Annotated in this window: 104 protein-coding genes and 1 pseudogene (2 of these 105 running past the window's edge); 37 read left to right on the plus strand and 68 right to left on the minus strand. The window is 70.7% G+C overall.

Features of this window, described 5'->3' with window-relative positions; genetic code table 11:
* From ACZ7M3_RS06295 to ACZ7M3_RS06305, 3 genes are all read left to right on the plus strand, one after another.
* On the plus strand, window positions 1-2,108 hold the 3' portion of the coding sequence (locus tag ACZ7M3_RS06295) for a lysylphosphatidylglycerol synthase transmembrane domain-containing protein (protein WP_472061228.1). Its footprint begins 691 nt before the window's first position; only the last 2,108 of its 2,799 coding nucleotides appear in the window; its start codon lies off the left edge, out of view; the stop codon is at window positions 2,106-2,108.
* 99 nt (window positions 2,109-2,207) lie between these two features.
* Window positions 2,208-3,752: an alpha/beta hydrolase gene (locus ACZ7M3_RS06300; protein WP_472061230.1), complete on the plus strand. Its 1,545-nt coding sequence runs from the start codon at window positions 2,208-2,210 to the stop codon at window positions 3,750-3,752.
* 137 nt (window positions 3,753-3,889) lie between these two features.
* Window positions 3,890-5,437, plus strand: a complete 1,548-nt coding sequence (locus tag ACZ7M3_RS06305; RefSeq protein ID WP_472061232.1) for an alpha/beta hydrolase — start codon at window positions 3,890-3,892, stop codon at window positions 5,435-5,437.
* A gap of 239 nt (window positions 5,438-5,676) precedes the next feature.
* Here the strand turns inward: ACZ7M3_RS06305 and moeZ are convergent, their stop codons facing one another.
* The 12 genes from moeZ to ACZ7M3_RS06365 form a co-directional block, all read right to left on the minus strand.
* Window positions 5,677-6,855: an adenylyltransferase/sulfurtransferase MoeZ gene (gene moeZ / locus ACZ7M3_RS06310; RefSeq protein ID WP_095852712.1), complete on the minus strand. Its 1,179-nt coding sequence runs from the start codon at window positions 6,853-6,855 to the stop codon at window positions 5,677-5,679.
* 63 nt (window positions 6,856-6,918) lie between these two features.
* A complete protein-coding gene (locus tag ACZ7M3_RS06315) occupies window positions 6,919-7,668 on the minus strand; it encodes a spherulation-specific family 4 protein (protein ID WP_472061234.1) in 750 nt (249 codons plus the stop codon).
* Entirely contained in the window at window positions 7,656-8,615 is a 960-nt protein-coding gene (locus ACZ7M3_RS06320; RefSeq protein ID WP_452964443.1) for an NAD-dependent epimerase/dehydratase family protein, read from the minus strand. Before ACZ7M3_RS06320 ends, ACZ7M3_RS06315 begins: the two co-directional genes overlap by 13 nt.
* A 156-nt stretch (window positions 8,616-8,771) precedes the next feature.
* On the minus strand, window positions 8,772-9,965 hold the full coding sequence (locus ACZ7M3_RS06325) for a hypothetical protein (protein WP_472061236.1): 1,194 nt from the start codon (window positions 9,963-9,965) through the stop codon (window positions 8,772-8,774).
* Complete coding sequence (locus ACZ7M3_RS06330) at window positions 9,965-11,707, minus strand: DUF3492 domain-containing protein (protein WP_472061238.1); 1,743 nt, start codon at window positions 11,705-11,707, stop codon at window positions 9,965-9,967. Before ACZ7M3_RS06330 ends, ACZ7M3_RS06325 begins: the two co-directional genes overlap by 1 nt.
* 189 nt (window positions 11,708-11,896) lie before the next feature.
* Window positions 11,897-13,477: a dipeptide ABC transporter ATP-binding protein gene (locus tag ACZ7M3_RS06335; RefSeq protein WP_472061240.1), complete on the minus strand. Its 1,581-nt coding sequence runs from the start codon at window positions 13,475-13,477 to the stop codon at window positions 11,897-11,899.
* Window positions 13,474-14,472, minus strand: a complete 999-nt coding sequence (locus tag ACZ7M3_RS06340; protein ID WP_472061242.1) for an ABC transporter permease — start codon at window positions 14,470-14,472, stop codon at window positions 13,474-13,476. The genes ACZ7M3_RS06335 and ACZ7M3_RS06340 overlap by 4 nt, the downstream gene beginning before the upstream one ends.
* Window positions 14,469-15,602, minus strand: a complete 1,134-nt coding sequence (locus ACZ7M3_RS06345; RefSeq protein WP_472061244.1) for an ABC transporter permease — start codon at window positions 15,600-15,602, stop codon at window positions 14,469-14,471. Before ACZ7M3_RS06345 ends, ACZ7M3_RS06340 begins: the two co-directional genes overlap by 4 nt.
* 4 nt (window positions 15,603-15,606) lie before the next feature.
* Window positions 15,607-17,325 carry an ABC transporter substrate-binding protein gene (locus ACZ7M3_RS06350; protein WP_472061246.1) on the minus strand — a complete coding sequence of 573 codons (1,719 nt, stop codon included), beginning with the start codon at window positions 17,323-17,325 and terminating at the stop codon, window positions 15,607-15,609.
* 179 nt (window positions 17,326-17,504) lie between these two features.
* Window positions 17,505-17,597, minus strand: coding sequence for an Ms4533A family Cys-rich leader peptide (locus ACZ7M3_RS06355; RefSeq protein WP_312639156.1), 93 nt, complete (start codon window positions 17,595-17,597; stop codon window positions 17,505-17,507).
* Between the two features lie 68 nt (window positions 17,598-17,665).
* Window positions 17,666-19,237 carry a DUF3152 domain-containing protein gene (locus tag ACZ7M3_RS06360; protein WP_472061248.1) on the minus strand — a complete coding sequence of 524 codons (1,572 nt, stop codon included), beginning with the start codon at window positions 19,235-19,237 and terminating at the stop codon, window positions 17,666-17,668.
* Window positions 19,238-19,245: 8 nt separating this feature from the next.
* Window positions 19,246-20,235 carry an alpha/beta fold hydrolase gene (locus tag ACZ7M3_RS06365; RefSeq protein ID WP_472061250.1) on the minus strand — a complete coding sequence of 330 codons (990 nt, stop codon included), beginning with the start codon at window positions 20,233-20,235 and terminating at the stop codon, window positions 19,246-19,248.
* Window positions 20,236-20,436: 201 nt separating this feature from the next.
* On the opposite strand from ACZ7M3_RS06365, the gene ACZ7M3_RS06370 reads away from it, so the two are divergent.
* The 4 genes from ACZ7M3_RS06370 (at window position 20,437) to ACZ7M3_RS06385 (ending at window position 22,403) form a co-directional block, all read left to right on the plus strand.
* Window positions 20,437-20,658, plus strand: coding sequence for a hypothetical protein (locus ACZ7M3_RS06370; protein WP_095852721.1), 222 nt, complete (start codon window positions 20,437-20,439; stop codon window positions 20,656-20,658).
* 198 nt (window positions 20,659-20,856) lie between these two features.
* Complete coding sequence (locus tag ACZ7M3_RS06375; protein WP_054228200.1) at window positions 20,857-21,498, plus strand: TetR/AcrR family transcriptional regulator; 642 nt, start codon at window positions 20,857-20,859, stop codon at window positions 21,496-21,498.
* A 169-nt stretch (window positions 21,499-21,667) separates the two neighbouring features.
* Window positions 21,668-21,895 (plus strand): DUF3107 domain-containing protein, encoded by a 228-nt coding sequence (locus ACZ7M3_RS06380; RefSeq protein WP_028801993.1) that lies wholly within the window; start codon window positions 21,668-21,670, stop codon window positions 21,893-21,895.
* Window positions 21,896-22,133: 238 nt separating this feature from the next.
* On the plus strand, window positions 22,134-22,403 hold the full coding sequence (locus tag ACZ7M3_RS06385) for a hypothetical protein (protein WP_382237489.1): 270 nt from the start codon (window positions 22,134-22,136) through the stop codon (window positions 22,401-22,403).
* Between the two features lie 82 nt (window positions 22,404-22,485).
* Here ACZ7M3_RS06385 and ACZ7M3_RS06390 read toward each other — a convergent pair whose 3' ends face one another.
* Window positions 22,486-23,247, minus strand: a complete 762-nt coding sequence (locus tag ACZ7M3_RS06390) for a ferritin-like fold-containing protein (protein ID WP_097227462.1) — start codon at window positions 23,245-23,247, stop codon at window positions 22,486-22,488.
* A 472-nt stretch (window positions 23,248-23,719) separates the two neighbouring features.
* Here ACZ7M3_RS06390 and ACZ7M3_RS06395 point away from each other — a divergent pair, with 472 nt between their 5' ends.
* A complete protein-coding gene (locus ACZ7M3_RS06395; RefSeq protein WP_472061252.1) occupies window positions 23,720-26,089 on the plus strand; it encodes a DEAD/DEAH box helicase in 2,370 nt (789 codons plus the stop codon).
* A 268-nt stretch (window positions 26,090-26,357) separates the two neighbouring features.
* Entirely contained in the window at window positions 26,358-27,227 is an 870-nt protein-coding gene (locus ACZ7M3_RS06400; protein WP_472061254.1) for an alpha/beta fold hydrolase, read from the plus strand.
* A 22-nt stretch (window positions 27,228-27,249) separates the two neighbouring features.
* On the opposite strand, the gene ACZ7M3_RS06405 is transcribed toward ACZ7M3_RS06400, so the two are convergent.
* Window positions 27,250-28,155 (minus strand): NYN domain-containing protein, encoded by a 906-nt coding sequence (locus ACZ7M3_RS06405; RefSeq protein ID WP_179436824.1) that lies wholly within the window; start codon window positions 28,153-28,155, stop codon window positions 27,250-27,252.
* A 217-nt stretch (window positions 28,156-28,372) separates the two neighbouring features.
* Between ACZ7M3_RS06405 and ACZ7M3_RS06410 the strand changes: the two genes are divergently transcribed.
* Entirely contained in the window at window positions 28,373-28,525 is a 153-nt protein-coding gene (locus ACZ7M3_RS06410) for a hypothetical protein (protein ID WP_095852725.1), read from the plus strand.
* Window positions 28,526-28,645: 120 nt separating this feature from the next.
* On the opposite strand, the gene ACZ7M3_RS06415 is transcribed toward ACZ7M3_RS06410, so the two are convergent.
* The 3 genes from ACZ7M3_RS06415 to ACZ7M3_RS06425 form a co-directional block, all read right to left on the minus strand.
* Window positions 28,646-29,251: a MarC family protein gene (locus ACZ7M3_RS06415; RefSeq protein ID WP_355307286.1), complete on the minus strand. Its 606-nt coding sequence runs from the start codon at window positions 29,249-29,251 to the stop codon at window positions 28,646-28,648.
* 194 nt (window positions 29,252-29,445) lie between these two features.
* Window positions 29,446-30,303, minus strand: coding sequence for a PHP domain-containing protein (locus ACZ7M3_RS06420; RefSeq protein WP_472061256.1), 858 nt, complete (start codon window positions 30,301-30,303; stop codon window positions 29,446-29,448).
* A gap of 209 nt (window positions 30,304-30,512) precedes the next feature.
* Window positions 30,513-31,154 carry a DUF6758 family protein gene (locus tag ACZ7M3_RS06425; protein ID WP_099920772.1) on the minus strand — a complete coding sequence of 214 codons (642 nt, stop codon included), beginning with the start codon at window positions 31,152-31,154 and terminating at the stop codon, window positions 30,513-30,515.
* A 189-nt stretch (window positions 31,155-31,343) separates the two neighbouring features.
* Here ACZ7M3_RS06425 and ACZ7M3_RS06430 point away from each other — a divergent pair, with 189 nt between their 5' ends.
* A complete protein-coding gene (locus ACZ7M3_RS06430; RefSeq protein WP_472061258.1) occupies window positions 31,344-32,597 on the plus strand; it encodes an MFS transporter in 1,254 nt (417 codons plus the stop codon).
* Window positions 32,598-32,661: 64 nt separating this feature from the next.
* On the opposite strand, the gene ACZ7M3_RS06435 is transcribed toward ACZ7M3_RS06430, so the two are convergent.
* A complete protein-coding gene (locus ACZ7M3_RS06435; protein ID WP_267062759.1) occupies window positions 32,662-33,246 on the minus strand; it encodes a suppressor of fused domain protein in 585 nt (194 codons plus the stop codon).
* 549 nt (window positions 33,247-33,795) lie between these two features.
* Here ACZ7M3_RS06435 and ACZ7M3_RS06440 point away from each other — a divergent pair.
* Entirely contained in the window at window positions 33,796-34,908 is a 1,113-nt protein-coding gene (locus ACZ7M3_RS06440) for a magnesium and cobalt transport protein CorA (protein WP_351307102.1), read from the plus strand.
* 43 nt (window positions 34,909-34,951) lie between these two features.
* Window positions 34,952-35,497, plus strand: a complete 546-nt coding sequence (locus tag ACZ7M3_RS06445) for a hypothetical protein (RefSeq protein ID WP_472061260.1) — start codon at window positions 34,952-34,954, stop codon at window positions 35,495-35,497.
* A 200-nt stretch (window positions 35,498-35,697) separates the two neighbouring features.
* Here the strand turns inward: ACZ7M3_RS06445 and ACZ7M3_RS06450 are convergent, their stop codons facing one another.
* Window positions 35,698-36,459, minus strand: a complete 762-nt coding sequence (locus ACZ7M3_RS06450) for a hypothetical protein (protein WP_472061262.1) — start codon at window positions 36,457-36,459, stop codon at window positions 35,698-35,700.
* A gap of 303 nt (window positions 36,460-36,762) precedes the next feature.
* Here ACZ7M3_RS06450 and ACZ7M3_RS06455 point away from each other — a divergent pair, with 303 nt between their 5' ends.
* From ACZ7M3_RS06455 to ACZ7M3_RS06465, 3 genes are read left to right on the plus strand one after another with little or no spacing between them, the layout of a single operon-like run.
* On the plus strand, window positions 36,763-38,184 hold the full coding sequence (locus ACZ7M3_RS06455) for a magnesium transporter MgtE N-terminal domain-containing protein (RefSeq protein ID WP_472061264.1): 1,422 nt from the start codon (window positions 36,763-36,765) through the stop codon (window positions 38,182-38,184).
* Window positions 38,174-38,758 carry a DUF1003 domain-containing protein gene (locus tag ACZ7M3_RS06460; protein ID WP_472061266.1) on the plus strand — a complete coding sequence of 195 codons (585 nt, stop codon included), beginning with the start codon at window positions 38,174-38,176 and terminating at the stop codon, window positions 38,756-38,758. The genes ACZ7M3_RS06455 and ACZ7M3_RS06460 overlap by 11 nt, the downstream gene beginning before the upstream one ends.
* Before the next feature lie 43 nt (window positions 38,759-38,801).
* On the plus strand, window positions 38,802-39,935 hold the full coding sequence (locus ACZ7M3_RS06465; protein ID WP_351307112.1) for an Mrp/NBP35 family ATP-binding protein: 1,134 nt from the start codon (window positions 38,802-38,804) through the stop codon (window positions 39,933-39,935).
* Between the two features lie 187 nt (window positions 39,936-40,122).
* On the opposite strand, the gene ACZ7M3_RS06470 is transcribed toward ACZ7M3_RS06465, so the two are convergent.
* The 5 genes from ACZ7M3_RS06470 to sigE form a co-directional block, all read right to left on the minus strand.
* Window positions 40,123-40,779, minus strand: a complete 657-nt coding sequence (locus ACZ7M3_RS06470) for a hypothetical protein (RefSeq protein WP_120985369.1) — start codon at window positions 40,777-40,779, stop codon at window positions 40,123-40,125.
* 180 nt (window positions 40,780-40,959) lie between these two features.
* Window positions 40,960-41,409, minus strand: coding sequence for a sec-independent translocase (locus ACZ7M3_RS06475; RefSeq protein WP_351307114.1), 450 nt, complete (start codon window positions 41,407-41,409; stop codon window positions 40,960-40,962).
* A gap of 210 nt (window positions 41,410-41,619) precedes the next feature.
* Window positions 41,620-43,452, minus strand: a complete 1,833-nt coding sequence (locus tag ACZ7M3_RS06480; protein WP_472061268.1) for a S1C family serine protease — start codon at window positions 43,450-43,452, stop codon at window positions 41,620-41,622.
* Between the two features lie 138 nt (window positions 43,453-43,590).
* On the minus strand, window positions 43,591-44,571 hold the full coding sequence (locus tag ACZ7M3_RS06485) for an anti-sigma factor family protein (protein WP_472061270.1): 981 nt from the start codon (window positions 44,569-44,571) through the stop codon (window positions 43,591-43,593).
* Window positions 44,568-45,269, minus strand: a complete 702-nt coding sequence (gene sigE / locus ACZ7M3_RS06490) for an RNA polymerase sigma factor SigE (RefSeq protein WP_054228218.1) — start codon at window positions 45,267-45,269, stop codon at window positions 44,568-44,570. The genes ACZ7M3_RS06485 and sigE overlap by 4 nt, the downstream gene beginning before the upstream one ends.
* 414 nt (window positions 45,270-45,683) lie before the next feature.
* Here sigE and ACZ7M3_RS06495 point away from each other — a divergent pair, with 414 nt between their 5' ends.
* Window positions 45,684-46,208, plus strand: coding sequence for an O-methyltransferase (locus ACZ7M3_RS06495; RefSeq protein ID WP_054228219.1), 525 nt, complete (start codon window positions 45,684-45,686; stop codon window positions 46,206-46,208).
* A 145-nt stretch (window positions 46,209-46,353) separates the two neighbouring features.
* Here ACZ7M3_RS06495 and ACZ7M3_RS06500 read toward each other — a convergent pair whose 3' ends face one another.
* Both ACZ7M3_RS06500 and ACZ7M3_RS06505 read right to left on the minus strand, forming a co-directional pair.
* On the minus strand, window positions 46,354-46,521 hold the full coding sequence (locus ACZ7M3_RS06500; protein WP_003966491.1) for a DUF3117 domain-containing protein: 168 nt from the start codon (window positions 46,519-46,521) through the stop codon (window positions 46,354-46,356).
* 143 nt (window positions 46,522-46,664) lie between these two features.
* Window positions 46,665-46,829, minus strand: a complete 165-nt coding sequence (locus tag ACZ7M3_RS06505; protein ID WP_179436445.1) for a hypothetical protein — start codon at window positions 46,827-46,829, stop codon at window positions 46,665-46,667.
* Between the two features lie 64 nt (window positions 46,830-46,893).
* Between ACZ7M3_RS06505 and chcB the strand changes: the two genes are divergently transcribed.
* Window positions 46,894-47,697: a 2-cyclohexenylcarbonyl CoA isomerase gene (gene chcB / locus ACZ7M3_RS06510; protein WP_351307121.1), complete on the plus strand. Its 804-nt coding sequence runs from the start codon at window positions 46,894-46,896 to the stop codon at window positions 47,695-47,697.
* Window positions 47,698-47,778: 81 nt separating this feature from the next.
* On the opposite strand, the gene ACZ7M3_RS06515 is transcribed toward chcB, so the two are convergent.
* Window positions 47,779-48,360, minus strand: coding sequence for a DNA-3-methyladenine glycosylase I (locus tag ACZ7M3_RS06515; protein ID WP_472061272.1), 582 nt, complete (start codon window positions 48,358-48,360; stop codon window positions 47,779-47,781).
* Window positions 48,357-48,707, minus strand: coding sequence for a DivIVA domain-containing protein (locus ACZ7M3_RS06520; protein WP_054228222.1), 351 nt, complete (start codon window positions 48,705-48,707; stop codon window positions 48,357-48,359). The genes ACZ7M3_RS06515 and ACZ7M3_RS06520 overlap by 4 nt, the downstream gene beginning before the upstream one ends.
* A 191-nt stretch (window positions 48,708-48,898) precedes the next feature.
* Between ACZ7M3_RS06520 and folP the strand changes: the two genes are divergently transcribed.
* The gene (gene folP, locus ACZ7M3_RS06525) at window positions 48,899-49,759 is read left to right on the plus strand and encodes a dihydropteroate synthase (protein ID WP_054228223.1); all 861 of its coding nucleotides are present in this window, start codon (window positions 48,899-48,901) and stop codon (window positions 49,757-49,759) included.
* Between the two features lie 140 nt (window positions 49,760-49,899).
* Here folP and ACZ7M3_RS06530 read toward each other — a convergent pair whose 3' ends face one another.
* Window positions 49,900-50,658 carry an LOG family protein gene (locus ACZ7M3_RS06530; protein ID WP_097224846.1) on the minus strand — a complete coding sequence of 253 codons (759 nt, stop codon included), beginning with the start codon at window positions 50,656-50,658 and terminating at the stop codon, window positions 49,900-49,902.
* A 109-nt stretch (window positions 50,659-50,767) separates the two neighbouring features.
* Window positions 50,768-51,847 (minus strand): succinyl-diaminopimelate desuccinylase, encoded by a 1,080-nt coding sequence (dapE, locus tag ACZ7M3_RS06535; RefSeq protein WP_067368472.1) that lies wholly within the window; start codon window positions 51,845-51,847, stop codon window positions 50,768-50,770.
* Window positions 51,848-51,944: 97 nt separating this feature from the next.
* On the opposite strand from dapE, the gene ACZ7M3_RS06540 reads away from it, so the two are divergent.
* Window positions 51,945-52,931 carry a VldE C-terminal domain-containing protein gene (locus ACZ7M3_RS06540; protein ID WP_472061274.1) on the plus strand — a complete coding sequence of 329 codons (987 nt, stop codon included), beginning with the start codon at window positions 51,945-51,947 and terminating at the stop codon, window positions 52,929-52,931.
* Window positions 52,932-53,281: 350 nt separating this feature from the next.
* Window positions 53,282-53,725, plus strand: coding sequence for an ATP-binding protein (locus ACZ7M3_RS06545; RefSeq protein WP_355307254.1), 444 nt, complete (start codon window positions 53,282-53,284; stop codon window positions 53,723-53,725).
* A 155-nt stretch (window positions 53,726-53,880) separates the two neighbouring features.
* Here ACZ7M3_RS06545 and ACZ7M3_RS06550 read toward each other — a convergent pair whose 3' ends face one another.
* On the minus strand, window positions 53,881-54,981 hold the full coding sequence (locus ACZ7M3_RS06550; protein WP_472061276.1) for a bifunctional succinyldiaminopimelate transaminase/glutamate-prephenate aminotransferase: 1,101 nt from the start codon (window positions 54,979-54,981) through the stop codon (window positions 53,881-53,883).
* A 154-nt stretch (window positions 54,982-55,135) separates the two neighbouring features.
* A complete protein-coding gene (fdxA, locus tag ACZ7M3_RS06555) occupies window positions 55,136-55,456 on the minus strand; it encodes a ferredoxin (protein ID WP_018089397.1) in 321 nt (106 codons plus the stop codon).
* Between the two features lie 140 nt (window positions 55,457-55,596).
* Here fdxA and ACZ7M3_RS06560 point away from each other — a divergent pair, with 140 nt between their 5' ends.
* Both ACZ7M3_RS06560 and ACZ7M3_RS06565 read left to right on the plus strand, forming a co-directional pair.
* Window positions 55,597-56,637: a GNAT family N-acetyltransferase gene (locus ACZ7M3_RS06560; RefSeq protein ID WP_472061278.1), complete on the plus strand. Its 1,041-nt coding sequence runs from the start codon at window positions 55,597-55,599 to the stop codon at window positions 56,635-56,637.
* Between the two features lie 17 nt (window positions 56,638-56,654).
* Window positions 56,655-57,506 carry a transglutaminase family protein gene (locus ACZ7M3_RS06565; protein WP_472061280.1) on the plus strand — a complete coding sequence of 284 codons (852 nt, stop codon included), beginning with the start codon at window positions 56,655-56,657 and terminating at the stop codon, window positions 57,504-57,506.
* Window positions 57,507-57,621: 115 nt separating this feature from the next.
* Here the strand turns inward: ACZ7M3_RS06565 and ACZ7M3_RS06570 are convergent, their stop codons facing one another.
* The 8 genes from ACZ7M3_RS06570 to ACZ7M3_RS06605 all read right to left on the minus strand — a co-directional run bounded on the left by ACZ7M3_RS06570 (window position 57,622) and on the right by ACZ7M3_RS06605 (window position 65,349).
* Window positions 57,622-58,236: a response regulator transcription factor gene (locus ACZ7M3_RS06570; protein WP_060901376.1), complete on the minus strand. Its 615-nt coding sequence runs from the start codon at window positions 58,234-58,236 to the stop codon at window positions 57,622-57,624.
* Window positions 58,233-59,408 (minus strand): sensor histidine kinase, encoded by a 1,176-nt coding sequence (locus ACZ7M3_RS06575; protein ID WP_472061282.1) that lies wholly within the window; start codon window positions 59,406-59,408, stop codon window positions 58,233-58,235. The genes ACZ7M3_RS06570 and ACZ7M3_RS06575 overlap by 4 nt, the downstream gene beginning before the upstream one ends.
* Window positions 59,405-60,145, minus strand: coding sequence for an ABC transporter permease (locus tag ACZ7M3_RS06580; protein ID WP_472061284.1), 741 nt, complete (start codon window positions 60,143-60,145; stop codon window positions 59,405-59,407). Before ACZ7M3_RS06580 ends, ACZ7M3_RS06575 begins: the two co-directional genes overlap by 4 nt.
* Window positions 60,142-61,068, minus strand: a complete 927-nt coding sequence (locus ACZ7M3_RS06585) for an ABC transporter ATP-binding protein (RefSeq protein WP_472061286.1) — start codon at window positions 61,066-61,068, stop codon at window positions 60,142-60,144. The genes ACZ7M3_RS06580 and ACZ7M3_RS06585 overlap by 4 nt, the downstream gene beginning before the upstream one ends.
* Before the next feature lie 166 nt (window positions 61,069-61,234).
* Entirely contained in the window at window positions 61,235-63,499 is a 2,265-nt protein-coding gene (locus ACZ7M3_RS06590; protein WP_472061288.1) for a peptidoglycan binding domain-containing protein, read from the minus strand.
* 160 nt (window positions 63,500-63,659) lie between these two features.
* Window positions 63,660-64,079 carry a DUF6113 family protein gene (locus tag ACZ7M3_RS06595; RefSeq protein WP_472061290.1) on the minus strand — a complete coding sequence of 140 codons (420 nt, stop codon included), beginning with the start codon at window positions 64,077-64,079 and terminating at the stop codon, window positions 63,660-63,662.
* Window positions 64,079-65,065, minus strand: a complete 987-nt coding sequence (gene mshB / locus ACZ7M3_RS06600) for an N-acetyl-1-D-myo-inositol-2-amino-2-deoxy-alpha-D-glucopyranoside deacetylase (protein ID WP_472061292.1) — start codon at window positions 65,063-65,065, stop codon at window positions 64,079-64,081. The genes ACZ7M3_RS06595 and mshB overlap by 1 nt, the downstream gene beginning before the upstream one ends.
* 89 nt (window positions 65,066-65,154) lie before the next feature.
* On the minus strand, window positions 65,155-65,349 hold the full coding sequence (locus ACZ7M3_RS06605; RefSeq protein WP_054228237.1) for a hypothetical protein: 195 nt from the start codon (window positions 65,347-65,349) through the stop codon (window positions 65,155-65,157).
* Window positions 65,350-65,525: 176 nt separating this feature from the next.
* Here ACZ7M3_RS06605 and ACZ7M3_RS06610 point away from each other — a divergent pair, with 176 nt between their 5' ends.
* Window positions 65,526-67,655, plus strand: coding sequence for a S9 family peptidase (locus ACZ7M3_RS06610; RefSeq protein WP_472061294.1), 2,130 nt, complete (start codon window positions 65,526-65,528; stop codon window positions 67,653-67,655).
* A gap of 242 nt (window positions 67,656-67,897) precedes the next feature.
* Here the strand turns inward: ACZ7M3_RS06610 and ACZ7M3_RS06615 are convergent, their stop codons facing one another.
* From ACZ7M3_RS06615 to ACZ7M3_RS06680, 14 genes are all read right to left on the minus strand, one after another.
* Window positions 67,898-68,947 (minus strand): ABC transporter ATP-binding protein, encoded by a 1,050-nt coding sequence (locus ACZ7M3_RS06615; protein ID WP_472061296.1) that lies wholly within the window; start codon window positions 68,945-68,947, stop codon window positions 67,898-67,900.
* Complete coding sequence (locus ACZ7M3_RS06620; protein WP_472061298.1) at window positions 68,940-69,968, minus strand: ABC transporter ATP-binding protein; 1,029 nt, start codon at window positions 69,966-69,968, stop codon at window positions 68,940-68,942. Before ACZ7M3_RS06620 ends, ACZ7M3_RS06615 begins: the two co-directional genes overlap by 8 nt.
* A 5-nt stretch (window positions 69,969-69,973) precedes the next feature.
* Window positions 69,974-70,960 (minus strand): ABC transporter permease, encoded by a 987-nt coding sequence (locus tag ACZ7M3_RS06625; protein ID WP_075028759.1) that lies wholly within the window; start codon window positions 70,958-70,960, stop codon window positions 69,974-69,976.
* Window positions 70,953-71,876 carry an ABC transporter permease gene (locus ACZ7M3_RS06630; RefSeq protein ID WP_095852751.1) on the minus strand — a complete coding sequence of 308 codons (924 nt, stop codon included), beginning with the start codon at window positions 71,874-71,876 and terminating at the stop codon, window positions 70,953-70,955. Before ACZ7M3_RS06630 ends, ACZ7M3_RS06625 begins: the two co-directional genes overlap by 8 nt.
* Window positions 71,877-71,950: 74 nt before the next feature.
* Window positions 71,951-73,591 carry a peptide ABC transporter substrate-binding protein gene (locus ACZ7M3_RS06635; protein ID WP_472061300.1) on the minus strand — a complete coding sequence of 547 codons (1,641 nt, stop codon included), beginning with the start codon at window positions 73,589-73,591 and terminating at the stop codon, window positions 71,951-71,953.
* 88 nt (window positions 73,592-73,679) lie between these two features.
* Window positions 73,680-73,823 carry a hypothetical protein gene (locus tag ACZ7M3_RS06640; protein WP_472061302.1) on the minus strand — a complete coding sequence of 48 codons (144 nt, stop codon included), beginning with the start codon at window positions 73,821-73,823 and terminating at the stop codon, window positions 73,680-73,682.
* 53 nt (window positions 73,824-73,876) lie between these two features.
* Window positions 73,877-74,260, minus strand: a complete 384-nt coding sequence (locus ACZ7M3_RS06645) for a VOC family protein (protein ID WP_472061304.1) — start codon at window positions 74,258-74,260, stop codon at window positions 73,877-73,879.
* A 135-nt stretch (window positions 74,261-74,395) separates the two neighbouring features.
* The gene (locus ACZ7M3_RS06650; RefSeq protein ID WP_472061306.1) at window positions 74,396-75,541 is read right to left on the minus strand and encodes an ABC transporter ATP-binding protein; all 1,146 of its coding nucleotides are present in this window, start codon (window positions 75,539-75,541) and stop codon (window positions 74,396-74,398) included.
* Window positions 75,534-76,592 (minus strand): ABC transporter ATP-binding protein, encoded by a 1,059-nt coding sequence (locus tag ACZ7M3_RS06655; RefSeq protein WP_067368417.1) that lies wholly within the window; start codon window positions 76,590-76,592, stop codon window positions 75,534-75,536. Before ACZ7M3_RS06655 ends, ACZ7M3_RS06650 begins: the two co-directional genes overlap by 8 nt.
* Before the next feature lie 11 nt (window positions 76,593-76,603).
* Window positions 76,604-77,551 carry an ABC transporter permease gene (locus ACZ7M3_RS06660; protein ID WP_452962912.1) on the minus strand — a complete coding sequence of 316 codons (948 nt, stop codon included), beginning with the start codon at window positions 77,549-77,551 and terminating at the stop codon, window positions 76,604-76,606.
* Window positions 77,544-78,476: an ABC transporter permease gene (locus ACZ7M3_RS06665; protein WP_452962913.1), complete on the minus strand. Its 933-nt coding sequence runs from the start codon at window positions 78,474-78,476 to the stop codon at window positions 77,544-77,546. Before ACZ7M3_RS06665 ends, ACZ7M3_RS06660 begins: the two co-directional genes overlap by 8 nt.
* Before the next feature lie 154 nt (window positions 78,477-78,630).
* The gene (locus ACZ7M3_RS06670; RefSeq protein WP_472061308.1) at window positions 78,631-80,256 is read right to left on the minus strand and encodes a peptide ABC transporter substrate-binding protein; all 1,626 of its coding nucleotides are present in this window, start codon (window positions 80,254-80,256) and stop codon (window positions 78,631-78,633) included.
* A 722-nt stretch (window positions 80,257-80,978) separates the two neighbouring features.
* A complete protein-coding gene (gene typA, locus ACZ7M3_RS06675) occupies window positions 80,979-82,886 on the minus strand; it encodes a translational GTPase TypA (protein ID WP_472061310.1) in 1,908 nt (635 codons plus the stop codon).
* 181 nt (window positions 82,887-83,067) lie between these two features.
* Window positions 83,068-85,344 carry an ABC transporter family substrate-binding protein gene (locus ACZ7M3_RS06680; RefSeq protein ID WP_472061311.1) on the minus strand — a complete coding sequence of 759 codons (2,277 nt, stop codon included), beginning with the start codon at window positions 85,342-85,344 and terminating at the stop codon, window positions 83,068-83,070.
* 149 nt (window positions 85,345-85,493) lie between these two features.
* Between ACZ7M3_RS06680 and ACZ7M3_RS06685 the strand changes: the two are divergent.
* The 5 genes and pseudogenes from ACZ7M3_RS06685 to ACZ7M3_RS06705 all read left to right on the plus strand — a co-directional run.
* A pseudogene (locus tag ACZ7M3_RS06685) lies at window positions 85,494-85,642 on the plus strand (cobyrinate a,c-diamide synthase); the annotation flags it as partial.
* Between the two features lie 322 nt (window positions 85,643-85,964).
* The gene (locus ACZ7M3_RS06690; protein WP_054228251.1) at window positions 85,965-86,255 is read left to right on the plus strand and encodes a hypothetical protein; all 291 of its coding nucleotides are present in this window, start codon (window positions 85,965-85,967) and stop codon (window positions 86,253-86,255) included.
* 19 nt (window positions 86,256-86,274) lie between these two features.
* Window positions 86,275-87,096 (plus strand): hypothetical protein, encoded by an 822-nt coding sequence (locus tag ACZ7M3_RS06695; protein WP_472061313.1) that lies wholly within the window; start codon window positions 86,275-86,277, stop codon window positions 87,094-87,096.
* Window positions 87,097-87,113: 17 nt separating this feature from the next.
* Window positions 87,114-89,057, plus strand: a complete 1,944-nt coding sequence (locus ACZ7M3_RS06700; protein ID WP_472061315.1) for a fumarate reductase/succinate dehydrogenase flavoprotein subunit — start codon at window positions 87,114-87,116, stop codon at window positions 89,055-89,057.
* Entirely contained in the window at window positions 89,054-89,830 is a 777-nt protein-coding gene (locus ACZ7M3_RS06705; RefSeq protein ID WP_351307174.1) for a succinate dehydrogenase/fumarate reductase iron-sulfur subunit, read from the plus strand. The genes ACZ7M3_RS06700 and ACZ7M3_RS06705 overlap by 4 nt, the downstream gene beginning before the upstream one ends.
* Before the next feature lie 22 nt (window positions 89,831-89,852).
* Here the strand turns inward: ACZ7M3_RS06705 and ACZ7M3_RS06710 are convergent, their stop codons facing one another.
* The 4 genes from ACZ7M3_RS06710 to ACZ7M3_RS06725 are packed head-to-tail and all read right to left on the minus strand — an operon-like array spanning window position 89,853 to window position 92,731.
* On the minus strand, window positions 89,853-90,182 hold the full coding sequence (locus tag ACZ7M3_RS06710) for a hypothetical protein (RefSeq protein WP_351307176.1): 330 nt from the start codon (window positions 90,180-90,182) through the stop codon (window positions 89,853-89,855).
* Complete coding sequence (locus ACZ7M3_RS06715; protein ID WP_472061317.1) at window positions 90,179-90,490, minus strand: hypothetical protein; 312 nt, start codon at window positions 90,488-90,490, stop codon at window positions 90,179-90,181. Before ACZ7M3_RS06715 ends, ACZ7M3_RS06710 begins: the two co-directional genes overlap by 4 nt.
* A 49-nt stretch (window positions 90,491-90,539) precedes the next feature.
* On the minus strand, window positions 90,540-91,547 hold the full coding sequence (locus ACZ7M3_RS06720; RefSeq protein ID WP_472061319.1) for a phosphotransferase family protein: 1,008 nt from the start codon (window positions 91,545-91,547) through the stop codon (window positions 90,540-90,542).
* Window positions 91,544-92,731: a glycoside hydrolase family 18 protein gene (locus ACZ7M3_RS06725; protein ID WP_472061321.1), complete on the minus strand. Its 1,188-nt coding sequence runs from the start codon at window positions 92,729-92,731 to the stop codon at window positions 91,544-91,546. The genes ACZ7M3_RS06720 and ACZ7M3_RS06725 overlap by 4 nt, the downstream gene beginning before the upstream one ends.
* Before the next feature lie 106 nt (window positions 92,732-92,837).
* Here ACZ7M3_RS06725 and ACZ7M3_RS06730 point away from each other — a divergent pair, with 106 nt between their 5' ends.
* Window positions 92,838-94,382 (plus strand): hypothetical protein, encoded by a 1,545-nt coding sequence (locus tag ACZ7M3_RS06730; RefSeq protein WP_472061323.1) that lies wholly within the window; start codon window positions 92,838-92,840, stop codon window positions 94,380-94,382.
* Between the two features lie 225 nt (window positions 94,383-94,607).
* Here ACZ7M3_RS06730 and ACZ7M3_RS06735 read toward each other — a convergent pair whose 3' ends face one another.
* From ACZ7M3_RS06735 to ACZ7M3_RS06755, 5 genes are all read right to left on the minus strand, one after another.
* On the minus strand, window positions 94,608-97,463 hold the full coding sequence (locus ACZ7M3_RS06735; RefSeq protein WP_472061325.1) for a SpoIIE family protein phosphatase: 2,856 nt from the start codon (window positions 97,461-97,463) through the stop codon (window positions 94,608-94,610).
* 313 nt (window positions 97,464-97,776) lie between these two features.
* A complete protein-coding gene (locus tag ACZ7M3_RS06740; RefSeq protein WP_099920816.1) occupies window positions 97,777-98,208 on the minus strand; it encodes an ATP-binding protein in 432 nt (143 codons plus the stop codon).
* Between the two features lie 265 nt (window positions 98,209-98,473).
* The gene (locus ACZ7M3_RS06745) at window positions 98,474-98,893 is read right to left on the minus strand and encodes a (deoxy)nucleoside triphosphate pyrophosphohydrolase (protein WP_472061327.1); all 420 of its coding nucleotides are present in this window, start codon (window positions 98,891-98,893) and stop codon (window positions 98,474-98,476) included.
* Between the two features lie 74 nt (window positions 98,894-98,967).
* Entirely contained in the window at window positions 98,968-99,150 is a 183-nt protein-coding gene (locus ACZ7M3_RS06750; protein ID WP_055618615.1) for an SPOR domain-containing protein, read from the minus strand.
* 338 nt (window positions 99,151-99,488) lie between these two features.
* Window positions 99,489-100,241, minus strand: coding sequence for a GntR family transcriptional regulator (locus tag ACZ7M3_RS06755; protein ID WP_054228262.1), 753 nt, complete (start codon window positions 100,239-100,241; stop codon window positions 99,489-99,491).
* Between the two features lie 436 nt (window positions 100,242-100,677).
* Between ACZ7M3_RS06755 and ACZ7M3_RS06760 the strand changes: the two genes are divergently transcribed.
* Window positions 100,678-101,784, plus strand: a complete 1,107-nt coding sequence (locus ACZ7M3_RS06760) for a pyridoxal-phosphate dependent enzyme (RefSeq protein ID WP_267062742.1) — start codon at window positions 100,678-100,680, stop codon at window positions 101,782-101,784.
* A 62-nt stretch (window positions 101,785-101,846) separates the two neighbouring features.
* Here the strand turns inward: ACZ7M3_RS06760 and ACZ7M3_RS06765 are convergent, their stop codons facing one another.
* The gene (locus ACZ7M3_RS06765) at window positions 101,847-104,054 is read right to left on the minus strand and encodes a DEAD/DEAH box helicase (RefSeq protein ID WP_472062163.1); all 2,208 of its coding nucleotides are present in this window, start codon (window positions 104,052-104,054) and stop codon (window positions 101,847-101,849) included.
* 118 nt (window positions 104,055-104,172) lie between these two features.
* Here ACZ7M3_RS06765 and ACZ7M3_RS06770 point away from each other — a divergent pair, with 118 nt between their 5' ends.
* A complete protein-coding gene (locus ACZ7M3_RS06770; protein ID WP_472061329.1) occupies window positions 104,173-104,754 on the plus strand; it encodes a Uma2 family endonuclease in 582 nt (193 codons plus the stop codon).
* A 176-nt stretch (window positions 104,755-104,930) separates the two neighbouring features.
* Here ACZ7M3_RS06770 and ychF read toward each other — a convergent pair whose 3' ends face one another.
* Window positions 104,931-106,019 carry a redox-regulated ATPase YchF gene (ychF, locus tag ACZ7M3_RS06775; protein ID WP_351307201.1) on the minus strand — a complete coding sequence of 363 codons (1,089 nt, stop codon included), beginning with the start codon at window positions 106,017-106,019 and terminating at the stop codon, window positions 104,931-104,933.
* A 329-nt stretch (window positions 106,020-106,348) separates the two neighbouring features.
* Between ychF and ACZ7M3_RS06780 the strand changes: the two genes are divergently transcribed.
* Complete coding sequence (locus tag ACZ7M3_RS06780) at window positions 106,349-106,780, plus strand: DUF6542 domain-containing protein (protein WP_472061331.1); 432 nt, start codon at window positions 106,349-106,351, stop codon at window positions 106,778-106,780.
* 129 nt (window positions 106,781-106,909) lie between these two features.
* On the opposite strand, the gene ppgK is transcribed toward ACZ7M3_RS06780, so the two are convergent.
* Together ppgK and ACZ7M3_RS06790 are read right to left on the minus strand one after the other, a co-directional pair.
* A complete protein-coding gene (gene ppgK, locus ACZ7M3_RS06785) occupies window positions 106,910-107,656 on the minus strand; it encodes a polyphosphate--glucose phosphotransferase (RefSeq protein WP_472061333.1) in 747 nt (248 codons plus the stop codon).
* A 29-nt stretch (window positions 107,657-107,685) separates the two neighbouring features.
* Window positions 107,686-108,711 carry a 4-hydroxy-3-methylbut-2-enyl diphosphate reductase gene (locus ACZ7M3_RS06790; protein ID WP_095852774.1) on the minus strand — a complete coding sequence of 342 codons (1,026 nt, stop codon included), beginning with the start codon at window positions 108,709-108,711 and terminating at the stop codon, window positions 107,686-107,688.
* A gap of 186 nt (window positions 108,712-108,897) precedes the next feature.
* Between ACZ7M3_RS06790 and xseA the strand changes: the two genes are divergently transcribed.
* The 3 genes from xseA to ACZ7M3_RS06805 all read left to right on the plus strand — a co-directional run bounded on the left by xseA (window position 108,898) and on the right by ACZ7M3_RS06805 (window position 111,251).
* Complete coding sequence (gene xseA / locus ACZ7M3_RS06795; protein WP_097224875.1) at window positions 108,898-110,106, plus strand: exodeoxyribonuclease VII large subunit; 1,209 nt, start codon at window positions 108,898-108,900, stop codon at window positions 110,104-110,106.
* A 9-nt stretch (window positions 110,107-110,115) separates the two neighbouring features.
* Complete coding sequence (locus ACZ7M3_RS06800; RefSeq protein ID WP_393012759.1) at window positions 110,116-110,373, plus strand: exodeoxyribonuclease VII small subunit; 258 nt, start codon at window positions 110,116-110,118, stop codon at window positions 110,371-110,373.
* 287 nt (window positions 110,374-110,660) lie between these two features.
* Window positions 110,661-111,251 carry a malonic semialdehyde reductase gene (locus tag ACZ7M3_RS06805; RefSeq protein ID WP_472061335.1) on the plus strand — a complete coding sequence of 197 codons (591 nt, stop codon included), beginning with the start codon at window positions 110,661-110,663 and terminating at the stop codon, window positions 111,249-111,251.
* Between the two features lie 154 nt (window positions 111,252-111,405).
* On the opposite strand, the gene ACZ7M3_RS06810 is transcribed toward ACZ7M3_RS06805, so the two are convergent.
* Window positions 111,406-111,924, minus strand: coding sequence for a DUF4245 domain-containing protein (locus ACZ7M3_RS06810; protein ID WP_095852777.1), 519 nt, complete (start codon window positions 111,922-111,924; stop codon window positions 111,406-111,408).
* 125 nt (window positions 111,925-112,049) lie between these two features.
* Here ACZ7M3_RS06810 and glpX point away from each other — a divergent pair, with 125 nt between their 5' ends.
* Window positions 112,050-112,335 carry the start of a class II fructose-bisphosphatase gene (glpX, locus tag ACZ7M3_RS06815; protein ID WP_351307212.1) on the plus strand. The gene runs 749 nt beyond the window's last position, so the window shows 286 of its 1,035 coding nt (coding positions 1-286); its start codon is at window positions 112,050-112,052; its stop codon lies off the right edge, out of view.

Here is a 112,335-nt window from a genome sequence, read left to right on the forward strand (position 1 = left end):
GACCGCGCTGGCGCGCGGTGCTGTGGGTGGTGCTGCTCCTCGACGCCTTCTCCATGCTGGTCACCGGCTACACCACGCCGTTCTCGATCATCCTGACGGTGCTGATCGGCTGGAGCGTCGCGTACGGGACGCTGTACGCGGTCGGCTCGCCGAATGTGCGTCCGACCGGGCGGACGCTGATGGCGGGCCTGCGGCACGTCGGCTTCCACCCCGTCAGCGCGGCCCGCGAGGACACGCCCGACACCACGGAGAACGGCGATCGCGGTCGGCGCTACTTCGTCACCCTGGAGGACGGCCCGCCGCTGGACGTCACGGTGGTCGACCGTGAGCAGCAGGCGCAGGGCTTCTTCTACCGAGTGTGGCGCAACCTGACGCTGCGCGGTCTCGCCACCCGTCGCAGTCTCCAGTCGCTGCGCCAGGCCCTGGAGCAGGAGGCGCTCCTCGCGTACGCGGCCATCGCGGCCGGGGCCAACGCCCCGAAGTTGATCGCGACCTCCGAGCTCGGCCCGGACGCCGTGATGCTCGTCTACGAGCACACCGGCGGGCGCACACTGGACTCGCTGCCCGACGACCTCATCACCGACGATCTCCTGCGCGACACCTGGCATCAGGTGCAGGCCTTGCAGTCGCGACGCATCGCACACCGCAGGCTCGCGGGTGACGCGATTTTGGTGGATCGTTCCGGCATGGTGATCCTCACCGACCTCCGCGGCGGTGAGATCGCGGCCGGCGATCTGCTGCTGCGCATGGACATCGCCCAGTTGCTGACCACGCTGGGGCTGCGCGTCGGCGCCGAGCGCACGGTGGCGTCGGCCGTCGGCGTGCTCGGCCCGGACGCGATCGCCGACTGCCTGCCGCTGCTGCAGCCCATCGCACTGACGCGCTCCACGCGCGCGACGCTGCGCAAGCTGGCCCGGGAGCGCGCCCAGCGCGAACGCGACGCGGTCCTGGAGGCCTCCCGGCAGAACAAGCTCGCCCGCGCGGAACAGGCCCAGCACGCCGAGGCCGCGGTGGAAAAGCCCGGCAAGAAGGCCGTACGCGCGGAGCAGCGGGCCGAGAAGCGGGCGATCGACGAGGCACTGGACGAAGCACGCGAGGAGGATCTCCTCACCCAGATCCGCCACCAGGTACTGCTGATCCGCCCGCAGGCGCCGGTCGAACCGGCCCGCCTGGAGCGGGTGCGGCCACGCACACTGATCAGTTTCATCGCCGGTGCCATCGGTGGGTACTTCCTGCTGACGCAGCTCACCCACATCGAGTTCGGGACCCTCTTCGACAACGCCCAGTGGGGCTGGGTCGCCGCGGCCGTGCTGTTCTCCGCGGTGAGCTACTTCGCGGCGGCGATGGCGCTGCTCGGCTTCGTACCGGAGCGGGTGCCGTTCATGCGGGCCGTCGCGGCGCAGGTCGCCGGCTCGTTCGTGAAGATCGTGGCGCCCGCCGCGGTCGGCGGTGTGGCCCTCAACACACGTTTCCTGCAGCGTGCGGGGGTGCGGCCGGGGCTCGCGGTGGCGAGTGTCGGCGCGTCCCAGCTGTTCGGGCTCGGCTGCCACATCCTGATGCTGCTGTCCTTCGGCTATCTGACCGGCACCGAGAAGACGCCGTCCCTGTCGCCCTCCCGCACGGTCATCGCCGGTCTGCTGACGGTCGCCGTACTGGTGCTCGTCGTGACGTCGGTGCCGTTCCTGCGCAAATTCGTCAGCACGCGCGTGAGGTCGCTGTTCGCGGGCGTCGTACCGCGCATGCTCGACGTGCTCCAGCGGCCCCAGAAGCTGATCACCGGCATCGGCGGCATGCTGCTGCTGACCGCCTGCTTCGTGATGTGTCTGGACGCTTCGATCCGCGCCTTCGGCCACCAGCAGCCCACCACGCTCAGCCTCGCCAGCGTCGCCGTCGTCTTCCTCGCCGGCAACGCGCTCGGCTCCGCGGCGCCGACCCCCGGTGGCGTCGGCGCCGTCGAGGCGACCCTCACGGTCGGTCTGATCGCCGTGGGACTCCCCAAGGAGGTCGCCGCCCCCGCGGTGCTGCTGTACCGGCTGCTGACGCTGTGGCTTCCGGTGCTTCCGGGCTGGCTGTTCTTCAACCACCTGAGCCGCAAGGGCGCCCTCTAGAGCCCCGCGCCGACCCTCCCGTACGACCCCTGCGCGCGCCCTCACCCACACGGCCCGCGTCCCGAGCGCCCCGCCCCGCACGACCGCAGGATGGGGAGCATGCCGAACCCGTCTCCGCCGCGCGCCGCTGCGCTGGCGCTCTCCGTCGCTGTGCTGTCCGCCGTGCTGACGGGCTGCAGCGACAACTCGAAGAGCGAGGACCTGCCGGACCAGAAACTGAGCTGGAAGGACTGCCCGGCCCCCGCCGAGTCCGAGGGCGGCGGCAACGCCCCCTCTCCCCTGCCGGGTGGCACACAGTGGCAGTGCGCCACCATGAAGGCACCCCTCGACTGGGCCGAGCCCAAGGGCGACACCATCGGGATCGCGCTGATCCGGGCGCGGACGAGCGGCGACCAGAGCAAACGCATCGGCTCCCTCATCTTCAACTTCGGCGGCCCCGGCGGCTCCGGCGTCACCACGCTGCCCGCCTTCGGCGAGGACTACGCGAAGCTGCGCACGCGCTACGACCTGGTGAGCTTCGACCCGCGTGGGGTCGGCCGCAGCGCGGGCGTGAAGTGCGAGGACGACAGCGGACTCGACGTGTTCTTCCAGCAGGACGCCACCCCCGACGACACCGCCGAGCAGAAGAACCTCCTCAGCAACACGAAGACGTTCAACGCGGCCTGCGAGAAGAACTCCGGACGGACCCTCCCCCACGTGCGCACCTCCGACGCGGCCCGCGACATCGACCTCATGCGCCAAGTGCTCGGCGACGCCAAACTGCACTACTTCGGCATCTCGTACGGCACCGAACTCGGCGGCGTCTACGCCCACTTGTTCCCCAAGCGCGTGGGGCGCGCCGTCTTCGACGCGGTCGTCGACCCGACGCAGAACCCGGAACAGAGCGCGCTCGGGCAGGCCAGAGGCTTCCAGCTCGCGCTCGACAACTTCGCCACCGACTGCACCTCGAAGACCGAGCCCTGCCCGATCGGCGACACCCCGCAGGACGTCAAGAACCGCATCGCCAAACTCCTCAAGGACCTGGACAGCAAGCCCATCCCCGGCGTCTTCCCGCGCCAGCTCACCCAGACCGAGGCCACCAACGGCATCGCGCAGGCGCTGTACTCCAAAGACTTCTGGGAGTACCTGACGGAGGGCCTGGACCAGGCGTACAGCGGTGACGGCAAGGTATTGATGCTGCTGTCCGACTCGATGAACGGGCGCAACCAGAACGGCCAGTACAGCAACCTCTACGCGGCCAACGTCTCCATCAACTGCGCCGACGAGAAACCGCGGTACACGATCCCCGACGTGCAAGCCGGTCTGCCGGCGTTCCGAGCCGCCTCACCGCTCTTCGGCGACTACCTGGCCTGGGGCATGCTCAGCTGCACCAACTGGGCGGTCCCGGGCGCCGCCGACCACCCGGACGTCAGCGCCGCCGGTGCGGCGCCGATCCTCGTGGTCGGCAACACCGGCGACCCGGCCACGCCGTACCAGGGCGCGCAGAAGATGGTGGACGCGCTGGGCAAGGGCGTCGGCGTCGAGGTGACCTACAAGGGCCAGGGGCACGGCGCGTACGACAGTGGGAACAAGTGCGTGCACAACGCGGTGAACGGCTATCTGCTGGACGGGACCGTACCGCCCGCGGGAACCGTCTGCACCTAGGACCGACGCCATCCGTACTCAGAAAAGCGCAGGTCAAAGAGTTATCCACAGGCCTCCGCGGTGTCGGCCGCGGGCGCCTACCATGGCCTGCATGTGATCCGCGACATCCGGCGGACCACGGGCGAGGGGGGAAGTTCATGACGCGTTTCGCACGGTGGGCGGCCGCGGCGGCCGCCGCGTTGCTGGTGGCAGGCTGCGGCAGCGGCTCGTCGGGAGACGGCAAGGACGAGGGGAAGAACAGCGGCCTGCCGTCGGCCGGGGCGCCTTCCTCCGGCACCGCCTCGGGGCTGCCCACCTCGCTCACCTCACAGAAGCTCGACTGGGGCCACTGCAAGAGTTCCTCCGCGCCGGGCAGCGGCTGGCAGTGCGCGACACTCAAGGTGCCGCTGGACTACGCGAAACCGGGCGGCGAGACGATCGGCCTGGCGCTGATCCGCTCGAAGGCGACCGGCGGCCAGAGCAAGCGCATCGGCTCACTCCTGTTCAACTTCGGCGGACCCGGCGGCTCGGGCGTCGACACGATGCCGTCGTACGAGAGTGCCGTCGGCCCGCTCCACGAGCGCTACGACCTGGTGAGCTGGGACCCTCGCGGCGTCGCCGCCAGCGAGGGTGTGCGCTGCCGCAGTGACAAGGCGATCCAGGCAGCCGAGTCCGTGGACGCCACCCCGGAAGACGCGGCCGAGGAGACCGCGTACTTCAAGGACGCCGCCGGCTTCGGCAAGGGCTGCGCGAAGGCCGCCGGACAGCTGCTGTCACACGTTTCCACGACCGACACGGCCCGCGACATGGACCTGATGCGCCAGGTCCTCGGCGACGGGACGATGCACTACCTCGGCTTTTCGTACGGGACCGAACTCGGCGGCGTGTACGCCCACTTGTTCCCCAGGAACGTGGGCCGTCTGGTGCTGGACGCCGTCGTCGACCCGAGCGCCGACACGGTCGGGCACGCCAAGAACCAGACCCTGGGCTTCCAGCGCGCCCTGGACGACTACCTCAAGTCCACCGGCCAGGACCCCAAGCAGGGCTCCCAGAAGATCGTGGACCTGCTGAACCGCATCGACGCGAACCCCCTGCCGACGGCCGGCGGCCGCAAGCTCACCCAGACGCTGGCGCTCACCGGCATCGTCCTGCCCCTGTACAGCAAGGAGGGCTGGCCCCGCCTGACCAACGCGCTCAAGGGCGCCGAGGGCGGTGACGGTTCGGGACTGCTGGCCCTCGCCGACGGCTACAACGACCGCGATTCCTCGGGGCATTACGGCACGACGACCCACTCCCAACGGGTCATATCGTGCTTGGACGACAAACAGCGGCCGACTCCCGCGGAGACGAAGAAGCTGCTGCCCGAGTTCGAGAAGATCTCGCCCGTCTTCGGGGACTTCATGGGCTGGGACACCGCGGGTTGGTGCCACGACTGGCCGGTCGCCGGCCAGTACGACAACCCGGAGGTCAGCGCGCCGGGTGCCGCGCCCATCCTGATCGTCGGCAACACCGGGGACCCCGCGACTCCGTACGAGGGCGCCCGCAGAATGGCCGACGAGCTGGGCAAGGGCGTCGGAGTGGAGCTCACCTGGAAGGGCGAGGGCCATGGCGCCTACGGGAGTGGGAGCGAGTGTGTCGACTCCACGGTGAACAGCTATCTGCTGGACGGGACGGTGCCGAAGGACGGGAAGGTCTGCGCGTCGTAGTGGCGGGTGCGGCCGACGGGCGCGGACCTGTGCCCGCGCCGACCCGACCGACGAGCACTCGGCCGGCGAACCCTCGGTCGTCGAGCACTTGGCCGGCGAAGACCCGGCGCACGGACGCCCGGTCGGCGGACCCCCGGCCCGCGAGTGACCGGTCAACGGCAGACCGGTCAACGGAAAGGGGCCCGGCACGCACGGTGCCGAGCCCCTCCCGAAAAGCCGTTCGCCTGGTGCACCGGCGCCTAGTACACCGGCTTCTCCGGCTCGATCTGATTGACCCAGCCGATCACACCGCCGCCGACGTGCACCGCGTCCGAGAAGCCCGCGGACTTCAGCACGGCGAGCACCTCCGCGCTGCGGACGCCCGTCTTGCAGTGCAGGACGATCTTCTTGTCCTGCGGAAGGGTCTCCAGGGCGGTGCCCATGAGGAACTCGTTCTTCGGGATCAGCTTGGCGCCGGGGATCGAGACGATCTCGTACTCGTTGATCTCGCGGACGTCGATGATCTCGATGTTCTCGCCGTCGTCGATCCACTCCTTGAGCTGCTTGGGAGTGATCGTCGAGCCGGCCGCCGCCTCCTGGGCCTCCTCGGACACGACACCGCAGAAGGCCTCGTAGTCGATGAGCTCGGTGACGGTCGGGTTCTCGCCGCAGACCGCGCAGTCCGGGTCCTTGCGGACCTTGACCTGGCGGTACTGCATCTCGAGGGCGTCGTAGATCATCAGGCGGCCGACGAGCGGCTCACCGATGCCCGCGAGAAGCTTGATCGCCTCATTGACCTGGATGGAGCCGATGGACGCGCACAGCACGCCCAGCACGCCGCCCTCGGCGCAGGAGGGGACCATGCCCGGCGGCGGGGGCTCCGGGTAGAGGCAGCGGTAGCAGGGACCGTGCTCGGACCAGAAGACGGAGGCCTGGCCGTCGAAGCGGTAGATCGAGCCCCACACGTACGGCTTGTTGAGCAGGACGCACGCGTCGTTGACCAGGTAGCGGGTCGCGAAGTTGTCCGTGCCGTCGACGATCAGGTCGTACTGGCTGAAGATGTCCATCACGTTCTCGGCCTCGAGCCGCTCTTCGTGAAGGACCACGTTCACGTACGGGTTGATGCCCAGCACGGAGTCACGGGCCGACTCGGCCTTGGAGCGGCCGATGTCCGCCTGACTGTGGATGATCTGGCGCTGCAGGTTCGACTCGTCGACCTCGTCGAACTCCACGATGCCGAGCGTGCCCACGCCCGCGGCGGCCAGGTACATCAGCGCCGGCGATCCGAGGCCGCCGGCGCCCACACACAGCACCTTGGCGTTCTTCAGCCGCTTCTGCCCGTCCATGCCCACGTCGGGGATGATCAGGTGGCGGGAGTACCTGCGGACCTCGTCTACGGTGAGCTCAGCAGCTGGCTCAACCAGGGGTGGCAGCGACACGGGGACTCCGTTGGTCGGTCAATCACTACAGTTGTTCTCCCCGTAACACTGCCACGCCCTTCTTCATTCCGAGACACCCGTTCCGATCCGCGAGACGATCTCGTCCCAGTAGCCGGGCATCGTCTCCCAGGGGTCGGCCCGTCCACCGTGATCCGTGCGGTCGGTGAAGTAGATCGTGGCGGCGCCCTGCCAGCGGGCGATGCGCAGCGCTTCGTCGAGATGACCGCGCGGTACCCCGTGCACGAGGTGGCAGAAGCGCTCGGGCGGATAGTCGGCGGTCCACTCGGCCACCTGCGACCAGCGGTAGTCGCTCCAGGTGCCGGAGAAGGTCACCAGCTGGTCGGCGCTTTCGACATAGCCGGGGTAGGGGTGGGTGCCGTGGCCGAAGACGAGGTGTGCGTCGTCGAGGAGCGTTCGGAGCCTGCTGGCCGCCCGGCGGATCTCGGGGAGCGCGGCGCGCTCGGTGGGACAGCGGTGCAGGAGGAAGCCACCGACCCGGTACCAGTCGAGATACCGGTGTGCGTCGGAGATCACCTCGGCGAAGGCGCGTGCGCCGTACGTCACGTCAAGGTGTCCCAGGACGCGCACGCCCGCGTTGCGGAGTCGGCCGGCGGCCTCCAGGCAGTGCGGGTCGGGGCGGATGCCGGGACCGCCCGCCACGTTCAGGACGGCCCAGTGCACGGGGGTGCCGGGGCGGGTGAGTTCGCCCCACTCGGCCGGAGCGACGAGGGGGTGCGCATAGCCGGGGACTCCGAGGCCGACCCTTAAGTCCGTGCTCGCGATGTCCGTCGCGGCGCTGGTCAGATACGACACGCCGCCTCCATCCAGATATCGGCGAGGGATTCCTCGAGGTTGATCCGGGGCCGCCAGCCGAGCCGGTCGCGTGCGGTGCGCACATCGGCCTGCTGCCAGCTGCCGCAGCCGTCCGGGTAGGGGTACGCGACCGGCGCCCCGTGATCCGTTTCGGTGCGGGGATGACCGATGGCCGACCTCATCGGTCCGGGTGGGCCGTCGAGTTCGTGCAGCGTGCCCCCATAGCCGGCCACCCGGGCGAGGACCGCGGCGGCGTCGCGCAGGCGGACGGCGCGGCCCGAGCCGATGTTGATGACGCCCTGCGCGGCGGAGAGCGAGGCGGCGTGCACGGCGCGGGCGACATCGCGGACGTCGATGAAGTCGCGCTGGACGCCGAGTCCGCCGAGTTTGAGTTCGCCGTCGCCGGACTGCATGGCGCGGCGCAGGGCCTCGGCGAGGCGGCCGAGCGGGGATCCGGCGGGGGTGCCGGGACCCGCGGGTGAGAAGACGCGCAGGACGACGGCGTCGAGGCCGGACCCGAGGACCAGTTCGGTGGCGGCGAGCTTGCTGACGCCGTACGGGCCGCCGGGGCGCGGTACGGCGTCCTCGGCCGTGGAGGAGCCGGGCTGGCTGGGCCCGTACTCGGCGCCGCAGCCGATCTGCACCAGGCGGGCACCGCAGCCGCTGCGGCGAAGGGCCTCGCAGACGGTGGCGACGGCGACGGTGTTGTGCCGGGTCAGTTCGCGGGCTCCGCCGCGGGTGGCGCCCGCGCAGTTGATGACGACCCCGGGGTGCACCGCGTCCAGGAAGCGGGTGAGGGCGCCGGGGCTGCCCGAGGCGAGGTCGAACCGTACGTCGGCGTCGTCGCCCCGGCCGAGCGCGGTGAGCTGCACGGCCGGATCGGCGAGCAGTCTGTCGGCGACGAAACGGCCGAGGTATCCGTTGGCTCCGATCAGCAGGACCCTCATCGGGCGGCTCCCGGGGCGGACTCTCCGGTTCGGGAGGTGATCATCTGGCGTTCTCCTTCGGGGTGGTGCCGTGGGTCGGACGGAGCGCCCGCGGTGTCGGCCCCGCGGGAGGGTGCGCCCGGCACGAGGGCTGGACCCTCGGGCGCCGGTCGCGGCTCATGGCGTCCCGCCCGGTGTGGCGTGGGCCGAAGCCCGGGTCAGGGTGCGGGTCGCGTGGATCAGGAGGACGAGCGCCGCCGCGCCGCACAGCAGGGCCGGGACGGCACCCGGACCCCAGGCGTCGGCGACGGTCTCGACGGGGGTGGCGACGAACGAGCAGCCGGGCAGACGGGCCGCGAAGACCGTGGTGACGGCGGTCACCTCGGCCGCGCCCGCGGCGCCGAGGACGACGGCCGGGGCGTGGGTGAAGCCGCGCGTCGTGAGCAGGCGGGCGAGCAGGAGCAGCGCGCCGAGGGCGCCCGCTCCGGCGTACGCGCCGGGCCCGTTGTAGACACCGGGCTCGCTCGGTGTCTCCCGGCACAGTGCGAGCAGCGCGCCCAGGGCGCAGAGGAACAGGGCGAACACTCCCAGGAGCAGGGGCCGCACGGAGACGGCGAACTCCTCCAGGCCTCGGCTCGCGGTCAGTTTGCGGCGGGCGCCCGCGGTGAAGAGGTGGGCGCACCAGACCGCGGGTGCGCACGCCAGGGCGAGGGCCAGCACGGGTGCGGTGGCCGGGGGCCAGGGGCCGTCGGGGCCGCCTTCGATGCCGACGCTCAGCAGTCCGTCGCCGAGCAGGGCGTACGCGATCAGCCAGCAGGTCCAGGCAAGGCTGCCCCTCGTCGTGCGGTGCGTGGTGCTGAGGGGACCTCGGCGCAGCGCGGCGCGCAGGCCGAGCGTCACCGCGAGGGTGCCGCCGGCGGCGACCGCGAGGCGCGGCTGCCCTTCGGTGAACCGCAGCCCGGCCACGGTCGCCGCGCACAGAGCGCCCGGCAGCAGGGAGAGCACGGCCCAGTCGGCGCGCACGCCGGAGTGTTCGGGGGCCGCGGGCCGCGGCGCCGGGTCCGAGTCGCGGGCCACGCGCGCGTACATCTCCTCGGCGAGCGAGAACACGTCCCGGTGCCGGAACCGTGCGGCGGTGCGGTCGGTCACGCCGTGCGCCTCGAGGCCCGCCGCGATCTCCAGGGGGTCGACGGCACGCTCGCAGAGTTCACGGTGCCGGTGCATCAGCGCCTTCACGGGGTCCACGGCACCGCGGCGACCACCGCCGAGGGATGCGCGCGCGCCCCGCGGGTCGCTCCCCGAGTCGTTCCCCGGATCACCCCCGGCGTCGCCGCGCGCACCACCCGAGCCGTCCCGTACGAGTTCGCTCATCACGCGCCCTCCCCCGCAGGCAGCGGAGCTGTGGCGCGCACCGGCGCCCCCGCCGCCCAGCGCGGGCGTCCCGTGACCATGAGACGGGCCTCGGTCCAGCGACCGGGTACGTGGACCTCGGCCGGCACGCCGAACGGCAGGGGGTCCCCCGCGTCGTCCACGACGAGCCGCCGGACCGGAGAACGCGAGACGATCTCCAGGTAAATGCCGTGAAATGCTGTGATGTTCTGTTCGACCGTGAAGAGTTCGAGGGCTCGCGCGCGAGCCGCCGCGCCCAGGCGCGCACGCCGTTCGGGGTCGCGCAGCAGTGCCACGCATGCCTCGGCGAGCGCCCGCGGATTGCGAGGCGGGACCACCAGCCCCGTACCGCCGATGACTTCGACGACCGCGCCGACGTCCGTGGACACGGTGGCGCGGCCGCAGAACATGGCCTCGACCAGGCTGATCGGGAAGCCTTCGATGACGCTGGAGAGGACGACCACGGCACCGGACGCGTACGCCTCCGCGAGGCTCGGGACCTCCGGGCCGCCGATCTCCTCGAAGGACACCGGGTTGTCGCCGACCGCGTGCACGCCCTCCGCCTCGTCGGGGAAGAGCTGGGCGGCCAGCGCCTTGCAGTGGGCCAGGTACAGCGCGCCCTCCGGCCCGTCGGCAGGCGCGCCGACGATCCGCAGCCGGGTCTTCGGTGCCTCCTTGCGGACCTCGGCGAAGGAGTGCAGCAGTGAGATCAGGTCCTTGGCCGGTTCGATGCGGCCGACCCAGACCAGGGTGTCCGGGTCCGCGCATCCGGAGCCGTCGGCGCGCTCGCCCACCTCCGCGAAGCGGGCGGCCTCCATGCCGGGGTAGACGGTGCGCAGTTTGGCGCGGTCGGCACCGCAGCGCTCCTGCCAGCGGCGCGCGTGGGTGTTGCCCGGCGTGATGAGCGCGGCCCGGCGGTAGACCTCGGCGGCCAGCGCGCCGTGGAAGGCCGCGAGCAGCGCCCGTACCGCGGAGGACTCCTCGGCGGCGGAGGAGGCGAGGTAGTGCGCCCGCAGCTGCACGCCGTACTCCGTGACCAGCAGGGGCACCCCGGCGAAGTGCAGTGCGAGCAGGCCGGGCAGGGCGGCCTCGCCGCCGGCCGTCGCGTGGCAGAGGTCGACCGAGCCGAGCCCGTCGTCCTCGTACCAGTCCAGCGAGAGGGGGCGCAGGGCGCGCTCGATGTGAGCGGCGACGGACAGCAGGTCGGGCACGCGCGCGGTACGCGCGGCGCGCAGTGCGCCGGGCGCACGGCAGGCACGCTCCAGGGCGCGCACGGCCCCCTCGGAGCGCAGCGCCCCGACCAGCCCGCCCTCGTCGCGGGCCAGTTCCGCGAGCCCGTACAGCGCATTGCCGAAACGGTCCGCCACCACTGCGCGAGAGGCCTCCGCCGCCGTCACTCCGCCAGAGGCCTCCGAGCCGTCGAGGACCGCCGGTGCGGCACACACCGCCGCCGCCAACTCCCCGAAGCACTCGGCGAACCGCCGGCGCGCCCGTCGCCCGTGTACCACACCGTCGTCCTCGGCCGTCCACAGCGGAGCCGTCCGCACTCGGCTGACCTGCGGCGGCAGCTGGATCCAGCCCTCGTCCTCCTGCCGCTCGCTGCGACTGAGCGCGTAGATGTCGAACTCGTGCTGCTCGAGCCCGCGCACGAGCCGGTCGCACCAGAGTCTGGCGTCACCGCTCACATACGGATAGCCACCCTCCGTAAGCAGTCCTATGCGCACCAGTGCACCCCCGATCTCCCTATGGGGAGCCGCCGTTGACCCGGCGGCTCGCAGCGGGAAGAACGTAAGCGCACAGGGCGGTGGCGCGACGGACGGTTGTCCATCGCGCCACCAAAAGGGGTGAACGGTCGTAACTTTCCCGTGCGGGTCGCGTTCTGTCGCGCTACGAGATCAACCAGTCACGTTGCATCACACCGCCGTCAGCTGCCTCCGGGCCGTCCGTCGCTGCGCCGCGACCTCCGGATCCAACGCCGGTACGGCGGCCAACAGTTGCTCGGTGTACGGGTCGCGCGGCGACTCGTACACCTCGTCGGCGGGCCCGTACTCGACGATCCGGCCGCGTCGCATCACCGCGACCCGGTCGCTGACCTGGCGGACGACCGCGAGGTCGTGCGCCACGAACACGAGCGCGAGCCCGAGTTCCCGTTGCAGTTCGGCGAGCAGGGCGATCACCTGGGCCTGGGTGGTGACGTCGAGCGCGGAGACCGGTTCGTCGCAGACGATGACGCGTGGGTCGGCGGCGAGCGCCCGGGCGATGCCGACGCGCTGGCGCTGTCCACCGCTGAACTCGTGCGGGTAGCGGTCGTAGTGCGCCGCTTCGAGCCCCACGCGCTCCAACAGTTCCCGTACCCGCCCTCGAATGCGCCCCTCGTCCCGTTCCCCCTGCGCGCGCAGCGGATCGGCGATCGACTCGCCCACGCTGCGGCGCGGGTTGAGGGAGGAGACGGGGTCCTGGAAGACCATCTGGACGTCCGGGCGCACGCCTCCGCCGGGCTTGATCTCCCCCGCCGTGGGCTCCAGCAGCCCCACGAGCATCCGTCCCAGGGTGGTCTTGCCGCTGCCGCTCTCCCCCACGATCCCGAGGGTCTCGCCCCGGTGGATCGTCAGCGACACGTCGTCGACGGCCGCGAACGCCTTCTTCCCGCGTCCGAATTCGCGCCGCAGGCCGCTCGCCTCGAGAACCACCTCCTCCGTCACCGAGGAGGCGGTGCGCGGCGCGTCCACACGGGGCACCGCGCCGAGGAGTTCCTGGGTGTACGCCTGCGCGGGCGCCCCCAGGACGGCACCGACGAGGCCGTGCTCGACGGCCCGCCCGTGCCGCATGACCAGGATCTCGTCGACGCTCTCGGCGGCGACACCCACGTCGTGCGTGACGAGGAGCAGGCCCATTCCGGTCTCCTCGCGCAGCGTGTGCAGCAGGTCGAGGATCTGGGCCTGGACGGTCACGTCGAGGGCCGTGGTCGGCTCGTCGGCGATCAGCAGGTCGGGTTCGCAGGCCAGCGCCATCGCGATCAGCGCGCGCTGGCGCATACCGCCGCTGAACTCGTGCGGGCGGGAGCGCGCCCGGCGCGCGGCGTCCGGGATGCCGACGCGGTCGAGCACCTCGACGGCACGCGCGCGTGCGGCACGCCGGGAGACCTTCACGTGCACCCGATACACCTCGGCGATCTGGTCGCCGACCGCGTAGTACGGGTCGAGGGACGACAGGGGGTCCTGGAAGACCATGGCGGCCTTCCCACCGCGCAGCCGCCGCAGTTCGGCGTCGGACGCCTCCTGTACGTCGATGCCGGCCACGCGCACCGAGCCGCCGACGTCGGCTCCCGTGCCGCGGTGCAGCCCCAGGAGGGCCGAGGCGACCGTGGACTTGCCCGAGCCGGACTCGCCGACCAGGCCCAGCGCGGCGCCCTTCTCCAGCCGGAAGGACAGGCCGTCGACGGCGCGCAGCGATCCGAACCCGACCGTCAGGTCGGTGACTTCCAGCAAGCTCATACGAGCACCACCCGTCGGTCGGCCACCGCGTACAGCACGTCCGCGACGGCGTTGGCGATGACCACGAAGAAGCCGATGACCAGGACCATGCCGACGACCACCGGCAGGTCGACCACGTTCACCGCGTGCACCAGCTCCTGTCCGATGCCGGGCAGTCCGAAGAGCGTCTCGGTGAGCACCGCGCCGCCGACCGCCGAGCCGACGTTGTTGGCGTTCAGCGCGATGATCGGCGCGAACGCCCCGCGCAGCGCGTGCCGCCCGATGATCGACCGCTCGCCGACGCCGTACGCCCGGAAGGTCCGGATGTGGTCCTCGGCGAGGGTCTCCAGCATCGCGGCCCTGGTCAGCCGGGCGAACGCGGCGGCCTCGATGAGGGCGAGGGAGAGCCAGGGCAGCAGCAGGTTCCAGGCCCACTGTTCGGGGTCGACGGTGAGGCCGACGTACTGCGGGAAGGGCAGCAGTTGCAGCTGGCCGCAGACGACGATCATGAGCACCAGGCCGATCACGAAGACCGGCGTGGCGACGCCCGCGAGGGTGATGCCGGTCAGCACGCGCTCGGTGAGCCGGCCGCGCCGCCACGCGGAGAGGATGCCGGTGCCGACGCCGAGGATCAGCCACAGCACCATCGCGCCGAACACCAGGGACAGGCTGACCGGCAGCTTCGCCAGGATCAGCTGGGTGACCTGGGTGTCGCCCTGGTACGACAGGCCGAGGCAGGGCGCCGAGCAGTGCTCCACCGAGGTGCCGGTGGAGAAGTCCTGGCCGACGAGGATGCCCTGCAGGAAGTGCCAGTAGCGCACGTACAGCGGGTCGTCGAGCCTCAACTGCTGGGCGACCTGGTGCACTTGTTCCGGAGAGCAGCGCGGGCCGCAGGTGATCTGGGCGACGTTGCCGGGGGTGGCGTAGAAGACGACGTAGACGATCACCGAGATGGCGAGCAGGGTGATCACGGTGCCGACGGCGCGGCGCAGGACGAAACCTCCGAAGCCGCTCATGCCTTGGCCTCCTTCTCGACGCTCGCGTCCGTCGCGGCCTTCTTGGAGTCCGCTTCCGTCGCGGCCTTCGTGGCGCTCGCGTCGGCCGTGGCCTTCTTGGAGTCCGCATCCGTCGCGGCCTTCTTGGAGTCCGCGTCCGCCTTGGCCTCCCGCTTGCGGCCCGTGCCGACGCGCAGGCGCGAGGCCGCGCGCGGGTCCAGGGCCGTGCGGACGCCGTCGCCGAGGACGGTCAGGGCCAGCACGGTCACCAAGAGCGCCCCGGCGGGCAGCAGCAGGTACTGCGGGGCCGCCTGGTACCAGACGTTGGCGGCCGTGAGCATCTGCCCCCAGGACGGCGTCGGGGGCTTCACTCCGACGCCGAGGAAGGACAGCGCGGCCTCGGCCGAGATGTTCATCGGCACGAGGAGCGCGGCATAGGTGATGACGGGGGCGGCCAGTCCGGGCAGGAGTTCGCGGCGCGCGATGCGCCAGGTGTTCCAGCCGCTGAGCCGCGCGGCGGAGACGTAGTCCAGTCCCTTGAGGGTGAGGGTCTGGGCGCGCACGATCTTCGCGGTGTTGCCCCAGGCGATCAGGCCGATGACGAACGCGACCAGCAAGGGCCGCGGGAAGCTGCTGGGCACGATCGCCAGCAGGGCCAGCGACATGATCATCAACGGCATCGCGACGAAGATGTCGGTGATCCGGCTCAACAGTTGATCGATCCATCGGTTGCCGAGTGCGGCCGCGACGCCCACCACGACACCGACGAGAACCTGGACGACGGTCGCCCCCAGCGCGACTCCCAGCGAGACCCGGGCGCCGTACACGAGCCGGGCGAAGAGGTCGCGGCCGGTCTGCGGTTCGACGCCGAGCCAGTGGTCGCCGCTGACGCCGCCGAACGAGCCCACGGGCACACCGCCGCGCGCCGAGTCGATGAGGGACGGGTGGTAGGTGGTCGGGTCCTGGCCCTCGATCGCCGTGAGCAGCGGGGCGGCGAGCGCGAGCAGGACGAGCAGCGCGACGACGCCCGCCGCGACGAGGGCGGCGCGCTGCGCGCGCAGCCGCCGCCAGAACTGACGGGCCCCCGAGGCCCCCGGGACGGACGCGAGGTCCGTCCCGGGGGCCTGAGAGGCGACGATTGCCTCGCTCACGGCGCTACTTCACCGCGACCTGGGAGATGTCCAGCACGCCGGTCCAGTCGCTGATCACGATGTTCTTGACCGCGCTGCCGTACAGGCGCTTGTAGACGGGGTGGAACAGCGGCACGGTCAGGGCCTGCTCGCCGATCTTCTTGTCCAGTGCGCCCCAGCGCTTGGCGGCCTCGTCAAGATTCGTCAACTTGTTGATCGCGTCGATCTCGCCATTGACGGACTTGTCATCGAGGAAGCCGGTGTTGAAGTTCGCGCCGTCCTTGACGATCTGGCGGCCGTCGAAGATCGGGGCCAGGAAGGGGCCGCCGGAGGGCCAGTCGGCACCCCAGTGGGCGAGGAAGAAGCCGGGCTCGGTCTTCACGCCGTGGATCTTGTCCCGGTAGTCGTTGTCCTCCAGGCCCTGGAGCTTGACCGTGATGCCGGCCTTCTTCAGGGCGTCCTGGAGGGCGGTCGCGATCTCCGGGCTGGTCTCGAAGTTCTTGTCGTTGGAGTGCGTGAGGGTGACGGTGATCCCGTTCGGGTGACCGGCCTCCTTCAGCAGTTCCTTGGCCTTGGCCGGGTTGCCGGACGCGCCCGCCGGGAAGTGGTCGTAGGGCGTGTAGCCGAAGGACTTCTGGTTCGGCAGGTACGTGGTCGCGGCCTCGGCCAGCGACGAACCACCGGCCGCGTTGATCACCGACGAACGGTCGACGGCGTACGCGATCGCCTGCCGCACCTTCGGGTCGTCGAACGGCTTCACCTTCGGGTTGAAGGCGATGTAGTTGGTGTAGCCGAAGTGCCCGGTGCCGACGCGCGCCGCCAGCGCCTTGTCACCCGTCACCTTGGCCAGCTCGGCCGGGCCGAGGTTGGTGTCCGTGGTGACGGCGGCGGCATCCGCGCCCTGGGACGCGGACAGCCGCTGGTTGATCACGGAGGAGTCCAGGCCCGACCGTACGTCGATCTTGTCCGGGTAGGCCTTGCGCTCGGCGTCGGTGGCCGCGGACCAGTAGGTGTTGCGCTCCAGGGTGAGCCGCTCGCCGTCGTTCTCGTTCTTGACGACCTTGTACGGGCCGGAGGAGATCGGGTGCTCCTCGTACTTCGTGCCGTTGTCCTTGGCCTTCGGGACGGGCGTGAACTGGGTCTGCGTGGCGAGGTAGGGGAACTCGCCCTCGGGCTTGTTCAGGTGGAAGACGATGGTCAGGTCGTCCGGGGTCTCGATCGAGGCGAGGCCCTTCTTGTCCTTGTACGGCCCCTGGTAGTCGGCTCCGCCGATGAGCCAGTCCCGCAGGTAGGGCGCGCCGCCGGAGAGCTCGGCCGCGAAGGAACGCTCGATGCCGTACTTGATGTCGGCGGAGGTGATCGGCGTACCGTCCTCGTACTTGAGGCCCTTCTTCAGGGTGTACGTCCACACGGTCGCGTTCTCGCTCGGGCGGCCGGTGTCGGTGGCGAGGTCGGGGACGACCTCGGCGCCGGCGGCGCCGCTCTCGCGGTTGCGCGTGGTCAGCGTACGGAAGACGAGGGAGGGGACGTTGCCGCCGCCGGAGGTGTAGAGGCGCGCCGGGTCGAAGTCCTCCTGCGGGTTGGCGTTGAGGACGGTGAGCGTGCCCCCCTTCTGCGGCTTGGAGTCGCCACCGGCGCCCTTGGCATCGTTGTCCTTCGGCCCGCAGGCGGCCGCGCCCGCTGCCACGACCAGGGTGACGGATGCCGCGGCCACGCGGCGGGCTATGACGGACGGTTGACGCATCGGAAGACGACCTCTCGAATGATGAGACAGATTGACGAGGAGTGAGACGGAAGTGAACGGACGTCTGCCCCGGCGTCAGGTCGTCAAAAAAGGTCGCGAAGTCGGAAAACCAGGGACCAATACGGTCACCCAGGGTCACGACGGAAGCGGAAGCACGACGCACACGCCAAGGGCGGGCGTCAGCGACAGTGGATGTCTGCTACGCAGAGCGCGGTCACGCCAATCAGCGCCAGCTCGATGGCGGCGCGACGGACGGCATGACTAGACCACATGCGCAGAAATATGAACGAACTTTCGGAGCATGTCAACGTGGCCCCAGCGGTCCCCCGCGACCCCTCCGTCAACTCCCAGGATAGGGCCAGGGGTTGGCCCGACAGTGGATTCCGTCATGGTCGAGGAACTTGGTCTGCTGCTGCATGACGGGCGCGAGCTCGCCGTCCTTGTCGCAGGTGACATGGCCGTATCCGAGGCGGTGGCCGACCTCGTGGTTGATGAGCATCTGTCGATACGGGTGAATCGCGTCACCGTAGGTCTTGGAGCCCTGCGCCCAGCGGTACGCGTTGATCATCACGCGCTCGGTGGAGGCCGAGTCGCACGACACGTTGTCCTCGGTCGTGTCCAGTCCGGACTTGGCGCACCACTCGGCGGTGGTGCCGGGGCTGGCCAGCGTGATCACGAAGTCGGGCTTGCCGGAGGAGATCCGCTCGAAGGTACGGGCGCCGTTGTGGGCCCAACTCCGTTTGTCGTTCAGCGTCTTCTGGACGGCCTGCGCGAAGAGGGCGGCGTCGAGGCCGAGGCCCTTCTCCACATCCACCCGGTACGTATACTTCTGTCCTTTTCCGGGTGCCTTGTCGAACCCGCGGACGGCGTCGAACTTCCCCGAGGCCTTGAGGGTGGCGCCGAGCGGGTACCTCACGCCCATCTTCTGGTCGTACGTGAGCGGTGTCGCGCTCGGCGTCGCGGACGGGGTCGAATCGCTGTCACCGGGCGAGGCGGACGCGCGGGCGTCCAGACCGCCACCGCCGGCGGACTGCGTCTGCGCGTTGGCGTCGTGCCGCCCGGCGGCGACCTGTCCGGCCACCACCACGGCGAGCACGGTGATGACGGCGGCCGCGGCGATTCCGGTGAACGCCCGCCCCTTGACGCCCTTGCCCTTCTCCGCCTCCTCGGTCCCCGGCTCGTCGGCCCCGGTCCTGCCCTCCTTGTCGCTCTCACTCTCGTCGAAGGCATCGACGTAGGCCTGCCGGAGCCCCGGGCCGGGTCCGAGCCCGGCGTCGGCCTCCTGCCGCTGCCGGGGGATGCGTGGTCCGGGTGCTCCCTGGGGCATGCCGTGCGGCGCCCCCTGCGGCATGGCCTGCGGCCCGCCGTCCGTGGCCCCCGCCGTCCGCGGGCCACCCCTGAACGCGCCCCAGCCACCGCCGGGTTCACGCTGCTCGGGGTGTCCCGCACGCGCGGGGGTGCCGTCCGGCGACCGGGGCACCTCACGAGCGGGCGCACCGCCGGTCGTACGGGGGATGCCGTGCGCGGGCGTCCCGTCGGCGAACCGCGGAACACCGTGGACCGGCGTGCCGTCGGGAAGACGCGGGAAGCCGTGCGCGGGGGTCCCGTCCGGATAACGCGGCACACCATGCACCGGAGTCCCGTCCGGATAACGCGGCACACCATGCACCGGAGTCCCGTCCTGGGGGCGGGGAGTTCCGGGCGGCGGAGGGCCGGTCGGCGCGGGGCGTCGAGGTCCCGGCGGTTGTGGGCCCAGGGGGCCGCGCGTGGCCCCCTGCGGCGAGGTCGCCGCCGGGCCCGTACCCGGCGCCACCCCTTGAGCCGTGCCCGGTGCGGCACCGGGTGCCGGAACCCTCGGCAGCTCCCCCGTGTCGCTCTTACCGGCCCGCCCCCGGCGACTGTGACGTCCCACGCCCCGCCTCAGCTCCCCGCGTCCGCGCCGGCCGGGGCGGTCAACTCGCCCGTTTCCGCGAGGAGTTCGCGGAACGCCGAGGCCACCGTCTCCGGGTACTCCATCATCGCGACATGCCCCGCGTCCGGCAGCGACAGCAGCCGGGAGTCGCGGAAGGCGCGCGCCGCGCGCCGGGCCATGCGGTAGGCGACGAGCTGGTCACGACCGCCGTAGACGAGCAGCGTCGGCGCGAGCACCCGCTCGGCCTGGCGCCACAGCCCGTGCTGGCCGCCCAGCGTGTACGCGTTCACCAGACCGCGCGACGAACGCGCCATGGCGTCCCAGAAGTAGGGCAACGCGAGCCGCCGCTCCATCTCCTCGACCGCGTCGCGGAACCCCTCGGGCGTCACCATGCCGGGATCGCCGTAACAGAGCGCCATGACCCCGCGGACGCGCTGCTCGGCACTCCAGTCCTTGGTGAGCCGGGTGAACAGCCGCGCCACACCCGGCACCGAGAGCAGCGCCGTCGGCCACGCGGTGCGCTGCGCGCGGATCTCCGGGAGCGCGGGCGAGATCAGGGTGAGCGTCTCGACCAGGTCGGGCCGTACGGCGGCGACGCGCGTCGACACCGCTCCGCCGAGCGAGTTCCCGAAGAGGTGCACGGGGCCGCGCTCGGCCGCGTCGAGATAGCGGATGACCGCGCGCGCGTGCCCGGTCACCGAGTAGTTGCCGTCGTCGGGCGGCGGCGAGTCCCCGAAGCCGGGCAGATCGAGCGCCTCGCTGTCCACGAGCCCGTCGAGCAGCGGCATCAGCGCCGACCAGTTCTGCGAGGAACCGCCCAGCCCATGGACGTACAGGGCGGGCGGCAGTCCCTCGCGCGCGGGCGGTCTCGCACGCACGGTCAGGGTGATCCCGGGCAGACCGACCGATCTGAGGCGCTCCCCCTCCGCGACCCGGACGGTCCCGACCCTCGGCGTGACGGTGGTGGCCAGCGCGGCGGGCAGCTCGGTCGAAGACATGCGGCAATGTTACGAGACGATCACGCAGTGGTTCATGTGTTCGCTGTCACAGATCGTGCGCGGATCGTCTAGCGCCTCGATCGGGTGTCTCCTAGGCTTCGATCGAGGGCACTCGTACGTACACCAGGATCCGTACCCAGGGATCCGCACTCAGGGATCCGTACATCAGGAGCGCACTCGCACCGCTCGGGAAGAGGAATCATGACAGTCGACCCGACAGACCCCGAGACCTTCAACGACCGGTTCCGGGAGATCCTTGACCCGGAAGCCCCGGAGGCGGACCTCGCCGAGCAGCTCAGCGAACTGGATCCGTTGGACGACATCGACCCGGAACCCCCTGGTGACCCCCTCAACGCCAACGAGGCCGACCTCGCCGAGCAGGCCAGGGTCGTCCGGCTCAACGAGGACGACTACAGGGGATGACCCCGTGTGACCGGACCCCGCCGACCAGCGGTATCCGGTGCGGCGTCCTGCCCTTCTCACCCCGTTCGTCACCCTCTGTGTCGTTATCGCACGCGTCCGGTCCGTGAAATTCTGCGCTCGCACCGCGCACAGTGGGGTTACCGAAAAGTACGATGGCGGCGCGGCGCACACCGCATGTGGACAATTTTGGGAGGCGGCGTGACAGCCATCGAGCAGACAGAGGCAGCACGCCCGCGGGGCACTCGCCTGCCGCGCCGTGCCCGACGCAACCAGCTCCTCGGCGCCGCCCAGGAAGTATTCGTTGCGCAGGGGTATCACTCGGCCGCCATGGACGACATCGCCGAGCGCGCGGGCGTCAGCAAGCCGGTTCTCTACCAGCACTTCCCGGGCAAGCTCGACCTGTACCTCGCGCTGCTGGACCAGCACTGCGAGTCCCTGCTGCATGCGGTACGGACGGCGCTCGCGTCCACCACGGACAACTCGCTGCGCGTCCGCGCCACGATGGACGCCTACTTCGCGTACGTCGAGGACGACGGCGGCGCCTTCCGGCTCGTCTTCGAGTCCGACCTGACGAACGAGCCCGCGGTCCGCGAGCGCGTAGACAAGGTCACGCACGAGTGCGCGGAGGCGATCTGCGAGGTCATCGCGGAGGACACCGGTCTCTCGCGCGCCGAGTCGATGCTCCTCGCCTCGGGCCTGGGCGGCCTCGCACAGGTGGTGGCCCGCTCCTGGCTGCACAGCGACCGCAGTGTCCCGCGCGACCAGGCGGTGCAGCTGCTGACGTCACTGGCCTGGCGGGGGATCGCGGGTTTCCCGCTGCACGGCACCGATCACCACTGACTCACGCCCGACGACTCAGGCCCGACCGCCCTGACCGTCTCTTTGTTCCCGTCCACTGTTCGCTCTTGGCGTTCTCGGCCGGAACGTGCACGTCCCCTCACCGGGCTAATGTGTGCAGCGTACGGCGCGGAGAGACGCGCACATGACTGACCGTCGGAGGGACAAAGCCGTGGAGGTCAAGATCGGCGTGCAGCACGCGCCCCGCGAGATCGTTCTGGAGAGCGGTCAGACCCCGGAAGAGGTCGAGCGCGCGGTGTCCGAGGCGCTGGCCGGCAAGTCGCAGCTGCTGAGCCTCGTGGACGACCACGGCCGCAAGGTCCTGGTTCCGGCCGACCGCCTCGCGTACGTGGAGCTCGGCGAGCCCACGCAGCGCAAGGTGGGATTCAGCGCGCTGTAGTTCAGGCGAGCGGAAGGGGCCCGGTGACGCTGTCGCCGGGCCCCTTCGCATGCACGGAACCGGGTCCTCTCGCATGCACGGAACCGGATCCTCCGCGCGCGTCGCGCCGGGCCCGTACCCGTGGTCTCACCACCACGGATGGAGCACAGAACATCCACAGGGGAGGATTGCGTTCCGCACCTCGGGGGTAAACCCGCTACGACCGATTTGCACGGGCCGTGCGGGAGGGACCCCCACCATGTTCTTGGAAGCGCTCGGCGCCGCGATGCTCGGTCTCGCGCTGGCATGGGGGGCGGCGTACCGCCTGCCGCACCGCCTGCCGAACCGCGGTCTGGTCCTGTCGACCGGTGTCGCCGGAGCCCTCTTCGGGGCCTTCCTGACGCACACGGCGCTGGGCTCCGGCCACTTCCTGGTCATCCTCGCCGGTGCCGTGATCGTCTCCGCCGCGCTGCTGTCGCTTCTGCTGCGCCCCGCGGAAAGATTTCGCCGCCGCTCGGCGACGGCGTGACCGAAGCGGGCGACGGCGAAACTCCTGAGGCCGACAAGCCCCAAGGAAACCGAGGGAACCAAGGGCCCCGAGGAAGCCAGGTCTAGGCCGCCAGGCCCAGCGCCGCCATCCGCTTGGTGTGGGCCTCGGTGATCCGCGAGAACATCCGGCCGACCTCCGCGAGGTCGAACCCGTCCGCCACACCGCCCACGAGCATCGTCGACAGCGCGTCACGGTCCGCGACGACCCGCTGCGACTGCGACAGCGCCTCGCCCATCAGCCGCCGCGCCCACAGCGCGAGCCGGCCGCCCACGCGCGGGTCCGCGTCGATGGCGGCGCGCACCTTCTCGACGGCGAAGCTCGCGTGCCCGGTGTCGTCGAGGACACTGAGCACGAGCCCGCGCGTGTCGGCGTCGAGGCGCGCGGCGACCTCACGGTAGAAGTCGCTGGCGATCGAGTCGCCGACGAACGCCTTGACGAGGCCCTCCAGCCAGTCCGAGGGAGCCGTCTGCCGGTGGAAGCCGTCGAGCGCGGCGACGAACGGTTCCATCGCCTCGGTCGGCTCCGCGCCGACCGCGGCGAGCCGGTCCCGCAGCCGCTCGAAGTGGTGGAACTCGGCCGACGCCATCTTCGCCAGCTCGGCCTTGTCACTGAGCGTCGGGGCCAGCTTGGCGTCCTCCGCGAGCCGCTCGAACGCCGCCAACTCGCCGTACGCGAGCGCTCCGAGCAGGTCCACGACCGCGGCGCGGTACTGGGGGTCGGCGGCGGCCGTGTCCCAGTTCTGCGCGGCGACTCCGGTGGCCGCGGGGGTGCTCTTGTCGGTGGCCTCGGCGGACGGGTCAGCGGCGTTGTCAGGCGTCGTCATGAAGCGCACAATAGCCCGCTCAACGCAACAGGGAAGTCCCTGGTCAATCAGTGTGACGACGACTACGTGACCAAATCGGCCATCGCATATGCGCGATTCCGGGGTATGGTGGTAATGCGCCCGGCGAGTATTCGACGGGCCGCACGAATGAGGATGCCCGGTCGGTGGCCCGATCGGCTCCGACCCGACAGCCCTCCTCGTCCGTACGGCACATTGCGTACGACATCCGGAGGGAACCCTCAGCGGTACGAGAGCTCGAGCGTCGGCAGTGGTCCCATGCCACTCGGCCAGCCCGTCAAGAGCGGCCGACGTCCCCGGCACGGTCCCCGATACGACCCCCGCGCTCGCCTCGCACCGCGTACACAGAAGAGGCAGCACCCTGACTACGACTTTCCGAGAGCTCGGAATCCTTCCCGAGACGGCCGAAGCCCTTGAAGCCGTCGGCATCATCACCCCCTTCCCCATCCAGGAGATGACGCTCCCCGTAGCCCTTTCGGGCTCCGACGTCATCGGCCAGGCCAAGACCGGCACCGGCAAGACGCTGGGCTTCGGCCTCCCGCTCCTCGAGCGTGTCACCGTCCCCGCGGACGTCGAGGCGGGCCGGGCCCAGCCCGAGCAGCTCACCGACGCCCCGCAGGCCCTCGTCGTCGTCCCGACGCGCGAGCTGTGCACCCAGGTGACCAACGACCTGCTGACCGCCGGCAAGGTCCGCAACGTACGCGTTCTCGCCATTTACGGCGGCCGGGCGTACGAGCCGCAGGTCGAGGCCCTCAAGAAGGGCGTCGACGTCATCGTCGGCACCCCGGGCCGACTGCTGGACCTCGCGGGCCAGAAGAAGCTCAACCTCAAGCACATCAAGGCGCTCGTCCTCGACGAGGCCGACGAGATGCTCGACCTGGGCTTCCTGCCCGACGTCGAGAAGATCATGAACATGCTGCCGGCCCGCCGTCAGACCATGCTGTTCTCGGCGACCATGCCGGGTGCGGTCATCGGTCTCGCGCGCCGCTACATGTCGCAGCCCACGCACATCCGCGCCACGGCGCCGGACGACGAGGGCGCGACGGTCCGCAACACCGCGCAGTTCATCTACCGCGCGCACAACATGGACAAGCCCGAGCTGGTCGCACGCATACTGCAGGCCGACGGCCGCGGGCTCGCGATGGTGTTCTGCCGTACCAAGCGGACGGCGGCGGACCTCGCCGACCAGCTCCAGCAGCGCGGCTTCGCCTCCGGCGCGGTCCACGGCGACCTCGGCCAGGGCGCCCGCGAGCAGGCACTGCGCGCGTTCCGCAACGGCAAGGTCGACGTCCTCGTCTGCACCGACGTCGCCGCCCGCGGCATCGACGTCGAGGGTGTCACCCACGTCATCAACTACCAGTCCCCCGAGGACGAGAAGACGTACCTGCACCGCATCGGCCGTACGGGCCGCGCGGGCGCCAAGGGCATCGCGATCACCCTCGTCGACTGGGACGACATCCCGCGCTGGCAGCTCATCAACAAGGCGCTGGACCTCGGCTTCAGCAACCCGCCGGAGACGTACTCCACGTCCCCGCACCTCTTCGAGGAACTGAACATCCCGGCCGGCACCAAGGGTGTCCTGCCGCGTTCCGAGCGCACCCGCGCCGGCCTCGCGGCCGAAGAGGTCGAGGACCTCGGCGAGACCGGCGGGCGTGGCGGTCCGCGCGGCCGCGGTGGCCGTTCGTCGGCGCCGGCGCCCGTGGAGCGCGAGCGTGAGCGCCCGGCGCGCACGCCCCGCCGCCGTCGCCGTACGCGCAACGGTGCCGCGCTGGAGGAGACGGCCACGACGCCGAGTCCGGAGGCGACCACCGAGCCCGCCGCCGCGGAGGCCACCGAGCCCCGCACCCCGCGCCGCCGTCGCCGTACGCGCGTCGGGGGTACGGCGGAGACGGTGGCGGCTGCCGCCACCATCGCCGAGCCCTCGGTGAGCGAGGCCCCGCAGGCCGCGGAGACCGCGGTCGCCACGGCCGAGGGCGTGGTCGAGGCCACGCCGGAGGACGCGGCCGCGAAGCCGCGTCGCCGTCGGACCCGTAAGACGGCGGAGGCCGCTCCCGCCCCGGTCGAGACCGTGGCCCTCGTCGCGGAATCCGCGCCCGTCGTGGAAGCCGTCGCCGAGGCCGTCGCGGAGGCTCCGGCCAAGCCGGTTCGTCGCCGTACCCGCAAGGCCGCCGAGGCCGTCGTCGCCACGGCCGAGGGCGTGGTCGAGGCCGCGCTGGAGGCCCCCGCCACCAAGCCGCGGCGTACGCGGGCCAAGGCCACGGCCGAGGCGCCCGCCGAAGCGGCCGTGGACACTGCCGAAGCCACGGCCAAGCCCGTCCGTCGCCGGACCCGCAAGGCCGTCGCGGAGACCGTCACGACCGTCGAGGCCGTCGCGCCCGGCGAGGCCGAGATTCCGGCGCAGACCGCCGCCGTCGCCGAGGCCGTCGCGGAGGCTCCGGCCAAGCCGGTTCGTCGCCGTACACGCAAGGCCGCGGAGGCCGCGGTCGACACGGCGGAGGGTGTCGCCGAGACGCCGGTCACCAAGCCGCGGCGTACGCGCAAGGCGGCGGTGGCCGTCGTCGACACGGCCGAGGCCGCGCCGGAGGCCCCCGCCACCAAGCCGCGGCGTACGCGGGCCAAGGCCACGGCCGAGGCGCCCGCCGAAGCGGCCGTGGACACTGCCGAAGCCACGGCCAAGCCCGTCCGTCGCCGGACCCGCAAGGCCGTCGCGGAGACCGTCGAGGCGGCGATTCCCGCCCAGTCGGCCGCCGTTGACGAGCCGGAGGCCAAGCCGCGTCGGCGTACGCGCAAGGCGGCGGCTGCCGCGGAGCCCGCGGAGAGCTGATCCTCAGCCCGATGGCCCGGTCCCACGTGCAGTGGGGCCGGGCCATCGGCGTTCTCGCCCCCGCCGCCCCTACCCGTCCCATCCCTACCTGGGGGCTCCGCCCCCAGACCCCCCGGTGGGTTCTTCGGGTGCGGGTGGGGGGGCTGGGCGCGCAGTTCCCCGCGCCCCTGAGGCACGAGGCTGCGCCCCGGTGCCCCACCGGCCGTCAGCCGGACAACTACGGGCGGGCGGGGATCCGGGGCGCGGCCCCGCCCGATAGCCTCGGGGCATGAGCAGGCCCCCCTCCTTCGCGCCGCCAGCCGGTGTCCGTGCCTACCGTCTCCGCACCGCCCGCGGCGAGTTCGCCGCGCTCGACGCCGCGCCGCAGGCGCAGCTGAAGGGAACCGCGCTGCTGCTGCCGGGTTTCACCGGCAGCAAGGAAGACTTCATCGCGCTGCACGAGCCGCTCGCGGCGCGCGGGTACCGCACCGTCGCCGTGGACGGCCGCGGGCAGTACGAGAGCGACGGTCCCGAGCACGACGAATCGGCGTACGCGCAGGCCGAGTTGGCGCAGGACGTGCTCGCCCAGGCGGCAGCCGTCGGCACTCCCGTGCACCTCGTCGGTCACTCCCTCGGCGGACTGGTCGCCCGCGCCGCCGTCCTCCTCGACCCGGCCCCCTTCGCCTCACTCACCCTCATGGCCTCGGGCCCCGCCCAGATCTCCACCTCCCAGCAACAGCGCGTCAAACTGCTCCGGGACGCCCTCGCCGTGATGGACATGGCCCAGGTGTGGGACGCCATCCAGGCGATGGAGCCGCCGGAGGAGATCGACACCGCCGATCTCGACGGCGGGCTGGACGACCGCGAGGACCTGCGGCGCCGCTGGCTGCTCACCCGGCCGGCCCAGCTGATCGCGACCGGCCGTCAGCTGTGCACGGAGCCCGACCGCGTCGCCGAGCTCGCCGCCGTACGCCTGCCCAAGCATGTGCTGTCCGGTGCGTTCGACGACACCTGGCCGGTGCCGCTCCTGGACGACATGGCCGTACGTCTCAAGGCCCGGCGCACGGTCGTACCGGGAGCCGAGCACTCCCCGAACACGGACCAGCCGGAGCAGACGGCCCTCGCCCTCGCCAAGTTCTGGGATCAGACGCACGAGTGATCCGGAGGCGGACCGGTAGAAGCTAGTACTGCGCCTGCAAGTGCTCCCAGAAGCCGTCCCGGAGCGCGCGGCGCAGGTCCGCCTGGCCCCGCAGGGAGTACTGCAGCAGCCCCTCCGCCTCGACCAGCAGATCCTGGTCGACCGAGCCGGGCAGGTAGGGGTGGCCGGGCAGCAGCTCCACCAGCGCCTCGCGCCCCCGCGCGGCCAGCCACTTCGCGGCGATCTGGGCGCCCACGAACCGCACGTCCTCGCGGGTGGGCCGGCTCGCCGCCGTCGGGTCGTAGGTCGCGGAGGTGCGCCGGGACACGTAGGGCTTGAAGAATTCGAGGTCGAAGGTGCGCTGGCTGTCGACCTCCCACAGCAGCGGCTCGGCCTGGTTGCGGCCCTCGGGCGCCTCGATGCCCCAGAGGTGGACCCGCGCCCCGTACCCCTGCGCCGCCTCGACCGCCGACACCAGGTCCTCGTCGCCGCCGAGCAGCGCGGCGTCGCTGATGGCGCGGTGCCGGGCGAGGGACTCCAGGTCGGAGCGGATGAGGGAATCGACGCCCTTTTGCTGGTTGTTGGCGTTGAGGTTGCCCAACCGGACCTTCACGTCCGGGAGTTCGGCGATCGACTGCTGCTCCGCGGTGTGGATGCGGCGGCGTGCGCCGTCGTACCAGTAGACGCGCAGCAGCCTGCTGTCGGCGAAGATGGTGCGGGCCCTGTCGATGAGCGCGTCGATGAGGCCTTCGGCGTCGAGGTCGAAGGCGCGGCGGTCCTCGGTCCCGGCGACGAGCCGGCCCGCGGCCGCGTACAGGTATCCGGCGTCGACGAAGATCGCATGGGTCGAGGGCGTCTTCGCCACCTCGGCGAGCATGCGCTGGAGCAGCTCGTTCGTGCGGTCGATGCGGGCGCCGAGCGCCGCGTGGTCGTCGTTCATCACCTCCATTGTCCCGGCGGTCACGCTGCGAACACAACCGGTCCCGTTCAGTCTCCTCCAGACTTCTTACCCGACGGTAATTAGGTTCTCGAAAAATTTCCTTAGCGTAGGGAATGTTTGTAACACGCACCCCGTTGAATACGAACGGAAGCGTGAGCACCGACGTCTCGCGCGCCCCACACCAGTAGTTCTCCTCAGGAGGATGACCAGACGAAGGGAGAAGCCCATGCGCTTCGAAATCATGCGACTCGACGATGTCGACGGCACGCCCGTGGACACCACCGTTGTAGACGCCGCCTCCGTCAACCGGATCGTTCAGCAGGCCGCCGCCATCGGGCAGCGACTGTGGATCCGCCCGGCCGAATCGTCCGCTTCATAACATTTCAGAGCAGTTCGAAGCATCACGGAGCAGTTCGCCTCCGGGCGAACGCCTTCAGATTTCAAAGCCCCGTACGGCACGACGCCGTACGGGGCTTTGCGCGTTCTCACCGACTCACGGTCAGCTCGTCCGGATCACCTGCGTGATCCCGTTGATGATCTGCTGCACGGCGATCGCGGACAGCATCATGCCCGCGAGCCGGGTCACCAGCACGACACCGCCGTCCTTGATGACGCGGATGATCAGCAGCGAGTAGCGCATGACCACCCACAGGACGACGTGGATGGCGAGGATCGCGGCCCACACGGACACCTGGGTGGCGACGGTGTCGGCCTTCTGGACCGCGAGGATCACCGACACGATCGCGCCGGGGCCCGCGAGCAGCGGCATGCCGAGCGGTACGAGGGCGACGTTGACGTCCTTGGTCTGCTTGGGCTCGTCGGTCTTGCCGGTCAGCAGGTCGAGGGCGATCAGCAGGAGCAGCAGCCCGCCCGCGATCATCAGCGCGGGCACGGACACATGCAGGTAGTCGAGGATCTGGTGGCCGAGGAGGCCGAAGACGGCGATCACTCCGCCGGCCACGCAGACGGCCTGGAGGGCCATCCGCCTCTGCACCTTGGCGGGGCGTCCCGCGGTGAGCGCGAGGAAGATCGGGGTGATCCCGGGGGGATCCATGATGACGAAGAGGGTGAGGAAGAGGGAGCCGAAGACGGCGACGTCGAACATGAGTGAATGAGGCCTTGCGGAGGTGGGGAGATCGGCGCGGCGAGATCTGCCGCCACCGCTGGGGGAAGGCGTTCCGCCGGGCGGAACGGAGGCACACGGCGGCCGGCTTCGGGCACATTGCCGGGCACATTGCCGCGCGCTTTTTCAGGTGCTCTGTCGGGTGCTTCGAGGAACCTGGGGCGCGAAGGCGGGCGTCAGGCTCCGCCGGCGCCCGGGACGGGGAACGCCCCGGTCGCACGCCGGGTGATCTCGCCGTACACCTCGGGGTCGGTGGTGAACTCCCCGAGCACGCAGGTCTTGCGGCTGCCGTGGTAGTCGCTGGATCCGGTGGCGAGCAGTCCCAGGTCGGCGGCGAGGCCGCGCAGCCGGGCGCGGGTGGCCGGCTCGTGGTCCATGTGGTCCACCTCGATGCCGTCGAGCCCGGCGGCGGCCAGGTCGGCGATCGCGGACTCCGGCACGGTCCGGCCGCGCTTGGCGGCGGCCGGGTGCGCGAACACGGTCACGCCGCCCGCGGCCTTGACGCGGCGGATCGCCTCGAAGGGGTCGGTCTCGTGCTTGGGGACGTAGGCCCGCCCGCCGTCGGCCAGCCAGTCCTGCGTGAAGGCGTCGGAGACGCTGTCCACGACCCCCAGCTCGACCAGGGCGGAGGCGACGTGCGGTCGCCCGACGGATCCGTCGCCCGCGATGCGCGCGACCTGCTCCCAGGTGACCGGCACACCGAGCTCCTGGAGCTTGGCGACCATGGCCCGGGCGCGCGGCACGCGGTCGTCGCGCACCAGCTCGCGCTCGGCGAGCAGCCCGGGCTCCTCGGGGTCGAAGAGGTAGGCCAGCATGTGCATGCTGATGCCGTCGAGGCGGCAGGAGAGCTCGGCGCCCGTGACGAGGGTGAGCCCCTCGGGCAGCGCGGCCAGCGCCTCCGCATACCCGCGGGTCGTGTCGTGATCGGTCAGCGCGACGACGTCGAGACCGGCGGCGCCGGCGTTGCGCACCAGCTCGGCGGGGGTGTCCGTACCGTCGGAGGCGGTGGAGTGGGTGTGCAGATCGATGCGCACGACGCGGACTCCAGGCGATGACGGGGTGAGAGGGGACGCTCAAGCATAACGGGAGCTCCGAGCCTCTTGTCACACCCACAAGCACCGGGCACCCCCTACAAGCGACCTGCGCGAAGCGCCCCGCCAGGGGCGCGGGGAACAGCGCGCTCAGCCGACGACCACCCGCACGCATCCACCCGCCCAAGGCACCTCCGCACCACAGCGGAGCGCTACGGCTCCAGGATCCGTGGCGACAACGCCCCGCACGGCAACAGATCCACCTCCGCCCCCGCATCCCGCAGATCCGTCAGCACCAGCTCGTCGTACATCAGCAGCCCCGACTGCTCGGGCCACACCACCGCCCACACCCACAGCCCCAGCGCCTCGCCCGCGAAGACGGCACGGTCGTCGGGGCTGCCGGTCACATGCCAGAGCGGGGTCGGGCGGCCGGCCGCGAGGACCTTCGCCTGGGGTGGTTTCTCGACGTTCATGTACGGCCCCGGGTCGGGTCCGTCGATGCCCGCGTACCGCGCGCCGAGGCCGACGCCGAGCTCCTCGGCGACGAGGATCAGCTCCCCTATGCCGCCCAGCGGTCCGGGGCCCGAACAGGCCACGGCCGTCGCGCGCCCTCCGCTGCGATCGTCACCGGCGAAGGCCGCGCCGGTGAACAGCCAGCCGACCGGCAGCGGCCACGGCATCCACACCGGCACCTGGGCACGGTGCACCACGACACCGAGGGCCTCGACGCTGGGCGGGATCACGGGCTGCAGCGGATACACGGCCCCATGCGCATCGCACTGCCAGGAGTCGGCAAAGAGGCCGGGAGCCCTGACCCGGCCACCACACTTCGGGCAACTGGGTTCGCCCCTCATAGGGCCCCACGGTCCTCCCCGTATTTCGCCGCGTCAAGGACGATCACCCGTCCGGAGCGCGCCGGTCACCCGATGGAACTAGATGCAGCTTGCATTAATTAGCCCTCCTAACTTATTATGTGCATACGCCAACGATCCAGCCATCGATCCATGGCCACCGATCTCTCCCTACGCAGTCGAGGAGCGAGCATGACCAACACCACGGGAGGTCCCGCCGAGGGGGACACATTCGACGCCGGCGCGGGCAGCATCCTGCGGCAGCCGAAGGCCGTCTGGGCGACCGCCGGCGCATCCGTCGTCGCCTTCATGGGCATCGGGCTCGTCGACCCGATCCTGCCCTCCATCGCCAAGGGCCTGGACGCCACCCCGAGTCAGGTCTCGCTGCTGTTCACCTCGTACTTCCTGATCACCGCGGTCGCGATGCTGGTGACCGGCTTCGTCTCCAGCCGCATCGGCGGCAAGAAGACCCTGCTGCTCGGCCTCGCCCTCGTCGTGGTCTTCGCGGGGCTCGCGGGCACGTCGGGCTCGGTCGGCGAACTCGTCGGCTTCAGGGCCGGCTGGGGTCTGGGCAACGCGCTGTTCGTCTCCACCGCCCTCGCCGTGATCGTCGGCGCGGCGGCCGGCGGCAGCGCCGCGGCGATCCTGCTCTACGAGTCCGCGCTCGGCCTCGGCATGGCGTGCGGGCCGCTGCTCGGCGCCCTGCTCGGCAACGCCAGCTGGCGCTACCCCTTCTTCGGCACCGCGTTCCTGATGGCGGTCGGCTTCCTGTGCATCACGGCGTTCCTGAAGGAGCAGCCGAGGCCCGCGAAGAAGACCTCACTGCTCGACCCGATCAAGGCGCTCGGCCACGGCGGCCTCGCCTCGGCTGCCGTGTCGGCGTTCTTCTACAACTACACGTTCTTCACCGTGCTGGCCTTCACCCCGTTCGTGCTGAACATGACCCCCTACAAGTCGGGCGCCGTGTTCTTCTGCTGGGGCCTGCTGCTCGCCGTCTTCTCAGTGATCGTCGCGCCGCGGATGCAGGCACGGTTCGGCTCGCTCAAGGTGCTGGGCGGCTCCCTGGTCCTGCTCGCCGCCGACGTGCTCGTGCTCGGGTACGGCAACCACACCGCGGCCGTGGTCTGCACGATCCTGTCGGGCGCCTTCATCGGCGTGAACAACACCGTCTACACCGAGTTGGCGCTCGGCGTGTCGGACGCGCCGCGCCCGGTGGCGAGCGCCGGCTACAACTTCGTCCGCTGGTTCGCCGCCGCGGCCGCGCCCTACTTCGCGCCGAAGATCGAGGAGTGGAGCGACATCCACATCCCGTTCGTGGTCGCCGCGATCACCGCCGTGATCGGAGCGGTCGTGGTGTTCGTACGCCGGAACGCGCTCTCCCACGAGGCCGAGGAGCTCCAGCCGATGCACGCCACCGAGGACAGTGTGACCGTGTTCGCCAACTGACTGTTTTCGGCCAGGAAACCGGCCTGGTCTCAGGCCGGCGGAAAAGAAACGGGTCAAGAAGTGCTCAGTCCAGCGGAACGGACCTGCGCGAGGGATCGCGCAGGTCCGTTCCGCCGTTCAGCCAGCGCTCCTGAAGGGCCCCGGCGCCGTGCACGCGCTTCCAGGCGGCCTCGTTCGGCGTCATCGGGAGCAGCGGCAGGAACCGTACGGGATCGGCGGGCGCGTCCAGCTCCAGGTCCTCGACCAGGCCACCGGACTCCGCGACCAGGACCGAGGTGAACGGCGCGCCGGGCCACAGCGCGCCGCCCACGTCGAGCGAGGCGCCGGGGGCCACGATCAGCCCCTCGACCTGCGGGGACGCGGCGAGCACGGCGAGCGGGCGGAGCACCTTGTCGGTGTCGGCGACACCGGGGCGGACGGACAGGACCAGCTCCGCGCGCGGGCCCTTCACCGGGTCGGCGAGGACCGCCGTGGGGTCCGCCATCGGCTGGGCGGACATACCGAGCGTGGCGTAGCGGACGACGTCACCCTCTGTGAAGCGCAGCACTTCGATACGGTCGGTGCCGAGGAAGGTGACCGCGGCCCGGGCGTCGGGTTCGCCCAGCGCGGAGCGCAACCGGGCCTCGACCAAAGGAAGAACATCAGCCATGAGCCGAGCATAGAACTCGTCAGTAACGGGCAAAGCAGCGGCTTGACGCTTCAGTGCGCTGATAGTCTTGGCCGCTGGTCGGGGCAGCACGCAGAAGCGTCGCTCTCAAGCTCCGACGCACTGAGACTGACTGTCTTCCCCACGGGGGAAGCCAGCTCCCCCACGGGGGATGGATCGTCCCTCACGGGGGACCGACCGGAGGAGGTGGGGCTGCAATGGACCGAAGTCGACCTGGCAGTACCACCCGCTCTTCCGGTCGCTGAAGTTCTGTAGCTGGTTCCAGCCGCTCCCCGGCTCCCGTAGCTCTGTCGGCTGCTTCCTCCTGCAAACGTGTGCATACGTGTCAGCGTTGTCCCGGTGCACCACGGAAGAGCGCTTCGTTTCCGCCTGATACATCCGATCTGTCTGATCTGAATCAGTAGCGAAGCTGCCACCGCGACGGTGCGGTGCTCCCCGCTTTGTGGACGTGCCAAACATCCGCAGTCTGGACGTCCCCATTCCGGGTAGTTTCAACCGTCGTCGGTCGCCTCCGTTGCGAAGGAGCCCGTCATGTCGATGATTCGTGACCTGCGTGCCGCGGTCCGTCCCCGTCCCTCGCTGCGCAAGGACAGTGGCTCGTACGACCACACCCGCGCCCCCGGGACCAACTCCGCCGTGGTCGACTGCGCCGTCTACCGCGACGGCGCCCGCGTCCAGACCCCCGAGCCGCTGACGCCCCAGGAGGCGATGCGGCTGGTGCACCGCGACGGCGGTTTCGTGTGGATCGGTCTGCACGAGCCCACGGAGGCCGAATTCGCCGGTATCGCGGGCGAGTTCGGACTGCACCCGCTGGCCGTCGAGGACGCCGTCCAGGCCCACCAGCGACCCAAGCTGGAGCGCTACGACGACTCCCTGTTCACCGTCTTCAAGACCATCCACTACGTCGAGCACGACGAGCTCACCGCCACCAGCGAGATCGTGGAGACCGGCGAGGTCATGTGCTTCACCGGGCGGGACTTCTTCATCACCGTCCGGCACGGCGGGCAGGGCTCGCTGCGCGCGCTGCGGCACCGGCTGCAGGACGACCCCGAGCTGCTCGCCAAGGGCCCCTCCGCCGTGCTGCACGCCATCGCCGACCACGTCGTCGACGGGTACATCGCGGTCGCGGACGCCGTGCAGGACGACATCGACGAGGTGGAGACCGAGGTCTTCTCGCCGGGCCGCAAGGGCACCCCGCGCGGCACGGACGCCGGCCGCATCTACCAACTCAAGCGCGAGGTGCTGGAGTTCAAGCGGGCCGTATCCCCGCTGCTGCGCCCCATGCAGCTGCTGAGCGAGCGCCCGATGCGGCTGATCGACCCGGACATCCAGAAGTACTTCCGCGACGTCGCCGACCACCTCGCCCGCGTCCAGGAGCAGGTCCTCGGCTTCGACGAACTGCTCAACTCCATCCTCCAGGCCAACCTCGCGCAGGCGTCCGTGACGCAGAACGAGGACATGCGCAAGATCACTTCCTGGGCCGCGATCATCGCCGTACCGACGATGGTCTGTGGCGTGTACGGCATGAACTTCGACCACATGCCGGAGCTGCACTGGAAGTACGGCTACCCGCTGGTGCTGGGCGCCACGGTCGGGATGTGTCTGTCGATCCACCGGATCCTGAAGCGCAACGGCTGGCTCTGAGCGCACCGGGTGACCGCCCGGTGCCCCTGGATAGGCTGGGCCCATGACGGAACAGCTGCTCGACCGGGCCCTCGTCGAGGAGGCCACGAAGAAGTCCGGGCTGATCTGGGTGCGGAGCGGCGCCGTGCCGGCGCACGAGGCGCCGGGCGCCGAGGCCCCCACCCGGGCCCTGTGGCACGTGTGGCACGACGGCGCGGCCTGCCTGGTCGGCGACGGGCCCGGAGAGCAGCCGCTTCCCTCGCTCGTCGACGGGGGCGACGCGGTCGTCGTCGTCCGCAGCAAGGACAAGGGCGGGCGGCTGGCCGCGTGGACCGCGCAGGTGGTCGAACTCGCGCCCGGCTCCCCCGCGTGGGAGGCGACCGTCGCCGAGCTCAAGGGCAAGCGTCTGAACGCGCCCGACGGCGAGGAGATGCCGGCCCGCTGGGCCCGCGAGTGCCGGGTGCTGCGCCTGGAGCCCCGGGCGGGCACACTCCCGCTGCCGGACGGCTCGCTGGCCGCCGCGCCCGTCCCGTCCCCGGCGACCACCCGCCGGCCGATCCCGGCCGCCGTACCGCGTCTGCTCTTCAGGAAGCGGGGACGCCGCCGCTAGGTCCGCTCGTCACATTCCCGTCGTCCGCCCGGAGGGCGGGCCCTGCGGCGTCATGGGGGTCCCCTGTTCGAGCGAAGCCGAGAACTTGGGGGCGCGTGCATGGCGTCGCGGGGCTGGGGGCACCTCCCACGCCCTTGAGGCAGTGGGGGAGGGAATGTGACGACAGGGCCCAGGGCCTCTCCGGCGGACCTGCTCCAGGGCTACGACGTCGGCAGTTGCCGACCGTAGTCCACGGTCTCGTCCTTGGCGGGTTCCGCGAGGGCGAAGCCCTTGCCCCAGTCGGTGAGGCTGAGCGTGCCCGCGTCGCCCGCGCGGACCAGGAGCAGCGGGTACGGGGTTCCCTTCAGGGAGACGTCCAGGGTGCCGCCCGCGCCCTTGTCGCCGGTGATGCGGATGGTGCGGACGCCGGACTGCTCGTGGTGGCCGTCCGTGGCGAGGGAGCCGTGCAGGGTCAGCAGACCGTCGAGCAGGACGTCCTTGTCCGTGAAGCTGATGAAGCGCTTGTAGGCCGGGTCGCCGCTCGGGACCTTCACATACTTGCCGTCGAGCTTGTCGGCGGCCGCGGTGTCCGCCGAGGAGGTGGCACCGCTCTTGCCGCCCTGGTGGTTCCAGAACTCGGCGCCGGCCTTGAGGAAGAGATGCCGGCCGACCCGGAGCAGATGGAAGCTCGCGCCCTCCGAGGTGACCGAACCGGTGCCGCCGTCGGACTTCAGCCGCATGTCGAGCTTGTACGTGCGCCCGTTCGACACCACGGTCCCGGCGAGTCGTACCGCCTCGGCCGACGTGGCGGCCTTGCGCGTCTTCGACTGGATCTCGGTGGCGGACAGCTTCCCCACCCCGTTCGTGCCCGCGTCCGGATCCTCACTACCGCACCCCGTCAGCGCCGTCCCCGTCACGAGCAGTGCGCACATCGCGCCCACCAGTGCGGCCCTGCGGGTACGGCCCTGGGAAATCGCAGTCACAGGTAGGGCTGCCTTTCATACGGGTGTCCATGCGCGTGTCCGTGCGGGGGCCCATGCCGGGTGTCCCCAACGGCGTACGGCAGCGTACCGGTGCCGTACGTGCCCGGCGGAGCCAGTCCGTCCGGACCGCTCACCAGGGCGTATCCGACCGGGACGGGCTAGCCTGAAGCCCACCTGAGCGGACAGGTCGGGACCAAACGCCCGTGCGGAGAAAGCCGGCAAGCGTTCGGAGCGACACGCGACCAGCGACGAGCGACCAGCGACACGGAAGAAAGAGCAACACGGAAAGAAGGAGGCGCGGGCATGGCCGCAGGCGCCCCCCGGATCTTCGTCTCGCACCTCGCCGGTGTCGCCGTCTTCGACCCCAGCGGCGACCAGGTGGGCCGCGTGCGGGACCTGGTCGCCATGCTCCGCGTCGGGCGCCGCCCGCCCCGGTTGCTCGGGCTGGTCGTGGAACTCTCCACCCGGCGGCGCATCTTCCTGCCCATGACCCGTGTCATCGGCATCGAGTCCGGAGAGGTCATCACCACCGGTGTCCTGAACGTGCGCCGCTTCGAGCAGCGGCCCACCGAGCGGCTGGTCTTCGGTGAACTGCTCGACTGCCGGGTCCGGCTCGTCGAGAGCGGCGAGGAGGTGACCGTGCTCGACGTGTCCGTCCAGCAGCGGCCGGCCCGCCGGGAGTGGGAGATCGGCCGCGTCTTCGTGCGCAAGGGCCGCAGCGGGACCTTCCGGCGCACCAAGGGCGAGACGATGACCGTCGACTGGTCCGCCGTCACCGGGTTCTCGCTGGAGGAGCACGGACAGGGCGCCGAGAGCCTCCTCGCCACCTTCGAGCAGCTGCGCGCGGCCGACCTGGCCAATGTCCTGCACCACCTGTCGCCGAAACGGCGCGGGGAGGTGGCCGCCGCCCTGAACGACGACCGCCTCGCCGACGTCCTGGAGGAGCTCCCCGAGGACGACCAGATCGAGATCCTGGGCAAACTCAAGGAGGAGCGCGCCGCCGATGTCCTGGAGGCGATGGACCCCGACGACGCGGCCGACCTGCTCGCCGAACTGCCCGAGGACGACGTGGAGCGGCTGCTGATGCTGATGCGGCCCGACGACGCGGCCGACGTACGACGGCTGATGTCGTACGAGGAGCGAACCGCCGGCGGTCTGATGACGACCGAGCCCATCGTGCTGCGGCCCGACGCCACGGTCGCCGACGCGCTCGCCCGGGTCCGCAACCCCGACCTGTCCCCGGCGCTCGCCGCGCAGGTGTACGTGTGCCGCCCACCGGACGAGACACCGACCGGCAAGTACCTGGGCACGGTGCACTTCCAGCGGCTGCTGCGCGACCCGCCGTACACGCTGGTCAGCTCGATCCTCGAAGGCGATCTGCAGGTGCTCGCGCCGGACGCGGCGCTGCCCGTCGTCGCGGGCTTCTTCGCCACGTACGACATGGTCGCGGCGCCCGTCGTCGACGAGAGCGGCTCACTGCTCGGCGCGGTGACCGTGGACGACGTACTGGACCACATGCTGCCGGAGGACTGGCGCGAGACCGAGTTCCATCTGCACGAGGACGAACCACAGGACGAGCGTCTGGACGAACCTCAGGACGGGCGCCTGCGCCAACCCGAGGACGACCGCGAGGACGACCGCGAGGACGACCGGGGAGACGACGCGGAAGACGACCAGGAAGACGCCCGTGAAGGCGTGGACGAAGGGGGGCGCGATGGGACCTGACCGCGAGACCCGCGAACGGGCCGCCACCGGGGCGACCGCCGCCACCCGGCCCCGCACCCGCCTCGACCAGCCGTTGCCGCCGCGCCGCCGGCTGGTGCCCGAGTGGGACCCGGAGGCCTTCGGGCGGCTGTCGGAGCGGATCGCGCGCTTCCTCGGCACCGGACGGTTCATCGTCTGGATGACGGTCGTCATCATCGTGTGGCTGGTGTGGAACATCGCGGCACCGCGCCATCTGCGCTTCGACCCGTACCCGTTCATCTTCCTGACCCTGATGCTCTCGCTCCAGGCCTCCTACGCCGCCCCGCTGATCCTCCTCGCGCAGAACCGCCAGGACGACCGCGACCGGGTCAACCTCGAACAGGACCGCAAGCAGAACGAGCGCTCGATCGCGGACACCGAGTACCTCACCCGCGAGATCGCCGCCCTGCGCATGGGCCTCGGCGAGGTGGCCACCCGCGACTGGATCCGCTCCGAATTCCAGGACCTGATCAGGGAGCTGGAGGAACACAGCGCCGACCGCCGGGTCGTATTCCCGGCAGAACGGCCGCCGCGACGTGACGTAGGCGACCGCTGACGGGGCTTTCCGGGCCCCGGGCCGGGCGCCGTACCATCGTCCTATGGCTACGGAAGACGCGGTGCGTGAAGCACTGGCGACGGTGAACGACCCCGAGATCCAGCGACCCATCACCGAGCTGGGGATGGTCAAATCGGTGGAGATCGGTGCGGATGGCGCGGTCGCGGTCACCGTGTATCTGACCGTCTCCGGCTGCCCGATGCGCGAGACCATCACGAAGAACGTGACGGAGGCGGTCTCGGCGGTCGAGGGTGTCACCCGCGTCGACGTGACCCTGGACGTGATGAGCGACGAGCAGCGCAAGGAGCTGGCGACCGCGCTGCGCGGCGGCCAGACCGAGCGCGAGGTGCCCTTCGCCAAGCCGGGCTCACTCACGCGCGTGTACGCGGTCGCCTCCGGCAAGGGCGGTGTCGGCAAGTCCTCGGTGACCGTGAACCTCGCGGCGGCGATGGCGGCCGACGGCCTCAAGGTCGGCGTGGTCGACGCGGACATCTACGGCCACTCGGTGCCCCGCATGCTCGGCGTCGACGGCCGTCCGACCCAGGTCGAGAACATGATCATGCCGCCGTCCGCGAACGGCGTGAAGGTCATCTCCATCGGCATGTTCACCCCGGGCAACGCACCGGTGGTCTGGCGCGGCCCGATGCTCCACCGCGCCCTCCAGCAGTTCCTGGCGGACGTCTTCTGGGGCGACCTGGACGTCCTGCTCCTCGACCTCCCGCCGGGCACGGGCGACATCGCGATCTCGGTGGCCCAGCTGGTCCCGAACGCGGAGATCCTGGTCGTCACCACCCCGCAGCAGGCGGCGGCCGAGGTCGCCGAGCGCGCGGGCTCCATCGCCGTCCAGACCCACCAGAAGATCGTGGGCGTGGTCGAGAACATGTCGGGCCTGCCGTGCCCGCACTGCGGCGAGATGGTCGACGTCTTCGGCACGGGCGGCGGTCAGAGCGTCGCCGACGGCCTGACCCGCACCACCGGCGCGAGCGTTCCCGTCCTCGGCTCCATCCCGATCGACGTCCGCCTCCGCGAGGGCGGCGACGAGGGCAAGCCGGTCGTCCTGACCGACCCGGAGTCCCCCGCGGGCTCCGCCCTGCGCGCCATCGCCGGCAAGCTCGGCGGCCGCCAGCGCGGCCTGTCCGGCATGTCCCTGGGCATCACCCCGAGGAACAAGTTCTAGCCCATTCCCCGGCAGCACGTAGAGCAGGGGCGCCCCGCTGAGGAGCGCCCCGAAGGGGCGCGGAGCTGTGACATATGCGGCTCCGCCGCGTGGGCGCGACCAGCCAGAACCGGCCCGCAGCCGCCGAACGAGCCGAAGTCCCACATCGGCCCGCGTCCTCGTCCCCCTCCCGGAGGGCAGGGCACCGTCACGCGTACGCCGCGATGTCCTTGATCTTGGCGAAGGCCAACCCGTACGCGCTCATCCCCCGCCCGTACGCCCCCACATGGACCCCCTCCTGGGTGGAGCCCGCGAGGACCCAGCCGAACTCCAGCTCGCGGTAGTGGAACGGCGTGGGGACGCCGTCCACGGGGAGGGACAGCGAGGACCAGTCGGGCCCTTCGAGGTCGTCCGCGAGGACCCACGCCGTCTCGGTCTGCTGGTCCAGCCAGTTGTCCCGCCGGGTGTGGTCCATCTGGCCGGGCCAGGTGAAGGACAGCAGCCCCACACCGGCCAGCCAGGCCGCCGAGGACACTGATGTGGCCTCAAGGAGCCCGGTACCGTCCGCGCTGCGGCGCGAGGGGTTGGCCGCGACGGTCACCACGACCGCGAACCGCTCCTTGTCCTCCGTCGACTCGCTGCGCACCGAGGGCTCTTCCCCGTGCCCGATCGAACCGTGCTCGACGGCACCTTCCGCCGACGTACCGACCTGCATCAGCCAGCGCGGCCCCGTGAAGGCCTCGTCGAGGCCGTACCACGGGAAGGGCGCCAGCAGGTAGCCGTCTACCGTGCGGCGGGCGGAGGGGACCTGCTGTCCGTCTTCCGCGGCCGGCGCCTGCGCGCCTACCCGACTTGTCGTCTCCATCTGCCCGGACGCCTCCTTGCTCTCGTCGGACCGGGTGGCCCGCCCCCCTCGGGCGTCCTCAGCGGTCCGCACAACAACTGGGCAGCATAGCCACACCGCCCCGAGCAGCAGGGAAAGCACCCGGCGCGTGGGACACGCACGTGCCGTTTTCAGCCCGTGTCACACGCCTGCGGGTACGACTCAGGTGGCGTCCGCGTCGAAGGGCGGGCGCTCGTCCGGATCGGTCTTCTCGGGCTTCTTGGTCATGTCGATCGGGCCGCCGGAGGAACCGGAGGACGAGGACGGGGAAGACGAAGAGGAGTCCGTGTCGCGGCTGTGCACCGCGTCCGTGACCTCGGCCATCTCCTTCTTCAGGTCGAAGCCGTTGCGGATCTCCTTGAGCCCCAGCTCGTCGTTGTCCAGCTGCTTGCGGATGAACGTCTTGGGGTTGAGGTCCTCGAACTCGAAGTCCTTGAACTCCGGGCCGAGTTCCTCACGGATGTCCGCCTTGGCGCTCTCCGAGAACTCGCGGATCTTGCGGATGGTGCGGGTGACGTCCTGGATCATCTTCGGGAGCTTGTCCGGACCGAAGACGAGCACGGCGAGGACAACGAGCGTCACCAGCTCGAGCGGTCCTATGTCATTGAACACCTGAAGCTCCTTGCGATGTCCTCAGTCCTCGGGCCCTCGGGATTCTTCCGTGGTCCGGGCCGGGTCCACGGTACCCGTCGATCCCGTCCGTCCGGAACTGTCCCGGGGCTTCCGGGTTCGTGTACACGACGAGTTTCCCCGGATGTTCGCCGCTCAGCGCGGGCTCGGGGTCCCTCCTGTGAAGTTCATGTCAGTTGCTGTCGAAAGAGGTCAGCCGCCGCTCGCGGAGCCGAGGACCAGGGTGACCGTCCGCTGCGAGCCGCCCCGCCTGAGGGTCAGCCGGAGCCGGTCGCCGGGACGGTGGGCGCGTGTCTTCACGATCAGCTCCTCACCGGAGTGGACGCGCTGTCCGTCGACCTCGGTGATGACGTCGCCGGCCTTGATGCCCGCCCTGGCCCCGGGGCCGCCCGCGGTGACCGGCGCGCCACCCTTCGTCCCGACCCGGGCGCCGTCGCCCGTGTAGTCCATGTCCAGCATGACCCCGATCACCGGGTGGGTCGCCCGGCCGGTGTTGATCAGCTCCTCGGCGACGCGCCTGGCCTGGTTGACGGGGATGGCGAAGCCGAGCCCGATCGAACCGGCCTGGCCGCCCTGGAGGTCGGTGCCGCCGTCGGCGGAGCGGATGGCGCTGTTGATGCCGATGACACGGGCCCTGGTGTCGAGGAGGGGGCCGCCGGAGTTGCCGGGGTTGATGGGCGCGTCGGTCTGCAGCGCGTCGACGTACGAGACGTCGCTCCCGTCGCCCTTCTCGCCGCCCGCCGTGATGGGACGCTCCTTGGCGCTGATGATCCCGGAGGTGACGGTGTTGGCGAGGTCGAAGGGCGCGCCGATGGCGACGACGGGGTCGCCCACCTGGACGCTTTCGGAGTTGCCCAGGGCCATGGGCCGCAGCCCGCCGACTCCCGAGACCTTGACCACCGCGAGGTCGTAGCCGCTGTCGCGCCCGACGACGGTGGCCTTGGCGCTCTCGCCGCCGCTGAACGTCACGGTTATCGCGCCGCCGCTGCCGGCCGGCTCGACCACGTGGTTGTTGGTGAGGATGTGGCCCCGGGTGTCGAGCACGAACCCGGTGCCGGTGTCCGCTTCGCCGGAGCCGCGCACATGCAGGGTGACCACGCTGGGCAGCGCGCGGGCCGCTATCCCGGCCACGCTGTCCGTGGCCCGCCCGGGCGCCTCCTTGGCGGCCTGCGGCAGTGTGACGTCGCCGACCCCGCCGTTGCGCTCCAGATAGGCCCCTACGGCGCCTCCGACGCCTCCGGAGACGAGGGCGAGCGCCACGGCCCCGAGGACCAACGCCTTCCTCGCCCGCTTGCGCCGCTGAGTCTTCGTCTCGACAGCCGCCCCGTTCTGCTGGAGCGGTCCCGGGGCGGCCCAGGGGTCGTAGTTCTGCCACGGGGCGGGGGCCGGGTGGGGATTGCTCGGGTACGGGACCGGGGCCAGGAGCGGCGCCGGGGCCGGAAGCGGGGGCGGGCCCGGGGGCATGGCGGTGCCGTGCGCGGGGGTAACCGCCGGGTGCTGGACGGGCGGGGCGGGCGCCCAGGGGCCCGGCTCGCCGTACGGCGGGGTGCTGTAGGGGTCGGGATCGTGCAGGGGCCGGGGACGGTCTTCGGGGGCCTGCTGCGCCGGTACGGCGGCGACCGGGGCGCGGCCCGCGGGCACGGCGTCCGAGGGACCCCCGACCGCCTCCGCATCCGGCACGCTTCCCTGAAGAACCGCGGCAGGACGCTCCAACTCGAAGTCACCGCCGCCGACACCGCTCCCGGCACCGGGCCCCGCCGGTGCGACGTAAGGCGAACCCGCATCAACCGCACCGGCCACACCCGTCGGAGCCGTGGTCGTCGCCGGGCGGTCCAGTTCGTAGTCCCCGTCGGACTGGTAGTCCCTCTCGGACTGCCGGTCCCCGTCGGAGTTGTGGTGCGCGACGGAGTCGCCGTCCGCCCCGGGTCCGGAGATGTCCTCGACCGGGCCCACCTCGCCGACCCCCGGAGAGACCGGGCGGGGCCGACTCCACCACTTCGCCTTCGTGGGCTTCCCCTCGTTCATGCTCTCCCCACACCTGGCCCGCGGCACAACACGCCGACGGTCACCGCAGATTGCCGACTCCGCGTCCGGGAATCCCTCCGGCGGACGCGGCCCACCCTGGATTCAACCAGGTTCCGGGGCCGGAACGCAGCGGGCCGGTCAGTGGGCGGTACGGGAGGAGGGGGACGGGGAGGAAGAGGGGGACGGGGTGGTGGCCGGGGCGGCGAGCAGGCGCGGAGGCGTGAGGCCGGGCGGCGTCGACCAGGAGGTCTGGGCGATCGGCTGGGACTCGGTGAGCGGATGTATGAGCGGGGACATCGCGGCGGCACCGGCCACCACGGGGGTGGTCAGCGTGTGCATGACGTCGTCTGCCCGGGTCACCGGAGCGGGGACTCCGGGGAGCAGGGGTGCGGACACCGAGGTAGGCACCGCGGGCGCCACGCCGAGCGAACGCTCGCCCTGGGCGAGCAGCGGCCCGTCGGAGCGGCGGCGCTGTGTCTCGGGAGCGGTCGCGGGCCCCGAGCCCGGCGTACGCGCCGGCGTCACATTGCTGCCGCCGGAGCCGCCGCGCGCGTCCGTGGTGTCGGCCGGCACTCCGGTCGACACCCCGCCGAGCGCGACCGCGGCCAGCGACACCGCACCGGCGGCGGCGAAGGCGAAGCGCAGCCCGCGCGAGGCCGATCGGTCGGACTCGTGACGGCTCACGTCATGGATGCGGAAACCGCGCCCGGAGGCGGGCGGCAGCACGTCGCCGTTCGGCGCCGCGGGCACGTACCCGAAGGGCTCTCCGCGCACTCCGAAGACGCCGGTCACCGGGGCTCCGGAGGGGAGTCTTCCGCCGAATCCGCCCCCGCCGAACGGTGAGCCATCACCGCCGTCGAAGTCACCTCCCCCGGGCAGTCCCTGGAGACGGGCCAGGAAGCTCTCGGAGGGGGGCGGAGGGGCGACTTCCGCGAAGACGTTCTTCAGTCGGCGCTGGGCGTCCGCCTCGGCCTTGCACTTCGCGCAGGTGACGAGGTGGGCCAGGACGCGATCGCGCGACTCATGACCGAGCTCTCCGTCCACCAGGGCGGAGAGTCGGTCCCCAAGATGCTGGTCGGCAACACACCGCTCCGTAGAGTTCGGTCGGGATCCACTCACGCGGTCGCGCCCCCTCCTCCCAGCGCCGGAACTCCCGTGATCGCGAAGCCGCGGCGCTCGGCACGGGCCTCGGGAGACCGGTGTGCGAGGGCCTTGCGCAGCTGCGAACGGCCACGGTGGATCCGGCTGCGGACCGTACCGAGCTTGACGCCCAGGGTCGCGGCGATCTCCTCGTACGAAAGTCCCTCGATGTCACAGAGCACGACCGCGGCGCGGAACTCGGGCGCGAGGGTGTCCAGCGCCTGCTGGACGTCCGCGTCGAAGTGCGCGTCGTTGAAGACCTGCTGCGGGGAGGGCTCGCGGCTGGGCAGGCGCTCGGCCGCGTCGTCACCGAGGGCGTCGAAGCGGATGCGCTGCTTGCGGCGCACCATGTCGAGGAAGAGGTTCGTGGTGATGCGGTGCAGCCAGCCCTCGAAGGTGCCGGGCGTGTAGGTCGACAGGGAGCGGAAGACGCGGACGAAGACTTCCTGTGTGAGGTCCTCGGCGTCGTGCTGGTTGCCCGTCAGGCGGTAGGCGAGCCGGTAGACCCGGCCGCTGTGCGTGCTGACGATCTCCTCCCAGGTGGGCGGAGTCCACGCCTGCGACTCCGCGTCGGTGGTGAACGTCGCGGTCTGCGCCGGGGCAGCAGCATGGAACTTGTCAGCGATGTCGGTCACGGATTTCGGCTCACCCGCTGATCTGAGAAGGCGCCGCAGCACCCCTCCCCGATCCACAGGCGCAGCCGCACCTCCCCTGTCGGCTCTGGTGGTGTCCAGTGGAGCCCCTACCATAGCCACCTCGCCCGTTAGCTCCGGATAAGCGGTTTTACGAGAATTTGATACGTGCTCATATGGCTGCGTCAGCATGTGGTCGCCACCCCGCTCCACGGCCCGCTCCGCGCACTGTTCCACCGACTTCCCCCCGCTCTGTTTCCACACCCCTCTAAACGCCTGGTCCCATCTGCGGGTTCCCGGCACCAACGGATACAGTCACGCCCAGGCAACCACGGGGACAGGGAGAGGGTCATTACCGGCAACCGGCAGACGAGCTGGGCGTTCGCCGACGCCTTTGTCGCCGAGGACGAAGCGCTGCGCTGGGCCCGCGACCGGGCCCGCGAGGCAGGGCTGCGCCCGGTGTCGCCCGGCACGGGCGCCGCGCTGCGGTTGCTCGCCGCCACCGTGGACGCGAAAGCGGTGGCGGAGATCGGGACCGGGACCGGCGTATCCGGAATTCATCTGCTGCACGGCATGCGGCCGGACGGGGTACTGACCACCGTCGATCCGGAACCGGACCGCCAGCAGTTCGCCCGCCAGGCCTTCCGCGCGGCCGGCTTCGCCAGCAACCGCGCCCGCTTCATCCCCGGCCGCGCGCTGGACGTTCTGCCCCGGCTCGCGGACGCCGGCTACGACCTCGTCTTCTGCGACGGCGACCGCCTGGAGTGCCTGGACTACCTCGCTGAATCGTTGCGCCTGCTGCGTCCGGGCGGGCTGGTCGTCTTCGAGGGTGTCTTCGCGGACGGCCGCACGGTCGAATCGGGCCCGCAGCCCGCCGAGGTCGGCCGGCTGCGCGAACTGCTGCGCGCGGTGCGCGAGAGCCAGGACCTGGTGCCCTCGTTGCTGCCGGTGGGCGACGGGTTGCTGTGCGGGGTCAAGCGCTGACCGCACGCTCGGCCTCGTACCCGCACCGCACGCCTGAACTGCGTCGATGCGCACAGATACACCGCTGTCGCGCCCCAGGAAAACCACCACCCCGGCACCGAATACGATGCCGGGGCAGCTGAAAAGGGTATGGTCGCGTTCCGCGTCAGCCGACGACCTTCTTGAGGGCGTCGCCGAGCGCGTCGGCCTCGTCAGGGGTCAGCTCGACGACGAGCCGACCGCCGCCTTCGAGCGGAACGCGCATGACGATGCCCCGCCCCTCCTTGGTCACCTCGAGCGGGCCATCGCCCGTCCGCGGCTTCATGGCCGCCATGCTCGTTCCCCTTCCTGAAACCAGCTCATCGTCGCCGACGGCCCCTTGAGGGCACGCACGTCCCCTCATAGGACACACGTCACCGGCATCGAACACATTGCTTCCAGGCCATTATCCCGCATCTCAGGACCCGATGACCAACATCAGTCGGCATCGCTTGCGCAACGCGCTTGAGCAAAACCACTCAATTCGGCGGTGTGACTGCGATACTGCGCCGCTGCATCGACTTCCACGGCGCGGAATTCTTTGACGCAGGTCACATGTCCTGTCCACGCCCGGACCGTGATCTCCGCCATGCTGTCCTGCATGCTGTCCTCACACCAGGACGTACCGCCCGGTACGTCGGAGCCGCGACACCGGAGGAGACCCACCATGTCCGACACCGTGCTCTACGAGGTGAGCGACGGACTCGCGACGATCACGCTGAACCGCCCCGAGGCGATGAACGCGATGAACATCGAGACCAAGGTCGCCCTCCGGGACGCGGCCCAGGCCGCCGCGGCGGACGGCGGCGTACGGGCGATCCTGCTCACCGCCGCGGGTGACCGGGCGTTCTGCGTCGGACAGGACCTCAAGGAGCACATCGGGCTGCTGGCCGCCGACAAGGAGTCGGGGTCGCGGCACACGATGAGCACCGTACGCGAGCACTACAACCCGATCGTGCGTGCCCTGACCGGGGCCCCGAAGCCCGTGGTGGCCGCGGTGAACGGCGTCGCCGCGGGGGCAGGCTTCGGCTTCGCCCTCTGCGCCGACTACCGGATCGTCGCCGACACCGCCGCCTTCAACACGTCCTTCGCCGGGGTCGCGCTGACCGCCGACTCGGGCATGTCATGGAACCTGCCGCGGGTGATCGGACCGGGCCGCGCCGCCGATCTGCTGCTCTTCCCGCGCAGCATCACCGCGCAGGAGGCCCTCGAGCTCGGGATCGCCAACCGGCTCGTCCCGTCGTCCGAGCTGCGCGGCGAGGCGGAGAAGGTGGCGCGGGCGCTGGCGGCGGGGCCGACGGTCGCGTACGCCGCGCTGAAGGAGGCCGTGGCGTACGGGCTCACTCATTCTCTGGACGAGACGCTGGAGAAGGAGGACGAGCTGCAGGCGCGGGCCGGGGCGTCCGAGGACCATGTGATCGCGGTGCAGGCGTTCGTCAACAAGGAGAAGCCGAAGTACTTGGGGCGGTAACGCTTCGCTGGATTCGGCGGTCGGAGGTCGGTACGGGAACTGCGGGCCGTCGGTGGCCGGTCGCGCAGTTCCCCGCGCCTCTTAAGGGGCGCTCCTGGCAGTGCAATCCTCCAAGTGGTCGTTCACCAGGCCGCAGGCCTGCATCAGCGCGTACGCCGTGGTCGGACCCACGAAGCGGATGCCGCGCTTCTTGAGGGTCTTGGAGAGGGCCGTCGACTCGTCGGTGACGGCCGGGACGTCGGCCAGCCGCTTCGGGACCGGGCGGGCGGCCGGGTCGGGGGCGAAGGACCAGATCAGCTCGTCCAGCTCGCCCGGCGCCCAGTCGGCCAGCACGCGCGCGTTGGCGACGGTCGCCTCGATCTTGGCGCGGTTGCGGATGATCCCCGGGTCGCCGAGGAGACGCTCCTTGTCGGCGTCCGTGAACGCGGCCACCGAGGCGATCTCGAAGTCGGCGAAGGCGGCACGGAAACCCGGCCGACGGCGCAGGATCGTGATCCAGGACAGGCCCGACTGAAAGGCCTCCAGGCAGAGCCGCTCGTACAGCGCGTCGTCGCCGTGGACCGGGCGGCCCCACTCCTCGTCGTGGTACGAGACGTAGTCCTCGGTGGACAGGGCCCAGGGGCAGCGCAGCGCGCCGTCGGGCCCGGCGAGTGCGTCGCTCACTGCTGCTCCCCCTCGGCCGGCTTGCGCAGCGACATGGTCGCGGTGGCGCGGGCCCCGGCCAGCGCGGCCTCCAGGTCGGCGATCCTGGCGTCCCGCTCGGCGAGCTCGGCGCCGAGTCGGCCGAGGGCGTCGTCCACGTCCGCCATGCGGTAGCCACGGGCGGCGAGCGGGAAGCGCACGGACTCCACGTCCGCGCGGTTCACCGGCCGGTCCTGGGGCAGCGGGTCCACCAGTCGATCGGGCTCGGCGTCGGGAAGGGGGGCGCTCTCGCCGCCGCCCACCACGGACAGTGTCACCGCGGCGACCACGACGGCGAGCGCGACGACCAGGAACAAGAACATGAACATCGCTGAGGTCCCCACGCTCTGGTGCCGACGCGTTGGGCGCCGACGCGAAAGTACTGAAGCTGCTGAAAATGTCTGACGAGTGCCGGAGCGGTCCGGCGCTGAAAGTGTCAGGGTCCGATCGTGCCATGCGAGTCTGACAGTTAAGGTCGCAGGCGGCTAAGCAGCGGGACTTATAGGAGAGGTCACAGGGGATGCTCAGGCTGGGCAGGCACGAATTCGACCCCCACGAGCCGGTGATCATGGCCATCGTGAACCGGACCCCGGACTCCTTCTACGACCAGGGAGCCACCTTCCGCGACGAGCCCGCGCTCGCGCGCGTGGACCAGGCGGTGGCCGAGGGCGCCGCCATCATCGACATCGGCGGGGTCAAGGCCGGGCCCGGCGAAGAGGTGACCGCCGAGGAGGAGGCGCGCCGTACGGTCGGTTTCGTCGCCGAGGTGCGGCGACGGTTCCCGGACGTGATCATCAGCGTCGACACCTGGCGGCACGAGGTCGGGGAGGCGGTCTGCGAGGCGGGGGCGGATCTGCTCAACGACGCGTGGGGTGGCGTGGATCCTCGGCTCGCGGAGGTGGCCGCGCGGTACGGGGTGGGGCTGGTGTGCACCCATGCCGGGGGCGCCGAGCCTCGTACGCGGCCGCATCGGATCGCCTACGACGACGTCGTGGCCGACATTCTGCGGGTGACCGTGGGGCTGGCCGAGCGGGCGGTGGCCCTGGGGGTGCCCCGGGAGTCCGTGTTGATCGACCCCGGGCACGACTTCGGGAAGAACACGCGGCACAGCCTGGAGGCGACTCGGCGGCTGGGCGAGATGGTGGAGACGGGGTGGCCCGTGCTTGTCTCCCTCTCCAACAAGGACTTCGTCGGGGAGACGCTCGACAAGCCGGTGAAGGAGCGGGTGGTGGGGACGTTGGCCACGACGGCGGTGTCGGCGTGGCTGGGGGCGCAGGTGTATCGCGTCCACGAGGTCGCCGAGACGCGTCAGGTCCTGGACATGGTGGCGTCGATCGCGGGCCACCGCCCTCCGACGGTGGCCCGCCGCGGCCTGGCGTAGACCTTCCTCGCCCCCGCCGCCCCTACCCGTCCCATCCCCCACCTGGGAGCTCCGCCCCCAGACCCCCGGGTGCGTTCGTCGGCTGCGGGTGAGTGGGGGCTGGTCGCGCGGTTCCCCGCGCCCCTTGCGGGGCCACTCCGCTAGCGGCCGGCCTCCTTGGAGACCAGGGCCACCGCTTCTTCCACCTCGTCCGTGAGGTGGAAGAGGAGGAGGTCCTTTTCCGAGGCCTTGCCCTGGGCGATCAGGGTGTTCTTGAGCCAGTCGACGAGACCGCCCCAGTACGCCGTGCCGAACAGGACGATCGGGAAGCGGGTGACCTTCTGGGTCTGGACGAGGGTGAGGGCCTCGAAGAGTTCGTCGAGGGTGCCGAGGCCGCCGGGCAGGACCACGAAGCCCTGGGCGTACTTGACGAACATCATCTTGCGGACGAAGAAGTACCGGAAGTTGAGGCCGATGTCGACGTAGGGGTTGAGGCCCTGTTCGAAGGGGAGCTCGATGCCCAGACCGACCGAGATGCCCTTGGCCTCGCAGGCGCCCTTGTTGGCGGCTTCCATCGCGCCGGGCCCGCCCCCCGTGATGACGGCGAAGCCGGCTTCGACCAGGCCTCGGCCGAGCGCGACTCCCGTCTCGTACTCGGGCGAGTCCACCGGTGTACGGGCGGAGCCGAAGACGCTGATCGCGGGCGGGAGTTCGGCGAGCGTGCCGAAGCCTTCGATGAACTCCGACTGGATGCGCAGGACCCGCCAGGGGTCGGTGTGCACCCAGTCGGAGGGGCCGCCCGCGTCCAGCAGCCGCTGGTCCGTGGTGCTCGCCTGCACCTGGCCCCGCCTGCGCAGTACCGGCCCCAGCCGCTGCTCCTCCGGTGGCTGCTTCTTGCCCTCGGGGTTGCCAGTAGCCATGTGCGCTCCCTCCGCTTGCAAGTGGTTCAGCCCCAGCGTAGATCTACGCGGGTTACGGAGGGGGGACATGCGCATGTCCGCCGTGCACCACGAAGGTTCGGGCGGGTCCTCAGGACGTCAGCCAGGCGCGCAGGCGCTCCTCCGCCTCGGGGATCTCCGACGCCCGCACCCGCTCGTCCACCTTGTGGGCGAGGAGCGGCGCGCCGGGCCCGTAGTTCACCGCGGGCACCCCGAGCGCGCTGAAGCGGGCGACGTCCGTCCAGCCGAACTTGGGGCGGGCCTCGCCGCCGACGGCCGCCAGGAAGGCCGCGGCGGCCGGGTGGGTCAGGCCGGGCCGGGCCCCGCCGGTGTGGTCGTCGACGATGAACTCGTCGATGTCGCAGTCGGCGAAGAAGTCACGGACGAAGGCCTCGGCCTCCGCCTCACTGCGGTCGGGCGCGTAGCGGAAGTTGACGACGACGGTGCAGGCGTCGGGGATGACGTTGGTGGCCACGCCCCCTTCGATGCGGACGGCGTTGAGGCCTTCGTGGAACCGGAGACCGTCCACGACCGGCGTGCGCGGCTCGTAGGCGGCGAGCTTGGCGAGGATCGGGGCCGCCGCGTGGATCGCGTTGGAGCCCATCCACGCGCGCGCGGAGTGGGCACGCTCCCCCTTGGTCTTCAGGAGCACCCGGAGCGTGCCCTGGCAGCCGCCCTCCACCTGGCCGTCCGTCGGCTCCAGGAGGATCGCGAAGTCACCCGCCAGCCAGTCCGGGTGGGCCTCGGCGACGTGCTTCAGGCCGTTGAGGTGGGCGGCGACCTCTTCGTTGTCGTAGAACACGAAGGTGAGGTCGCGGTTGGGTGCCGGGACCGTGGCCGCGATGCGCAGCTGCACGGCGACGCCGGACTTCATGTCGCAGGTGCCGCAGCCCCACAGGACGCCGTCCTCGTCGAGGCGCGAGGGCACGTTGCCGGCGATGGGGACCGTGTCGATGTGGCCGGCGAGGATCACGCGCTCGGCCCGCCCCAGGTTCGTACGCGCCACGACGTTGTTGCCGTACCGGTCGACCGTCAGATGCGGCAGGGCGCGCAGCGCGGCCTCGACGGCGTCCGCGAGTGGCTTCTCGTTGCCGCTCTCCGAGGGGAAGTCGACGAGCCGCGCGGTGAGCTCGGCGGCGTCCAGCGTGAGGTCAAGGGTGGTGTCGGCCATGCCCTCGACCCTAGCGCCCCCTGCTCGGCGCCCTGCCGCACACGGGTTGTCCACAACCCCATAGGTCGCCAACAGTCGCCTCCAGTACCTTGTACGCGTGCCAGAGCCGTCCCCCACTCCTGTCCGGCGCGGCCGCCTCTTCCGTTTCGGAGCGGCCGTCGTAGTCATGCTCGCGCTCGCGGGTTACCTCGCGGTGCAGTACCTCACAGGAGGGACGGGTGCGCCGCGCTGCAGAGTCGTCTCGGGCAAGAGCGACGGAGCGTCGTACGAGTTCACCCCGGAGCAGGCGGTGAACGCGGCGACGATCTCGGCGGTCGGCACCACCCGCGGGCTGCCGGAGCGCGCCGTGGCCATCGCGCTCGCGACCGCGCTCCAGGAGTCGGGGCTGCGCAACATCCAGCACGGCGACCGGGACTCGCTCGGTCTCTTCCAGCAGCGCCCCTCGCAGGGCTGGGGCACGACGAAACAGATCATGGACCCGACGTACGCGGCCGGCATGTTCTACGAACACCTGGCCAAGGTGCCGGGCTACACGCGGCTGCCGCTCACCGTCGCCGCGCAGCGCGTGCAGCGCAGCGGCTATCCGCAGGCGTACGCGAAGCACGAACCGGACGCGACGCTGCTCGCCGCGGCCCTGACCGGCCGTGCGGCGGCCACGCTGACCTGTGAGGGCCGCCCGGGGGCGACCCCGGTCGGCGGCCCGGACTCGGTGCGCGCCGCGCTCGTACGGGACTTCGGGCGCGAGGTGCTGCAGGAGGCGGGAGCCGATGTGAGCACCGCGGGCTCCCCCGCCTCCGCGACGGCTACCCCGACGCTCGCCCCCTCGCCGAGCATCTCCGGCCGGACCGTGACCGTGCCCGTGCGCAAGGACCCCACCGGCGACTCCACCGTCCGCCAGCGTGGCTGGGAGCTGGCGCACTGGGCGGTGGCCAACTCCTCGGCGCTGCACATCCGACGGGTCTCCTACGCGGGGCGGGAGTGGACGGCCGGGGAGAGGAACGGCGAGTGGCGCGCGGCGGTCACCACGGGCGGTTCGACGAGGACGCAGTCCCCCGGCGAGGTCCGTATCGTCACCGCGCAGTAGTACGGGGCCTCACCTGTACGGGGGATGCTCGGCGTGGCGCGTTGCCGCTGCGAGCAGGTTTTCGCGTCCTCACTCCGGAATCCGCCGGACCCCTTGAAAACAAAGGGCCGTAAGGATTCGGCAGACTTTCCGACCGGATACCCTTTGCCCGTTTTTATCCACAACCGATTATGCGACACATTGCCAACTCTTTACGTCGGGCCACCGCAACCTTCGCGGGTCTCGAGCGGTAGTCACTGCGTCCGAGCCCGGAACGATCAACGGGTCGCCCGACAGCCGGTCGGCGGCCGGACGGTCAACTCCCGGGCACGGGTGGACACTTCACCGTTCTCTTCCGTCTAAGGAGCATCATGTCCCTCCCCCTGACCCGCCGGATCGCCCGTGCCGCGCTGCTCATCGCAGCGGGAGCGGCGCCCGTGGTCGGTGCGGCCGGCTCCGCCAGCGCGGCGGCCGAACTCCCGGCCACCCCCGACCTCGGCGGCCTGACCGCTCTGGACGGCGCGCACGTCGGCAGCACGGTCGACGGTGCGACGCAGAACGTCACCGGGCTCGCGGGAACGACCGGCGGCAACGCCCTCAAGAAGGCCGTCCCGGCCGCGGGCAAGACGGGTGGCAGTGTCGCCAGGACGGCGACGCCGGCCGCGCAGAAGGTGGCCGGGGACGCGGCGGGGCAGGCCGGGGGTCTGCTCGGTGACACCGCGAAGACCGCCGGTGGTGGTCTTCCGACGGACGCGGTGACCAAGGGTGGTCTGCCGACGGGGCAGCTGCCGCTGAAGGGGTTGCCGCTCGGCTAGTCGCCGGGGCCGTGCACATGCTGTAGCCGTACGGCGAAGGGGTCCAGGGAGGTTCCCTGGACCCCTTCGCGTGTGTCGGTTCCTGGCGTGCGGGCCGGTGGGGGCTGGGCGCGCAGTTCCCCGCGCCCCTTCGGGGCGCGTCTGAGGGGACGCCCCTAAAGGGGCGCCAGGCGTTCTACCGCCGCCGCCACCCGCTCGTCCGTCGCCGTCAGGGCCACACGGACGAATTTTTCGCCCGCCTCGCCGTAGAAGTCGCCCGGGGCGACGAGGATGCCCAGTTCGGCCAGGTGGGCGACGGTGTCCCAGCAGGACTCGCCGCGGGTGGCCCACAGGTACAGGCTCGCCTCGCTGTGCTCGATGCGGAAGCCGTGGCGCAGCAGGGCCTCGCGCAGGGCGGTGCGGCGGGCCGCGTAGCGCTCGCGCTGCTCGCGGACGTGGACGTCGTCCGCGAGGGCGGCGACCACCGCGGCCTGGGTCGGCGCGGACGTCATCATGCCGCCGTGCTTGCGGATCTGGAGCAGGTCGCCGAGGACGGCGGGGTCACCGGCGAGGAACGCGGCGCGGTAGCCGGCCAGGTTCGAGCGCTTCGAGAGCGAGTGGACCGAGACGATCCCCTCGTACGAGCCGCCGCAGACGTCCGGGTGCAGGACCGAGACCGGGTCGGCCTCCCAGCCCAGCTCGAGGTAGCACTCGTCGGAGAACACGAGGATGTCGTGCTCGCGGGCCCACGCGACGATCCGGGCGAGTTCCGGGGCGGACAGGACCCTGCCCGTCGGGTTCGACGGGGAGTTCAGCCACAGGAGCTTCAGATCGGTCGGGTCCAGCTCCGTGGGGTCGTCGTAGACCATGTAGTCCGCGCGGGCCAGGCGCGCGCCGACCTCGTACGTCGGGTACGCGAGGCGCGGGTACGCCACCTTGTCGCCGGGGCCCAGGCCCAGCTGGGTGGGGAGCCAGGCGACGAGTTCCTTGGAGCCGACGACCGGGAGCACGTGCTGGTGGGTGATGTCGCGCGCGCCGAGCCGCCGCTCGACCCAGCCGGTGAGCGCGTCGCGCAGTTCGGGCGTGCCCCACACCGTGGGATAGCCCGGCGAGTCCGCGGCCGCGACCAGAGCTTTCTGGATCAGCTCGGGCACCGGGTCGACCGGGGTGCCGACGGACAGGTCGACGATGCCACCCGGATGAGCGGCGGCCGTCGCCTTGAAGGGCTCCAGCTTGTCCCAGGGGAAGACGGGAAGCCGGTCGGAGACTGCGGACACGGGATCGGGCTCACTTTCTCGTTCGTACGACCCGTACGCACACGGCCTGCGCGCCTGTGGCCGGTACGGGCCGCTACGGCAAACGCCTCGGCCCCGTACGGCCATCGAGGTGATCGGGCCGTACGGGACCGAGGCGGCGCGTAGGTGCGGCCGCTTACTGGTTCTGCGGCGGCAGCGCTGCGATGAAGGGGTGGTCGCGCTCGATCAGACCGAGCTTGCTGGCGCCGCCGGGCGAGCCGAGCTCGTCGAAGAACTCGACGTTCGCCTTGTAGTAGTCCTTCCACTCTTCGGGAGTGTCGTCCTCGTAGAAGATCGCCTCGACCGGGCACACCGGCTCACAGGCTCCACAGTCGACGCATTCGTCCGGGTGGATGTACAAGGACCGGGAGCCCTCGTAGATGCAGTCGACCGGGCACTCCTCGATGCACGCCTTGTCCTTGACGTCGACACAAGGCTGCGCGATGACGTAGGTCACGCTGTCGTTCCTCCTCGATAGGGCGCTGGCGGGCCTCCGTAGGCTCCGCCGCCTGGCGCGCGGGAGCGCGGCGTCGTCGATGCCCGCACCTAGTATCTCCGTTCCGGGGCGTGATCCATACAGGAGGGGTGAACTGACCTGTGGAAATCTCTGCGGCCGGACGTCTCGAGGTCCGAATCACCGCTGCTGACGTGGGCAAACGTGTCTCTGTTCGGCGGATGATCGTAGATATCGAGGGTGCCGCCGGCGGTGAGAAGTTCACTGACACGGTCGGTGTTCTCACATCATGGGACGAGAGTGTGCTGCTGATCACACGGCGCGACGGCGAAGTCGTCCGGATTCCGGAATCCTCGCTGGTCGCAGGCAAGGTCGTACCGGCCGCCCCGGCGCGTCGGCGGGGCCCCGCAGCCTCGTACGAGGAGCTGGCGCGGGTCGCGGCGCGGGCCTGGCAGCCGGTGGAGAGCGAGCGGCTCGGCGACTGGGAGCTGCGGGCGGCCTCCGGGTTCACCCGGCGCGCGAATTCCGTGCTGCCGCTCGGCGACCCGGGCGTGCCGCTCGACGAGGCGCTGACGTCCGTACGCGACTGGTACGCGGCCCGTGACCTGCCCGCCTACGTCCAGACCGCCACCGGGGCCGAGGGCACGCAGGAGGTGCTGTGCGCGGAGCTGGAGGCGCGCGGCTGGGCGCGCGAGGTGAGTGCCGGGCTGTGGATCGGCGCGCTCGCGCCGCTCGCCGACCGCGAGGTCACGGAGGCCTCCGGGGTGGTCCTCGCCCGAACGGCCGACGAGGCCTGGCTGGGCCGCTACCAGCGCAAGGGGCTGAGCGAGGTCGCGCTGCACGTCCTGGGCAGCGGGCCCTCGGTGTGGTTCGCGACGGTGCCCGGCGCCGAGGGGGAGCCTCCGGCCGCGATCGGGCGGTGTGTCGTCGACGGGCGGTGGACCGGTTTCGCGGCCGTCGAGGTCGACCCCGCCCAGCGCCGTCGGGGCCTCGCCACCGCCGTCATGGCCGCGCTCGCCCGCCGTGCCCTGGACGAGGGTGCCTCGGCAGCCTGGCTCCAGGTGGAGGCGGACAACGCGGGCGCGCGGGCGCTGTACGCCGGGATGGGCTTCGCGGCGCATCACGCGTACCACCACTACCGCGCGCCTGAGGTGTCCGCCGACGACCGCCGTCGACCGGCGTGAAGGGATACCGGACCGCCATGCCTTCCCCCCATCCCCCGGAGCCGGAGCGAGCCGCCGAGGTGCGGCGGAGGTTCGCCGAGGAGGCACGGTCCGAGCGGCCCGACCTGGCGGCCCTGTGTCTGCTGATCGGGGCGGCGGCGGACGGCGCCCTGGACGAGGCGGGGACGGACGCGGCCCAGATCGAACTCGACCGGCTCGCCGGACAGCTGCCGTTCCGGCCCGGTGGGGCGCTGTCCTGGGCGACCGCGCTCGCCGAGCTGCTCGGCGGGCGCTGCGGGTTCCGGGGCTCGCCCGGGGACTATCAACGGCTGGAGTCGTCGCTGCTGCACGCGGTGCTTCGGCGGCGGCGCGGGCTGCCCATCCTGCTCTCCGTGGTGTGGATGGAGGTGGCCAGACGGGCCGGCGCGCCGGTGTACGGGGTCGCCCTGCCCGGGCATTTCGTGGTGGGCTTCGGGCCGGCCGAGCAGCAGGTGCTCGCCGATCCCTTCGACGGGGGGCGGGTGCTGAGCGGCTCCGATACCGAGCTGCTCGTGCAGGGCGCCACCGGGGCGCCCCTCGATCCTTCGATGCTCGTCCCCGCCCCTCCGCTCGACGTGGTCGTGCGGATCCTGAACAACGTCCGGGCGTGGGCGGCGGCGCGGCCGGAGCGGTCGGATGTCGGCCTGTGGGCCGTGGAGTTGGCGCTACTGTTGCCGTCGCATCCTGCGCGGTTGCGGTACGAGCGGGCTCAGCTGCTGGTGCAGCGGGGGGATTTCCTAGGTGGGGCGACGGAGTTGGATGCCTACGCCGATGTGGTCGCCGCGGTGGATCCGCCTTCGGCGGAGAAGGTTCGGGGGCTGGCTCGGGCGGCTCGGGCGATGTTGAACTGAGGTCGCGGTTCGCCCATGCGCCGTAGGTGGACTGTGCCTTCGCGACTGCGGGTTCGGTGTGGCTGGGCGCGCAGTTCCCCGCGCCCCTGGCGGGGCGCTTTACTGCCCTGGGTTCTTACAGCCAGCCCTTTTCCCGTGCTATCCGGACCGCCTCCGCGCGATTGCGGGCCGTCAGCTTCTGGATGGCTGTCGAGAGGTAGTTGCGGACCGTGCCCTGGGAGAGGTGGAGGGTGGTGGCCAGTTCGGCGTTGGTGGAACCGTCGGCCGCCGCGCGCAGGACCTCGCGTTCGCGGTCGGTCAGGGGGTTGGCGCCCTCGGCGAGGGCGGCGGCCGCGAGGGTGGGGTCGATGACCCGCTCGCCGGCGAGCACCTTGCGTACCGCTGCGGCGAGTTGGGCGGCCGGGGCGTCCTTGACGAGGAAGGCGTCGGCGCCGGACTCCATGGCGCTGCGCAGATAGCCGGGGCGGCCGAAGGTCGTGAGGATGAGCAGTTTGATGCCGGGGAGTTCCTTGTGGACCTCCGCCGCCGCCTCGATACCCGTCTTGCCCGGCATCTCGATGTCGAGGAGCGCCACGTCCACGTCGTGGGCGCGGGCCGCGGCCAGCACCTCGTCGCCGCGCGCCACCTGGGCGACCACCTCGATGTCGGGCTCCAGGCCCAGCAACGCGGCCAGCGCCTCGCGGACCATCGACTGGTCCTCGGCGAGCAGGACCTTGATCGTGCGGCTCATGCACCGGATCCTACGGGGTGATCGGCGGCCTCGAAGGGGGCCTGCGCCGGTACCCGTGCGACCAGCCGGAAGCCGTGCCGCACCCGGCCCGCCTCCAGGGCTCCGCCCGCCTTCTCCAGCCGCTCGGTCAGGCCCGTCAGACCGTTGCCCGGACCATGGCCCGAGCCGCCCGAACCGTCGTCCTCCACGCTCAGTTCGAGCACCGGGCCGTCCAGCGTCTGGCGGCGGACGAGCTCGACGGTGCAGCGCCGGGCCCCGCTGTGCCGTACGACATTGGTGACCGCTTCCCGCAGCGCCCAGGCGAGCGCGGACTCGCTCTCCTCGGCGACGTCGGTGAGGTCCGGCTCTGCGGGCAGGTCGGCGGTGACGCCCGCGGCCGTCAACGCGACCTGGGCGCCCGCGAGTTCGCCGGACAGCCGGGGCCGCCGGTAGCCGGTGACCGCCTCGCGGACGTCGACGAGGGCCTGTCGGCTGACCTGTTCGATGTCGGCGACCTGCTGGGCCGCCTTCTCGGGGTGGTCGGGGAGCATCCGGCCGGCCAGCTCGCTCTTGAGGGTGATCAGGGAGAGCGAGTGGCCCAGCAGGTCGTGCAGATCGCGGGCCAGGCGCAGGCGCTCCTCGTTCGCGGCCAGTTGGGCGACCGTCGCACGGGCCTCGCGCAGCGCGATCGTCGTGCGGATCAGTTCGCGGACGCCGGTCATGGCGAACCCGCCGAGGAACGCCGGGATGAGCAGCCCCGCCAGATACTCCTTGCCGCCCGGCACGGTCAGGGCGATCCCTGTCAGCACGGCGGAGACGGCCGGAATGGCCCAGCGCGCCAGCCGCAGCGGAAGCACCGCGCCGGACGCGATCGAGACGTACACGAACAGGACGAGCCACTCCCGCCCCAGGGTGAAGGAGAGCAGGGCGGCCTCGGCAGCGAGGACCACGAGCGAGACGAACACGAAGGGGGTCGTCTCGCCGCGACCGGTGCGGAAGACCAGCGCCCCGTACCACCCGACGAAGGCCACCAGGCCGAACCAGCCGAGTACGACGACACCGGTGCTGTGCCCGCCGTGCACCAAGTCGCTGACGGGTGCGCTCAGATAGACGAGCCAGATGCCGGTCCAGATGGCCTTGACCATCTTCTGCCTGCGATTCTGCGGGGGTTGCCCGATGCCGATGCTGCTCACGCCTTCAGCGTGTCCTTCCGGTACAGCCATGCCGCGCCGCCCGCGAAGAGGAGGAAGGAGACAGCGAGGATGGCGAGGTCCTTCGCCTGCGGGGCGTCGCCCAGTTCGATGGATCGCCCGAGGGCAGCGTACGCGTGCGTGGGCAGCCAGGACGCGATCTTCTGGAGCCAGTCGGGGAAGGTGGTGGTGGGCATCCACAGGCCGCCGAGCACCGAGAGCCCGAAGTACAGGATCATCGTGATCGGGCGGACCGCGTCGCCGCTCGCGAGATAGCCGATGGCCACGCCGAGCGCGGCGAAGACGAGGCTGCCGGCCCAGATCGCGCCGGTGAGCGCGAGCCACTGCCAGGCGTCCAGCCGTACGTGCTTCACGGCGGCGGCGACCGCGAAGACGACCACGATCGACGGCAGGCTGATCACGGCGGCGCTGGCGGTCTTCGCCAGGACATAGCCGCGGCCCGGCAGGGTGGTGAGCCTGAGCTGCCGTACCCAGCCGCTCTCGCGCTCCTTCGCGATGCGTTCGCTGTTGCCCATCAGGACCGCGGTCAGGGCGCCGAAGGAGGCCATGGAGACCATGAAGAAGGTCGGCAGGGTCAGCCCGGTGCCGTCCACCTTGGTGGTGCTGTCCGCGCTGCCCGCGATCAGCAGGAACAGGGCCGAGGGGTAGATCACCGAGAAGAACAGGAACTTCTTGTTGCGCAGGGCGCGGGTGATCTCGAGCTTGATGAGGCTGTTCACTGCGACTTCGCCTCCTCGGCGGCCGTGATGGCGACGAAGGCCTGCTCGAGCCCGAGCCCGGCGACTTCGAGATTGCGGGGGTAGAGGCCGAGCCCGTACAGCGCGTGTACGGTCGCGTCGGCGTCGGAGGACTGGATGCGGACGGTGTGCCCGGAGACGTCGATCGAGGTCAGGAAGGGCAGGGCGCGCAGCGGGTCCTCGTCGATGGGCCCTTCCAGGTCGAAGGCGATCCGGCGGGCGCCGGCCTTCGCCTTGATCTCGGCGGCGGTGCCGTCGGCCAGCAGGCGGCCCCGGTGCAGTACGAGGACGCGGTCCGCGATGGCGTCGGCCTCCTCCAGGTAGTGCGTGGCGAACAGGACGGTCCTGCCCTGGTCGGCCTGCTCGCGCATGGTGGCCCAGAAGGCCTGGCGTGCGGAGACGTCCATGCCGGTGGTGGGCTCGTCCAAGACGATGAGGTCGTTGGCGCCTGCGGTGGCGAGCGCGAAGCGGACGCGCTGTTCCTGGCCGCCGGAGAGCTTGTTGACCTTGCGGTCGGCTATCTGCGAGATGCCCGCGCGGGCGAGCACGTCACTGACCTTGTACGGCTTCGGGTGCAGATCGCAGGCCAGCTTCACCAGCTCGCCGACCGTCACCTCGTCCATCAGGCCGCCGCTCTGCAGCATGGCGCCCACCCGGCCGCCGACGATCGCCTCGCGGGGGCCGGCGCCGAACACCCGGACCGCGCCGGTGTCGGGGCGTTTGAGGCCGAGGAGCAGGTCCAGCGTGGTCGACTTGCCGGCCCCGTTGGGACCCAACAGGGCGACGGTCTCGCCCGGGTGCAGGTCGAGCGTCAGCCCGTCGACGGCCCGTACGTTCCCGTAGCTCTTGCTCACCTGATCGAACCCGACCACCGAGGTGGTGGCTGGCGCCGCTGTCGTCGTCATGGGGACCATCGTGGCCGCGCGGGCCTGGTGCCCGGCAGTGTCGGCGGTCCTGAGTGCCGGATGACAGATGTCATGTCGTGCGGCACGGTCCGGGGGTCCCGTGCTGCGACGAACGGAGCCCCTGCCCGGTGCGGGCAGGGGCTCCGTTCGTCGGGACGACCAGGGGTCAGCTCGCTTTGGTGTCGATGACTCCGACGCGCTCCGCCGTCGTCTTGCCGCGCAGGGCCTTGCCCAGTGCGGTGACGACGTCCTGCGGCGTGAGAGCGCGCTTCCCGCCCGCGGTCTGGATCTGCACGCCGTCGAAGGTCTTGCCGTACGCCGCCTTGAGCGCCGTGAGGTCGTACGTCTCCACGAGCTTGCCGTTGACGGCCTTGAAGCCGAGGATCTTCGGCAGCGACAGGGCGCCGAACTGGATGCTGTGTGCCGCGTCGGTCTGAATGGTGACGCGGGCGGACATCGCGGGCTGGGCGAACTCCTTCATCATCCGGTCGACCTCGGCGTTCGAGACGGTCGGCTGACGGGTCGTGGTGGCGACCTTCACCGGGGTGGAGGTGCCGGTCTCGACCTGGGCGCGGTACGCGTCCTCGACGGCCTGGGTCGAGGCCGCCACGTCGATGCCCTTGCCCGCCTTGCCGTACACGGCGACGGCCTTGCCGGACTCGAACTTGATGGTGCCGTCGCCCGCCGAACCGGAGCCGCTCGCGGTGCGTTCCAGGGCGGCCTGGAGCTTCTCCTCGTCGACGGGCATCGCCGGCTCGACGACACGCTGCTGACCGAACAGCGAGCCGATCACGGAGACCGGGTTGTAGTCGCTGCCCGCGGCGGCGCGGACCGTGTCCTGGGCGTTGAACTGGAGCCCGGCCTGGTCCGGCTTGAGCGAGACCGTGGTGCCGTCCACCGACAGCTGGAGCGCCTTGTTCATACGGGCCCCGAAGGCGTCGTCGAGCTTCTTGACGGCCTCGTCGCGGGTGCCGCCGCCGATGTCGACGCCGAGCACCGTGGTGCCCTTGGGGACGTCCGAGCGGTTCATCAGCAGCCCCGCGCCGTAGACGCCACCGCCGATGAACACCACGGCGACGACCAGGAGCGTCAGCTTGCTGCGGCCCTTCTTCTTGGCCGGCTTCTTCGAGGAGGCGGCGGGCTTCGGGGCCGGCTCGGGCGCCTTCGGCGGGGTGTGCGGCAGCGGTCCGTCGGTGTGCGCGCCCGGCCCGAACGGCGAGTTCTGGGCGGCGGGCACGACGGGAATGCCGCTGGTCAGGGTGTGCCCGGAGACGTTGTCCACCGGGCCGCCGTAGCCCTGGCCGCCCGGATCGGGCGCGGGCTTCTGCGGGGTGAGGATCGCGGTGTCGTCACTGAGGCCGCCACCGGGGTATCCCGCGCCGAGGCCGGCCGCGCCGTGCCCGCCGGGGACGCCATGGCCACCGGGGCCACCGTGTCCCGCGGTCAGGCTGCCCGGAGCCGCGCCCGGGCCGGCCGGCGGCACCAACGGGCCGTCACCGGTGACCGGACCGCCGGTCGGGCCCGCGGGACCGCCCCGGCCGTTCTCCGAGAAGTTCTCCGCGAAGTACGGGAGGTCGTCACGGCGCGGTTCACCACCGGGCCCTCCAGGGCCACCCGGGCCGCCGGGGCCACCCGGCCCGCCAGGGCCTTCGCTTCCTATGGCCGGGAACGAGGCCGTGTTCCCCAGCGCCGCGGAGACGTCGAAGGAACCGGTGCCGCCGCCGTGACCGGGGGCCACGGGTCCGGCGCCGGTGGCACCGGGCAGCCCGGCACCGTTCGTACCGCCGCTCCCGGGGCGGGGCGCGTTCGCCCCGCCGGGCCGGGCACCGCCCGCGCCGCCCAGGGGACCGGCACCGTTCGCGCCGCCGGGGGCACCCGGACGCGTACCGCCGGTGCCGTTGCCGCCCGGCGTGCCCGCACCCTGCGGCGCCGCGGGACCCGTGGGTCCCGAACCGCCTGGCAGGCCCGCCCCGTTGGTGGACCCGCCGCCCGGGCCGCCGCCCGGCGCACCGGACTTGCGGGGTGCGAACCAGTCGCTGGTCTTCTCTCTGGCCGGAGCACCGCCCGCGGCGGCGGCTTCGGCCGAGGTCTCGGTGGCCGTGGCCGCTGCCACGGGCGCACTCACGTCACGCTGCGCCTGCGCGGGGGGTCCCGCGGAACCGGCGGACTCGGCGGGCGACTCGGCGTCCCCGACCGGTGTGCGCACGACGACCGGCGGGATGGGCCGCGATCCGGGGATGTTGATCCGGATCCGTGTCGTCAGCGTGGTCTCGGTCTTGCGCTCCTCCGGCGGGGTGCCGCCGGCCGAACGGCCCGCGTCGGCACCGTTTTCGGAAGCCGTGGGGGTCCCGTAGGGGGGCGTCCCCGACGGGTACGCGGCTCCACCGCGCCCGTTGGGCCCGGAGGACGAACTGTCAGTTTCACGACTCAAGGCAGGTTCTCCCGGTTGGCTCCGCCGCCCGTTTACTCGACCTCATCTCGGGCAGCTCGGCGGCGCGCACCACCATACTGGCCGCATTCGGCGCGCAAACCTCGCCCGCCCAGGAAACTCGCACGGGACCCGCACCTGTCCGGTACGGCGAAGTGGGACGTCACTTCCCAAGTCGGACGGCGGAGTCGTGCGGTTGCCGCCCCAGACCAAGCGTGGCGCACATCACAGCCACGGCCATCCCGCCGAGCAGGAAGAGGTAGGAACCGAATCCCGCGCCGAAGAAGAAGTCCCCTTCCGGGCGGGTGGAGGTGAGCAGGACGACCGCGATCATCCAGCCCGCGGCGGGCGCGACGGCGCCGGCCCGGGAGCCGGTCGCCCGTGATCCGCCCAGGAAGAGCCCGGCCCCGCCGGCCAGCGCGAGCAGCAACCCGCACGGGAACCAGGCGGCTTGCACCAGCGTTCCGGCGGCCCCGACCACCGCGCCGAGCAGGAAGAGGCCCAGGTGGGCCACGATCCGCCCGGCCGAGGGCCGCGGCAGCGGCTGGGCGAGCGCGCTCCCCCGCTGTCCCGACATGCTCATCACGCGTCCGCCTTTCCCTGTTCGGTCCCCGTGGATCCCTGCTCGGTCCCCGTGGATCCCTGCCCGGTCCCCATGGAACCCTGCCCGGTCCCCGTGGATCCCTCTTCGATCCCCGCGAAGAGGTCGGTCTCACGACCGGGTCCCGCGCGCTCCCCGCGCACCAACTCGTAGTACTCGGTGGTGAACAGCGGTTGCGCGAGTGCGTTCGACAGCGCGAACCAGGGCTCGGCCACCTCGATCTGGGTGGCGTGCGCCCGCATGGCGGCGGCCTTCGCGGCGGCGTACGCGGTCCCGTCGATCGCGGTGGTGACCACCGTGTCCTCGACCACGCCGGGTACGTCGGCCACGGCGGCGGAGTGCTCGAAGGGCAGACCCGGCAGGGCCTCGCGCAGCCGTCGGAAGCCCTCCTCGACGACGGAGCGCGGGGCGCGGTTCCAGTAGACCTTGGTGATCTCCCAGGGCGCGCCGAGGTCGGGGCGGACGGCGGGGTCCGCGGCCAGCTCGACGGCGCGCACGGCGACGCGGTGGGACTGGATGTGGTCCGGGTGTCCGTAGCCCCCGTCGGGGTCGTAGGTGACGAGCACCTGGGGGCGGACCTCGCGGATCACCTCGACCAGATACTCCGCGGCCTCGTCGATGTCGGCGGACCAGAAGGCGCCCGCGCGGTGGTTCTGCTCCAGGCCCATCATCCCGGAGTCGCCGAAGCGCCCGGGACCGCCGAGGAAGCGGTGGTCGGTGACCCCGAGCTCCTTCATGGCGGCGGCCAGCTCGCCGATCCGGTGCGGGCCGAGCCCGCCCTCGCGGTCGGGCGCGAGATGCGCCAGCTCGGGCGGGATGACCTCGCCCTCCTCGCCGAGGGTGCAGGTCACCAGCGTCACATGGGCGCCCTCGGCCGTGTACCTGGCCATGGTCGCGCCATTGTTGATCGACTCGTCGTCCGGGTGCGCGTGCACCAGGAGCAGACGCCGGTCGGGCAGTTCCGTCATGGAACCCACCCTACGAGGCGCCCGGCCCACCGCCGAGGCGGGCACGGCTCCCGGCACCGAAGCTCCCCGTCAGGACGTGAGGCTCCCCGTCAGAACTTGAAGCTGCCGATCATGTCCGCGACGTTCGTCGTCAGGTCGCTGATCGTGGGGGCCATCGTCGATGAGGCGAGATAGAAGCCGAACAGGACACACACGACCGCATGGCCGGCCTTCAACCCGGACTTCCTGACCAGGATGACGACGATGATCGCCAGCAGCACCACCGCCGAAATCGAGAGTGCCACGGCGGCTCACCTCCAAAGATCCCAGGGACATGGGGGGTCGGACATGGGGGTCGGTAAATCCATACAGCGGCCAGCAGGTTCATACCCACACACCGCCAGTGATCATAACTATCCATACGCGCGCATCGATCGGCGCACGGCCGCACAAGGGGGCGCATGGCCAATATGGTCAAGGCATGACGACCGAGCCTCTCTCCTTCCCCCGCCGGTACGCCCGGACGCAGCGCTTCACCCTCGGCGCACCCCGCGCGTTCAGCGTCTCCCCGGACGGTTCCCGGGTGATGTTCCTGCGGTCCTCCTCCGGCACGGACCGGGCGAATCAGCTGTGGGTCCTCGATGTCGCGGAGGGGCAGGAGCGCGTCGCGGCCGACCCGCGGGCGCTGCTCGGCGGCGCCACGGAGCGCCTGTCGGCGGCGGAGCGGGCGCGCCGCGAGCGCAGTCGCGAGGGCGGCGCGGGGATCGTCGGCTATGCCACGGACACGGCGGTCGAGCTGGCCTCTTTCGCCTTGTCAGGGCGGCTCTTCACGGCGGAACTGCGAGCCGGTACGGCACGTGAACTCCGGGTCCCGGGACCGGTGATCGACCCGCGCCCCTCGCCCGACGGACGGCTCGTCGCGTACGTCCGCGGGGGCGCCCTGCGGGTCGTCGGCGCCGAGGGGGACGGCGACCGGGCACTGGTGGAGCCGGAGTCCGATGCGGATTCGGGGACGGTTTCCTATGGATTGGCTGAGTTCATCGCGGCCGAGGAGATGGGGCGTTCGCGCGGCTTCTGGTGGTCTCCGGAAGGGGACCGACTGCTGGTCGCACGAGTCGACGACGCGCCCGTGCGGCGCTGGTGGATTTCCGATCCCGCACAACCGGAACGCGCTCCGCAGCAGGTCGGCTACCCGGCCGCCGGAACGGACAATGCGGACGTAAGGCTCTTCGTGGTCGGCCTCGACGGGGTGCGCACGGAGGTGGTCTGGGACCGGGCGCACTACCCGTATCTGGCGCATGTGCACTGGTCAGCGGCGGGCGCGCCACTGATCCTGGCGCAGGCGCGGGACCAGCGCAGCCAGCTGTTCCTGGCCGTCGACCCGGACACCGGGGCGACCCGGATGGTGCACGCCGACGAAGATCCACAATGGCTGGATCTTTTCCCTGGCGTGCCGTGCTGGAGCCCCGCGGGACAGCTCGTACGAATCGCCGACGAGGGCGGGGCGCGGGTCCTGGCCTTCGGCGAACGCCCCTTCACGGGGCCGCAGTTGCATGTGCGCGCGGTACTGGACGTCTCGGACGACGACGTGCTGATCTCGGCGTCGGCCGGCGAGGCGGCGACCGCCCCGGAGACGGGCGAGGTGCATGTCTACCGCGTCAACGAGCTCGGTGTCGAGCGTTTCTCCCAGGAACCCGGCGTGCACACGGCGGTGCGCGGCGGGGGCGTGACCGTACTGATCTCCTCGGTGCCGGACCGCCCGGGAGCCCAGGTGCAGGTGCTGCGGGACGGAAAGAGGACGGCGACTGTCACGTCGTACGCCGAAAGTCCCGGTCTGTCCCCGCGCGTGACACTCACCGAGGGGGGCGCACGGAAAATCTCATGCGCCCTGCTTATGCCTACTGACTACGACGGTGTCACTCCCCTCCCCGTCCTCATGGACCCCTACGGCGGTCCGCACGGCCCCCGGGTGCTGGCCGCGCACAACGCGCACCTCACCTCGCAGTGGTTCGCCGACCAGGGCTTCGCGGTGGTCGTCGCCGACGGCCGCGGCACCCCCGGCCGCTCCCCCGCCTGGGAGAAGGCGGTCCGCGACGACTTCACGCTCACCCTCGACGACCAGATCGACGCGTTGCACGGCCTCGCGGAGAGGTTCCCGCTGGATCTGTCCCGGGTGGCGATCCGGGGCTGGTCGTTCGGCGGCTGGCTCGCGGGGCTCGCCGTGCTGCGCCGCCCCGACGTCTTCCACGCGGGCATCGCGGGCGCCCCGGTCACCGACTGGCGGCTGTACGACACCCACTACACGGAGCGCTACCTCGGTGATCCGGCGACGGCCGCGGAGGCGTACGCGAAGAGCTCGCTGATCACGGACGACGGACTGTCCGCGCCCGCCGAGCCGCACCGGCCGCTGATGATCGTGCACGGCCTCGCGGACGACAACGTGGTGGTCGCACACGCCCTGCGGCTCTCCTCGGCACTCCTGGCCGCGGGCCGCCCGCACGAGGTGCTGCCCTTGTCGGGCGTCACCCACATGACCCCACAGGAACAGGTCGCGGAGAACTTGCTCCTGCTCCAGGTGGACTTCCTGAAGCGCGCCCTCAAACTGGGCTGAGCCGCAAAACTCCACGAAGCACCGCAACCATCAATTGAGGAACCCCGACGAGACACCAGCCAGGTCCGCGAGAGCGGCGCCGGTTTAGGCGCAAAATGCGACGGGCCGGGGCGACATGGCGCGCCCCGGCCCGTCTACGGCACCCGCACGGCCGTACGCTGATTACCTTGTCGCGTCCGTATATCGGTGCCGCTTCGGCCAAGTTGCCTGCGTGTTAACGAAGTTCGCCAGCATTTGCGGGTTTATGTCGCCCGCTCGGGCGGTTCCTCCGGCGGTACGACCCGCTTCTCCTCGGCGAAAAGACAGGCCGAGTCGTGCGCGGCCGGGCCCTCCACGAAGCGGAACTCCATGGGCACCGCGAGCGGCGGCACCTCCAGCGCGCAGCGCTCCTGGGCCTTCCAGCAGCGGGTGCGGAAGCGGCAGCCGGAGGGGATGTTCGCCGGCGAGGGCACGTCTCCGGCGAGGATGATCCGCTCCCGGCGTTCGCGGGCCTCCGGGTCGGGGACGGGCACGGCGGAGAGCAGGGCCTGGGTGTACGGGTGCGTCGGGTGGTCGTAGATCTCGGCGTCCCTGCCGGTCTCCACGATCCGTCCGAGGTACATCACGCCGACCCGGTCGGAGATGTGCCGCACGATGGAGAGGTCGTGCGCGATGAAGACGTAGCTCAGGTCGAACTCGTCCTGGAGCCGCTCCATCAGGTTGATCACCTGCGCCTGCACCGAGACGTCGAGCGCCGAGACGGGCTCGTCGGCGACGATGATCTCGGGGCGCAGCGCCAACCCCCGTGCGATGCCGATGCGTTGGCGCTGACCGCCGGAGAACTGGTGCGGGTAGCGGTTGATGTACTCGGGGTTGAGGCCGACCACGTCCAGCAGGTCCTGGACGCGCCTCCTGCGGTCGCCCTTGGGCGCGACCTCGGGGTGGATCTCGTAGGGCTCCCCGATGATGTCGCCGACGGTCATGCGCGGGTTGAGCGAGGTGTACGGGTCCTGGAAGACCATCTGGATGTTGCGGCGTACGGCCCTGAGCGCCTTGCCGGAAAGTTTGGTGATGTCCTCGCCCTTGTACCTGATCGTCCCGTCCGTCGGTTTCTCCAGGTTGACCAGCATCCTGGCGACCGTCGACTTGCCGCAGCCGGACTCGCCGACGATGCCGAGGGTCTCGCCCGCGGCGAGTTCGAAGTCGACCCCGTCGACGGCCCTGACCGCGCCGATCCGCTTCTTGAAGAGGATCCCCCGCGTCAGCGGGTAGTGCTTGACCAGGCCGCTGACCTCCAGAATCGCCTCAGCCATCGAGGCACTCCCGCCAGAAGAAGCAGGCGCTGGTGCGGGCCCCGGCTTCCCGGTCCGCCTCTGCACGGTCCCCCCCTCCACGCTCCACCCCTTCACGGTCCACCTCGAACAGCGGCGGCACCTCGGTGCGGCAGATGTCCTGGGCCATCGGACAGCGTGGGTTGAAGGCACAGCCGGGCGGGATGTGCATCAGGTTGGGTGGCAGGCCCTTGATCGCGTAGAGCTCCTGGCCCTTCTGGTCGAGGCGGGGGATCGACTCCAGAAGGCCCTTGGTGTACGGGTGGGCGGGGGCCTTGTAGATGTCGTGGACCGGTGCGGACTCGACGATCCGGCCCGCGTACATGACGGCGATCCGGTCGGCGACGTCCGCGACGACGCCCAGGTCGTGGGTGATGAGGATGAGCCCCATGTCGAGCTCGCGCTGCAGCTCGGCGAGCAGGTCCATGACCTGGGCCTGGACGGTGACGTCGAGGGCGGTGGTCGGCTCGTCGGCGATGATCAGGGCGGGCTCCAGGGCCAGCGCCATGGCGATCATGATGCGTTGGCGCATACCGCCGGAGAACTGGTGCGGATAGTCGCGCACCCGGTCGGCGGCGGCCGGGATGCGCACCCGGTCCATCAGCTCGATCGCCTTGGCGCGGGCGTCCTTGCGGGACATCCCGCGGTGCACGGTGAACATCTCGCCGAGCTGGTCGCCGACGCTGAGCACGGGGTTGAGGGAGGACAGCGCGTCCTGGAAGATCATCGCCATTTCGGCGCCGCGGACCTTGCGCCGCTCGTCCTCCTTGAGCTTCAGCAGGTCCCGGCCCTGGAAGAGGATCTCGCCGCCGGTGATCCGCCCGGGCGGCATGTCGAGGATGCCCATCACGGCCTGTGCGGTGACGGACTTGCCGGAACCGGACTCGCCGAGGACGGCGAGCGTCTCGCCCGCGTCCACGCCGTAGTCGACCCCGTTGACGGCCTTGGCGACCCCGTCCCGGGTGCGGAACTCCACGTGCAGATCCCGTACTTCGAGCAGCACGGCCGTCACCTCAGCTTCGGGTCGAGGGCGTCGCGCACCGCGTCGCCGAGCATGATGAACGCGAGCACGGTGATCGCGAGGGCGCCGGCGGGCCACAGCAGCATGTGCGGGGCCGTGCGGATGTAGGCGGAGGCCGAGGAGATGTCGATGCCCCAGCTGACCGTGGGGGGCTTCAGGCCGACGCCGAGGTAGGAGAGCGTCGCCTCCAGCGCGATGTAGGTGCCGAGCGCGATGGTGGCGACGACGATGACCGGCGCGACGGCGTTGGGGGTGATGTGCCGGAGCATCAGGCGGGAGTTCGAGGCGCCGAGGGCGCGGGCGGCCTGGACGTAGTCGTTCTGCTTGATCGTGATGACGGAGCCGCGCGCGATGCGCGAGATCTGGGGCCAGCCGAGCAGCACCATGAACCCGATGACCGGCCAGATGGTGTTGCTGGTCACCACGGAGAGGAGGACCAGGCCGCCGAGCACGACGGGGATCGCGAAGAAGATGTCGGTGATCCGGGACAGGACCGAGTCGCCCACTCCGCCGAAGAACCCGGCGAGCCCGCCGAGCACCGAGCCGAGGATCGCGACGCCGAGAGTGGCGCAGACGCCGACGCTGATCGACACGCGGGTCCCGTACACCACCCGCGTGTAGACGTCGCAGCCCTGCCCGTCGAACCCGAAGGGATGTCCCGGCTGCGAGCCCTCCTGGGCCTTGGCGAGGTCGCACTTGAGGGGGTTCTGCGTGGCGATCAGCGAGGGCCACAGGGAGATGACGACCAGGAAGAGGATGAGGAGCCCGGAGACGATGAAGACGGGGTTGCGCCGCAGATCGCGCCAGGCGTCGGACCACAGGCTCCTGGGCTTCTCCTGAGGGCCCGTGCCCTCAGGGCCGCCGGGCGTCCGCTCCAGGGTGGCGCCCTCGCTCGTGGCGAGGTCCATGGCGCCGCCCGCGCCGGTCGCGGCGATGGCGCCCTCCCGCTGGTACGGCGGCGGCTGCTCAGGCATAGCGGATCCTCGGGTCGAGTACGGCGTAGAGGAGGTCGACGAGCAGGTTGGCGACCAGGAACACGAGGACGAGGACGGTCACGAAGCCGACCACGGTCTGGGTGTTCTGCCGCACGATCCCCTGGTAGAGCTGGTATCCGACGCCGTGGATGTTGAAGATCCGCTCGGTGACGATCGCGCCGCCCATGAGCGCGCCGATGTCCGTGCCGATGAAGGTGACCACGGGGATCAGCGAGTTGCGCAGCAGGTGCTTGGTGATCACCCGGTGCCGGGGCAGTCCCTTGGCGACGGCCGTCCTCACGTAGTCGGACCGTTTGTTCTCGGCGATGGAGGTCCGGGTGAGCCGGGTGACGTAGGCGAGGGAGACGGAGGCGAGGACCAGTCCGGGCACGATCAGTTCGCCGAAGGTGGCGTCCGTGGAGACCGAGGGTCTGATCCAGCCCCACTCGACACCGAAGAGCAGTTGCAAGAGCAATCCGGTGACGAAGGTCGGGATCGAGATGACGACGAGGGTGAGCAGCAGGACACCGGTGTCGACGGGCCGGCCGCGGCGCAGCCCGGTGACGACGCCCAGCAGGATGCCGATGACGATCTCGAAGAGGATCGCGACGATCGTCAACCGGATGGTGACGGGGAAGGCGTCGGCCATCAGCTCGGTGACCGGCTGCCCGGTGAAGGCGGTGCCGAAGTCGCCGGTGAAGACATTGCCCATGTATGTGAGGTATTGCTGCCACAGCGGCTTGTCGAGGCCGAACTCCTTGCGCAGCTGGGCGGCGGTGGCGGGGTCGCACTGCCGCTCGCCGCACAGGCCCGCGATGGGGTCGCCCATCACGTTCACCATCAGGAAGATCAAGAGCGTGGCGCCGATGAAGACCGGGATCATCTGGAGCAGACGCCGGATCACATACCGTCCCATGAGGGCTCCGGAGGTAGTACGGGGCCCACGCCCGGGTTCGCTTCAGCAACCTGGGCGTTCACCCCGTGGACGGCTCAGCTGACCTTGATCTCGTTGTAGACGGGCACGCTGAACTGGTTGAGCGCCACGTGGGAGATCCTGTCCGAGTAGCCCGCGCTGCCGTTCTGGTACCAGAGCGGGATGGCGGCCATGTTGTCCCGTACGACCCCTTCGGCCTGCTGGAAGAGCTGGATGGCCTTGGCCTTGTCGGTCTCGGCGTTCGCCTGGTCGACGAGCTTGTCGAAGTCCTTGTTGGACCACTTGCCGTCGTTGGAGGAGGCGTTCGTGTAGTACAGCGGCTGCAGGAAGTTCTGGATCAGCGGGTAGTCCATCTGCCAGCCGGCCCGGAACGGACCCGGCATCTTGTGCTGCCCGATCTGGTTGCGGAAGTCGGCGAAGGTGCCGATCGGGTTGCCGACGCAGGCCTTGTCGTTGCCCAGCGCGTTGTTGATGGAGTTGCAGACCGCGTCGATCCACTCCTTGTGGGAGCCGCTGTCCGCGTTGTACGAGATCTTGATCTGGCCGCCGGGCAGTCCGCCGCCGTCCTGGATCAGCTTCTTCGCCTGCGCCGGGTCGTACCGGCAGGAGGCGCCGCACAGTCCGTCCTGGAAGCCGCCGGCCGCGCCGAGCACCGGTGAGGTCCAGTCGGAGGCCGGGGTGCGGGTCTTCTGGAAGATCGTGCTGGTGATCTGGTCCCGGTTGATCGCCATGGACAGGCCCTTGCGGACGTTCTCCACACCGCTCTTGTCCCAGGCCTGGTCGTAGAAGGGGAAGGCGATGGTCTGGATGATGCCGGCCGGGGTGTTGATGTACCGGCCGCCGAGATCGCTCTTCACGTTCTTGAGCTGGGCGGCGGGCACGTCGTCGACGAGGTCGAGGTTGCCCGCCAGCAGGTCGGTGTAGGCGGTGTTGTTGTCGGTGTAGACCTTCAGGTCCACCCCGCCGTTCTGTGCCTTGTCCGTCCCCGGGTACGCGTCCCACTTCCGCAGGGACATCGTCGAGCCCTTGGTGTACGAGTCGACGGTGTAGGGCCCGTTGCCGATCGGCTTCTTCAGCCAGGCCGCGTGGTCGCTGAAGAACGCCTTGGGCAGCGGTGCGAAGGCCACGTAGCCGAGGGTGTCGGGGAAGGTCGAGAACTTCTGGTTGAGCGTGACGGTGAAGGTGCGGGCGCCGGTGACCTTCAGCCCCGACAGCGTGTCGGCGCTCTGCGTTCCGGTCTCGGGGTGGACCTTGTCGTAGCCCTCGATGTACCCGAAGAAGTACGCGTTCTTCTGGTTGTTCTTGAGACTGGCCCCGTAGTTCCAGGCGTCCACGAAGGACTGCGCGGTGACGGGCTCTCCGTTGCTGAACGTCCAGCCGTCCTTGACGGTGATCGTGAAGTTCTGCGAGTCCGAGGTGTCGATCTTCTGCGCCAGCATGTTCTGGGCCGCGCCGGTCCTGGCGTCGTACCGCTTCAGACCCCGGAAGATCATGTCGAGGACCTTGCCGCCCTGCACCTCGTTGGTGTTGGACGGCTCCAGCGGGTTCTGCGGGTCCCCCCAGGAGGAACTGAGCACTCCGGACGCGCCGCCGCTGCCACCGCCTCCTCCGCCGCCGCCTCCTCCGCCGCAGGCCGTCGCCACGAGGGCCACCGCCGCCGCGCCCACGGCCCATGTGGCGTGCGTCGCTCCACGCATGGAGTGCCTCCCAGAGTGCGCTGCCGCCAGCGCCGTAGCGCTGTTCCATTACCGGCCAATATCAACCGGTAACGCGCATAATGCACATTCAGGCCACCCGTACGTGGACGACCAACTCCACCTCGAAGCCGTCCGCGTCCTCCAGATACGCGGCGCAGTGCTCCGGACCGCCCGCGTGCGGATAGCGGTCCGGAAAGAGGGGTGACCAGCCGTGCTGGGGTGCCTCGGCCACGAGCCGGTCGAGGGCCTGTCCGGCGGATCAGGTCGGGGGGAAGCGACGGTGCCTCATGAGCACAGGTGAGCGGGGCTTGGTGCGTCCAGCTGCAAGGCGGAGGAGGGAGTCGACGCGGAGCGTCGGCGAGTGACGACAACGCCGCAGATGGGCGTGCCAAGCCCCGCGTCTCCGGCATGATCCGCCGGGCAGGCCCTAGGTTCGGCGCGGTCCGGCACGTGGAAGGCGAGGTGGTTCAGACCGGGGCGCAGACGGTCATGGGAGTCCGCCGTCAGCGCGGGCGACTGCTCGACGACGAGATAGGTCTCGCCCCGGCGCCAACTGCGGCCGTGCGGCCACTCCTGGTACGGCTCACAGCCCAGGCGCTCCAGCAGCCATCCCCAGGAGCGGACCGCGCGCTCCAGGTCCGGCACCCACAGTTCGACGTGATGCAGCATCTTCCTCCGCCCGACCCCCACCCGACCCTCGCCCGATCTTCCCCCACCCGTTCCCACCCCACCCGAAAAAGCCGGTTCCCGGCACCGCGGTGGCGGTGCCGGGAACCGGCCTGTCGATCACGGGACGCGTGGCGCTCAGGCCGCGTGCACGACGTTCTTCTCCTCGGCGAAGTGGCACGCCGACTCATGGGCCGCCGGCGAGTCCACGCCCATGAACACCTCGGGCACCGCGAGGATCGGGGTCTCCACGGAGCACTTGTCCTGGGCCTTCCAGCAGCGGGTGCGGAAGCTGCAGCCCGACGGCGGGTTGGCCGGCGACGGCACGTCACCGGTCAGGATGATCCGCTCGCGGTGCTCACGGGCCTCCGGGTCCGGCACCGGCACGGCCGACAGCAGCGCCTGGGTGTAGGGGTGCGTCGGGTGGTCGTAGATCTGCTCGTCGCTGCCGATCTCCGCCATCTTGCCGAGGTACATCACGCCGACCCGGTCCGAGATGTGCCGGACGATCGACAGGTCGTGCGCGATGAAGAGGTAGGACAGGTTGAACTCGTCCTGGAGCCGCTCCATCAGGTTGATGACCTGCGCCTGCACCGACACGTCGAGCGCCGACACCGGCTCGTCGCAGATGATGATCTCGGGGTTGAGCGCGAGACCGCGGGCGATGCCGATGCGCTGACGCTGACCGCCCGAGAACTGGTGCGGGTAACGGTTGATGTACTCGGGGTTGAGGCCGACCACGTCCAGCAGTTCCTGGACCTTGCGCCGCCGGTCGCCCTTCGGAGCCACCTCGGGGTGGATGTCGAAGGGCTCACCGATGATGTCGCCCACCGTCATACGGGGGTTGAGCGAGGTGTACGGGTCCTGGAAGACCATCTGGATGTTGCGGCGCACGGCCTTCATGGCGCGCCCGGACAGCTTGGTGATGTCCTGGCCCTTGTAGAAGATCTCGCCCGCGGTGGCCCGCTCCAGGTTCATCAGGAGCTTGGCCACGGTGGACTTGCCACAGCCGGACTCGCCCACGATGCCCAGCGTCTCACCCTGGTACAGGTCGAACGAGACGCCGTCGACGGCCTTCACCGCGCCGATCTGCCGCTTGAACAGGATGCCCTGAGTGAGCGGGAAGTGCTTCTTCAGGTTGCGCACCTGAAGGATCGGTTCACCACGGTCCACGGGTGCCTCGATCGCGGCGACCGCCTCCGCCTCGGAGTGGGCGTCGACGACCTCCACCTCGGAGACGTTCGGGGTGGCCTCCTGCTCGTCGTTCTTGCTGAGCTCAGCCATGGATCGTCTCCTTCCAGAAGTGGCAGGCCGAACCGCGGCCGACCAGCTCGGTGCCGTCCTGCTCGCTGACCGGGAGCAGCGCCGGCACGTCGGTGCGGCAGATGTCCTGGGCCTTGGGGCAGCGCGGGTTGAAGGCGCAGCCGGTCGGAATGCGCAGCAGGTTGGGCGGCAGCCCCTTGATCGCGTACAGCTCCTGGCCCTTCTGGTCCAGGCGCGGGATCGAGTCCAGCAGACCCCGCGTGTACGGGTGCGCGGGGCGCTTGTACAGCTCGTGGACCGGCGCGCGCTCCACGATCCGGCCCGCGTACATCACGGCGATCTTGTCCGCGACGTCGGCGACGACGCCGAGGTCGTGGGTGATCAGGATCAGGCCCATGTTGTACTCGCGCTGAAGATCGGCGAGCAGGTCCATGACCTGGGCCTGGACCGTCACGTCGAGCGCCGTGGTGGGCTCGTCCGCGATGATCAGGTCGGGCTCCAGGGCCAGCGCCATCGCGATCATGATGCGCTGGCGCATACCGCCCGAGAACTGGTGGGGGTAGTCGTTCACGCGGGCCGCGGCGGCCGGGATCTTCACCCGGTCCATCAGCTCGATCGCCTTGGCCTTGGCCTCCTTCTTGGAGAGGCCCTGGTGCACCCGGAACATCTCGCCGAGCTGGTAGCCGACGGACAGGACCGGGTTGAGCGAGCTGAGCGCGTCCTGGAAGATCATGGCGATCTTCTGGCCGCGGATCTTGCGGCGCTCCTCGCCGGACATCTTGAGCATGTCCTGGCCGCGGAAGAGGATCTCGCCCTGCGGGATCCTCGCCGGCGGCATGTCGAGGATGCCCATGATCGCCTGCGCGGTCACGGACTTGCCGGAGCCGGACTCGCCGAGCACGGCGAGGGTCTCGCCCGCGCTGACGCTGTAGTTGACGCCGTTGACCGCTTTGGCCACGCCCTCGCGGGTGTGGAACTCGACGTGCAGGTCACGCACTTCGAGCAGCGGCCCGTCGTCGGCGCCGCCCTTACGCGGGGCGGGCACCGGGACTGAGTCTTCGATGATGGTCACGTACGCCTCCCTCAGCGCAGCTTCGGGTCGAGGGCGTTACGGACGGCCTCACCGAGCATGATGAACGCCAGCACCGTGATGCTGAGCATGATCGACGGGTACAGCATGATCCACTGCGCCACGCGGATCTGGTTGCCGCCGTCGGAGATGTCGTTGCCCCAGGACACGCCGTTGAGGCCGAGTCCGAGGAAGGACAGGGTCGCCTCGGCGGAGATGTAGACACCGAGCGAGATGGTGGAGACGACGATCACGGGGGCGAGGGTGTTCGGCAGGATGTGCCGGAACATGATCCGCGGGGTGCTCGCACCCAGGGCCTTGGCCGCGTGTACGTAGTCGGCCTGCTTGGTGGTGATCACCGCGCCGCGCATCACTCGGGTGATCTGCGTCCAGCCGAAGGCGGCCAGCGCGCCGATGACGACCCAGGTCGTGCGGTCCGGGAAGGAGGTCAGCACGACCATGGTGGCGAGCAGGAACGGGATGCCGAAGAAGACGTCCGTCAGACGCGACAGGATCGAGTCGACGATGCCGCCGAAGTATCCGGCGATCATGCCCATCAGGCCGCCCACGACCGTCACCGCGAGGGTGGTGCCGAAGCCCACGGCCACGGAGGCCCGGGTGCCGTAGATGGTACGGGCGTAGACACTGCGGCCCTGCTGGTCGTAGCCCAGCCAGTCCGCGGAGAACACATGGCCCAGCTTCGGCTTCTGCAGGAAGTGCTTGGCCAGATCGCCCTTGATCGGGTCGGTGTCGGTGAACAGCCCCGGGAAGAAGGTGATGGTCAGCAGCAGCAGGATCAGCACCGCCGAGACACCGAAGATCCAGCTGTGCCGGAGGTCGTTCCAGGCGTCGCCCCACAGGCTGCGGGACTTCTCCGGCTTGGCCGCGGGGGCCGCCACCGGGGTGGCCCCGCCGTCGGTCGCCACCGCCGTCTGGACGTCGGTCTTGGTCACGTCAGGCATAGCGAATCCTCGGGTCCAGGACCGCGTACAGCAGGTCGACGAGCAGGCTGGCGAGGAGGTAGACCAGCACCAGGATGGTCACCAGGCCGACGAGCGTGGTGCCTTCGCGCCGCACGATGGACTGGTAGATCGTGCCGCCGATGCCCTGGATGTTGAACAGGCCCTCGGTGACGACGGCTCCGCCCATCAGCGCACCGATGTCGGTGCCCAGGTAGGTGATCACGGGGATCAGCGAGTTGCGCATGAGGTGGACGCCCACCACACGACGCCGGGGCAGGCCCTTGGCGATGGCCGTACGGATGTAGTCGGCGCGGAGGTTCTCGGCGACCGACGTACGGGTGAGCCGGGTCACATAGGCCAGCGAGGCGGTCGCGAGGACGAACGCCGGCATCAGCAACTCGTTGAGGTTCGTGGAGTCGTTCACGTTCGGCGGCAGCCAGTTGAGCTGGAAGGCGAAGACGACCTTCAGGATGAAGCCGAGAACGAACACCGGAACGGAGATCAGCAGCAGCGAGACCAGCAGGATCGCGTTGTCCGCGAACCGCCCGGCGCGCATGCCCGCCCAGACGCCCAGGGCGATGCCCAGGACGACCTCGATGGCGAAGGACAGCGAGGCGAGGCGAAGGGTCACCGGGAACGCCTCGCCGAGCACGTCCGTGACGGGGCGGCCGCTCGCGATCTGCGTGCCGAAGTCGAAGTGAAGGATCATGTCCTTCATGTAGTGGTAGTACTGCACCAGGATCGGCTGGTCCAGGCCGTACTGATGTCTCAGTGAGGCGATGACGGCAGGGCTTCCGCCCTTGTCGCCGAACAGGCCTCGCACGGGGTCGCCGGGCAGGGCGTAGACCATGAGAAAGATCAGCAGAGTTGTCCCGATGAAGACCGGGATCATCTGGAGCAGTCGTCGTGCGACGTAGCGCCCCATCGTGCCTCCATGTAGTTACTACGACGACAGCCGACGGGCCCTTTCCTTGCGCACCCCTGAACGATGCGCATGGAAAGGGCCCCCCGGCCGCTGCCGTCCCCCCGGGTGCGGCGCACGAGGCGGCGCCGCACCCGGGATCACGGGCTGATTGCGGTTACTTCTTGACCTGAACGCCGGTCAGGATCGGGTCGCCGTCCTGGGCGTACTCGACGCCGGTGACCTTGTCCGAGTAGCCCGCGTTGACCTTGTAGTACCAGAGCGGAATGCTCGGCATGTAGTTGACGAGCTCCTTCTCGATGTCCTGGTACTTCTTCTCCGAGTCCGCGAGGGAGCTGGCGGAGTCGGCCGCGGCGATGTCGGCGTCGATCTTCTTGTTCGAGAACCCGCTCGTGTTGCCGTCCGACTTGCTGCCGAACAGGTCACGGATGAAGTTCGCGTTCATCGGGAAGTCGAGCACCCAGCCACTGCGGTACATGGACTTGACCGAGTGCGCGTCGCGCGCGTCCAGGTCGGCCTGGAAGTCGGCCTTGGAGTCGCCGGAGCACTTGACACCGGTGGCGTTGGTGATCGAGTTGCAGACCGCCTCCACCCACTCCTTGTGACCGCCGTCAGCGTTGTACTGGATGGTCATGGCGTTGCCCGGGACGCCGCCGCCGTCCTTGATGAGCTGCTTCGCCTTGGTCGGGTTGTACGTGAAGACGTCACCGCCGACGTTCGGCTCGTAGCCGAGCACACCCTTCGCGACCCAGCCGGTGGCGGGCTCGCGGGTGCCCTGGAGCACCGTCTTGGTGATGGTGGCGCGGTCGATCGCCATCGACAGGCCCTGCAGGACCTTCGGGTCGATGTCCTTCCACTGCTTGGTGTAGAAGGCCGGCGTGATCGTCTGGATCGCCGAGTACGCCTTGTCCACCGCGCGGCTGCCGAGGTCCGACTTGTAGACCGGCAGGTCCTTCGGGGCCACCTGACGCAGAACGTCGACGTTGCCCGACTTCAGGTCCTCGTAGGCCGTCTCCAGGTTGGTGTAGTTCTTGAAGAGCACACCACCGTTCTTGGCCTTGTCCGGACCCTGGTAGCCGTCGAACTTGGCGACCTCGATCTGCTTCTTGTGCGCCCAGCTGACGAACTTGTACGGGCCGTTGCCGATCGGGTGCTCGCCCGCGGCCTTCGGGTCCTTGTAGAAGGACTCGGGCAGCGGCGAGAAGACCTCGTAGCCGAGCTTGTAGACGTAGTAGGGGATCGCCTTGGAGAGCGTGATCGTGAAGGTGCTGTCGTCGACGACCTTCAGACCGGACATCTCCGTGGCCTTCGGCTTGCCCTTCGCCGGGGCGACGTCGTCGTAGCCCGCGATGTCGGAGAACCAGAAGCTGTTGGTCTGCTTGTTCGCCGGGGCGGCGGCCCAGTTCCACGCCTTGACGTAGGACGTGGCGGTCACCGGGGTGCCGTCGTGGAACTTCCAGCCCGACTTCAGCTTGACCGTGTAGGTCTTGTTGTCCTTCGTGTCCACCGACTGCGCGTTCACGTAGACGATGTTGCCCTTGTCGTCGTAGCTCACGAGCTGCGAGAAGAGCGACTTGATGACAATGCTGCCGTTGGACTCCATGGTGTTGGCCGGCTGCAGCGGGTTCTGCGGCTCGCCCACCTCGACCGAGAACTTACCGGCCGGGTCGACGGCGGCCTTGCTGTCGCTGCCCTTGTCGCCACCGCCACCACCACAGGCGGTCGCTCCCAGCGCCACAACCGCGGCTATCGCGACCCACTTGGCGCTCTTGGCACCGCGCATGGGTTCCTCCTCATGAGTCCATTGGTTCACCGCAAAAGGGAGCACTAGTCACACTGCCGACACTTGGGACGGAGAAAGTGCTGGTGCCCCCTGCGCTCGCAAGCCGACGCCACCTGAAGGCGTATGGCCCGTTGATCCGAGCTCTACGCGCCTAACTATCTGCCATGGGCCAGAGCCCGACCACACTCACAAGGTCTCGGTTCGATCACACCTGACGCCTACTTCTTCCAAAATCCGGACAAAGGGTTTGCTGAAAGATCCCTGCGAAACGGACTTGTTACACATCTATCGGTCTCGACCGTCCGCATTGCGGACGCGAGGAGCAAAAAAAGGGGTTGCGGCTATCGTGGCCGTCATGTGGGGGTGCCATTGGCGTGCCCACCCACCCCGGACCGGCGGAGGCAGCTGCCCCTTCATGCGGTCAACGGGCTTCCACGACAAGGCCGTTCGATGATCCCGCGGGTACGTCCCCGACGGTGTGATCACGACGCCGAAACGCGCCGTGCGGCCGGGACCCACGTGACTGCAGGGTAGTGGGAACCGGCCAATTTGGAGGGCTCCTCCTCCGTAATGAAGGGTTTTCCCTACCCTCCCCTCACTCTCCGCCCTATCGCAGCCCCGTACCGCGGCGCAAGCCGCGCGTCACGCTCGGCGCACCCCACCCAACGCAACGGGCACCCCGCGGATGCGAGGTGCCCGAAATCACTGCGGAACGGTCGAGATCAGCCGTGCTTGGCCCGGCTTGCGGTGCGACCGCGCTCCTTCTGGTCCAGGACGACCTTGCGGATGCGCACGGCCTCCGGGGTCACCTCGACGCACTCGTCGTCGCGGCAGAACTCCAGGGACTGCTCAAGGGAGAGCTTGCGCGGCGGCACGATCGCCTCGAACGAGTCCGCGGCGGCGGAACGCATGTTGGTGAGCTTCTTCTCCTTGGTGATGTTCACGTCCATGTCGTCGGCGCGCGAGTTCTCGCCGACGATCATGCCCTCGTACACCTCGGTGCCGGGGTCGGTGAACAGCACACCGCGCTCCTGGAGGTTCGTCATCGCGAACGCGGTGACGGCACCGGCGCGGTCGGCGACCAGCGAACCGTTGTTCCGGGTCGTCAGGGTGCCGAACCACGGCTCGTGGCCCTCGTGGATGGAGTGGGCGATGCCCGTGCCGCGCGTACCGGTCAGGAACTCGGTCCGGAAGCCGATGAGACCGCGGGAGGGGACGACGAACTCCAGACGGACCCAGCCCGAGCCGTGGTTCGACATGTTGTCCATACGGCCCTTGCGGACGCCCATGAGCTGCGTGACCGCGCCCATGTGCTCCTCGGGCACGTCGATCGTCATGCGCTCGACCGGCTCGTGGACCTTGCCGTCGATCATCTGGGTGACCACCTGCGGCTTGCCGATGGTCAGCTCGAAGCCCTCGCGGCGCATCTGCTCGACCAGGATGGCGAGCGCGAGCTCACCGCGGCCCTGGACCTCCCAGGCGTCGGGACGCTCGGTGTCGAGCACGCGGAGCGAGACGTTACCGATCAGCTCGCGGTCCAGGCGGTCCTTGACCTGACGGGCGGTGACCTTGCGGTCCTTGACCGCGGTCTTCGCGGCGGCGCCCTTGCCGGTGCCGCCGCGGCCGACCAGCGGCGAGGTGTTCGTGCCGATGGTCATCGAGATCGCCGGCTCATCGACCGTGATCAGCGGCAGCGCGATCGGGTTCTCGGGGTCGGCAAGCGTCTCGCCGATCATGATGTCCGGGATACCGGCGACCGCGCAGATGTCACCCGGGCCCGCCTTCTCGGCCGGCTTACGGGTGAGCGCCTCGGTCATCAGCAGCTCGGTGATGCGGACGTTGGACATCGTGCCGTCGCGCTTGATCCACGTGACGGTCTGGCCCTTGCGCAGCTCGCCCTGCTCGACGCGGAGCAGCGCGATACGGCCGAGGAAGTTGTCGGCGTCCAGGTTGGTGACGTGCGCCTGGAGCGGGGCGGACTCGTCGTAGGACGGGGCCGGGACGGACTCCAGGATCGTGGTGAAGAACGGCTCCAGGCTGTCGCTGTCCTGCGGGACCGTGCCGTTCTCCGGCTTCGTCAGGGAGGCGACGCCGTCACGCGCACATGCGTAGACGATCGGGAACTCGATCTGGTCCTCGTCGGCGTCCAGGTCCAGGAAGAGGTCGTAGGTCTCGTTGACGACCTCGTCGATCCGGGAGTCCGGGCGGTCGGTCTTGTTGATGCACAGGATGACCGGCAGACGCTGCTGGAGCGCCTTGCGCAGCACGAAGCGGGTCTGCGGCAGCGGGCCCTCGGAGGCGTCGACGAGGAGGACGACCGCGTCCACCATCGACAGACCGCGCTCGACCTCGCCACCGAAGTCGGCGTGGCCCGGGGTGTCGATGATGTTGATGGTGATGACCTCACCACCATCCTTGGGGTGGTACTTCACGGCCGTGTTCTTGGCCAGGATCGTGATGCCCTTCTCACGCTCCAGGTCGTTCGAGTCCATCATGCGGTCGTCAAGCGACTCGGCGGCGTGCGCGGCGAAGGCACCGGCCTGCTTGAGCATGGCATCGACCAGGGTGGTCTTGCCATGGTCGACGTGGGCGACGATGGCGACGTTGCGGATGTCGTGGCGCGTGGCCATATTGAGGCGCTTCTCCCGGAGTGAGTGGACGGCCTGCGCGTACGTCAGTGCTACGCGGACCCTGCCGGGCTGGACACGCCACGGCCTTACCCCATGGTACGTGGCCTTGACGGGCACGGCCTCCGCGGGCCAGTCCGCGGAGGCCATGGGCGACGCTGATCGCCCTTCCTGCTTGCCCTTCCTACCTGTCCTTCTCGGTTGCCGTTCCCCCCTGCGCGCCCTTCTTCAGGAAGCCCATGTCCTCGTAGAGGGGGGTCTGGAACCCGAAGGCGCCGGCGTTGGCGAGGTTCAGGCGGGTGGCCATGAGCTGGGGGCGCTGATAGAGGGGAATCGATCCGGCGGCGGCCCAGATCCGGGCGTCGGCCTTGCGGACCAGGGAACGCGACTCGTCCTCGTCCAGCGTCGCGATGGCCTGGTCGAAGAGCTGGTCGACCTGGTCGGTGCCGACCCGGGTGTAGTTCTGCTCGACGGCGAGGGAGCCGTCGGCTGCCGGGACCGGCTTCGCGTAGATCGGGCGGGCGTCGGTGGCGGGGAAGGCGGAAGCGGGCCAGGAGTACAGCGCCAGGTCGTACTGGCCCGAGGCGATGTGGTCCTTGAAATAGCTGTCGTCCGGCACCCTGGACGTCTCGGTACGGATGCCGATGCGCTCCAGCATCCGGGAGATCTGGTCGGCGACCGTGCGCAGCGAGTCCGAACCGGGACCCGAGGGCAGGACGAAGCGCAGTGTCAGTGCCTTGCCGTCCTTGGCGAGCGCGCCGGCCGCGGCGCCCGCCGGGGCGGCCGTGCCCTTGGGCGCGTAGGCGCCGGGCGCCCCGCCCTGCCGGTTGTCCTTGGGGACGTACTGCCTGCCGTCGAGATGCTTGCCGGCCTCGCCGTCCGCGTGCTGCTTCTCGTTCTTCCCGTGCTTCTCGGCGTGGTCCTTCGCGTCCTTCCTGTCCCGGTCGGCCTCGCCGTTCTTGTCGTCCTCGCCGACGATGAACGTTCCGTCGTCCGGGTTGGCGTCGGAGTCCGCCTTCTTGCCCTCGGGCCCGGCCGCCTTGTCCTTGTCCTTCTTCTGCTGCTGTTGCTGCTGCTGCTCGTTCACCGGTCCCCCGGGCACCCATCCGGCATCCGCCAGCAGCGCCTGCGCCTCCTTGGTGTCCTGACCTCCGAGCGCGCCGCTGTTGTCGGCGTAGTCCGGCTGGCCGGAGAGCGCGAGGTGGCTGCCGACCGGGACGGCGGGCAGGCCCAGCGGGCCCAGGACGGCCTTGGCGAGTTCGTCGCGGTTGATGGCGCGGGCGACGGCGCGGCGGACGCGCTCGTCGGCGAGCGGGCCCTCGGAGCCGTTCAGGGCCAGCTGGGTGTAGGCGGGCTCGAGGGACTTGCGGACCACGAAGTCGCGCAGTGACGTCTGCTGACGGGCGTACGTCGCGATCGCCGCGCGCTGCTGCTTGCGGGCCTTGATCTCGTCGGATGCGGCTCCCGCGTCCGAGCCGTGCGCGACCGCCCAGGAACGCAGCGCCTTCGCGGGCGTGAGCGCGGAGCCCGCACCCTGCAGCGGGGTGGTCACCGATCCCTGCAGCGGTGCGGTCCCCTTGTCGCCGGCGGCGAGCGTGATCCGGCCGGCCTCTTCGGGGTCGATCTCGGCCAGGTCGACCCTGTCGGCGGCGAGCGCCTCGGCCCGCTTGTCGCGCGGGACGGCGATCAGCGCGATCTCGGAGAGCTTGGCGGGGCGGCCCCACCAGCGCGGGTTGCGGGCGAGGCGGACCTCGCCGCTCTTGTGGTCGATCTTCTGGAGGGTGAACGGGCCCGCGGTGGCCTGAAGCTTGGTGCGCGCCCCGTCGTTGAAGGCGTCCGCGGTGCCCATCACGTCCTTGGGGTACAGCGGCGAGAAGAGCGACTTCCAGTCGGCGTAGGGACGACTGAAGGTGACGCGGACCTCCAGGTTGCTCTTGCCGCGCTCGATCTTCTCGATGCGGTCGTAGCCGGCGTTGCGGGCCGTCCAGTACGCGCTGTCCTTGCCGGACAGGGCGCGCCACTGGGCGGCGAAGTCGGCGGCGCCGATCTCGCGGCCGTCGCTCCAGACCGCCTGCTGGTTGAGCTTGTAGAGCACGACCTGCTGGGGCTCGGTCTCGACGATCTTGGCCGATTCGAGGTAGTCGGGGTTGAGCCGGGGGGTGCCGTTGGAGTCGAGGCGGTACAGGGCGGGCATTACGGCGCCGGCGATCCGGGAGGTGCCGGCGTCGGCGTCCGCCTGGAAGGTGTTGAGGGTCTGCGGTACGGCGTCCACCGCCCAGCGCAGGGTGCCGCCGTCCGCGATCCGGTCGCGGGTCGCGGGTGCGATGTCCTGCGCGGCGAGGGGCTTGGCGACCTCCTCGTCGGCGCTGCACGCGGCGAGGGCGGGTACCGCGAGTGCGCCCGCGGTGAGGAACGCGACCGAGCGCATCACCGCGCGCAGTCCGACGCCGTCGTGGGACATCACTGCAACCTCCGGTGGGGAGAACGGGGCCGGATCTGATCACTTTTGGCGGAATATGCGGTTGATCAGATGTATGTGCCCACTGAACGGGAGGGGGAGCGTAGGGGTGCGGCGACACGACGGGAAGCGCCCGAAACCCCACCCATCCGGCCCAAGCTCCCTCGCCCCCGCCGCCCCTACCCGTCCCATCCCCGGGGGCTCCGCCCCCAGACCCCCGCATCGGCCCGAACGGCCTCGTCCTCAAACGCCGGACGGGCTGAAGGATGCACGCCAGCGCCCTCAAGGGGCGCGGGGAACTGCGCGCCCAGCCCCCACCGGCCCGCAGCCGAAGAACACGGCGGCCGGGGTACGGGGCGCAGCCCCGACCCCTCAGGGGCGCGGGGAACTGCGCGCCCAGCCCCCGCCCACCCACAGCCGAACAGGGATCCGCGGCGCAGCCCCGTCGCAGGGCTCGGATTCGCTCACGTGTCGATGTAAATCGGCCCCGGGGGGCGCATTCCGGGGGCGTGAGCCGTCAATCCGTGCAGATCCCTTCCCACGGCTCGGTGTGACGCGCAACACTCGCAGGCGCATGAACGTTGCCGCCTTGGACCGCAGGGTCCTGGAAGTGAGGGCAAGTCATGTCCGTACACGACGACTTGACGTCAGTTCAGCGATGCATCGACGACCTCGTGAGGTCGGTGGGACGCCTCGAGCAGCAGATCGGCGGAGGCGGCCTGGAGATGCGCCGCGTCCGCGCCGACGCGGACCACCTGCGCGAGAGCGTCGCCCTGCTGCGCGAGTCCGCCCCCGGCCTCTCCCCGCCCCGGCGCCCCGATCTCGTCCCGATCCCCGACACCCCGTACGACAGCTCCTTGTGGACGGATTCGGACGACGAGGGACTCGGCGCCCACGACCGCCACGCCCCGTGAGCGCCCCGGAGGCGAAAAGTTGAGCACTGGCACTGAACCCCGTCCGACCCCCGGCGGCGTACACACCGGTACGCGCGCCGCGATCACCGCCCCGCATCTGCGCACCGACCGCTGGTGGCTGGCGCCCGCCGTCACCGCCGCCGGGCTGCTGGCCTTCGTCGTGTACTCGACCTGGCGCGCGTTCGCGGACACGAACTACTACTCGGCGCCGTACGTCTCGCCGTTCTACTCGCCCTGTCTGGCCGAGCGGTGCCGGACGATGCACGCGGGCCCCAACGCGGACCTCTTCGGGAGCTGGTGGGGCATCTCCCCCGCCATCATCATCCTGATCTTCCCGCTCGGTTTCCGGCTGACCTGCTACTACTACCGCAAGGCCTACTACCGCGGCTTCTGGGCGTCGCCGCCGGCCTGCGCGGTCGCCGAGCCGCACAAGAAGTACACCGGCGAGACCCGCTTCCCGCTCATCCTGCAGAACGTCCACCGGTACTTCTTCTACGCCGCGATCGTCGTCGCCGGGATCCTGACCTACGACACCGTGCTCTCGTTCCGCGACGAGCACTACCGCTGGGGCCACATGGGCCTGGGCACCCTGGTCTTCCTGCTCAACATCACGCTGATCTGGGCGTACACCCTGTCCTGCCACTCCTGCCGGCACATCGTCGGCGGCAAGCTCAAGCACTTCTCCAAACATCCCGTGCGCTACCGGATGTGGCAGTGGGTCGGGAAGCTGAACGCCCGCCACATGCTGCTCGCCTGGGCGTCGCTGATCAGCGTGGCGCTCGCCGACTTCTACGTGTACCTCGTCGCGTCCGGCGCCTTCGACGATCCGCGCTTCTTCTAGCTGAGTGGGGCCCTCTGATGTCCGTGGTTGACAGGCAGGAGTGGGACGTTGTCGTGGTCGGCGCCGGTGGCGCCGGACTGCGCGCCGCCATCGAGGCGCGCGAGCGTGGCGCCCGTACGGCCGTGATCTGCAAGTCGCTGTTCGGCAAGGCCCACACGGTGATGGCCGAGGGCGGCATCGCGGCCGCGATGGGCAACGTCAACTCCGGCGACAACTGGGAGGTCCACTTCCGCGACACCATGCGCGGCGGGAAGTTCCTGAACCAGTGGCGGATGGCCGAGCTGCATGCCAAGGAAGCCCCGGACCGGGTGTGGGAGCTGGAGACCTGGGGCGCCCTGTTCGACCGTACGAAGGACGGGCGGATCTCCCAGCGCAACTTCGGCGGCCACGAGTATCCGCGGCTCGCGCACGTCGGCGACCGGACCGGGCTCGAGCTCATCCGGACCCTCCAGCAGAAGATCGTGTCGCTCCAGCAGGAGGACATGAAGGAGACCGGGAACTACGAGAGCCGGCTGAAGGTGTACCAGGAGTGCACCGTCACGCGTGTGCTGAAGGACGGCAACCGCGTCTCCGGCGCGTTCTGCTACGAGCGCGAGTCCGGCCGCTTCTTCGTGCTCGAAGCGCCCTCCGTCGTCATCGCCACCGGCGGTATCGGCAAGTCGTTCAAGGTGACGTCGAACTCGTGGGAGTACACGGGCGACGGCCACGCCCTCGCACTGCTCGCCGGGGCGCCGCTGCTCAACATGGAGTTCGTGCAGTTCCATCCGACGGGCATGGTCTGGCCGCCGTCGGTGAAGGGGATCCTGGTCACCGAGTCGGTGCGCGGGGACGGCGGGGTGCTCAGGAACTCCGACGGCAAGCGGTTCATGTTCGACTACATCCCGGACGTCTTCAAGGAGAAGTACGCGCAGTCCGAGGAGGAGGGCGACCGCTGGTACGAGGACCCGGACCACAACCGGCGTCCCCCGGAGCTGCTGCCCCGCGACGAGGTCGCCCGCGCCATCAACTCCGAGGTGAAGGCGGGTCGCGGGTCGCCGCACGGCGGGGTCTTCCTCGATGTGTCGACCCGTATGCCCGCCGAGGTGATCCGGCGTCGGCTTCCCTCCATGTACCACCAGTTCAAGGAGCTCGCGGACGTCGACATCACGGCGGAGGCGATGGAGGTCGGGCCCACCTGTCACTACGTGATGGGCGGCATCGCGGTCGAATCGGACTCGGCGGCCGCGCGCGGCGTACCAGGCCTGTTCGCCGCCGGTGAGGTCGCGGGCGGCATGCACGGTTCCAACCGGCTCGGCGGCAACTCCCTCTCCGACCTGCTGGTCTTCGGGCGGCGGGCGGGACTGCACGCCGCCGGGTACGCCGCCGACCTGGCCGGGGACCGCCCGCCCGTGGACGACATCCAGATCGACACGGCGGCGGCCGAGGCCCTGCGGCCCTTCTCGGCCGAGGGTCCGGAGCCCGGTACGGAGAGCGGACGCCCGCCCGAGAACCCCTACACCCTCCACCAGGAACTCCAGCAGACCATGAACGACCTGGTCGGCATCATCCGCCGCGAGGCCGAGATGGAACAGGCCCTGGAGAAGCTCGCGGAGCTGCGGGTACGGGCGCGGCGGGCCGGCGTCGAGGGCCACCGGCAGTTCAACCCCGGCTGGCACCTCGCCCTCGACCTGCGCAACATGCTCCTGGTCAGCGAGTGCGTGGCCCGCGCCGCCCTGGAGCGCACGGAGTCACGCGGCGGCCACACCCGCGAGGACCATCCGACGATGGAGCGGACCTGGCGTCGCCTCAACCTCCTGTGCCAACTCACCGATCCCACGGGAGGGTTGGCGGCCACCGACCCGGTGCACGGTCAGATCGACCTCAGCCGCGAGACCACCGAACCCATTCGTCCCGACCTGCTCGCCCTCTTCGAGAAGGAGGAGCTGGTCAAGTACCTCGCCGAAGAGGAGCTCTACGAGTGAGCAGCTACGAGGCCCGCTTCAAGGTGTGGCGCGGGGATGTGAAGGGCGGCGGCCTGAAGGACTTCGCGGTCGAGGTCAACGACGGTGAGGTGGTGCTGGACATCATCCACCGGCTCCAGGCGACCCAGGCCCCGGACCTGGCCGTCCGCTGGAACTGCAAGGCGGGCAAGTGCGGTTCGTGCTCGGCGGAGATCAACGGGCGCCCCCGGCTGATGTGCATGACGCGCATGTCGGTGTTCACGCGGGAGGAGACGATCACCGTCACACCGCTGCGCGCCTTCCCGGTCGTACGGGATCTCGTCACGGACGTCGGCTTCAACTACGCGAAGGCGCGGCAGGTCCCCGCCTTCGTCCCCCCGGCCGGTCTCGGCCCCGGCGAGTACCGCATGCAGCAGGAGGACGTGGACCGCTCGCAGGAGTTCCGCAAGTGCATCGAGTGCTTCCTGTGCCAGGACACCTGCCATGTCGTGCGCGACCACGAGGAGAACAAACCGGCGTTCGCGGGCCCGCGCTTCCTGATGCGCGTCGCCGAACTGGACATGCACCCGCTGGACGCGGCCGCCGACGCCGGCCTGGACCGCAAGCGCACCGCCCAGGACGAGCACGGCCTCGGCTACTGCAACATCACCAAGTGCTGCACGGAGGTCTGCCCCGAGGGCATCAAGATCACGGACAACGCCCTGATCCCCTTGAAGGAACGGGCGGTCGACCGCAAGTACGACCCGCTGGTGTGGCTGGGTTCGAAGATCAGGAGGCGGGACTCGTCTTCATAGGGCTCTTGGGAGCCTCAGGACTCTAGGGAGTCGAAGGAGCGGTGGGGCCGCGGCGGCGGTCCCGGGTCGCCCGGTGCATCAGGGCGGCCCCGGTGATCAGGCCCGCGCCGCTCACGAGGGCGCCCGCGAACTGGAGGAAGCCGGGGCCCGAGAAGGCCAGGTTCAACGACTGGAGCGCGACGGCCGCCGTCACCAGCAGCGCGCCCTGGCCCCACAGGCGACGCCGGACGACGGGACGGCGCTCCCACCCCGGCACCCGGCCGCCGCGCACGGCGACGATCCCGACGGCCGCCGCGAGTCCGAGGACCACGCCCTCGCCGAGGCCGGCCGCGAAGAGCCAGGGGCCTGTCATCGGCGTTCGGGAATGCCGGGGCGACCGGGACGCCGCGAGCGCATCTGCATCACGAGTCCCGCGATGAACAGGGCCATACCGGTCATCGCGAAGGGCGCCATCCTGAGGTCGGGCCCTCGGAACGGACCGATGAACATGTACAGGGACATCCCGGCGGCCCCCACCACCGAGCCGTACCCCCACAGCTTCGGCCGGAAGACACGGGGGCGCAGCCAGGGCGGCACCCAGCCCGTGACGATCCCGGCGATCCCCATGAGCGCCGTGCCGGTCATCGCCAGCGCGGCCAAGCCCACCAGATACGGGCGCACGGACTTCCCCCCTCCCCCGGAGCGCGCCGAACCGGCGCGTGCCCTCAGATCATGGCACGGGGTTCTCCAGCAGCGTGAGGGTCTGCCCGACGCTGTGTTCCGCGATCGCCCGCATGAACTCCGGATCCGGGAAGTCGCCGTCGAGGAGCCGGAGCGGGCCCGCGACGAGCGAGAGGTGCATGGCCAGGCGGTAGAGGCGCAGCCGGTCCTCGTCGAGGCCGTCGGCGCGCAGTGCTGCGTAGGCGTCGTAGCCGTGGTCGAAGCGCTGGCGCAGGAAGACGTGCTCCCACTCGGCGTCGAAGTAGAGCAGTCCCTCGATGTCGATGAGGGCGGGGTGGCCGTGCTCGTCCACGAGGACGTGGTCCGGGCCGAGTTCGCCGTGGATCAGACCGACGCGGCTGCGTGGTCGGACCGTCTCGGCGAGGGCGTGCAGACGGTCGTACAGAGCCTCGCGTACGGCGGCGATCCGAGGGTCGCGTGCGGCGGCCTCCGCCAGGTCGGCCAGGGCCCGTTCGAGGACGACCCGCTCGCACGAACCGCCGTGCGCGCTGCCGCCGTTGTCGACGACGGCGACCTTGCCGTGGCGGGGTGCGGGGTGGGCGTGCAGGGTGCGCAGGGCCTCGGCCAGTTCCCGCAGGGGCCCTTCGGCGGCCTCGGGGTCGCGGCGCAGCAGGTCCTCGAGACTGCCGCCGCGTACGTCCTCCACCACGGCCACGTCCGAGGGCAGATGCGTGTGGCTGCGGTCGGCGAACAGCAGGCGGGGCGTGCGGATGCCGAGGGCGGTGAGCCTGTCGTACGCGGCGCTGAAGAGGTCGAGCCCGGAGGCGTGCGAGAAGGAGTCGCGGGGGTCGGCCGGGGCCGCGTCCCAGTAGTCCTCAGCCGGGTCCCAGACGTAGGCGACCGCGGTGGAGCCGTCGTCGAGGAAGAGCCGGTAGACACCCTTCTTGCTGCCGCCGCGCAGCCGGGCGACCGCGGTGAGCGTCCGGGCCGGGCCGAGAGCGGCACGGGCGAGGGGCACGAGCTCGTCCCTCGTGAGCGGCCTGCGCGTGGCGGTCATCGGACCCAGCCTTCCTCGTACGCCGTCCAGTCCTTCTCCCGGGCGGCGAAGTCCACGTACAGCGCGACGCCGAAGTGTTCCCGGGTGCGGTCGGTGCGGGAGAGTCCGAGGCGGGTGCCGCGGACGGCCGCCGCGACCGTCTCGGCGGAGCCGTGGTGGTCCATGTTGTCCTCGTAATAAAAGGGCAGGCCCATCAGCAGGTCGGTCGACTTCGGGGTGACTTCGAGGGCGAGGGAGGTCTGCTCGGCGACGTAACCCCCGTACAGGCTCTCCAGCGGAAGCGCCGTGTCGTACGACATCACGGCGATCTGGTCGACCCGGCGGGCGACCTGTCCGAAGAACGACTGGGACCACCACTTGGGGTGCGCGGTGAAGGCACCGAAAACGGAGTGGAGGTTCGGGAGCGGGTCGATCTGGTGGGCGGCGACGGAGAGCTGGGCGTCGTGGGCGCGGGTGACGCGGCGCAGATCATCCAGCAGGGAAAGGTAGTTCGAGTCGTCGGAGTGCAGGGGCTCCAGGTCGAAGTGGGCGCCCTCGAAACCGGCGTCGAGGATCTGCCCGGCGGAGCGGACGACGGCGGCCCGGGTGGCCGCCCGTTCCAGACGCATCCCGACCTCCCCCTCGGTGGCGAGCACGTCGCCGAGCCAGGCCTGGACACGGACACCGGGCAGTTCGCGGTGCACGGCCTCGACCAGCCAACGCGCCTTCGGGTACGCCGACTCGGGCAGGGTCCCGTCGTGCTCCAACGGTCCCGCGTGCACATACAGGTCCCGGATCCCGGTCGCCCGCAGCCGCTTCGCGAGCGCCTTGACGTCCGCGTCCTTCTTCCGGCCGTCCACCCAGGCGTGGCCCATCCAGAGGGCGTCACGGTTCCTGGTCTGGGTAGCGGGGGCCGGGTCTCCGGCGTAGTTGACCCGCAGGGCGGTGCCCGCGGCGAGCAGGGAGAGCACCGACACCAGAACGAGCGCGAGCGCGACCCGTTTGGGCCAGCGGAGGCGGGGGTGCCGCCAGCCCCGGCCCACCGTTCGAAGCCAGGCGGGAACCCGGCTCGGGGAGGTACGGCCCTCGTCGTCCTCCGGCCCGCTCTCTCCCCCGCCCGCCCCCCTGTCCCTACCCGCCCCGACCGGTGTCGCCGGCGTCTCCGCCTCCGTGTCCACCTCGGTCCCCGTGCGCTGCTCGTCCATCCCCCGTGCCCCCTCCGTATGCCCCCGTATCCCCGGTACCTTAAGCGGCCTCGCCTCGGCGCACCCCCGGTCGCGCGCCGGCGCAAGCGGTCATACGCTCCCAAATGTGACGTCGCCCCTGAGCCGAAGCCGGTCACGCCGAGCCACGTCCCACATAGCCGTACGGGTGGCGCATGCCGTGCTCGGGGGGCTGCTGGCAGTGGGGTGGCTGCTGCTGCCCATCGCACGGGCGGGAGCCGACGAGGTGCGGGCCGCGCCCGGGCGGGGTGGGACGAGCACCGGCGATCTCGTGCTGCCCCTCGTCGCGGTGGTCGTCGCGGTGGCGCTGGCGGCGTACTCGTACGCGCGGCGGACACGACGGGCCCGGACCCGTACGACGCCCGGCGGCGGCACCCCGCACCCCGTGCCGTTCGCCGAACTCGACCGGCGGGCGGGGCGGTTGCTCGTGGAGATCGACGACTGCGTGCGCACCGGAGCGGAGGAACTCGGCTGGGCCGCGGACCGGTTCGGGGAGGAGGCCGTCGCGACGTACACGGACGCACTGGCGTTCGCGCGCTCCGAGCTGACGGCTTCCTTCCGACTGCGGCAGCGGCTGGACGACACCCTGACGGACGACAGCCTCGTGAGGCGGCAGCTGCTGGAGGAGATCGTCGCCCGCTGCACGGAGGCGGGGCGGCGGCTGGACGCGGAGGCGCCCGGGTTCGATCTGCTGCGCGCCCTGGAGCGGACGTCGCCTGCCGCGCTGGAGTCGGCGGAGGCCCGTTTCCGGAAGCTCAGCGCGCGCACCCCGGCCGCGGAGACGACGCTCACCGAACTGCGCGAGCGGTACGCACCCTCCGCGTCCCTGTCCGTCGCGGGCAACGTCGAACAGGCCAAGGACCGGCTCGTCTTCGCCACCACCCGCCTGGACCGGGCCCGGCAGTCCCTGGACCGGGAGGAGGGCGCGAGGGCGACGGCGTATCTGCGGGCCGCCGAGTCCGCCGTCGACCAGGCGGACCTCTTCGTGGCCGGTATCGACCGAGTGGCCTCCGAACTCGCCTCCGCGACGGCCCTGTTGCCCGGCGCGCTGCGTGACGCGGACGCCGAGCTCGGGGCCGCGCGCGGACTCCCGGCCGTCGGTGCGCTGCCCGGTCGGATCACGCACGCCGCGTCGGCCGTCGCCGACGTGCGGCGGGAGATCACGGGCGGCGTCCGACCGTACGACCCCCTCGGCGCCCTCCGCCGCCTCACCACAGCCGGGGCACCGCTCCTGGCCGAGGACCGCGTGCCCGTCGACCGGGCCTTCCTCGACCGGGCCTTCCTCGACCACGCGGTCCTTCCGGCCCGCAGTGTCGTCGCCCTCGCCTCCGAGTTCGTCACGACACACCGGGGAGCGGTCGGGGTCGAGGCCCGGACCCGGCTGTCGGAGGCGGAGCGGCACCTCGCGCTCACGCCCCGCACCCTCGTCGACGTCCGGCGTGCCGATGGGCTCGCCCTGGAGGCCCAGCAGCTCGCGGAGCGGGACGTGCGGGCGTACGGGAATCCGTACGCCGGGCCCGAGGGCGCGGGCGTCGGCGGTGCGGTGCTCGGCGGGATCCTGCTCGACGACACGCCCGACGCCCCCGCGGCGAGCTTCGGCGGACCGAGGACACGCGGGCGCAGGGACTTCTGAGGGCGCGGGAGCTTTTGGGGGCGCGGGGGCTTTTGGGGGCGCAGGGACTTCTGAGGGCGCGGGGGCTTTTGGGGGCGCGGGGGCTTTTTAGGGGCGCAGAGGCTTTTAGGGGCGCGGGGAACTGCGCGACCAGCCCCCACCGGCTCGCAGCCGAGGAACCACCGGGCCGGGCGGGGAATGGAATCGGGGCGAAGCCCAGCCCAAGGGGTGCGGGGAACCGCGCCGTCAGAACAGGCTCAGCAACGCCTCCGCCGGGTCCGTGAGAGGCGTACCGCCGTCCGGGAGCGGGAGTTCGAACCAGACCGTCTTGCCGCGCGGCGTCCGCCGCGAGCCCCACGAGGCGGAGAGCAGGCCGACGAGCTGCAACCCCCGGCCCCCCTCGTCCGTGTCGCGGGCGCGGCGCCGGCGCGGCTGGACGAGGCCCGCGTCCCAGACCTCGCACACGAGGGTCCGGTCCAGCAGCAGGCGCAGCCTGATCTCACCCTCGCCGTAGCGCAGCGCATTGGTGACGAGTTCGCTGACCAGGAGCTCGGCGGTGTCGACGAGCGGCTCCAGGCCCCAGGCGGTGAGCTGGGTGCGCGCGTACTCACGGGCCCGCCCCACACTGCGCGGCTCGCGCGGCAGCGTCCAGTCGCCGACGGAATCGGCGGGCAGCCCCTGGACACGAGCCATCAGCAGCGCGATGTCGTCCTCGCCGTGGTGGGTGTCGAGGGTGTTGAGGACGTGGTCGCACACGTCCTCCAGGGGGCGGGAGGGGTCGGTGAGCGCGCCGACGAAGGCCTGCAGACCCTCGTCGAGGGGATGATCGCGCGATTCGACCAGTCCATCCGTGTAGAGCGCCAACAGTGCGCCTTCGGGTAGTTCGACCTCCACCTCCTCGAAGGGCTCGCCGCCCACCCCGAGGGGCATGCCCGGCGGCACGTCGAGCATCAGCGCGCTCTCGCCGGGTTCGACCAGCACCGGCGGCAGATGGCCCGCGTTGGCGAAGGTGCAGCGGCGGGTCACGGAGTCGTACACCGCGTACACGCAGGTCGCCAGGTACACCTCGGAGAGGTCGGCGTCGCGGGGCTGGCGGGCCGCGCGGGTGGCCTGCTGGACTCCGCCGGGGGTGCCGAGACCGCGGGCGATCTCGTCCAACGCCGAGAGGACTTCGGCGGGTTCGAGGTCGAGGAGGGCCAGGGTGCGGACCGCGGTGCGCAGTTCACCCATGGCGACCGCCGCCCGCAGACCGCGCCCCATGACGTCGCCGACGACCAACGCCGTGCGGTGCCCGGGGAGTTCGATGACATCGAACCAGTCGCCACCGACCTCGGTGGCCGCGTTGCCGGGCAGGTACCGACACGCGATGTCCAGACCGGAGGCCTCCGGGTCGCCCGGCGGGAGGAGCGAGCGCTGCAGGATCAGCGCGCGTTCGTGCTCACGGCGGTACAGCCGGGCGTTGTCGATGCAGACCGCGGCGCGCGCCGCGAGTTCCACCGCGAGCGCCCGGTCGCGGTCGCCGAAGGGCTCGCTGCCCTTCGTACGGGAGAACTGGGCGAGGCCGACCACCGTATCGTGGGCGACCATCGGGACCGCCAGCGTGGACTGGATGAGCCCACCGTCCTCGGCGGGGACGTGCTGGGGGCGGGCGGTGCGCAGGGCGTCCGCGCAGGGCGAGTTGAACGGGTAGTGGTGGACGGCGCCCACGGCCACGGGAGCCGGTCCGCCGATGAACGGCGCGTCGGACACGGCGCTGGCGAAGGCGACCCGGCGCAGCTCCGCGCTGCCGTCGGCGAGCGCCCGCGGGGTCTCGTCTCCCGCCAGCAGGCCCTGGTACAGGTCGACGGTGGCGAGGTCGCAGAAACCGGGCACGACGACGTCGAGAAGTTCGCGCGCGGTGGTCTCCAGGTCGAGGGAGTTGCCGATGCGGGCGCCCGCCTCGTTCAGAAGAGCGAGATTGCGCCGGGCGGCGGCAGCTTCCCGGGCCGCGGCGCGCCGGCTGGTGATGTCGGTTCCGAGCCAGGCGATACCGATGGGGCGCCCGGTGCCGCTGTGTACGCGGTACAGGTTGATCGACCAGTGCCGGCGGTCGTCGGAGCCGGGTATGAAACCGGTGACGTGCATGTCCGTGATGGAGTCGCCGGTTTCGAGGACACGGCGCAGCGTCGCGGCGACCCGATCGGCCTCGGAGCGCGGCAGATAGTCGTGGACCGTACGGCCGCGGTGGCTCTCCACGTTTCCGCCGAACACCGAGGCGAACCGCTTGTTGGCGCGCCGGACCCGCAGATCCGTGTCGATGAGCAGGAAGCCGAACGGAGATTGACCGAAAATCGCCTGCGAGGCGGCGAGGTCCGTCTCGATGCTGCGGAGGGTCCGGACGTCCACGACGATGCACACGGCGGCCCGTTCGCCGTCCTCCGTCGTGGTGGGCATCACATAGACCTCGGCGAGGCCCTCGGCGCCCGGCTCGCCGTCCTCGGCGGCCGGCATGCGGAAGGGGACCACACCGGTCCACTCGCGGCCGTCCAGGATCTCCGCCATCTTGCGCTGGCCGCGCTCGCGCTGGTCGGGTTCGAAGAACGCCTCGATGGGGTCCATGCCGAGGGCGCGCTCGGGGGATATCCCGAAGAGCTGCTCGGCACGCAGGCTCCACTGGTCGACGAGGCCGTCGGCGCCGATGGAGAACGAGGCGACCTTGATGTAGTCGTAGATCGAACCGGGCGGGCTGCTCTGCCACATCGCGTCGCCCATGGGTTCGCCGGACGGTTCGACGGGCGATTCAACGGGCGCTGCGCCCCGCGGTCCACCAGGCGACTTGGCCGTGGCCCGGTGCGTGTCCGCGCCGATGTCCGTGCCCGCGTCCGTCGGATCGCCCGTCGAGGCGCCCGCCGTCCGGGACCTCGCGTCGTCGCTCGGTCCGGAGGGCGCGCCGCCCCATGGTGTGTTCGTCGGCTCGGTTCTCGCGTCGCCTCGCGGTTGGGGCACGGCGTGGCCCATCGCCCCGCCCGTCGCTCCGGCCACGGCGGAATCGCCCGCGGCCCCCGCCCTCGCGCCGTCCGACGGGTCCTCGGACTCCGTGGCCTTCGCTGGTATCTCGCTCACGCGAACCGTCCCCTCCAGCTCACCGCGTCCGGCACCGGTCACCGGGGGCGGCTGCCCGCAGTATCCAGCACTACGGCGCCGCACAACACGGTGTTCACGATCACAGCACGGTCCCGATGGTTTTTGGACCGGCCGCGACATACTCCCAGTCTTCTAACCAGGTGGCGCCCCATCGAATCAAAGACTCCGGACAACTCTGGTGGCCTGAACCAATCGGTCGCCCCACCCTCCGCCCGACACACCCTCAGCACGACACCCGACGCACCCTCAGTCGGGCGTGGTCCGCACCCTCAACCCGGCACCGCCGACCCCTTCAGCCGGGCACCCCCAGCTCGAACCACACCGTCTTTCCAGTGTCCCCGGGCCGGGTACCCCAACGCCGCGACGACCCCGCCACCAGTTGCAGCCCTCGACCACTCTCGTCGTCCGCGTCGGCGGACCGCTCACGGGGCGGGTCGGGCAACGGGTCGGAGACCTCCACGAGGAGAGCACCCGGCAGCCCCCCGGGTCTGACCAGACGGACACCGATGGGGCCGGCGGCGTGCCGCAGCGAGTTGGTCACCAGCTCACTGACCAGCAGCGCGGTCACATCACCGAGGGAATCCAGCCCCCAGGTGCGCAGCTGGCCCCGGACGACAGCACGGGCGGTACGGACGGCACCGGGCTCCGCGGGAAAACTCCACTCGGCACAGTCGCCTTCGGTGTCGATCACGCCGATCACTTCCCAGGCCAGGAACCCACCCATGTCCGGTTTCGTGGGGTTAATGGGCACATACCCGATATCCGGGACGCCTTACCGCACACGTGGGTGCACTGTGGCACGAACGGCGTACGGAACTTCGGGCCGCGGCCACGGCTCACGCTCTCCCGCTCCCGAAAGCTGTACACACAGCGCCGCGCACCGGCGCCCGCGCCCGCACCTCGTACGTCACCGGTGTCCCCCGAAGAGAGGAGCCGGTGCGCGGCACCTGGCCCCGCGGCCCGTCGGCGCCCAGGGGGTGTCGTTCGGATCACCCCCTGGACAGATCCCGGCCGTCCCAGCGCCGCAGCACCGCCTTCACGGCGGGGACGTCCTGGTCCAGCCAGTCCACGTCCCAGAGCTCGCCCGGACTCAGCCAGCGCAGGGCGTCATGATCCTCGAGGGGCGTGGGGTCGGCCGAGCCCGGGAGCAGCCGCGCGGTCCACACACGCAGGACGTACGGCGTCCGCAGGGGCCACTCCCCCGGGACGCGCTCGACGGACTCCGCCGTGACGCCGAGTTCCTCGCGCAGTTCGCGTACGAGGGCGGCTTCCGGGGCCTCGCCCGGTTCCACCTTGCCGCCGGGCAGCTCCCAGCGTCCGGCCAGTTCGGGGGGTGCGCTGCGGCGCGCGGCGAGGAGGCGTCCGTCGTGCAGCAGGGCGCCGCCCACCACCACGATCGTTTCGTCCATGCGCCGGAGCCTACGGCAGGACACACCGGACACGGACAGGACCTCGGACCGTCGAAGCCGGGGCCGTCACACCGTCACTTGGATCCGTTCTGCCCGATCCGCTCGACCCAGTAGAGCTGCTTGTGGCCGCGGTCGTCGAGGCTGTCCGCGATCTTCTGGGCCTCGGCCCGGGTCGCGTACCTGCCGACGCGGTAGCGATTGCCGTTGTCGTCCTGCCGTATGACGAGCCAGGGAAGAGTGATCGTGCCGTCGTTCATCGAGCCCCTCCACTTCCCGCCCCCGGCCCGCGCCGTGCCCCGCACCCTAACGAAACCGCAATCCGCATATGCCCGAGCCTACGCCTAACCTTCACGCAGCGAATACGCCTTTACACAAAGAGGTACGCAACCAGCCAAGACGGAGGGGGCGCATGGGTACGAACGCGCCGTCGAGCGCCCTCCGTGCGCCCGTCAGGCAGCGCGAACTCCGCCCCGCGCAGGGCATTTGAGAAAGGCCAGATTGCAACCGACGTCGCACGCAGGGCACTTGGCGGTCGGCTCGCCCGGGACCGAGGGCCCCCGCCCCGCGGACGCCGACCGGCCGTGAACTCCTACGCCTACTTCACCGGCAGGTGGTACGCGATGCGATACCGGTCCGCCGGTACGACGACGTCGGCCGTCTCCACCGGACGGCCCGAGGCGAAGTACGTCCGCTGGATGACGACGACCACGTGGCCGGGGACACCGCCGAGCGCGAGGAGTTCCTCCGCGAGGCCGGGACGGGCGCCCACTTCCTCCGTGACGTTGTCCACGATCACGTCGATGGCCGCCATCCGCTCGACGACGCCCATGCCCCCGAGCGGGCCCTCTTCGGGGAGCATCACCGGGGTGCGGCCCGTGACGGCGAGGGGCTCCCAGGAGGTGGAGAGCATCATCGCCTCACCGGCGTCCCGGAAGACGTAGTTCGTACACATCACGCGGTCGCCGGGCCGGATCGAGAGGCGCTCGGCGATCGCGCCGCTCGCCTCGGCCTGCTCGCTGTGCGACTCCCAGGTGCCGCGCACGGCCAGGTCGGCCTGCTCCTGACGGAAGGGGGTCGCTCCACTGTCCGGGCGGTACCCGGAGCGGGCCACCCGGCGCGGCACCGGCCGCTCCCGCACATACGTCCCCGAGCCGGAGCGGCCCTCGACCAGGCCTTCGGCCATCAGCACCTTGCGCGCTTCCAGGGCGACCGTGTCCGAGACGCCGTACTCCTCGCGGATCCTGGCCTGGGAGGGGAGGCGGGTGTGCGGTGGCAGCGAACCGTCGACGATCTTCTTGCGGAGATCACCCGCGACACGCAGATACGCCGGCTGCTCACCGAAAGTCACTGGCCGCTCCCATCAGGTTGTACAGACAGCAACAGCCTGGCAACCGTGGGTTGTGCTGTGCAAGCGAAGGCCAAAGAATCACTCGATGTGATTACCTCTCCCCGCCGTGGGCTTTACCCAGGCACTTTCTCCCCGCTACAGCCCGCGTCACACCTCCAGACCGCCACCGCTTCCCCCGTTGCCCCGGCTGCCCCCGCCCCCGTCGTTCGACGGCGGGTTGGTGGTGAGGCCCAGAACCTTGCGTGCGGTGACCGTCACCCTCGGGTCGATGAGCTTCAGGCTCTTACTCGTAGTGGGCGGATCTCGTAGTGGGCGGAGAAGGTGTCCGCGCAGCAGATGCGCCGGCGGCGTCGAGCAGACTGCCGGGGCCGGGGTAACCCGCGCCGCTCAGGGCGAAGTTCGCGATCGCCTCGGCGCGCACGCATAGCCTGCGGGCATGACACCTTTGCCGGATCGCTTCTGCCCGGCGGACGGTACGCGCGTCCCCGGTGGCTCGCTCGACTGGTGCTGCCCGGTCTGCCGCGGCCCGCTCGACCTGGACTTCGCACCGACCCCCGCGCCCCTCACCTCCCTGACCGGGCGGGTGAACTCACTGTGGCGGTACACGGAGTGCCTGCCGCTGGCCGCGCCCACGGTCAGCCTGGGCGAGGGCCGCACCCCGCTGGTGGAGCTGCGCGGGGGCATCTCGGCCAAGCTGGACTTCCTGATGCCGACCCTGTCCTTCAAGGACCGCGGCGCCGTCCTGCTGACCGAGCTGGCACTGCGGCTGGGGCCACGGCAGGTGATCGCGGACAGCAGCGGAAACGCGGGGACGGCGATCGCCGCGTACTGCGCGCGGGCCGCGCTGCCCTGCACGGTGTACGTCCCCGAGGGCACGTCGCCGAAGAAGTTGGAGCAGATCGAGGCGCACGGGGCGCGGGTGCATCTCGTGGACGGGGACCGGGAGGCGACGGCGCGGGCGGCGCGCGAGGCCGCGGACCTGCCGGGCACCTTCTACGCCTCGCACGTCTTCAACCCGTACTTCCTGCACGGTACGAAGACATACGTGCACGAGCTCTGGGAGGACCTCGGCGGGCGCCTGCCCGATGTCATCGTCGTCCCCGTCGGCAACGGCACGCTGCTCCTCGGTGCCGCCCTCGCCGTCGCCGAGCTGCACGGGGCGGGGCTCATCGACCGGCGGCCCGCGCTGTACGCCGTCCAGGCAGCCGCGGTGGCGCCGCTCGCGCACGCCTGGGCCGAGGGCGCGGACGACCTGGTCGGCGTCACCCCCTCCGCCCCCACCTTCGCCGAGGGCATCGCCATCCCGCGCCCGCCCCGGGCTCGCCAGATCCTGCGCGCCGTACGCGACTCCGGTGGCACGTTCCTCACGGTGACGGAGGACCAGATCCGCCACGCCCAGAGGGACTTGGCGTCGCGGGGCCTGTACGTCGAGTCGACGGGAGTGGCGTGCTGGGCGGCCGTACGGGAGGGGGTGCTCGCAGGACGTACGGCGGTGGTGCCGTTGTGCGGCGCGGGCGTGAAGACGGGTCCGGCCCGGGGGTAGGCGGGGCCGTCGGTCACCGCACAACGCCCCGGACGGCACTCACTCGTCGAAAGACGTGTCCCTCACGGCTCCCGCGCGCCACCCTGCCCCGGCCCCACGGCGCCCGCCAGTCGCATTTGCTCGTCCTCCACGATGCGGCGGGCGAGGGCGCTGTCGGAGATGTCGACCGCGTCCGGGCTCTGTTCGGCGGTGTCGCTGCGGCGGGCGTAGGCGTCGAAGAGGCGGGTCTTGTTCTTGAGGATGTGCAGCAGGCGCTGGTCGACGCTGTCGGTGGCGAGGAGGCGGTGCACCTGGACGGGGCGGACCTGGCCCATACGGTGGGCGCGGGCCACGGCCTGGTGTTCCATCGTGGGCTTGACCTGCGGTTCGCACAGGACGACCACGGACGCGGCCTGGAGGTTGAGCCCGATACCGGCGGCCTCGATCTGGCAGAGGAGGACCGCGTGACCGGGAGCGGCCGTGAAGTCGTCCACGAGACGCTGCCTGCGCGCGGCGGGCACGGCACCGGAGACCGGCCCGAACACGCCCTCTCCCAGGGCTTGTCGGACCAGTGCCAGCACATCGCGGAAGTAGGAGAACACCACCACCTTCAGTCCGTTCTCCGCCGCTTCGGCCACCAGTTCGCGCAGTCGCCCCAGCTTCGCGGACTTCTCCGCGTCGGCGTACGCGGCCCGGCGCATCGCCATGAAGTTCCCGTCCGCGACCGCTTTGAGGTACGCCTCCCGGTCCGCGGCGCTGAACTCCTCCCACTCGTCGACCTCCACCAGCGCGGGCAGTTCGGTGAGGACGTCGCGCTGGTTGCGGCGCAGATAGGCGGGGGCGACGGACTTGCGGAAGGCGTGCGGGCCGGCGGCCGCGGTGGTGTGCCGTATCGCGGGGAGGAGGGCCGGCTGGAGGTAGCGGACGAGGGTGCGGAACTCCTCGACCCGGTTCTCCATGGGCGTCCCGGTGAGGAACAGGACGCGCTCGCAGTGCCCCGTCCAGGCCGCGACCGCCCTGGAGCGGCGGGTGTCCGGATTCTTCACGTAGTGCGCCTCGTCGACGACCACCATCCCCGGCTTCGCCCCTTCACCGTCCGGGGCGGGCAGGCGGTGCAGCATGTCGTACGTGGTGATCGCGACGCCCCCGCGCTCCCGCCACTCCTCGTAGGCGTCCAGCCGTTCCGCGCCGTGCACCGGCAGGGCCCGCAGCGTGCTGCGCGCGCCGATCTCGCGCGTCCAGTTGATCAGTACGCTCGCCGGGCAGACGACCAGGAAGTGACTGTGCCCGTCCGCCGCGAGATGCGCGAGTACGGCGATGGCCTGCACGGTCTTGCCGAGCCCCATCTCGTCGCCGAGGACGACCCGGCGCTGGGCGAGCGCGAACCGGGCGCCGAAGTCCTGGTAGCCGCGCAGCGAGACCCGGCGCCGGGTGTCGTCCAGCGTCTGGGCGTGCACCCGCTCGGCGACCTCCGACGGCAGGAAGCCTTCGGCGGCCGCCACGTCCGAACGGTGCTCGCAGACCTCGGCGAGCTGGCTGTAGTACTCCGCGGAGCGCAACTCGAAGTCGACCCACGCCTCGATCTCGGATGCGGGCGTCCGCAGCAGGTCGGTCGAGGCCTGCGCGAGCAGCAGGCGTACGTCACGGGCGCCGGCGTCGGCGGTCAACTCGCGCAGTTCGGCGACCGCGTCGAGCGCGCTCCGTCGCCGCTCCCGCCCCGCGAGCGCCATCCCCAGCCGTCGTCCGGCGGGCCGGGCCGCGGGCAGCAGCGCCCCGAGCCGCCCGTCGAGCCGCGTCGCCGCGTCCACGGCCCGGCGCAGCTCGGGACCGGCCTCGACGAGGGTGCGCAGCGCGATCACCAGGGCGGTCGTGCGGGGCTCGGGCCGGTCGACGTCCATCCGTACGGAGACGGTCTCCTCCACCGCCCTCGCGAGCTGCCGGGCCGCCGCGAGGGCACGGTCGGCGGTCTGCGCGCCCACCCCCGGCAGCCGGCGCAGCTCGTACCGTCCCGCTTCGTACACCGCCCGCACCGAAGCGAACCCGGCCGTCTCCAGCGCCCCGAGCCGCAGCCGCCCCTCGGTGACGTCCTTCAGCCGGGAGACGGGGATGGACTCCAGCTCCTTGCCGACGAGTTCGGCGTGGATCGGTGCCAGCGCCGCGCGCACCGCTTCGAGCGCGCGGGCGTGATCGGCGAGCACACCCCGCGCGGCCTCGTGCAGTCCGACGCCCTCGGCGAGCAGACTCCGCTCACGTTTCCCCACCGGCCCGACATTACTGCCCCCCACCGACAGCCCGACTCGCCTCCGGGTGCGCCGACGGAGGCAAGCCCCTACGCCATCGCCCAGGAAGGTCGATCACCTCGTTGACGGTCTCGTGGCCCGGGCCGCGCCGAATCGCTACGGTTGAGCCATGACCGCACTGCCCGACTGGATGCGCCCGCCGCGCTTGGAAGGCTGGTTCGCGGAGGACCTGGACCGCCTCCCCGAGGCACCCCGCCATACCGAGCTGATCGACGGAGCCCTCGTCTTCATGATGTCGCCTCAGCGGGCCTGGCACGGCCGCCTTGTCACCGCCCTGACCACCACGCTCATGGCGCAGGCGCCGGAAGGCTTCGAGGTCGAGCGGGAAATGACGATCCGCCTCGACGCCCGCAACCGCCCCGAGCCGGACCTCTTGCTGACGGACCTGCCCTACGACCCGGACCGCACCTGGTACGCCCCGGAGGACGTGAAACTCGTCGTCGAGGCGGTATCCCCCGAATCCGCCCACCGTGATCGCACCGTAAAACTCCGCAAGTACGCGGAGGCCGGCATCCCGCACTACTGGTGCATCGAGGACGAGGACGGCGCCCCCGTCGTCCACGTCTACGAACTCGACGAGCCGACCCGCTCCTACGCACCCGCCGGCATCTTCCGGGGCACCTTGAAGCGCCCCGTCCCCTTCGAGATCAGCCTGGACCTCGACAAGCTCACCCCGCCCCGGCACGCATAGAAGTCGGCGTACTCGACGAGCGGGTTCGACGTCCATCCGTACAGCGACCGTGTCTGCGGTTCGTCGGGCGTGCGGGTGCGTCTTGCGCCCACCGAAGAAGGGGTCCGACTCCGAAGAGCCGGACCCCTTCCGATCCGCGTCATTGCCGGATCAGCGATGCAGTGGCATGTCATCCACTAGACGTTGAAGCGGAACTCCACCACGTCGCCGTCCTGCATGACATAGTCCTTGCCCTCCATGCGGGCCTTGCCCTTGGCGCGGGCCTCGGCGACCGAGCCCGTGTCGACGAGGTCCTCGAAGGAGATGACCTCCGCCTTGATGAAGCCCTTCTGGAAGTCGGTGTGGATGACTCCGGCGGCCTCGGGGGCGGTGTCGCCCTTCTTGATGGTCCAGGCGCGAGATTCCTTGGGGCCGGCCGTCAGGTAGGTCTGCAGGCCGAGGGTGTCGAAGCCGACGCGGGCGAGGGTGGCGAGGCCCGGCTCCTCGGCGCCCACCGACTCCAGGAGCTCCATGGCGTCCTCCTCGTCGAGTTCGGCGAGGTCCGCCTCCAGCTTGGCGTTGAGGAAGATCGCCTCGGCGGGGGCGACCAGGGTGCGCTGCTCGGCCTTGAAGTCCTCGTCGACCAGCTCGTCCTCGTCCACGTTGAAGACGTAGAGGAACGGCTTGGTGGTCAGGAGGTGGAGGTCGTGCAGGAGCTCCTCGTTGCCGGAACCCTGGACGATGCCCTGCGAGAAGAGCGTGTCGCCCTTCTCCAGGATCTCCTTCGCCGCCTCGACCGCCGCGACCTTGGAAGCGATGTCCTTCTTGATGCGCGACTCCTTCTGGAGGCGCGGCAGGACCTTCTCGATGGTCTGGAGGTCCGCGAGGATCAGCTCGGTGTTGATCGTCTCGATGTCGTCCTTGGGCGAGACCTTGCCGTCGACGTGCACGACGTTCTCGTCCTTGAAGGCACGGATGACCTGGCAGATCGCGTCCGATTCACGGATGTTCGCGAGGAACTTGTTGCCCAGGCCCTCGCCCTCCGAGGCGCCCTTCACGATGCCCGCGATGTCGACGAAGTCGACGGTGGCCGGGAGGATCTTCTGGGAGGAGAAGATCTCTGCCAGTTTCGTCAGGCGCGCGTCGGGGACGCCGACCACGCCGACGTTCGGCTCGATCGTGGCGAACGGGTAGTTGGCCGCGAGCACGTCGTTCTTGGTCAGGGCGTTGAACAGGGTCGACTTGCCGACATTGGGCAGACCGACGATTCCGATCGTGAGCGACACGTTGCGACTTCCCGTACGTGAGGGTGGGCGACAGGTCCGCGAAGGTGCGCGGGCCGATCCACCAGTCTACGGGGTGCGAGGTCCCTTACCGGCGACGCATCGAACGCATGGCCAAGGTCGGCCCATCGGCGTGTCTGAGGGGCTATTCCGCACATAAACCGACCTAAGTTGGTCCAGTGGAGCAACACAGGACGCGTCCCCCTCAGTACAGACCGCGACGCGGCGCACCTCTTCCCGCCCAGACCGGGCGCGCCGCGGCCGACCGTGTACGCAGGAGTGCGCCCCCCGCACGGCGACCCGCGCCCAGGCCCGCTCCGGCGCGACGGCGGATGCCGAACCCGCGGCTCACCGGGCTCGGCGGCGGACTGTTCTGCGCGGCGACGATGTTCGCGCTCGCCTGTCTCGACCAGTTGCTCTTCGGGGCGTCGCTGGTGGTCTACGGGGTGCTGTTCCTGCCGGTGTGCGCGCTGACCGCGCTGTGGGTGCGGCGGGGAGACATCGTCATCGCACCCGTCGTCGTGCCCATCGCCTTCGCGTTCGGACTGCTGCCCGTCGCCGACGGGGGCGGCGGGTTCGGGGGCGAACTGATGGGGCTCGTCACCGCGCTGGCGACCCAGGCGGGATGGCTGTACGGGGGGACGCTGGTCGCGGGGGTCATCACCACCGTACGGAAGATCCGCCTGATGAGCCGCCGGGCCGCCCAGCGCAGGGCGGCCCAGGGGCCCCGCCCGAAGGTCCGGCCGCGCCGCCGTCCGGCCTGACGGACACGACGGACACGACGGACACGACGAGGGGACCGATGGACACGACGGGGGGCGACGGACACGACGGGCGCGGGCGCACCGGCGCCGGGCTCCCGGCCCGGCCCGGCCCCGCGCGCCCCGGAGGGCCTACGCGGACTTCGCCGCCCGCATCGCCGCCCCCACGATCCCCGCGTTGTTCTGCAGCTGCGCCGGGACGATCTCCGCCTTGATGCCCTCGATCAGCGGCAGGAACTTGTCGGCCTTGCGGCTGACGCCGCCGCCGATGATGAAGAGCTCGGGCGAGAAGAGCATTTCCACATGGGCGAGGTACTTCTGCACCCGGTGGGCCCACTGCTCCCAGGTCAGCTCGTGGTCCTCCTTGGCCTTGGTGGAGGCGCGCTTCTCCGCGTCGTGGCCGTTCAGCTCGAGGTGTCCCAGCTCCGTGTTCGGAACCAGTTCGCCCTCGACGAAGAGCGCGCTGCCGATGCCCGTACCGAAGGTGAGCAGGAGGACCGTGCCCCGGCGGTCGCGCCCGGCGCCGAACTGCATCTCGGCGACACCCGCCGCGTCCGCGTCGTTCAGCACCGTCACCGGGAGGCCGCCCAGCCGCTCGCCCAGCAGGGCACGCGCGTCGGTGTCGATCCACGCCTTGTCGACGTTGGCAGCCGTCCGAATGGTGGCGCCGCCGGTGACCACCCCGGGGAAGGTGATGCCGACGGGTCCCGTCCAGCCGAAGTGACCGACGACCTCCTTCACGCCGTCGGCCACCGCGTCCGGGGTCGCCGGATGGGGAGTGAGCACTTTGCAGCGCTCCTCCGTCAGTTCGCCGCGGTCCAGGTCCACAGGGGCACCCTTGATCCCGGATCCGCCGATGTCCACGCCGAAGATCTGCATGGCCCCACGCTACGTCGTACGACAGACAGTCACTTCTCGGAGGGGGCGGAAGAACCGGCCGCCGTACGCTGCTCCACCAACGCCGCCGCCTCCGCGCGCAGATCGCGACGCAACTCCTTGGGCAGCGAGAAGGTGATGGACTCCTCGGCCGCCTTGACGATCTCGACGTCCTCGAAGCCACGGGCGGAGAGCCACTCCAGGACCTGCTCGACCAGGACCTCCGGGACGGATGCGCCCGAGGTGACACCGACCGTCGTCACACCCTCCAGCCAGCCCTCCTCGATCTCGTCGGCGAAGTCCACGAGGTACGCCGCCCGCGCCCCCGCGAGCTTGGCGACCTCGACGAGACGCACGGAGTTGGAGGAGTTGCGCGAACCGACCACGATGACCAGGTCGGCTTCCTCCCCCATCCGCTTCACGGCCAGCTGGCGGTTCTGCGTGGCGTAGCAGATGTCGTCGCTGGGCGGGGAGATGAGCTGCGGGAACTTCTCCTTCAGCGCGTCGACCGTCTCCATCGTCTCGTCGACCGACAGCGTGGTCTGGGAGAGCCAGACGACCTTGGACGGGTCGCGGACCTCGACCTTGGCGACGTCCTCGGGACCGTCCACGAGGGTGATGTGGTCGGGCGCCTCGCCGGAGGTGCCGATGACCTCCTCGTGGCCCTCGTGGCCGATCAGCAGGATGTCGAAGTCCTCGTTCGCGAACCGGACGGCTTCCTTGTGGACCTTGGTGACCAGCGGGCAGGTCGCGTCGATGGTGGCGAGCTTGCCGGCCGCGGCCTCGTCGTGGACGACCGGGGCGACGCCGTGCGCCGAGAACATGACGATGGACCCCTCGGGGACCTCGGCCGTCTGCTCGACGAAGATCGCGCCCTTCTTCTCCAGGGTTTGCACGACGTACTTGTTGTGGACGATCTCGTGGCGGACATAGATCGGGGCCCCGTACTGCTCAAGGGCCTTCTCGACGGCGATCACGGCGCGGTCCACGCCCGCGCAGTAGCCACGGGGGGCGGCGAGCAGGACACGGCGGCCAGGCGAAGCAGTCATGGCACCCATCGTAAGGCCGCGCCCGACGCGTCGGAGATCGCCTCCTTGGGGAGGCCGAGGGGGAGCCGGACGGGGTGAGCGGGACGCGGCCCTCGGGGGGCACGATGTCCGACACGCAGACCACCGCCGGAGCGGCCGACGAGACCGGCGCCGGGTACGGACACCTTGTCAGTGGGGGCCGTTACTCTCGGGCGCATGGCTCTCAACACGTCCGCGGACGCCCCCCTGCCCGTCGGCGAGGTGTCGCGGCTCATCGGAGGCTGGATCGACCGGCTCGGCGCGGTGTGGGTCGAGGGACAGATCACCCAGTTGTCGCGGCGCCCCGGCGCGGGCGTCGTCTTCCTGACCCTGCGCGACCCGTCGTACGACATCTCCGTGAGCGTCACCTGCTATCGGCAGGTGTTCGAGGCGGTGGCGGACGTGGTGAGCGAGGGTGCCCGCGTCGTCGTCCTGGCGAAGCCCGAGTGGTACGCGCCGCGCGGGCAGCTGTCGCTGCGGGCCACCGAGATCAAACCGGTCGGCGTGGGGGAACTCCTCGCGCGACTCGAGCAGTTGAAGAAGTCCCTGGCGAGCGAGGGGCTGTTCGCGGCCGACCGCAAGAAGGCCCTGCCGTTCCTGCCGCAGCTCATCGGGCTGGTGTGCGGGCGGGCGTCCGCCGCCGAGCGGGACGTGCTGGAGAACGCGCGGCACCGCTGGCCTGCCGTCCGCTTCGAGGTGCGCAACGTCCCCGTGCAGGGGGTGCACGCGGTGCCGCAGGTCGTGCAGGCCGTGAAGGAGCTGGACGCGCTCGACACCGTGGACGTGATCATCGTGGCGCGCGGCGGCGGCAGCGTGGAGGACCTGCTGCCGTTCTCGGACGAGCAGCTCGTACGGGCGGTCGCGGCCTGTCGTACGCCGGTCGTGTCGGCCATCGGGCACGAGCCCGACAACCCGTTGCTGGACTTCGTGGCCGACCTGCGCGCGTCCACGCCGACGGACGCGGCCAAGAAGGTCGTACCGGACGTCGGGGAGGAGTACGAGCGGGTGCGGTTCCTGCGGGACCGGGCGCGGCGGAGCGTCCAGTCCTTCATCGAGCGGGAGGAGCGCGGGCTCGCGCACGCGCTGGCCCGGCCCTCGATAGAGGATCCGCACCGGATGGTCGATGAGCGCGCCGACCAGGTCACCGCGCTGCTGGACCGCGGGCGGCGCACGCTCGGGCATCTGCTCGACCGCGCCGACTCGGAGTTGACGCACACCCACGCGCGTGTGGTGGCCCTCTCCCCCGCCGCGACCCTGCAACGGGGGTACGCGGTGCTCCAGAAGGCCGACGGTCATGTGGTCCGGGACCCCGACGAGGTCGCGGCGGGCGAGGCGCTGCGGGCGCGGGTCGCCGAGGGTGAATTCACGGTACGAGTCGATGCATAGGGTGGGCGCATGACCAGCAAGGTGGACGAAGCGCTCGGGTACGAGCAGGCGCGGGACGAGCTGATCGAGGTCGTACGCCGCCTGGAGGCGGGCGGCACGACGCTCGAGGAGTCACTGGCGCTCTGGGAGCGGGGCGAGGAGCTGGCGAAGGTCTGCCGCCGCTGGCTGGAGGGCGCTCGGGCCCGCCTGGACGCGGCGCTGGCCGAGGAGGAGTCGGAGAGCGGGGACAAAGACGGGCACGGTGACGGGGGCCGCGACTCCGAGTGACGTCATGACGTTCGCTCCCTTTCGCAGCCGGTGACACCCGGCGACATCCCCAGTGACACCCGGCCGCCGTCCCGCTCGGTGACGGCGGCCTCGTCGTTCCCCGGAACCCTGGCCTGACGCCCGGAAGCGACCTCGTTCCCCCTCACTGTTCCCCCTCGCTCCTTCTCACTCCCTGTGAAGCGGATCACCTCACCCCGTTTTTGGTTGAACCTTAAACCTCCTCCCCGTACTGTCGACATCGCCAACCGATCCCCCCGGATCCACCGCACATCCCGAGAAGGTTTCTGATGTCTCTCGTTCTTGACCCCACCGCCCAGGACCTGCTGTTCCGCGAGGCCCGTACCGCCAACACGTTCACCGACGAGCCGGTGACCGACGAGCAGGTGCAGGCGATCTACGACCTGGTCAAGTACGGCCCGACCGCCTTCAACCAGTCGCCGCTGCGCATCACCCTGGTCCGCTCCGCCGAGGCCCGCGAGCGCCTGGTGCAGCACATGGCCGAGGGCAACCAGCCCAAGACCGCCACCGCCCCGCTGGTCGCGATCCTCTCCGCGGACAACGAGTTCCACGAGGAGCTCCCCGCCCTGTTCCCGCACTTCCCGCAGGCCAAGGACGTCTTCTTCGCCGAGCGCCCGGCCCGTGAGGGTGCCGCCTCGCTGAACGCCGCCCTGCAGGCCGCGTACTTCATCATCGGCGTCCGCGCCGCCGGCCTCGCCGCCGGCCCGATGACCGGTCTCGACTTCGCGGGCGTCCAGAAGGAGTTCCTGGACGACGACCACACCCCGCTGATGGTCGTCAACATCGGCAAGCCGGGCGAGGACGCCTGGTTCCCGCGTTCCCCGCGCCTGGAGTTCGACCAGGTCATCACGACCGTCTGAGCCCCCGCGTACGCCCCGGCGCGTACGCGCGTGAGACGAGAAGGGCCCCCGGCAATGGCGCCGGGGGCCCTTCTCATGCGCGTACACGGACGTATTACGGGACGCATCACGACGTCACAGCATTACGACGTCACAGCATTACGACGTCACGACGTCACGACGTCTTCAGCGCCTCCGCCATCTTCGTCAGCTGCCCGAACGACGCCGTCCCGGTCACCACGGTGGTCGCCCCCTTGGCCTTGAGCACCAGGGCGTCGTACTTGTCGCCCTCGTACCGCTGCCACGTCGCGTCACCGATCCGCTGGGTGGCCTTCGTCTCCTTGGCGCCCTGGCTGGCCGAGTCGACGAAGGCGGCCGCGGGCTGAGTCGACTGCTCGACCGCCACGTACTGACCGTCGGGGTCGTGGAAGCCCAGGTGCCAGGCATCGAACTCGGTGCCGTCGTAGCGCACCGAGGTCGCCTTCCACGCCGTCGGCAGACCCACGGGTGCCGCCACGGGATACGACGCCGCGCGGCGCGCCGTGAGCAGCTCGACGCGGTAGTCGACGCGCTTGAGAGGAGGCGCGGAGTCGTCGTGCGGGATGAAGATGTAGATCACGCCCGCCATGAGCCCGATCAGACCCAGGGAGAGGAGCATGTCCCGGACGCTCTGCTTGCCTTTCGTACCTGCCACGCCCCTATCGTCGCAGGTGCCCTGGCCTGCTCATCCGTGGGGCCCCCTGCTCATTTTGTCAGCCTGACGATAGAGTCGGGGCACACCCTCATCCGGCCGTCGTCGTATCAGAAAGGTGCGTCTCGATGACCGAGAATCATCAGCTGCCGTCCGAACTCGAGGTCCCTTCCGAGGCCCCCGACCGAAATCTCGCCCTGGAACTGGTCCGGGTCACCGAAGCCGCCGCGATGGCCGCGGGCCGCTGGGTAGGCCGCGGCGACAAGATCGGTGCCGACGGCGCCGCCGTCCGGGCCATGCGGACCCTCGTCTCCACCGTCTCGATGAACGGCGTCGTCGTCATCGGTGAAGGCGAGAAGGACGAGGCCCCGATGCTCTTCAACGGGGAGCGCGTGGGCGACGGGACCGGTCCCG

Source organism: Streptomyces sp. NPDC111656 (genome assembly GCF_055656965.1).

What these genes read in the sequence shown, in the direction of transcription:
- ACZ7M3_RS06385 (WP_382237489.1), top strand. Translation starts at nt 22,134, where the DNA reads ATGTTCTTGGAAGCGCTCGGCGCCGCGATGCTCGGTCTCGCGCTGGCA.
- ACZ7M3_RS06680 (WP_472061311.1), bottom strand. Translation starts at nt 85,344, where the DNA reads ATGTCCCACGACGGCGTCGGACTGCGCGCGGTGATGCGCTCGGTCGCG.
- ACZ7M3_RS06415 (WP_355307286.1), bottom strand. Translation starts at nt 29,251, where the DNA reads ATGTTCGACGTCGCCGTCTTCGGCTCCCTCTTCCTCACCCTCTTCGTC.
- ACZ7M3_RS06335 (WP_472061240.1), bottom strand. Translation starts at nt 13,477, where the DNA reads ATGAGCTTGCTGGAAGTCACCGACCTGACGGTCGGGTTCGGATCGCTG.
- ACZ7M3_RS06650 (WP_472061306.1), bottom strand. Translation starts at nt 75,541, where the DNA reads ATGGCTGAGCTCAGCAAGAACGACGAGCAGGAGGCCACCCCGAACGTC.
- chcB (WP_351307121.1), top strand. Translation starts at nt 46,894, where the DNA reads ATGTCCGACACCGTGCTCTACGAGGTGAGCGACGGACTCGCGACGATC.
- ACZ7M3_RS06665 (WP_452962913.1), bottom strand. Translation starts at nt 78,476, where the DNA reads ATGGGGCGCTACGTCGCACGACGACTGCTCCAGATGATCCCGGTCTTC.
- ACZ7M3_RS06520 (WP_054228222.1), bottom strand. Translation starts at nt 48,707, where the DNA reads ATGTTCATGTTCTTGTTCCTGGTCGTCGCGCTCGCCGTCGTGGTCGCC.
- ACZ7M3_RS06585 (WP_472061286.1), bottom strand. Translation starts at nt 61,068, where the DNA reads ATGACGACGACAGCGGCGCCAGCCACCACCTCGGTGGTCGGGTTCGAT.
- dapE (WP_067368472.1), bottom strand. Translation starts at nt 51,847, where the DNA reads ATGGCCGACACCACCCTTGACCTCACGCTGGACGCCGCCGAGCTCACC.
- ACZ7M3_RS06500 (WP_003966491.1), bottom strand. Translation starts at nt 46,521, where the DNA reads ATGGCGGCCATGAAGCCGCGGACGGGCGATGGCCCGCTCGAGGTGACC.
- ACZ7M3_RS06395 (WP_472061252.1), top strand. Translation starts at nt 23,720, where the DNA reads ATGACGCTCCCCGTAGCCCTTTCGGGCTCCGACGTCATCGGCCAGGCC.
- ACZ7M3_RS06660 (WP_452962912.1), bottom strand. Translation starts at nt 77,551, where the DNA reads ATGCCTGACGTGACCAAGACCGACGTCCAGACGGCGGTGGCGACCGAC.
- ACZ7M3_RS06390 (WP_097227462.1), bottom strand. Translation starts at nt 23,247, where the DNA reads ATGACGACGCCTGACAACGCCGCTGACCCGTCCGCCGAGGCCACCGAC.
- ACZ7M3_RS06435 (WP_267062759.1), bottom strand. Translation starts at nt 33,246, where the DNA reads ATGGCTGATGTTCTTCCTTTGGTCGAGGCCCGGTTGCGCTCCGCGCTG.
- ACZ7M3_RS06635 (WP_472061300.1), bottom strand. Translation starts at nt 73,591, where the DNA reads ATGCGTGGAGCGACGCACGCCACATGGGCCGTGGGCGCGGCGGCGGTG.
- ACZ7M3_RS06340 (WP_472061242.1), bottom strand. Translation starts at nt 14,472, where the DNA reads ATGAGCGGCTTCGGAGGTTTCGTCCTGCGCCGCGCCGTCGGCACCGTG.
- ACZ7M3_RS06725 (WP_472061321.1), bottom strand. Translation starts at nt 92,731, where the DNA reads ATGGACGAGCAGCGCACGGGGACCGAGGTGGACACGGAGGCGGAGACG.
- ACZ7M3_RS06750 (WP_055618615.1), bottom strand. Translation starts at nt 99,150, where the DNA reads ATGAACGACGGCACGATCACTCTTCCCTGGCTCGTCATACGGCAGGAC.
- folP (WP_054228223.1), top strand. Translation starts at nt 48,899, where the DNA reads ATGCTCAGGCTGGGCAGGCACGAATTCGACCCCCACGAGCCGGTGATC.
- ACZ7M3_RS06740 (WP_099920816.1), bottom strand. Translation starts at nt 98,208, where the DNA reads ATGGGTGGGTTCCTGGCCTGGGAAGTGATCGGCGTGATCGACACCGAA.
- ACZ7M3_RS06700 (WP_472061315.1), top strand. Translation starts at nt 87,114, where the DNA reads ATGTCCGTGGTTGACAGGCAGGAGTGGGACGTTGTCGTGGTCGGCGCC.
- ACZ7M3_RS06460 (WP_472061266.1), top strand. Translation starts at nt 38,174, where the DNA reads ATGGGACCTGACCGCGAGACCCGCGAACGGGCCGCCACCGGGGCGACC.
- typA (WP_472061310.1), bottom strand. Translation starts at nt 82,886, where the DNA reads ATGGCCACGCGCCACGACATCCGCAACGTCGCCATCGTCGCCCACGTC.
- ACZ7M3_RS06350 (WP_472061246.1), bottom strand. Translation starts at nt 17,325, where the DNA reads ATGCGTCAACCGTCCGTCATAGCCCGCCGCGTGGCCGCGGCATCCGTC.
- ACZ7M3_RS06630 (WP_095852751.1), bottom strand. Translation starts at nt 71,876, where the DNA reads ATGGGACGGTATGTGATCCGGCGTCTGCTCCAGATGATCCCGGTCTTC.
- ACZ7M3_RS06720 (WP_472061319.1), bottom strand. Translation starts at nt 91,547, where the DNA reads ATGACCGCCACGCGCAGGCCGCTCACGAGGGACGAGCTCGTGCCCCTC.
- ACZ7M3_RS06710 (WP_351307176.1), bottom strand. Translation starts at nt 90,182, where the DNA reads ATGACAGGCCCCTGGCTCTTCGCGGCCGGCCTCGGCGAGGGCGTGGTC.
- ACZ7M3_RS06770 (WP_472061329.1), top strand. Translation starts at nt 104,173, where the DNA reads ATGACCGCACTGCCCGACTGGATGCGCCCGCCGCGCTTGGAAGGCTGG.
- ACZ7M3_RS06425 (WP_099920772.1), bottom strand. Translation starts at nt 31,154, where the DNA reads ATGAGGGGCGAACCCAGTTGCCCGAAGTGTGGTGGCCGGGTCAGGGCT.
- ACZ7M3_RS06465 (WP_351307112.1), top strand. Translation starts at nt 38,802, where the DNA reads ATGGCTACGGAAGACGCGGTGCGTGAAGCACTGGCGACGGTGAACGAC.
- ACZ7M3_RS06445 (WP_472061260.1), top strand. Translation starts at nt 34,952, where the DNA reads ATGACGGAACAGCTGCTCGACCGGGCCCTCGTCGAGGAGGCCACGAAG.
- ACZ7M3_RS06325 (WP_472061236.1), bottom strand. Translation starts at nt 9,965, where the DNA reads ATGAGCGAACTCGTACGGGACGGCTCGGGTGGTGCGCGCGGCGACGCC.
- ACZ7M3_RS06355 (WP_312639156.1), bottom strand. Translation starts at nt 17,597, where the DNA reads ATGTGGTCTAGTCATGCCGTCCGTCGCGCCGCCATCGAGCTGGCGCTG.
- ACZ7M3_RS06455 (WP_472061264.1), top strand. Translation starts at nt 36,763, where the DNA reads ATGGCCGCAGGCGCCCCCCGGATCTTCGTCTCGCACCTCGCCGGTGTC.
- ACZ7M3_RS06595 (WP_472061290.1), bottom strand. Translation starts at nt 64,079, where the DNA reads ATGAGCATGTCGGGACAGCGGGGGAGCGCGCTCGCCCAGCCGCTGCCG.
- xseA (WP_097224875.1), top strand. Translation starts at nt 108,898, where the DNA reads ATGGCTCTCAACACGTCCGCGGACGCCCCCCTGCCCGTCGGCGAGGTG.
- ppgK (WP_472061333.1), bottom strand. Translation starts at nt 107,656, where the DNA reads ATGCAGATCTTCGGCGTGGACATCGGCGGATCCGGGATCAAGGGTGCC.
- ACZ7M3_RS06370 (WP_095852721.1), top strand. Translation starts at nt 20,437, where the DNA reads ATGACAGTCGACCCGACAGACCCCGAGACCTTCAACGACCGGTTCCGG.
- ACZ7M3_RS06300 (WP_472061230.1), top strand. Translation starts at nt 2,208, where the DNA reads ATGCCGAACCCGTCTCCGCCGCGCGCCGCTGCGCTGGCGCTCTCCGTC.
- ACZ7M3_RS06410 (WP_095852725.1), top strand. Translation starts at nt 28,373, where the DNA reads ATGCGCTTCGAAATCATGCGACTCGACGATGTCGACGGCACGCCCGTG.
- ACZ7M3_RS06565 (WP_472061280.1), top strand. Translation starts at nt 56,655, where the DNA reads ATGCCTTCCCCCCATCCCCCGGAGCCGGAGCGAGCCGCCGAGGTGCGG.
- ACZ7M3_RS06405 (WP_179436824.1), bottom strand. Translation starts at nt 28,155, where the DNA reads ATGGAGGTGATGAACGACGACCACGCGGCGCTCGGCGCCCGCATCGAC.
- ACZ7M3_RS06780 (WP_472061331.1), top strand. Translation starts at nt 106,349, where the DNA reads ATGCCGAACCCGCGGCTCACCGGGCTCGGCGGCGGACTGTTCTGCGCG.
- ACZ7M3_RS06545 (WP_355307254.1), top strand. Translation starts at nt 53,282, where the DNA reads ATGTCCCTCCCCCTGACCCGCCGGATCGCCCGTGCCGCGCTGCTCATC.
- ACZ7M3_RS06745 (WP_472061327.1), bottom strand. Translation starts at nt 98,893, where the DNA reads ATGGACGAAACGATCGTGGTGGTGGGCGGCGCCCTGCTGCACGACGGA.
- ACZ7M3_RS06505 (WP_179436445.1), bottom strand. Translation starts at nt 46,829, where the DNA reads ATGCAGGACAGCATGGCGGAGATCACGGTCCGGGCGTGGACAGGACAT.
- ACZ7M3_RS06470 (WP_120985369.1), bottom strand. Translation starts at nt 40,779, where the DNA reads ATGGAGACGACAAGTCGGGTAGGCGCGCAGGCGCCGGCCGCGGAAGAC.
- mshB (WP_472061292.1), bottom strand. Translation starts at nt 65,065, where the DNA reads ATGACGGAACTGCCCGACCGGCGTCTGCTCCTGGTGCACGCGCACCCG.
- ACZ7M3_RS06615 (WP_472061296.1), bottom strand. Translation starts at nt 68,947, where the DNA reads ATGGCTGAGGCGATTCTGGAGGTCAGCGGCCTGGTCAAGCACTACCCG.
- ACZ7M3_RS06760 (WP_267062742.1), top strand. Translation starts at nt 100,678, where the DNA reads ATGACACCTTTGCCGGATCGCTTCTGCCCGGCGGACGGTACGCGCGTC.
- ACZ7M3_RS06790 (WP_095852774.1), bottom strand. Translation starts at nt 108,711, where the DNA reads ATGGGTGCCATGACTGCTTCGCCTGGCCGCCGTGTCCTGCTCGCCGCC.
- ACZ7M3_RS06430 (WP_472061258.1), top strand. Translation starts at nt 31,344, where the DNA reads ATGACCAACACCACGGGAGGTCCCGCCGAGGGGGACACATTCGACGCC.
- ACZ7M3_RS06670 (WP_472061308.1), bottom strand. Translation starts at nt 80,256, where the DNA reads ATGCGCGGTGCCAAGAGCGCCAAGTGGGTCGCGATAGCCGCGGTTGTG.
- ACZ7M3_RS06480 (WP_472061268.1), bottom strand. Translation starts at nt 43,452, where the DNA reads ATGAACGAGGGGAAGCCCACGAAGGCGAAGTGGTGGAGTCGGCCCCGC.
- ACZ7M3_RS06645 (WP_472061304.1), bottom strand. Translation starts at nt 74,260, where the DNA reads ATGCTGCATCACGTCGAACTGTGGGTGCCGGACCTGGAGCGCGCGGTC.
- ACZ7M3_RS06440 (WP_351307102.1), top strand. Translation starts at nt 33,796, where the DNA reads ATGTCGATGATTCGTGACCTGCGTGCCGCGGTCCGTCCCCGTCCCTCG.
- ACZ7M3_RS06690 (WP_054228251.1), top strand. Translation starts at nt 85,965, where the DNA reads ATGTCCGTACACGACGACTTGACGTCAGTTCAGCGATGCATCGACGAC.
- ACZ7M3_RS06610 (WP_472061294.1), top strand. Translation starts at nt 65,526, where the DNA reads ATGACGACCGAGCCTCTCTCCTTCCCCCGCCGGTACGCCCGGACGCAG.
- ACZ7M3_RS06365 (WP_472061250.1), bottom strand. Translation starts at nt 20,235, where the DNA reads ATGTCTTCGACCGAGCTGCCCGCCGCGCTGGCCACCACCGTCACGCCG.
- ACZ7M3_RS06320 (WP_452964443.1), bottom strand. Translation starts at nt 8,615, where the DNA reads ATGAGGGTCCTGCTGATCGGAGCCAACGGATACCTCGGCCGTTTCGTC.
- ACZ7M3_RS06570 (WP_060901376.1), bottom strand. Translation starts at nt 58,236, where the DNA reads ATGAGCCGCACGATCAAGGTCCTGCTCGCCGAGGACCAGTCGATGGTC.
- ACZ7M3_RS06625 (WP_075028759.1), bottom strand. Translation starts at nt 70,960, where the DNA reads ATGCCTGAGCAGCCGCCGCCGTACCAGCGGGAGGGCGCCATCGCCGCG.
- ACZ7M3_RS06800 (WP_393012759.1), top strand. Translation starts at nt 110,116, where the DNA reads ATGACCAGCAAGGTGGACGAAGCGCTCGGGTACGAGCAGGCGCGGGAC.
- ACZ7M3_RS06400 (WP_472061254.1), top strand. Translation starts at nt 26,358, where the DNA reads ATGAGCAGGCCCCCCTCCTTCGCGCCGCCAGCCGGTGTCCGTGCCTAC.
- ACZ7M3_RS06530 (WP_097224846.1), bottom strand. Translation starts at nt 50,658, where the DNA reads ATGGCTACTGGCAACCCCGAGGGCAAGAAGCAGCCACCGGAGGAGCAG.
- ACZ7M3_RS06305 (WP_472061232.1), top strand. Translation starts at nt 3,890, where the DNA reads ATGACGCGTTTCGCACGGTGGGCGGCCGCGGCGGCCGCCGCGTTGCTG.
- ACZ7M3_RS06805 (WP_472061335.1), top strand. Translation starts at nt 110,661, where the DNA reads ATGTCTCTCGTTCTTGACCCCACCGCCCAGGACCTGCTGTTCCGCGAG.